The sequence below is a fragment of the Nocardiopsis sediminis genome (genome assembly GCF_042650565.1).
Classification (GTDB): Bacteria; Actinomycetota; Actinomycetes; order Streptosporangiales; family Streptosporangiaceae; genus Nocardiopsis_B; species Nocardiopsis_B sediminis.
Genome location: NZ_JBHSBH010000007.1, coordinates 455,388 through 568,022 on the forward strand (window position 1 = coordinate 455,388; position 112,635 = coordinate 568,022).

A 112,635-nucleotide genomic window follows, 5' to 3' on the forward strand; every position below is an offset into this window, starting at 1 on the left:
TGCTGGGACGAGCCCGACGAGGGCCTGTGGGAGGTCCGCGGCCCCCGCCAGCACTTCGTCCACTCCAAGGTCATGGCCTGGGTCGCCGCCGACCGGGCGGTCCGCATGATCGAGGAGTTCGGCAAGGAGGGGCCGATCGAGCGCTGGAAGGCGCTGCGCGACACCATCCACGCCGAGGTCTGCGAATACGGCTTCGACGCCCGCCGCAACACCTTCACCCAGTACTACGGCAGCCAGGAGCTCGACGCCGCGCTGCTGCTCATCCCCGAGGTCGGGTTCCTGCCCTACGACGACCCCCGGGTCGTGGGCACCATCGAGGCCATCCGCGACGACCTGATGGTCGACGGCTTCGTGATGCGCTACCGCACCGACCGCGACGAGGTCGCCGACAAGCTCCCCGGCGACGAGGGCGCGTTCCTGGCGTGCAGCTTCTGGATGGCCAACGCGCTGCTGTCGATCGGCCGCGAGAAGGAGGCCCGCGACCTCTTCGACCGGCTCCTGGCGCTGCGCAACGACGTCGGGCTGCTCGCCGAGGAGTGGGACTCCAAGCACGGCCGCCAGGTGGGCAACTTCCCCCAGGCGTTCAGCCACGTCCCCCTCGTCACCACGGCCCTCAACCTCTCGCGACACGACGGCCACCGCAGGAGTGAGAACTAACCTCGGAGCCAGGGCCCTGCCGTGATAGGACTGCGCCATGCAGGATCTCTCGGGGCAGGGCTGGCAGCAACTCCTGGCGCTCTTCATCGCGCTCCTGTTGTGTTCGCTGATCGGGCTGGAGCGCCAGCTGAGACAGAAGAGCGCCGGGCTGCGCACCCACACCCTCGTGGGGCTCGGCGCGGCGCTGTTCATGGTCATCAGCAAGTTCGGCTTCGGTGACGTCGTGGGCGGCGCCGTCACCCTCGACCCCTCGCGGGTGGCCGCCCAGATCGTCTCCGGCGTCGGCTTCATCGGGGCCGGGCTGATCTTCGTCCGCCAGGACATCGTCCGCGGGCTCACCACGGCCGCCACCATCTGGCTGGCCGCCGCCGTCGGCACCGCGGCAGGCGCGGGCCTGTGGCTGCTGGCCACGGCCGTGACCGCCGCCCACTTCCTGGTCGCCTACTGCTACCCGTGGCTCGTCCGCCGCATCACCGACTCCCCGCCGGCCACCCTGGTGCTCGACATTCGCTACGCCGACGGCCGCGGGGTCCTGCGCACCATCATGGCCGAGGCCACCGAGCGCCGCTTCGCCGTGCAGCGCGTCGACACCCGCCGCACGGGCGGCACGGGCGCCGACGCCTTCGTCGACATGGAGCTGGGGCTGCGCGGCGAGGGCGACCCCATCGCCCTGGCGGTGGCGCTGTCGGAGACCGACGGCGTGCTGTCGGTGGTCCAGTCCGACACCCGCGAGGACGCGTGAGGCCCTCGGGTCAGCGCGCGACCACCGGCTCGGCCCACACCGCGGTGGCGCCCGACGGGCAGCCGCCGCCGGTGACCAGCTGGAGCCGCAGCACCCCGGTCACATCCACCTCCAGCTCGGCGTCCTCCCCCAGCCCCAGGGTCTTGTTCTCCAGCTGCTCGCCGTCGCCGATCACGGTGAACTCGGCCTCCTCGTCGGCGGGCGACTCGTCGCTGAGCCCGACCACCGCGGAGAACTCCTCGTAGCCGCGGCCCAGGTTGTACTCGGCGAGTACATCACTGCAATAGTCCTCGACCGTCAGCGCCTCGTCGTAGTCCTCGGCGTTGACGGTGGCCAGGGTGCTCGTGTAGATCGAGTCGTTGACCGGCTGCTCCGAGGCCAGGTGCAGTTCGTCGGGGTCCTCCCGCTGCCCGGCCGGAGGCGCCGTGGGGGAGGCCGCCGACGGGGACGGCTCGGGCTCGCCCACGGGCTGTTCCCCGCCGGCGGCAGAGGGCTCCTGCTCAGGCACTGGCCCCGCCTGGAGGCCGGTACCCGGCCCGGCGAGCATCCCGAGCCGGTCCAGCGCGGCATAGGTGCCGCCGGCCCCCAAGAGAAGGAAGACCACCGCGACCACCGCCATCCCGGCCAGGAGCCGGCCCCGCCGCCGCTTCCGGGGGCCGGGCGCCGACGCCGCCCCGGCCGCCCCGGGCGGCGGGAACGGACCGGTGGGCGGCGCACCGGATGCGGCCGCGGAGGCGGTGGGGGTGCTCCAGTCCGGCTGCGGCGACGGCGCGCCGCGCAGGCCGCCTACCGGCCGGTGGGAGGCGGGTGGCGGCGGAGGGGGCCCGGCGGGGCCGGCCGCGGGCCGGGGAGCGGCTGACGGGCCGCGGTGCGGTCCGGAGGCGGGCGGCGGTCCCTGGAAGGCCCCGCCCTGGGGCGGCGCGGTGCCCGGCCCGGGCGGCCGCCCACCGGCCGGGGCCCCGATGTCAGGAAGGGTCGGCGAGGTGGCCGAGGGGAGGGTGGGGCCGGTGGTGGGGATGGGGGACGTGGGACCGGTGTCCCCCGCCGACGCCGGCGGCGGAGGTACGGCTCCCTGTGCCCCCGCTGCGGCCGCTCCCGCCGCGGCGGCGCCGGCCGCCCCGCCCGCAACAGCGGCCCCGGGGCCGGTCGCCGGCATGCTCCATGGCGCCGACGTGCTCAGCGACCGCAGCGCCCGGATCCATTCCACGGCGCCGGGGCGGTCGCCGGGCTCGGCGGAGAACATCGCCAGAATCCGGTCGCGTTCCCGCGTGGCCGCCGCCACGATGGGCAGCGCGGCGAAGCGCTCGCGCAGCTGCTCCGACGCCGGGGGCGGCTCCTCCCCGGTCAGCGCGTAGTAGACGATGGCGCCGAAGGCGTAGCGGTCGGTGGCGGCGGTGTACTCGCCCGTGAAGATCTCCGGGGCGGCGTAGCCGGGGGTGAACCACGGCTTGGCCGTGATGTGCCGGGCGGCGATGCGGCTCAGCCCGAAGTCGACCAGGGTCGCCTGCCCCTCGCCACTGATCATGACGTTGCCGGGCGACAGGTCGCCGTGCACCACCACGCGCTTGGAGGGGGTGGCCCGGCCGGAGTGCAGCAGGTCCAGCACTTCGGCGACCTGCTCCAGGTGGCGCAGGATCTCGCGCTGCCCGCGCGGGCCGTCGGCGGTGTGCTCGGCCCGCCAGTCGCGCAGGTCCACGCCGTCGACGTGGTTCATCACCAGGTACAGGCACCGGTCGGCGGCTCCGGGCGCGCCGCCCTCGGGGTGCTCGGGGGCGCCCTCGAAGTGCTCGCGCACCCCCACCACGCCCAGCCGGTTGATGAACCGCAGCAGCTCGGCCTGCTCGTTCCACCGGCGGCTCAGCTCGGCGAACTGCTCCTCGTTGGCGACGGCGTCGGCGTTGAGGACCTTCACCACGACCGGCTCCGTCTGGCCCGCGAGGGTGACCTCGGCCAGGTACAGGGTGGCCTCTCCGCCGCGCCCCACCGACCGGACCAGCCGGTACTTGTCCGGCTGCGAATCCGGACCGACGAACAACGCAGAACTCACGGGAGCCCTCATTTCCGTTCGGGGAGATGGCGGGAACCGCCCGGGCGGGCGTGACGGCCAGCGTAACGGCCCGCGGAGGCCGCGAGGGTGCGCCGCGCGTCGCGACTGGGACGTGCCCGCGGCCGTCAGCTCAGCTTGGGGTCGCCCCAGACCGCCGCGGTCCCGCCCGAGGGGCAGGACCCGCCCCAGTCGACGGTGAGGCGCAGCCGCATGACGCCCTGGACGGAGACGTCGACATCGGCGGTGTCGCCGGCCGCGACGGTCTCGGAGAACAGGCGCTCGCCGTCGCCGGCCACCGTGAACGTGGCGCTGCCCGACCCGCCGGTCAGGCCAACGGTCGACCGCAGGTTGGCCGAGCCGCGCGCGAGGTTGTACTCGGCGGTCGGCTTGGCGCACTCGCCGCTCACCTTCAGCGACTCGGCGTAGGTGACGTCGCCCAGGGTCGCCGATCCGGCCTCGTAGCCGGCGGCGGGGACGATCTGGGCCGCGCCGGTCAGCGGTTCGCCGGGGGTGTCGTTGACGGTCTGCCCGGCCTCGCCGCCGTCGTCCTCGGCGGTCTCCGCGTGCTGGGCGGGGTCGTCCTTGCCCTCGCCGGTCTCGTCGGACCCACCGCCCCCTTCGGGCACCGAGGGGTCGGCCTCGGCTCCGGGCTCGGGGTCGCCGGGGCCTGCCGCGACATCGGACCCGCCGCCGGACAACACGAAGGCGGCCGCCCCGCCCGCGGTCACGATGACCACCGCGGCCGCGGCGGCCACGATCAGCGCCGTGCGCCGCTTGCGCGGGGTGCGCGCCGGGGCGACCACCCCGGCGTCGGCCGCGGGCACCGTGGAGGGTCCCTGCGGCGCCATGGGCGCCTGTCCCGCCGAAGCGTGGCCCGCCGGCACGTGCCCGGCCGAAGCGTGGCCGCCCGGCACGGTGGGCACGCCCGGCCCGGCGCTGGGCTCGCCCACGGGCCCGCTCATGGGCTCCGTGGCCCCCTGGCCGGATCCGGACAGACCCACCGGGCCGACCGAGGGGAAGCCGCCGCTGGCCGGGTTGGCCACCGGCATGCTCCACTGCACCGAGGTGCCGAGGGACCGCAGCGTGCGGATCCACTCAAGGGACATCGGGCGCCCGGCGGGGTCGGCGGAGAACATCGCCATGACCGCCCCCAGCTGCTGGGGCCCGGCCCCGGCCAGGAGCGGCAGGCCCGCGTAGGCCGCGCGCAGCTGCTCGGGGCTGGGCGGCGGCTCCTCCCCGGTCAGCGCGAAGAACACGATGGCCCCGAACGCGTAGCGGTCGGTGGCCGCGGTGTACTCACCCGTGAAGACCTCGGGCGCCGCGTAGCCGGGGGTGAACCACGGCTTGGCGGTCATGTGGCGGGTGGCGATCCGGCTCAGCCCGAAGTCGACCAGGGTGGCCTGTCCCTCGGAACTGATCATGATGTTGCCCGGCGACAGGTCGCCGTGCACCACCACCCGCCGCGACGGGGTCGCGCGGCCGGAGTGCAGGAGGTCCAGGATCTCGGCGACCTGCTCCAGATAGCCCAGCACCTCGCGCTGCGCCCGCGGGCCGTCGATGGGGTGCTCGTCGCGCCAGTCGCGCAGGTCGAGACCCTCGACGTAGTTCATCACCAGGTACAGGCAACGCTCGCCACCGCGGCCGGCGCCGCCGCGCGGGTGCTCGGGGGCGCCCTCGAAGTGCTCGCGCACCCCCACCACGCCGAGCCGGTTGATGAACCGCAGCAGCTCGGCCTGCTCGTTCCACCGGTGGCTCAGCTCGGCGAACTGCTCCGGGGTTCCCGCGACATCGGAGTTGAGGACCTTCACCACAACGGGCTCGGTCTGCCCGGCGAGCGTGACCTCGGCCAGGTACAGCGTCGCCTCCCCGCCGTGCCCCACCGACCGGACCAGCCGGTACTTGTCGGGCTGGGTGTCGGGGCCGACGAACAGCTGAGAACTCACGAGAAACACTCATTCCACAGGGGACACGGGTGGTACCGAGCAGGAGTAGGACTAAAGGGTAACGGCAGCCACAATGCGCCCTCACCGGGCGCTCCGGGGGGTGCCGGACGGAGGGCGCCCAGGACGTCCGCACACCCGGTACGCTGCGAATTCGAGGAAACGGAAGGCAGGGGCGGAGCGCTGGTGGAACGCGTGCTGGACGGCCGGTACCGGCTGGTGGAGCGGCTGGGCGCCGGCGGCATGGGCGAGGTGTGGCGGTCCGTCGACGACCGGCTCGACCGGCCGGTAGCGGTCAAGCTGATCCGCCCCGAGCACGTCGGCTCCACCGAGATCGTGGCACGCTTCCAGCGCGAGGCCCGGCTCACCGCGCGGCTCGCCGGCCACCCCAACGTCGTGATCCTGCATGACGTCGGCGAGCACGAGGACTCCGTCTATGCGGTCATGGAGCTCGTGCGCGGGCGGACGTTCTCCGCGATCGTGCGCACCACCGGCCCGCCGCCGGTCGCCCAGGCCGCCGACTGGATCGCCCAGGCGGCATCGGGGCTGGCCGCCGCGCACGGCGCGGGCATCGTGCACCGCGACGTCAAGCCGGGCAACCTCATGGTGGTCGACGACGGCACCGTCAAGGTGCTCGACTTCGGGATCGCCGGGTTCACCGACGCCGCCGCCCAGAGCCGGCGGCTCACCCGCACCGGCGCCATCTTCGGCACCCCGCTCTACATGTCGCCGGAGCAGATCCGCGGCGAGACGGTCACCGCAGCGGGCGACCTGTACTCCCTCGGCACGATCCTCTACCAGCTGCTGACCGGGGTGGCCCCGTTCAAGGACCCCGACCCGATGCGGGTGATCCGCATGCACCTGGTGGAGGCGCCGCGCCCGCCCGCGGAGCTGCGCAGTGGGATCCCCGCCGACCTCGCCGCGCTGGCCACGGCCATGCTGGAGAAGACACCGGACCGGCGCCCCTCCGGCGACGAGGTCCGGGCCCGCCTGGAGCCGTTCCTGATGGGCGGCTCCTCCCGCCCCCACCACCGCGTGACCGGCCCCGACGCGCTGCTGTCGGGGCCCAACGCCCGGATATCGGGCCCGCGCCCCGCAGGTGCGGCGCCCGCGCCCCCCGAACCCGCCGCGCGCCCCGCCGCCGGGCCCGCGAGCACCGGGGCGGCGGTCCCGCCCGCCACTCCCCCGGCCCCCGCGCCCGCCTACGCCCGGCCGCCGTCGTCGGGCCCGGCGCCATCGTCCGTCGGAGCCGCCCGCCGGGCGCTGGAACAGCGCCTGGAGGCCGCCGAGGAACGGGCGCGGGCGGGGCTCGTCGCCGACGCCGCGAGCGAACTCCACGCCCTGGTGCCCGACCTGATCCACGCCTACGGCGCCGACCACCCCGAGACCCTCCGGGCACGCCGCCGCGCCGCCTACCTCACCGGCAAGGGCGGCGACCCGGGACGGTCGGTCGCCCTGTTCACCGGCCTGCTCGCCGACCTCGACCGGGTCTACGGCAGGCGCCACCCCGAGACCCTGACCGCCCGCTACTACCTGGCCACCAACTCCGGGCGGGCCGGCGACCACGCCACCGCGGCGCGCGTGCACGAGGAGCTGCTCCCCGACCTGTCGGCCGTGCACGGGCCCGACTCCGAGCGGGTCCTGACCACCCGCCTCTACCTCGCGTTCGACGTCGGCGAGACCGGCGACCGGCACCGCGCCGTCGCGCTGCTGCACACGCTCGTCCCCGACCTGGCCCGGGCACTGGGCGCCGACCACGCCACCACGCTGCGCGCCCGCCACTACCTGGCGGCCTACATCGGCTACGCGGGCGACCCCGCCGAAGCGGTGCGCCACTACGACGCGCTCCTGCGCGACCACCACCGGGTCTTCGGCGCGCAGCACGCCGAGACCGCCCGCGCCGCCGAGCGCCTCGCCCACTGGCGGCGGCGCGCGGCCGGGCGCTGACGGGGCGCGAGCGGGCAGGCACACGGGCGCGTGGAGGCGACACGGGCGATCCGGCCGGCCGAATAGCACGATCCCCTGCGCGATAGGGCTTTTCGTGTCACCGACCCCCGCTATCGTTCGGGGCATGTCAGGACGACCTTTGAACGAGATCATGGACGAAGGCTGGGCCAAGGCCCTGGAGCCGGTGGCCGACCGCATCACGGCCATGGGCGACTTCCTCCGCGAGGAGGTCGCCGCCGGGCGCACCTACCTCCCCGCCGGCGAGAACGTGCTCCGCGCGTTCCAGCAGCCCTTCGACGACGTACGGGTGCTGCTCGTGGGGCAGGACCCCTACCCCACGCCCGGGCACGCCGTGGGGCTCAGCTTCTCGGTGGCCCCCGACGTCAAGCTGCCCGGCAGCCTGCGCAACATCTACCAGGAGTACACCGAGGACCTGGGCCTGCCGAAGCCCTCCAACGGCGACCTCACCCCCTGGACCCAGCGCGGCGTGCTGCTGCTCAACCGCGTCCTCACCGTGGCGCCCCGCTCGCCGGGTTCGCACCGCGGCAAGGGCTGGGAGGAGATCACCGAGCAGGCCATCCGCGCACTCGCCGCCCGCGGCACCCCCATGGTCGCGATCCTCTGGGGCCGCGACGCCCGCAACACGCGCCCGCTGATGCCCGGGGTGCCCTGCGTGGAGTCCACCCACCCCAGCCCGATGTCGGCGCACAACGGCTTCTTCGGCTCACGGCCCTTCAGCCGCGCCAACGCCCTCCTGGAGGAACTGGGCGCCCAGCCGGTCGACTGGCGGCTTCCGTAAGAGCCCTGGCGGGAGGCCGGACGGCGCCGGAGGCTCCAGGGGAGGCACAGCGGCGCTGTCGCCCGACCTGGAGCCGTGCTCTACCCTGTTGCACGCGTTCTCCCTCCTTTCAACTACACAGGGATTCTCAATGGTGGACCGAACCGTGCAACCAGGGCAGCGGATCGGCGGAAGATACGAGTTCATTGAGCGGATCGGCAGCGGCGGGTTCGGGACCGTATGGAAGGCACGCGACCACAGACTCCAGGCCGACGTGGCCGTCAAGGGGCTGTCGTTGCCGACGTCCGCCTCGCCCTCCGAGTGGGAGGAACGGCTCGCACGATCGGAACGCGAGGTCCGCAACGCCGCCAGGCTGCGCGATCACCCCAACATCGTGAGCGTGCACGACGTCGTCGTCGAGGACGACATCCCCTGGATCGTCATGCAGCTCGTCGTCGGACGTTCCCTGAGCGAACGCCTGAAGTCGTCCGGCCCGCTGTCGGTACCCGAGGCCACCGACATCGCCAGGGCCATGCTGAAGGCGCTCCACGCCGCCCACGGGGCGGGGATCGTGCACCGCGACATCAAGCCGGCCAACGTCATGCTCGCCGACAACGGCGAGATCCTGCTCACCGACTTCGGCATCGCCACCCACGAGGAGGACGCCAAGCTCACCATCACGGGAGGCGTGGTGGGCTCGGTCGCCTACATGGCGCCGGAACGCATCCGCGGCGACAAGAGCCAGGCGCCCAGCGACCTCTTCTCCCTCGGTGCCACGCTGCACGAGACCCTTGAGGGCACGGGGCCCTTCGCCCGCGACTCGACGCCCGCGGTGATGCACGCGGTGGTCTACGAGGAAGCCCCGCAACCGCAGCGCGCGGGGTCGCTGACGCCCCTCATCACCCGGCTGATGGCCAAGGCACCCGAGGAACGCCCAACGGTCGCCGAGGCGCTCGCCCTGCTCGACGCGCCTCCACCGGTGGCCGTGCCCCAGCGGGTCCCCACCGGGCCGACCGCGGCCGCCACCGGGATATCCGCGATCCCGACCCCGCCCGGGGTGATGCCCACGCAGACGCCCCCGGGCGTCGTCCCGGCGCCGCAGCCGGTACCAGGGCCGATGCCGGGCCCCCAAACGTGGACGCCACCACCGGGGGCGACCCCGCCGGGGGTGACGCCGCCGGGGGCGATGGCGCCGGGGGCGGCACCAGGCCTGAGCTCGAAAGGGAAGTTGCTGATCTGGATCGCGGGCACCGCGGTCCTCGTCATCGTCATCGCCGTTTTCGGCGTGAGCCTGGCACTCCACGCCGACCAGCAGGCGAGTGAGGAGGTGGGGGAGGGCGAGGGGCCCGGGACGCAGGCTGCGTTGTTCGAGAACGGTTCACCGGTCACGATCGAGGACGAGGCGACGGTCGAGTCGACAATCGATGTGGCGGACGTCGAAGGGAACGCCCCGACCTCGCTGGGCGTCACCGTGGACCTCACCCACACGGCCCTCTCGGATCTGAACATCCAGCTGATCGCCCCCGACGGCACCGCCTTCGAGCTGGAACCCTACGGCGAGCCGCACGACTACACCATCGACGCCTCGTCGGCCGGCGCCGCGGGCACCTGGACGCTCCGCATCGAAGACACGACGGCGCAGGACACGGGCACCCTCAACTCCTGGGCGCTGGAGTTCGCGCAGGGCGGGTCGGACGCGGTGGGTGGGTCGGCTGCACCCGGTGATGGGGCGTTCGAGAACAGTTCACCGGTCGCGATCGAGGACATGTCCACTGCGGAGTCGACGATCGAGGTGACGGGCGTCGAAGGGACCGCTCCGGCCACGTTGGGCGTGACCGTGGACCTGGAGCACACGTACCTCTCGGATCTGACGCTCCAGTTGATCGCTCCCGACGGCACCTCCTTCGATCTGGAAGGAGAAACCGTCAACGGAACGAATGAGTACACCGTGGACGCGTCAGCGGTCGAGGCCGCAGGCGTATGGACCCTCCGCATCGAGGACCAGACGGCGCAGGACTCGGGCACCCTCAATTCCTGGAGTCTGCGCTTCTGACGCCACTGCCCCGTCCCCGGAACCCCCGCACGGACACCGGAAAGGCCGCCCCCCATGGCGAAACCCCCCACCTATGCCGATGCCCTCAAGATCCTCGGCAAGGACGACTCCACTCTGCTCGACCTGGCGGAGAAACTGGTCGACGGCGGGCTGGGGGCGCTGGGAGTTCCGGATCTCTTCGGGATCCGAACGGAACTCGTGTCCAAGGGGCGGGAGGCGCTGACCAAGCTCCGGGAACGGATCTCGGGGGTGAGCCGCTGGGATCGAACCCAGCGGATCGACGCGGCACACCATGTACTCATCGTGACCGCCTATATCGAGGCGACCACAGAGTTCCTGGAGAATAAGGAAACCAGGAATCTACTCATCGCCGATGGGGTCGACCCTGATGAGCTGCACGCGGCACTGATCGTTGAAGCACCCACTCTGCAAGTCCACACCGCCCTTGTCGGATCGCCGACTCACTTCCACGGAGATCCATTCTTTTTAGCATATGGCCGACCGGGAAAGATGTTCTTTCGCATCCCGGACCTACCACTTTCCTTTCTAGGTCGCGGACCCGTCGGAATAGAATGGGATCAGATAAATCGGACCCTGTCCGATATCGCCAGACGTCGATACGAGGAATCGTATCTTCGACTGGCCGCCGAAGTTCCTGAATTCGGGGTCTGGGCGGATTTCCACCTACACGGGGAGACCCAGGCGCGGCTGGACACCGTGAGCGCCGGACTGGACCGGCTGAACCTCCTGCTGGAAAACGTGTCGACCGGACGCCCGATCGAGCGGCGCCGACGCGAACTGGCCGCCACCTACACGTCCGTTCTCAGCCGTCCACTCCTGCGTTCGACCGACGCCCCGACCAGTTTCACGCTGCCAACCCTGGAGCATGCCTATCTTGCGCCGCGGGGCACTGTCACAACCGCAGCCCCCGGCGCCCGGCCTTCCGAGGACGCATGGTGGGCAGAGCTCCCCACCACGGATGACCTCCAGCCTGTGCTGGCCTATCTCCTCACCCGCATCGAAGCCACCGAAGCTCCACTCGTGATCCTGGGCCACCCCGGGGCCGGCAAGTCGAAGCTCACCGAGATGCTGGCCGCACGGCTGCCGAAGAGCGACTTCGTCCCGCTGCGCATCGAACTCCGCACGGTGCCCCCCAATGCGCCCATCCACACCCAGATCGATGAAGGGCTGGCCGCGACACTCCACACCCGTACATCCTGGCGGGAACTCGTGGAATCCGCTGACGGCGCGATCCCCCTGGTCATCCTCGACGGTTTCGATGAACTGCTCCAGGCCACCGGGGTGAACCGCTCGGACTACCTGGAGCAGGTGCAGCGCTTCCAGGAGCAGCAGCGCGCCATGGGCGAGCCGGTGATCGTCATCGTCACCAGCCGGACGGTGGTCGCCGATCGGATGCGGTTCTCCGTGGGAACACCCATTATCCGTCTGGAACCCTTCAGCGAGGCGCAGATCGGCCAGATGATCGACATCTGGAACGAGGCCAACGCCACCTCCCTCGCCGCCGCCGGACTGACCCCTCCCACCCTCGCGTCCGTGCTGCCCTACCGCGAGCTGGCCGAACAGCCGCTGCTCCTGCTCATGCTGCTCATCTACGACGCCGACGGCAATGCGCTCCAGGCGTCGGGCACGCGCTTCTCCCGCGCCGAGCTGTACGAAGAGCTGCTGACGATGTTCGCCCGGCGCGAGGTCAACAAGCACGCGGCGAACCTGCCGGACCGCGACCGCGAGCGACGGATCTCGGAGGAGCTGAACCGGCTGGAGATCGTGGCCATGGCGATGTTCGCGCGGGGGCGGCAGACGGTGACGGCCGCCGAATTGGGGAGCGATCTCGCCGTGCTCCTCCCCGACGCCGCCATTCACCCCGGCGACACCGCGGGACTGCACGGGGCGGTCAGCGACGCCGACCAGGTGCTCGGACGGTTCTTCTTCGTCCATGAATCACGGGCCCAGGTGCAGGCCGGAACGGCGAGCGTGTACGAGTTCCTGCACGCCACGTTCGGCGAATACCTGGTGGCGCGCATGATCACCAGCGCCTTGGACGATCTGGCCGAGGACCGCCGCAGAAGCGCCCGGCGCCGCTACTCCGCCCACCTTGACGACGGACTCTTCTACGCACTCACCTCGTTCGCGGCGCTGGGTGGTCGATCCGCAGTGGTCGAATTCGCCGGTGACCTGCTCTCCCAGCGGCTGGACGGGCGGCCCGAGGACCGCGCCGAATTTCTCGAACTGCTGATCGAGCTGTTCCGCGACGCGCCCTTCCCGCCGGCCAACCGTTCCTTCGCGGATTACGCTCCTCAGCGCCTGCCCATCACCCAACGCCAAGGCGCCTACATGGCCAATGTCGCCGTGCTGCTCACCCTGGTCGCCGAGGATGGGATCGACCTCGCGGAATTGTTCCCAGACGCAGAGGAACCTTGGCAGGAATGGCGAGCGCTCGCCGGCCTTTGGCGAGCGCTTCCCGATTCCCAATGGCACGGAACCCTGGACTCCGTCCGGATCCGGCACATCGGTTTCACCCACGGTGACAGATCTCAAACCGTGCTGGAACGCGAGGCCGGTGAGCCGGTGAACGTCGGTGAATGCATCGGCTTCGAGCTTCGATCGAGCGGAGACGACCGGCTCGACGTCGAAAATCCGTACGCGGTGACCATTGAGTTCGGCTCCGTGACGTCCAAGCTGCTGCGCTCGGTCGCACTGCGCGCCAATGGCACTGCGGCCCGGATGACACTGATGCTCTTGCCCTACCTGCGCCACGCAAGCGTGGATCTGGGCACGTGGTATGCCATGGACCGACGCGATTCGCTCAATGGGACCCCGCGACTATGGGCCGAGGCACACGACCTGTTGGTGCTGCGGCTGGCTCCCATAGGTGATGCCAGGGATCCCTTGAATTCCGGAAACGGCGAAGAACGCCTGTCAAGATTTGAACGCCTTCTCAGCACACGTTTCCTGGGTCGTCTGGAGTTGCTGGTCCTCCGACAAGCCGCCGAGGATCTCGACCTCAGCATAGGAACGCGCTACCACGCCGATTTGCTCACTGTCGTCTTGGACTACCTGAACAGGGTCGGTGAAATCGTCGCCGGACGGCCGTTGTCCCGCGGGAGGATCGAACCCGTACTCGACCGCCTGCGGACCCACCTGGGCACTCCCGGACCGCCCGATCTGCCCTTCCTTCATGACAAACTCAACCGATTGATGGACGAGCACGCACAAGCACGGAAAGGGACGCAGCCTTCTCTCCCCTCCGAGGATGACGTCGATCCCACTCACGATGACACGCGGATCATCTGGAATGGGAGGGGGCAGCGCGAAGCCCACGCCGAGGCGCGGCGGGACGACCATCCTGAACCGCTTCCCGACCCGTACGGCCCCGTGCAGATCCAACGGAGTGCCGGTTGGTCGCCCAGACGGCCGAAGCACCGTCAGAGCGGCGGCGGGGGCAACGACCAGAACAGCGGCCCGGCAGGCTCCGCCTGACGCCCCTCCGCCGCCCCTTCACCCCGCCCGGTGGCGCTCCAAGACCTCCCGCACCAGCCCCGGCACGACCTCACCGATCGGATCACGCAGGACCGCGACCGCGGCAGGGTCATACGGCGTCGGTTCGGCGTTGACGATGATCAGGGGAACCCCGTTCCTGTCGGCGATCTCGCACAGCCCCGCCACCGGGTTCACCATCAGCGACGTCCCGATGGCGACGAACACCCCGGCGTCCGCCGTGGCGTCGACCGCCGCCTGGATGACGTCAGGATCGAGACGCTGACCGAACGAAATCGTGGCCGACTTCTGGATGCCCCCGCACACCAGGCACCGGGGGTCGGACTCGTCGTCCAGCCGGGCCAGCACCTCCGGCATCGGGGTCCGTTCGCCGCACTCCATGCAGACGACCCAGTGCACCGTCCCGTGGACCTCGATGACGCGGGCGGGGTCGGTCCCGGCCGCCTGGTGGAGGCCGTCGATGTTCTGCGTGACGACGGCGAGCAGCCGCCCGGCGCGGTCGAGGTCGGTCAGGGCCGCGTGGGCGGCGTTGGGCTCGGCCGTCCAGACGGCGTGGGACCGGCGCACCCGCCACACCTCGCGGCGGACATCCGCATCGGACATGTAGGTGTTCAGGTCCGACAGCGCCTCCGCACCGGGGTTCTTCGTCCAGACCCCCTGCGGTCCGCGGTAGTCGGGGATGCCGGAATCCGTGGAAATGCCCGCACCGGTGAGGACCGTCACGCGGTCGGCGGCGGCCATGATCTCAACGGCTCGGGCGCGGGCGGATTCGGCGTTCATCAGGGGTCCTCGGTGTCGTAGGAGACGGGAACAGACGTGAATTCGGTCATTCTGGCAGCGGCACCACGGGAACGCACCGCCTTTTACCTCGCCTTCCCCCACCATGATCAGAGCCGTTCACGGCGGGGTATTGCTCCCCGTGCACCTCACCGCCCGCTGACGGACGGGCCTAAAGTCCCGTTCGTACCGGGTCCGTTTCAGCGAGCATCGACAGGGACAAAACGACGGAAGTACCGCTTCACGGTACTCTCACGTCACAACTGGCATACGGGAGGGACATTGGGCGCTCGGGAGGCGGAAGGACCCACCGGGGCGCGGCGCAGGGGCGCCGTCGTGCCGTACGTGCGGCGGGGCACCGGATGGGGCAATGTCCGGCGAAGAGTGCAAAAATCATCCCAGACATGAAACAACCGCCCTACATCCTCCTCGTGAACGGGACGAAGGTCGACCGGCCCGTCTTCGTTCTCGGCGCCCCCCACTCAGGTGTCGACCTGATCGCCCGCGCGCTGGGGCGCGCCCCCGGGTTCTACCTCGGATCCGGTGATCCCGGCGTCCTCAGCGCCGTCTACGCCGTCGCCCGCCGACCCTCGATCGCCGAGGAGCGCGCATCGGGGACGGCCACCCTGCTGCGCGACGCGTTCGCCGAGGCGTGGCAGCTCACCCCACTCACCTGCCCACGATGCCCGGGCGAGCCCGTCAGCGCCCGCGAGGCGGGCGAGCCCTGCCGGCACGCCCGGGAGGCCACGCGCTTCGGCGATGCCAGCCCGGACCTGCTCTACAGCGCGACCGCGCTGCGGGCGGCCTTCGAGGACGCCCTCTTCGTCCAGGTGATCCGGGACGGGCGGGACGTCGCCGCCGCGATGCTCGCCGACGAGCGCTCCCTGGCCTGGTTCCGGCCGGGTATCGCCAACATCGGCGAGGAGCTGCCCAACCCGTTCTTCGGGATCGAGTCCGAGCACGAGCGCAGCGAGTACCCGGAGCTCTCTACAGCGGCCAAGTGTGCGCTGCGCTGGCGCGGGGCGGTCCGGCTGTCGGCGCGCCTGCGCGGCGACCTGGGCGCCGACAGGCTCATGACCCTGCGCTACGAGGACCTGTTCGGCAACGAGGTCGAGACGGCGGAGCAGCTGCGCGAGTTCACCGGGGCGCGCGTCTCGGCCGTGGAGCTGGTCAGCACCGAGGCCACGGGCATCGGCACGTGGCGCAAGCGCCTGACCTCCGACCAGCACCGCGACGTGCGCTCGGTCGCCGAGACGGAGCTGACCCGCCTCGGGTACACCTAGCGGCCGGGACAGAGTCAGGGGTGGCTTGGTGGTGTGAACTCCGCATCTCCAATAGCGACCAGGCCGGTCAGGTAGGCCCGCACCCCTCGCGGGCTCAGTGGAGTCGGGGCGTGCGAGCCGGCCATGTCGATGGCCGGCTCGTTGGCGTGCAGCACCTCAGCGGGGCGAGAATGCCTGGATGCGAGCGTTTACGATCACCACGAGCGACGCGGAGCTGGCCGATCTGCGCGACCGGCTTTCGCGTACCCGGTTCCGCAACGACCTACCCGGCGAGGGGTGGGACTGGGGGACGCCACAACCCTGGCTACGGCGGCTCGTCGAGCACTGGCTGCATCGCTATAACTGGCGGCGCACCGAGGCCGAACTGAATGCCCTGCCCCAGATCGTCGGCGACTTCGCCGGGCTGCGGGTACACGCCTTTGTCGTGCGTTCGCGGCACCCGGACGCCACACCCCTGTTGTTGTGCCATGGCTGGCCGGGCTCGGTGGTCGAATTCCTGGACTGTGTGCCCGCGCTGGTCGACCCGACCGCACACGGCGGACGGGCCGAGGACGCCTTCCACGTGGTGTTGCCCTCGATGCCCGGATTCGCGCTGTCCGGGCCGACCACAGCTCCCGGCGCCGACGTTCCCGCCATCGCCGATTCCTTCGCCGCCCTGATGGAGGAGCTCGGTCACCCCCGGTTCCTGGCCCAGGGCGGGGACTGGGGGGCCTTCGTCACCCGCCAGCTGGGTCTGAGATACCCCGGCCGGCTGCTGGGGGCGCACATCAACTTCCCTTGGGCGGTGGCCCCACCCGGCCTCGACGATCCTCTGGCCGAGGCGACGCCGGCCGAGCGCGAGGCGCTGGAGCGCACTACCCGGATATACGGGACCGACAACGGCTACTACGTTCAACAGGCCACCCGCCCGCACAGTCTCGGCCCGGCGCTGGAGGACTCCCCGGCGGGGCTGGCGGCCTGGCTGCTGGAGAAGTTCCACACCTGGTCCGACACCCGCGAGGGCCTGCCGTTCACGCTCGACCGGCTACTGGACAACACCATGCTGTACTGGCTCACCGGCACCGCCACCTCCGCCGCCCGGCAGTACGCGGAGTCGGAAGCGTACGGCTCCGATCCCGAGGTGTGGGGCCACAAGGTGGAGGTGCCCACCGGCATCGCGCTCTATCCGAGGGAGAAGACCCGATCTCCCCGCCGATGGAGTGAACGCCAGTGGAACCTGGTGCACTGGGCGGAGCAGCCGCGCGGCGGTCATTTCGCCGCTTTCGAGCAGCCCGGTCTGTTCACCTCCGACCTGCGGGACTTCACCCGAAAGCTCCGGGCACGGTGACGCTGCCACGGGCCGCCGTCCGGCGCCCCGCCCGGATCGCACCGGACCCGCGCGTCAGAACTCGCGGTAGGGGAGGTACTTGCCGTCGAGGGTGATGACGACGCGGTCGCCCTCTTCGGCATGCACCCGCTCGAAGTCCATCCGGAAGTCGATGGCGCTCATGATGCCGTCGCCGAACTCCTCGCGGATCAGCTCGCTGATCGTCCCGCCGTAGACCTGGACGATCTCCTCCAGCCGCGCCACGATCGGCTCGCTGGGGTCGACCACCGCCTCGCCGCGGACCGGCGGCAGCCGCAGCGCGTCGACGACCACCTGGTCCAAGCCGAGGAGCTTGCCCGCCGCGCGCGCCTGGTCCTCGCTGAGGGGGTGCTGCCCGAGCAGCGCGGCCGTGGTCCACACCTTGGAGCGGCCCACCTCGGCGGCGATGTCCTCCCAGGTGAGGTTCTTGTTGCGCTTGGCGTCGAGCACGGCCTCGGCCGCCTCCGCCCGGCCGAGGGGCTGGATCGGAGTGAAGGACATTCCGCACCTCCGGGGAGATTCGTGGAATCCGGGCGGGCCCGGCTGCCCCTCGACCCTAGGAACGGGACACGCCCCGGCGCCAGTGCCGGGCGCGGATTCTCCTCTCGGCCGATCCCCGTCAGCCGGTCCCCTCCTCGGCGACCGGTACCGCCGCCCCGTCGTCGGCCGCCGAGGCGAAGACGGCCTCCAGCACCCGCACCGTCCGGAGCGAGTCCGACAGCGGGATCGGCGCCGGAGTGCCCGCGCGCGCGGCGTCGGTGAGCGCCAGCACCTGGAGGCGGTAGTGGTCGGCGGCCGGCACGCTCTCCTCGCGGGTCCCCGCGTAGCCGAGGACGGTGAGGGTGCCGTCCTCGTCCGCTCCCGCCCAGGCGTTGCGGATGGTGATCGAGCCGTGCGTCCCCTGGAGCTCCATCCAGGACCGGGGGCCGTAGTCCATGGAGTGGTCGAGGACGGCGCTGCGCCCCTCCCCGAAGTCGAGCAGCACCGTCCCGCTGGTGTCGACGTCGGCGCCGGGCCGGCGCGACAGGACGGCGCGGACCGCTCGCGGGGCCCGGCCGAAGTGGAGCATCGCGGCGTCGACCGCGTAGCAGCCCACGTCCCAGGTGGCGCCGCCGCCCAGGCCGGGGGCGAGCCGGATGTCGCCGGGGGCGGCGCCCATGAGGAACGCGAAGGAGGCCCGGACCACCCGCAGATCGCCGATCTCCCCCGAGGCGAGCAGGTCGGCGGCGCGCCGCTGCTGCGGGTGGAAGCGGTACATGAACGCCTCCATCACGGTGCGCCGCGCGGCGTCGGCGGCCTCCTGTACCCGAACGGCGTCGGCCTCGGACAGGGCCATGGGCTTCTCGACCAGCACGTGCTTCCCGGCGTCGAGGGCGCGCAGGGTCCAGCCGACGTGCTCGCTGTTGGGCAGGGCGATGTAGACGGCCTCGATCGCCGGGTCGGCGAGCAGGGCGCCGTAATCGTGGTGGGCGCGTGCGCCGTAGGCGGCGGCGACCTCCGTCGTGCGTGCGGCGCTCTGCGGGCGGCCGGCGACGGCGGCGAGCGTGGTGGGGCCTCCGGCGGCGATGGCGGGCATCACCCGGCGACTGATGGCGGCGGAGGCGCCGAGGACGCCCCAGCGCATGGGATCGCTCCCAGGGCGTCCGGATTCGGGTGTCGTCACGCGTGTCCTCCCGGGGGTGCGGCGCGCCGGGTGGAGGGCCCCGTCCCGGCGGCCCGATGCTACCCCGGCCTGCCCGCCGGGCGGCCGGGGCGGCCGGGGCGGCCGTGCCCGCTGAGGCAGGGGGCAGGGGCAGGGGGCGTCACCGACCCCGGGGCGGCGACGGCCCCCGGAACCGCCCGCGTAGGATGGCGGCCATGGGAGAACTCACCGTCGTCAGCCTCATCATGCTCATCGCGATCATGGCGATCCCCGTGTCCATGCTCGCCGGCGGCGTCGTCTACGTCGTGCGCCTGGCCCGCAAGGGCACGGAGGCCACGCTCACCGGCGCTCTCAAGCGCCGCGAGCTCGCCTGAGCGCCCCAGAACACTGAGCGGGGCCGGACGTCCGACACAGGGCGTCCGGCCCCGCCGCGCACAGGGCATCCGAGGCCACCGGCGGATCCGGCCGGACCGGCGGAATCAGCGGAACGGGCGGGATCAGCCCGACCAGCCCGACCGGCGCGATCAGTCGCCGACGAAGTCGAAGGCGTCGGGATCGGGGCCGAAGCGCTGGTCGGCGTTGAGGGCGGAGATCGCGTCGATGTCCCCGTCGGAGAGCTCGAAGTCGAACACCTCGCAGTTGGCCCGGATCCGGTCCGCCGTCGCCGACTTCGGGATGGCGATCGTCCCGATCTGGAGATGCCAGCGGATGATCACCTGGGCCGGGGTCTTGCCGTGCGCCTCCGCCAGCTTGCAGATGGCCGGGTCCGTCAGCAGGTTCCCCTGGCCCAGCGGGCTCCAGGCCTCGGTGGCGATCCCGTGCCGGGCGTGGAAGCGGCGCAGCCGCTCCTGGGTGAGCCGGGGGTGCAGCTCGATCTGGTTCACCATGGGGACGATCCCGCCCTCGTCCATGATCCGCTGCAAGTGCTCGATCTGGAAGTTGGACACCCCGATCGCCCGCACCCGCCCCTCGGCATAGAGGTGTTCCAGCGCCTTCCACGTGCCCACGAAGGTGTCGCGAGCGGGCAGCGGCCAGTGGATCAGGTAGAGGTCGAGCCACTCCAGGTCGAGGCGGTGCAGGCTCTCGTCGAAGGCGCGCAGGGTCGCGTCGTAGCCGTGGTCGGCGTTGGCCACCTTGGAGGTGATGAAGAGCCGCTCGCGGTCCAGCCCCGATTGGCGGACGGCCGCTCCCACACCGCCCTCGTTGCCGTAGGCGGCCGCCGTGTCGATGCTGCGGTATCCCGCGCCGATGGCGGTCCCGACGACGTCGACGGTGTCGGCGGCGTCGATCCCCGCCGAACCGAAGCCGAGCTGCGGAATGCGCACCCCGTTGTTCAGGGTGACCTCGGGAACCGTGAACATGTGCTTCCCCCCATTGCGAACACTCGTGGGGCCGCCGCGGCGGCCGCGCGCCGGAGGTCCCCACTCCGGCGGCTCCTGCGCTGTGCGCAACAGCGCCTTTCCCCATCATCACCCGCAGGTGGCCGCCGTCCTCGGCACAACGGCGGTGGGCCGCCCACGGACATGGCAAAATCCGCCCGGGCCGCCCGGCCGCCCGGGTCACGGTGGGGGTGCCCGCGCCTCAGCGGTCGAGCCGGTAGACGATGCCCAGGACCACCCGGTCGCCGGGGTCGCAGTCCGGGACGATGTCGTGCAGCTCCTCGCCGCTGCCGTGGCGGATGACGTAGGGCAGGCCCGGCCACCGCTCCTCGATCTCGGTGGCGACCGCCGTGCGCGCGGCGGCGTCGGCGACCTCGCGCTGGTCGTCGGTGTCGGCCTCGCCCGGCGCGATCCGGCGGGCGGTGAAGCCGACGGCGTGCGCCTGCTCGGGGACCATCCGGGGACGGCGGTCGAGCGCGGCCAGACGCGTGCGGGTGTGGTCTTCGCGGCTCTCGGTCATGGCCGCCCGCTACCCCGGCGCGGGGCAACATCACGGCCCGATGTGCGGCCGGGTGGCGGGGCGGGAGCGCCGATTCCGGTGACCCGACCCGGTCACCTCCGCACGTCGCGGTGGATCTTCCGGGGTCGGCGGGCGCACTATCGACAGTGGCGGGGACGGGGCGCTCGTGGTCCCGTACGGAAGACGGGGGACGCTGTGATGGACGCATACGACACCGGCCATGCCGGCGGGGATCTGGGGCGGCGCGCGGCCCACCGGCGCAAGGGGCTCGGGCTGACCCGCGAGGAGGTGGCCCTGCGCGCCGGGATGGCGCCGGGCTACGTCGCCTACCTGGAGGAGCACCCGCCCGTCCTGACCCGGTGGGCGCTGCACCGGCTTGCGCGGGCGCTCCAGACCACCGAGGACGCGCTGCTGGGCGCAGAGCCGGAGGGCGCGCCCGGGCTCCCGGGCGCGCCGGTGCCCGACCCGGAGCTGCGGGAGCTGGACGCTGAGGAGTGCGCCCGCCTCCTGGAGCCCGGCGGGGTGGGGCGGGTCGCGTTCCTGGTGGAGGATGAGCGGGCGCCGGTGGTCCTGCCGGTGAACTACCTGGTGTCGGCCGGGACGATCGTCTTCCGGACCGACCCCGAGGGTGTGATCGCCCGCCACGCCCTCGGCGACGTGGGGTTCCAGGTCGACCGGTTCGACGGCGCCATGAGCGAAGGCTGGACCGTCCTGGCCGCCGGCCCCGCCCACCGGGTGGAGGAACCGTCGGAACTGAGCGCGCTCCGCGCCCTCACCCCCATCCGCCCCTGGGCGGGAGGCGACCGCGACGCCTGCGTCCGCATCGCCCCGACCCGCCTCACCGGCCACCGCCTCCGCCCACGGGAGGCATGAGAACGAGCAAGGACGGCGGCAGACCGGTGGTCACGCGGCCTGGGCGGCGACCAGGGCTTCTCTGTACTCTTCGGTCCACTCTGCGCCGCGCTGTTCCGGGGGGAGTCCGTCGAGGCCGGTCCGGAGGTGGTCGGCGGCGTCGGCGTGATCGCCCAATGACGCGTGGACCATGCCGATGTTCAGCGAGAAGAAGGCGGGCGAGTACCAGTACACGACGTCCGGCGGCTCCCCGGCCGTCGCCGCCCGGTGCGCCGCTTCGTCCAGCAACCGTCGCGCGGCGTCCGCCCGGCCCAGGCCGGCATAGCCCTGCGCCGCCTGGAAGGTATCGAAGACCTGCTGGGTCTCGTGGGCCCCGGGGCTGTGCCGCGCGGCTTGGGAGGCGCGGACCACACCCCCGAAATGCCGCTGCTGGCGCGCGACATATCCGCGGAAGGAGACGGCGACCGCCGCGATGACGGGGGCATCGGCCTCATCCGCCATCTCCTCGGCCAGAGCGAGCATCGACAGCGCTTCCCGGTCGCGGCGGACGGCGGCCAGCATCCATCCCGCATGCTGGTGCATCTCGGCCACCACCGCCAGCAGGGAGGCGCGGTGCGGTCCGTGTGCATCACGGACGAACCCCGTGACGGTGGACAGCTGCGCCAGGCTCCCCGGCAGCATGACGGACGCCCCCACGGCATCCTCCAGCCGCCGTTGCGCGGCCAGGACATTCGCCAACGCCTGCACCGTCCCGGAGTCGAGCCGAGACGGAAGCGCGAAGCTGCGCGCGACCCTCTCGCGGTCGTCCGGCGTGAGGGTGGACGCCAAAGCCGCGAGTGCGCCATCGGCCCCGACAAGGGTGTCGATGGCCTTGGCCATCTCCGGTGACGGCGGTCGTTTTCCCGAAAACACGCGGGACAGATGTCCCGAGTCGAAATTGATGGCCCGAGCGGCACCGCGGAGCGACAACCCCTGCTCCTTCAACGCCGCCCGCGCCCTGGTGGCGAAATCGGACATTGCAGACCTCCGAATGTTGCCGGACCCGCTGCCGCAAGCATAGGCAGCGCTCAACATCTGGCGGATGGATTTCCACAGCAGAACGCTGAGGACCTGGAGGTGAATTCGCCGGCCGCATTGCAGGTGCGGCCATCGACCAGCGAAGGAACGCGATGACGACGACCACTCTACCGAAGCGCCCGAGCCGGGTCCGCCCGTATCGGGTGAAATGGGAACTGCGCTTCTACGAGGAACGGCTCGTGCGCGCCGCCGCATTCATCAGGAGGACGCGGACGGCCCTCGCCGCCCTCAGGGCGGAGCGCGTTCGGTGATCAGCAACGTCCGGCAGATCAGCATGCCGGAACTCCGGTCGTGGGCGCGGGAACGCAATGTGGAGATCCGCGAGCATGCATCGCGGGACCTGTGCGGGAACAGGATTTTCAGCGCGGATAACGGCGACGAGGTCCGGGTGGCGAAAGTGCCGCCGGACGAATCCCCGGAGATCCGCGCCATGTGGAATGCACGGGCGCAGCGGGAGTTACAGCAGATGTCCTGGCCGGCGCTCACCAGGTACCTGATGGAGTGCCCCGTGTTCGGCTACGCCGGCCCGCAGGCCTGAGCCGGGAGGCGCGGCCCGGAGACGGTATCCCTCCGGGACCGCGCGGCTCGCCCCAGGGCCCTCAGACCACCAGCAGCGTCTTGCCGACAACCTCTCGGGACTCGACCGCCGCGTGGGCCTCGGCGGCCTTGTCCAGGGGGAAGGTGGCGCCGATGACCGGGCGCAGGTGGCCTTTCGCGGCCTCGGTGAAGGCGCGTTCCATCAGGCGCCGACCCTCAGCGGGGCCGAAGGAGGCGTCCTGGATGCCCAGCATCGTGATGCCGCGGCGCTCGGCCTCCGCCGGGTCGACCGTGGCGGCCTGGCCCGATGCCAGGCCGTGGGCGGAGAACACGCCGCCGTCGGCGGTGGCGGCGAAGGCGGCGCCGCCCAGCTCGCCGCCTGCTCCGTCGTAGACGATGTCCAGCCCGGCCCCGCCGGTGGCCGCGCGGACGCGGTCGATCCAGCCGGGCCCGGAGTAGTCCACCGCCTCGGCCGCGCCCAGCTCGCGGGCCAGGTCGAGCTTGCGCTCGCCGCGGGCGGCGGCGATCACGCGGCCGCCCGCGGCGCCCGCGAGCTGGTCGAGCGCGATGCCGAGCCCGCCCGCCGCCGCGATGACCAGGACGTTGTCGCCCGCCGACGCCGGGGCCCGGTCGAAGACCCCCATCGCCGTGCGCCCGTCGTGGGTCAGCGCGGCGGCCACGGCCGGCTCCAGCTCATCGGGGACCGCGGCCAGCCCCTCCACCGGCGCGAGGGCCTGCTCGGCGTAGCCGCTGAACCCGATCGTGGAGGCCGCCACCCGGCGCCCCACCCACGCGGGGTCGACGCCGCCGCCGACGGAGCGGACCCGGCCGACGACGCCCGCACCGGGGATGTAGGGCGGCGTCAGCGGGAAGTACTCGCCGCCCCAGCCCTGGCGCAGCTTGACGTCCAGGAACAGCACGTCGGCGACCTCCGTGGCGATCACCACCTGCCCGTCCCCGGCGACCGGGTCGGCGACCTCGCCCACCGCCAGCACCTCGGGCTCTCCGAACCGCGCCACCTCGACCGCACGCATCTGCGCCACTCCCCCGTCGATCCGACCGCTTTCGGCCGTCCCCGGCCGGCGGGCACACCGGTCGCGGCCCGCCCGGCCAGTCTCGAACTTCAACCGGAGTTGATGTCAAGCCGCGCCCGGGACCGCGCCCAGGACGGCGGAATACAAGGCGACCACCTCCGGGCGGACGGGCTCCTCGTCGATCAGCCGCGCCATGGCCGCCAGGAGCTGGTCGTCGTCCAGGTCCTCCCACGCGATCGGTTCGTCGTGCATACCCGGCCGACTATCCGGCGCCCCCGCGTCCATGCGCGGCCCGCCGCGCCGGCCGGGGCCTGGTCCACCACACCGGGGCTCAGCCCACCGGGCCGGGGCTCAGTCGACGGGGACGGGCCCCAGGTCGGCGGCCGGCACGAAGTCCCACCCGCTGCGCGCCGACGACTCCAGTTCCAGCACCACCAGCCGGTTGGACCCGGCCCGGACCACGGGGGCGGGGACGTAGAGGGTCCGCTGCGGGCCGCGGCGCCAGTACCGGCCGAGGTTGACCCCGTTGACCCACACCTGCCCCTTCCCCCACCCCGAGGTGTCCAGGTGCAGGTCGGCCGCCTCCTCCAGGTCGAAGGTGCCCTCGTGGAACCCCGCCCGGGGCAGCGGCGCCCGCGCCGGGCCGAACTCGACGCCGGACAGGTCGTCGAGCGGCAGCCGCACGACCTCCCACCCCCGCAGGGGCGCCCCGTCGAGCAGGACCGGCCCGATGAGCCCCTTGGGCTCCCCGATGCGCGCCCCGTAGTTCACCCGCCCCTGGTCCTCCACCAGGATCTCCAGGACGGCGCCGGGGCGCGGCGCGGCCACGGCCAGGGTCGTGTCGTGGAAGTCGCGGTTGAGCACGCCCGCCGCCGCGCCGTCGACGAACACCTGGGCGCGGTCGCGCACCTCCCCGACCGACAGCACCGCCTCCCCCTCGGCCGCCAGCCGGGTCCGGTAGAGCAGGAACCCCTGGTAGTGGCCGAGGTCGTCCATGGTCGGGGCGTCCTGGTGCCGCTCCGCCGCACCCAGGCGGCCCAGCGCCGCCAGCAGCGGGGCCGACCCCGACACCGGCACATGCAGCCGCGGCGCCGGGGGCGCCGGCTCGGGGGTCTCGGCGGGGACCTTGGCGTAGCGGGCGATCACGTCGCGGAACGCCGCGTACTTCGCGGTCGGCTCGCCCCACTCCGACAGCGGCGCGTCGTAGTCGTAGGAGGTGACCGTCGGCTCGTAGACGCCCTTGTCGTTGGCGCCGTTGGTGAAGCCCGCGTTGGTGCCGCCGTGGAACATGTAGAGGTTCACCGAGGCGCCGGCCGCCAGCAGCTCGTCGAGGGCGCGCGCCGCCTCCTCGACCGGGGTGGTGTGGTGGGGGCCGCCCCAGCGGTCGAACCACCCGTCCCAGAACTCCATGCACATCAGCGGGCCCGTGGGCTGGTGCCGGCGCAGGACCGCCAGCCGCTCGGCGGCGCGCGAGCCGAAGTTGGCGGTGCGCAGCAGGCCGGGCACCCCGCCCCGGGCGAGCATGGTGTCGTCGGCCTGGTCGCTGGTGAACAGCGGGACCTCGATCCCACCCTGCCGCAGCGCGTCGGCCAGGGTGCGCAGGTAGCCGGTGTCGTCGCCGTAGGCGCCGTACTCGTTCTCCACCTGCACCGCCAGCACCGGGCCGCCGCGGGTGACCTGGAGCGGGGCCAGGAGCGGCAGCAGGTGGCCGAAGTAGTCGCCGACGGCGGCGAGGTAGTTGGGCTCGCTGCTGCGCGGGCGCACGTCCGGGTCGCCCGTCAGCCACGCCGGCAGGCCGCCGTTGCTCCACTCCGCGCAGATGTAGGGCCCGGGCCGGACGATGGCGTGCAGCCCCTCCTCCGCCGCCAGGCGCAGGAACCGGGGCAGGTCCAGTTGCCCGTCGGTGTGGAACTCGCCGCGCCGGGGGGCGTGGGCGTTCCAGGCTACGTAGGTCTCGATGGTGTTCAGGCCCATGAGGCGGGCCTTGCGCAGCCGGTCGGCCCACTGGTCGGGGTGGACCCGGAAGTAGTGCAGGGTGCCCGAGATGATCTGAAGGGGCTCGCCGTCGAGCAGGAAGTCCCGTTCTCCGATCGCGAACGTCGGCATGTGCGTCTCCACGCGTGTGTCGGGCCCGGTGCAGAGGCGGGCCGGGGCGGTCGTGCGCAGCGGTGGGGCGGGCCGGGGCCCGCCCCACCGGGTCGGCGGCCGGAGCCGCCGGGGCCGGTCCGGGGACCGCGGTCAGTCCGCTCCGGCCAGGTCCCACACCTGGTTGGCGCCGGTGGTTGGCCGCCACACCCCCACCGGGGCGCCCTCGTCGCGGGAATCGCCGAGCACGTCGAGGAGCAGCCCGTTGCCGGCGTTGACGACCGTGACCTCCCCCTGCCCCGTGGTGGAGACCATCCACCGCTGATCGGCCCCGGATCCGGGCGGCGCGAGGGCGAGTTCGCCGCCATCGGCGCTGAGCACGGTGCCGGTGGCGGCGTTGGCGATGGTGTACTGCGTGCGGCTGTCCCACCCGTCGCCCGCCGGCTGGAAGGTCCAGTGTCCGGCGTCGCCATCGGGGGTGCCGGTCTGGACGACGGTGCCGTCCTCCGCGGCGGCCAGGTCCAGCCCGCTGGCGGAGCCGGTCAGGCCGTACTCGCTGCCGGGGCGGATGAGCGCCTGCCCGGGGTCGACCCCCTCCGCTCCGTCGATGACGAAGGTGGTGACCGATCCGGCCTCCACCGTGGCGCGCAGGTGGTCGCCGTCCACGGCGATGGGGGCGCCCTCCTCCAGGTTCCGGCTCGCGGAGGTGGTGTGCGGGGTGGCGGTGGCGCCGCCGGCGACCGAGGCGAACCCGCCGAGGTCCACGTCGATGTCGCGCGCCGCGCCGGAGGGGTTGGTGTGCACCACGACGACGCGGCCGGGCGCGCGCCCGGTGGCGGCGACGGTATCGGGGTCGTCGTCGGCGATGACGTGCGCGCCGGGCTCGATGAACCGCGAGTAGTTGCCCATGGCGTAGTACTTCTTGTTCATCCGGATGGGCTCGGTGGCGGCGTCCTCGGGGGTGAAGTCGACCTGGATCAGCCCCCAGTTCATGTTCTCCCGGTCGGGGCGCATGTTCTCGTAGTCCTCGATGGCCTGCCACAGCACCCACGCGCCCGGCTCCAGCTGCGTGAGGTCATCGGTGATCCGCTCCGACAGCGCCAGGCCGGGCTCGATCGCGTCGAAGTCCTGCGGGATGCCGCTGGGGCCGAGGTCGACCTCCGACATCCACAGCGGGGTGTCGGACCCCTTGGCGATGTCGCGCGGCCCGGCGCGGCCGTCGGTGCCGTAGGTGTGCACGTTGAGGCGCCCGATGTCGGCGCGCGTCTGCGCGCCGTAGCTCTCCCAGTTGGTCCGGAAGAGGGTCGGGTTGGTCTCGTCCATGGCGGCGATCGGGGTGTCCAGCCCCCGCCGGTCGAGTTCGGCGCGGGCCGCCGAGACGATGCGGGCCTGGGAGGCGGGGTCCCAGTGGGAGCCCTCCTGGCGCCCGCCGGCCTCCCAGTAGTCGGTGTTGGGCTCGTTCACCGGCGACAGCGACGCGAAGTCGATGCCGGTGTCGCCCTCGATGTGCTCGACGGTGCCGGCCAGGTAGGCGGCGAACTCCTCGTACTGGTCGGGGCGGAGGTTGTCGCGTGCGGGGTCGGTGTTGCCGGAGGTCAGCCCGCTCTCGGTCATGAAGTAGGGCGGGGAGTTGGAGAACGCCTCGAAGGTGTCGGCGCCCCGCTGGCGCGCCGCCTCCAGCCACCACAGCTGGGCGGCGTCGGCGTCGTGGTCCCAGTGCTCGGGGTCGGCGGGGTCCCACCATCCGGCGGGCTCCTGCCAGTCCTCGTCGGGATCGTCGGGCGGGCCGAACTCGTCGGGGCGGTGCCAGTGGCCGGGCACGGCGCCGCCGGCGCGCATGTAGGGCTCGGTCTCGGGGGAGTCGCCGCCGCCGATGTTGTAGCGGGCGATGGTGAAGCGCAGGCCGTCCTCGCCGAAGAGGGCGTCGGCGAGCGCGGCGCGCTGCTCCTCGGGCCAGTGCCCGGTGACGTTGGCGAACCAGATGAGGGCGGTGCCCCAGCCCTCGAATTCGGGCTGCTGGTAACTCGGGTCCAGGCGGATCGCGGTGGCGGCGGAGGTATCGGCGGCGCCGGGGGCATCGGCGGCGGCCGTTCCGGCGGTGGTCAGGGCGAGGACGGTGCTCATGGCGGCGGCCAGGGTCGCAGCGGGCCGGTGCGGGCGGGGTGCGCGGTAGGCGGGCCGGGGGGCGGAATCGGTGCGGGGGGAACGGCCGGATCCGGGCATGGTGCCTCCGACGGTGGGTCGAGGGGGATGGGGGTCAGGGCGTCTCCACCGTGAAGCCCTGTTCGGCCGCGTAGTCGCCGATCTGCTCCTGCCAGGCGGTGAGGCCGTCGGCGACGGGGGCCGCCTCGGTGATGCTCTGCCCGGCGGTGTCGATGAAGACGCTGTTGGCGTAGACCTGGACGGGCAGGTACTGCCACCCGGGCGCCACGTTCTCCGAGGACTCCACCAGGACCTCGTTGATCCGCTGGCCGCCGAAGAACTCGTGCTCGGCCTCCAGGTACTCCGGGTCGCCGAGGAGGTCGGCGGTGGCCGGGAACAGCCCGGTCTCGTTGAGCACCCGCACCGCCTCGGGGTCGGTGTTGAGCCACTGGGCGAAGCCGATGGCGGCCAGGCGGTTCTCCGACTGCGCCATCACGGCGGTGGAGGACCCGCCGTTCTCCGCGGTGACGGGGTCGCCCTCCTCCCACGCGGGCAGCGGGGCGACCCGCCAGTCCCCCGCGGCGTCCTCGGGCATGGTGGTGGCCATGGCCCCGGGCGCCCAGGCGCCGGCGATCCAGGTGGCGTAGCGGCCCGTGGCCATCCCGCGCCACCACTCCTCGGTCCACATCGGGGTGGGCTCGACCAGCCCGTCCTCCAGCAGGGCGGTCCAGGTATCGGAGAAGCGCTGGGCGCCTTCGTCGCCGAGGTCCAGCGAGACGGTCTCGGCGCCGTCCATGGCGAAGGGGCGCGAGCCCGCCTGCCACAGCAGCGAGTCGACCATGCCGGCGTCGCCGGGGTCGATGGCGGTGAAGTAGGAGTCGGGGTTCTCCTCCTGGAACCGCTCGGCGGCGTCGGCGAACTCCGCCCAGGTCCCGGGCGGGTCGATTCCCGCCTCCTCCAGCAGATCGTGGTTGTAGAAGAGCGCCAGGGGCCCGGTGTCCTGGGGGACCCCGAAGGTGCCCTCGCCCACCTGCACCTGCTCCCAGGCCGAGGCGGTGAACTCCTCCTCGTAGTCTGCGAAGCCGTAGGCGCCGAGCTCGACCACCGATTCGGTCAGGGCGAACTGGGGCAGGGCGAAGTATTCGATCTGGGCGACGTCGGGGCCGCCGCTGCCAGCGCGGATGGTGTTCTGGAGGTTGGTGTACTGCTCCGCGGACTGGCCGGAGTCGACGACCTCCACGGTGATGGCGGGGTACTCCTCCTCGAACACCTCCACCGCCTGGTCGATCTCGGGCGCCCACGACCAGAAGGTGAGGGTGGTCTCCTCCTGGAGGGCCGCCTCGATGTCGGACTGGTCGCCGCTCTGCTCCGCGCCGCCGCCGGCGCCGCCGCAGGCGGTCAGCGTGAGCAGGGCGGCCGCGGCTGCCGCGGCCGGGGTCGCGCGGCGGGGGTGCCGCGCGGACGGGGTGGTCGAACGCATGGGCGTGGTCTCTCTGTGCGGTGACGGGGGGTGGCGGGGGTGCGGTGGAGAGGGGAGGTGCAGGGTGGGCGGGTGGTGGGGTCACTGCTTGACGCTGCCGGCGGCCAGGCCCGACTGCCAGTAGCGCTGGAGGAAGAAGAACGCGATGACCAGCGGCACGATCGCCACGAGGGAGCCGGTGATCACGATGTTGTAGACGGCCTGGCCACCCGAGCTGGAGCCGATCTGGCTGTTCCACTGGTTCAGGCCCACGGTCAGCGGGTACCACTGCGGATCGTTGAGCACGATCAGCGGCAGGAAGTAGTTGTTCCAGGTGGCCACCAGCGCGAACAGCAGCACCGTGACCATCCCGGGGGCCATCAGCCGCAGCGCCACGGTCCAGAAGATGCGCAGCTCGCCGGCGCCGTCGATCCGGGCGGCCTCCAGCAGGGAGTCGGGCACCGCGTCGGCGGCGAAGATCCGCATCAGGTAGAGGCCGAACGGGCTGACCAGGGCGGGGATGATCACCGCGAAGGGCGTGTTCACCAGGCCGAGCTGGCTGAACAGCAGGAACGTGGGCACCGCCAGCGCGGTCAGCGGCACCGCGACCCCGCTGATCACCACGGCGATCATCAGCCGCTTGCCGGGGAAGTCGAACTTGGCCAGCGCGTAGCCGCCCATGGCCGCCAGGATCGTGGCGCCCGCGGCGCCCACCCCGGCGTAGAGGACGGTGTTGGCCAGCCAGCGGGCGTAGACGCCGTCCTGGTAGGTGAAGACCTGCACGAGGTTGTCGGCCAGCGCGAAGTCGTCGCCGAACCACAGCCCCGGGCTGGAGTAGAGCGTGGCGTTGGACTTGGTGGCGTTGATGACCAGCCACAGCAGCGGCACCGCCGCGTAGGCCAGCATCACCAGCATGAGCACGGTGAGCGGCACCGAGGAGCGGCGGCGCGGGCCGCCGCGGCCCGCCGGCCGGCGCCGGGGGCGCGGGGGCCGGGCGGCCGGGGCGGGCGCCCCGCTGCGGGTCTCGGACGTGCGGACTCCGGTGGTCGTCATCGGCGCTGCCCCCTGGCGGTGAGGACCTGGGCGACGTAGGCGACCACGATCGTGGCCAGGCCCAGCACGATCGCCACCGCGGCCGAGTAGTTGAACTGCTGGCCGTTGAACGCGAGGTTGTAGGCGTACATGTTGGGCGTGTAGTAGGTGGAGATCGACGACGTCAGCGACTTCAGCACGTTGGGCTCGTTGAACAGCTGGAAGCTGCCGATGATGGAGAACAGCAGCGCCACCCCCAGCGCGCCGCGCAGCGCGGGCACCTTGATCGCGACCGCCTTGCGGAGCTCGCCGGCGCCGTCGATGTCGGCGGCCTCGTAGATCTCGGCGGGGACCCCGCGCAGGGCCGTGTAGAGGATCAGCATGTTGTAGCCGACGAACTCCCAGGTGACCACGTTGCCGATCGACGCGAGCAGCCAGCCCCCGCTGAGCAGGTCGGGGATCGGCAGCCCGAGCCCGTCGCGGACGTCGGCGGCCAGGCCGAACTCGTCGCCGTAGATGAAGCCCCACATCAGCGACGCCACCACCGCCGGCACCGCGTAGGGGACGAAGATGCCCACGCGGAAGACCTTGGCGAAGCGCAGCATCCCGCTGTCGAGCGCGAGCGCTGCCACCAGCGCCAGGCCCAGCATCACCGGCACCTGGACGATGAGGAACAGCCCCACCCGGCGCATCCCGCTCAGCAGCCGGTCGTCGGTGAGGGCGGCGGTGAAGTTCTCCAGGCCGACGAACACCGTCCCGCCGACGATGCGCTCCTGGAAGAGGCTGAGGTAGAAGGCGTAGACCAGCGGCGCCACGATGGCGACCGTGAACGCGACCATGAACGGGGCGGCGAAGCCCAGGCCCGCCCAGCGCGTGCGGCTCGTTGAGGAAGCGCTTACCACTGCGCCTCGGCGCCGCCGGGGACGCCGCCCGCCTGCACCGAGGGGGTCGCCGGTCGCGGGGGAAACCGTCACCGCTGCGCCTCCGTCCCGGCCGCGCCGCCGAGCAGCGCCTCCACCCCCGACTCCAGGGCGAACGTCGCCGCCCCCAGGCTCACCCCGTTGCCCTCCACCGCGCACATGCGCAGCCGGGCCGCCTCCAGCGACCGGGTCAGCGCCTGCCGCTTCATCTCGGCCTCGGCCGCCACTCGCAGCCGCTCCCCCAGCCCGGTGCCGACCCAGCCGCCCAGGACGATCAGCTCCGGGTTCACGATGTTGACGAGGTTGGCCAGCCCGGCGCCCAGGTAGCGCCCGGTCCCGGCGATCGCCTCCAGGGCGGCCGGGTCGTCGGCGGCCGCCGCTGCGGCGAGGGCGGCGATCCCCGGCTCCTGCCCCGGCGGGACGTCGCCGCCCGAGCGGCGCCACCGCTCCAGGATCGCGGGGGCGCCCACGAACGCCTCGACGCAGCCGGCCCCGCCGCACCGGCACGGGGGGCCGTCGATGTCCAGCGTGGAGTGGCCCCACTCGCCCGCGCTGTTGGTGACGCCGCGGTGCAGGGCGCCGCCGATGGCGATGCCCACGCCCACCCCGGTGCCCAGGTTGACCACGACCAGGTCGCCGGTCTCCCGGCCGCCGCCCGACCACAGCTCGGCGGTGGTGATCGCCTTCAGCGGGTTGTCGAGGACCAGCGGCAGCCGCAGGTCGCGTTCGAGCGCGTCGCGGAGGGGGACGTCGTGCCAGTTCCAGTTGGGGGCGAAGACCGAGGTGCCGCCCTCGGGGTCGACCTGGCCGGGCACGCTGACGCCGACCCCCAGGACGGCCGCGCGGTCGGCGCCGATGGCCTCGCCGGCGGCGCGCACGATGAGCGCCACCACGTCGCCGACGCGGTTGACCGCGGGGTCGAGGGACAGGCGCACCGAGCGCAGCCGCTCCAGGGCGACGTCGTAGAGGTCGGCGCGCACATAGGTCTCGGCCACATCGACGCCGACGACGAGCCCGCGCCCGGGGTCCGGCGCCAGCCGCGCGGCGGGCCGGCCGCCCCGGCTGCGCTCGCGCGCGGTCTCGCGCAGGACGCCGGCCGCCAGGAGCTCCTTGACGATGCTGGCCACGGTGGCGAAGCTCAGCCCGGTCGCGGCCGCCAGCTCGGTCCGGCTGGAGGTGGAGCGGGCGTGGACGTGGCGCAGGACCTCGAAGAGGTTCTCGCGCCGCATCCCGGCCGCACCGCCTGGGTGCGCCATGCGGATCCTCTCTGCCGAGTGACGTGAACCACATTTGCATTTATTACAACCGTTGTAAATACCCCTCAAATAAGAGAATCCGGCCCGGCGCCCGCACACCCCGGCGCATGGCAGGCACGGGCCCGGGGTAGCTGCGGCGGTGTCCAGGAGGGAGACCGAATGGAGATCGGCTACAAGCTCTTCGCCGAGGCCCACCCGCCCCAGGAACTGGTCCGCCAGGCGGTGCGCGCCGAGGCGGCCGGGTTCGACTTCGTCGAGATCAGCGACCACTACCACCCGTGGCTGGAGAGCCACGGCCACTCCCCCTTCGCCTGGTCGGTCCTGGCCGCCATCGCCGCCGCCACCGACCGCATCCGGCTCGTGACCGGGGTGACCTGCCCGTTCATCCGCTACCACCCGGCGATCATCGCCCAGGCGGCGGCGACCACCGCCCTGCTCTCCGACGGCAGGTTCACGCTGGGCGTGGGATCCGGAGAGCGCCTCAACGAGCACGTGGTCGGCCGCGGCTGGCCCGCCATCGCCGGGCGGCAGGCCATGCTCCGCGAGTCCCTGGAGATCATCCGGCTGCTATGGCTGGGCGGGTACCGCTCCTACACGGGCACGCACCTGGTGCTGGAGGACGCCCGCGTGTTCGACCTGCCCGACACGCCGCCCCCGATCGCGGTGGCCGCCGGCGGCCCGGGCTCCGCGCGCCTGGCGGCCGACCTCGGCGACGCGCTGTTCACCACCGAGCCCGACGCCGGCCTCGTCGCCGCCTACACCGAAGCCGGAGGCGACGGGCCCCGCTACGCCGAAGTCCCCATGGCGTGGGCGCCCGACGACGACACCGCGCTCGCCTCGGCCCACGAGAAGTTCCGGTTCGGGCTGACCGGCTGGAAGGTGCAGTCGGAGCTGCCCAACCCGGCCAACTTCGAGGCCGCCACCGCCCTCATCTCCCCCGAGCACATGAAGGACACCTTCGGCCACGGCCCCGGAGCCGCCGGCCACCTCGCCGTCGCGCAGAAGTTCGTCGACGCCGGGTTCGACCACCTCGCCCTGATCGACGCCGGGCCCGATACCGACGGCTTCTTCGACTTCTACGCCGCCGAGCTGGCCGGACCGCTCCGCCACATGCGCGCCGATTCCTGACGCGCGGCAGGCGGTCGGCAGGCGGTCAGCGAGGGAAGGGTCCCGGGCCGGGCCACGGTCCGGCCCCGGGGCCCGCGTTCTTCTCCCGCAAGCGGTCGAGGCGGCGGCGGTCGCGCTTGGTGGGCCGGCCCGCGCCCCGCTCGCGCACGGCCGTGCGCACCAGCGCCTCCGGCGCGGGCGGCGGGGTGGTCTCGGTGTAGCAGCGCACGGCCAGGGGCGCCCCGACGCGCTTCTCGATCACGTGGGCGACGTGCACCGTGCGGGTGACGCCGTTGGCGCGCAGCCGGACCTCGTCGCCCACCGACACCGGCGTCGCGGCCTTCGCCGGCCGGTCGTTGACCCGCACGTGGCCGCCGCGGCACGCCTGGGCGGCGTCGGCGCGCGTCTTGGTCAGGCGCACGGCCCACAGCCACTTGTCGGCCCGGGTGGTGTCGGGTCCGGCCGGCAACGGGCGGACGGGGGCCGCTGCGGCCGGGGCGGGGTCGGGGTCCCCGGCCTGCGGCCGGGCGGCGTCGTCTGCCGGGTCGTGCACGCTGGAGTCCTGTCCGTCGCTCACGCGGGCTCCCCCGTGCGGGAGCCCCCTCACGGTGCACTGTAATGGCCGTCCGACCACCCCTGCCGGGACCGCGCCACGACGGCTACGGGACGAGGTCCACCTCCGTCCGCGCCGTCACGCCGTTGACCTCGACGGACAGCATGATCTCGCCTTCGCGCAGCGCGGCGAGCTCGCCGGTCGCGGGGTCGAACACGGCCAGCGCCCGCCGGGGGCGGTCGCCGTCGACCGGGCCGATGTGCACCCCCTCGCCGCCGGACCAGTCGGCGCCGACGGGGTAGGCCACCCGGACCGTGCGGTCGGCCTGGGTGAGCTCCGCGCCGATGCCGGCCGTCTCGCCCACCGCCAGCCGCTCCGGCGCGGACACGCTCAGGTCGTCGACGTGCGGCCGGATCTGCGCGGAGATCCAGTCGGGCCCGCCCGCATAGGGGTGTGCGGCGGCGCGGCGCTGCTCGTGCCCGGGGATCCGGTCCACGCCGAGCAGGGTCCACCCGCTGAACCCGCCCTCGTCGGTGCCGCCGCCGGGAGGCTTGGCCGCGTTGCCGTTGACCAGGTAGGGCACGCCGTCGACGCTGGACGCGTTGAAGGCGCCGACGTGGCCGCCGATGAACACCGCGCCCTTCCCCGTGTCGTGCTGGAAGTCCGCCAGCCAGCCCTCGATCAGCGCCGCCTCGTTGCGGTCGGCCAGCTGGCTGTTCTGTGCCGGGAGGGGGTCGCGCGGCGGGTGGTGGGCGACGACCGCGACGGAGTCGACGGCGGGGTCATCGCGCGCGTCGGCCAGCCGGTCGCGCAGGTAGGGGATCTGGCCCGCGGATCCGGCCCGGAGGGTACCCATGGAGCTGTCGAGGGTGATGAAGCGCGTCCCCTCGTGGTCGAACGTCGTGACGGGGTCGCCGAAGTGCTCGGTGAAGCCGTCGATGGAGGCGCCCATCACCTCGTGGTTGCCGGGGACGTAGTGGACGGGCAGCTCGCCCTCCAGTTCCTCGTCGAGGATCCGGCGGGCAAGTTCGAAGTCGGCATCAGAGGCCTCGTCGACGAAGTCGCCGGCGATGACCAGGAAGTCGGGCCGGGCTGCGCGGATCTCCCTCAGGGTGCGCCGGGCGCCCGCCACCAGCGCGGAGTCGGGGTCGGCGGCCACGAACTGGGCGTCGGACATGACCGCGAAGCGCCAGTCGGCGCCGCCGACGTCGCCGCCCGTGGCCACCAGGTCATCGCGGACCTGCGGGCCGGGCGGCACGTCGAGCGCGGGCGCCGCCTGGAGGTAGAGGTCGTCGAGGACGACCTCGCCGGTGTAGGAGCGGTCGGCGGAAGTCTCGATGGTGTAGAAGCGGCTGACCGTGACGGGCTGCGGCAGCGCGTCGGGAACGGGGATCTCGATCTCCCGCCAGCCCGACCAGTCGATGTGGGGGCCGTAGACGGAGTGGGCGCGGCCGGTGGCGTCGACCACGGTGAACGCGGTCCACTCGCCCCGGCCGGCGCCGTAGACCGAGATGCCCACCGCGCGGGTGCGCCCCGGCACCCCCAGCGGGGCGGGCGGGTAGGCGTAGGCGGTGCGGGTGCCGGTGGAGAGCGAGAAGTCGTAGGACAAGCGCAGGCCGGCACCGTTGCGGCCGTCGGCGGGGGCCACGGCGGCGGTGCCGCGGGCGGAGTCGGCGCGCCACTCGGCGGCGTCGTCGAACGCGGCGGCCTCGTGGCGGTCGACACCGACGCTCACCCCGATCGGGGCGGTCAGGTCGCCGACCCGGGCGGTGACCACCGCCGCGCCCGCGTCCGCGCGGGCGGTGGCGGTGAAGCGGCCGTCGTCGCCGGGGGCGATGTCCAGCAGCGCGGTGTCGTAGTCCAGCTCCACGTCGGCGGGTTCGATGGGGGCCGAGTTGCCGTGCTCGTCATAGCCCACGATGCCGAAGGTGCCCGTCGCACCCTCGCCGGTGAGGTTGACGTCGCGGGTGTCGGCGGCCAGGCGGACGGCCTCGCCCAGGACGTGGAGGTCGATGTCCCCGGTGGCCCGGCCCGATCGGGCGGTGACGGTCGCCGTGCCCGGGCGGCCCGCGCGGAAGACGCCGTCGTCGACCTCCCCGCGCGACGCGCTCCAGCGCGGCCGGGGCGGATCGGCGACGGGCCCCAGCGCCTCGTCGTGGGCGGTGGCGGTCAGCACACGCGTCAACCCGGAGAAGACGCGGTCGGGGCGCCCGCCGGGGACGGGCGACGCGGTGGGCGCCGTGGCCGGGTCGATGGCCGTGGCCACCCGGAAGGCGTGCGCCCGGCCGCTGGACTCGGGCGCGTAGACCGCCAGCCCGTTGGGGACGGGGCGCTCCTCGCCGTCGTTGGGCACGTTGCGCACCTGCACCGACGATGCGCCGGGCGGGCGCGCCACGAGCGTCGAGGAGCCCCCGCCGTCCAGTTCCAGGCCGATGTCGGCGCCCTCGGCCACCAGGCGCTCGCCCATCTCGGGCAGGGTCGCGGCCCGGCTACCGGCCCCGGCGCCGTCGGCGGTGACGATGATGACGCGGCGGCCGTCGGCCGAGAAGCCGATCGCGGTGCGGGCGGCGCGCGAGGCGGACTCGACCTCCTGCACGGCGCCGGAGGCGACGAGCAGGTGGCGCCCGCCGACGGCCGTCCGCACCCCGTCGCCGTCCTCTGCGGCCGCGGAGAACGCGACGCCGACGGGGTCGCCCTCGGCCAGCCCGGCCAGCGTGGCGGCGCCGTCCTCCCGGCCCAGCAGGACGGTCGCGTCGGCGGGGATGTCCCCCTCCCCCGCGGTGTCCGAGACCGACGCCACCCGGCCGTCGACCACCAGCACCTCGGTGACGTAATCGGCGCCGCGGACCGCGCGGGTGCGCGGGTAATCGCCCCACAGGGCGGTGTAGCCGCCGATCTCACCGGTGCCCAAGGCGGCGGAGTTGAGGGCGTCGAGGGCGACCTCGCCCGAGGGGAGCTCCGCGGTCCCCTCGAACAGCAGGTCCTGGATCCGGCCGATCCCCGAGGCGTCGAAGGTGGCCGACAGCTCCCACCCCTCCTGCGGGGACACGACGACCTCGCCGTCGCGGACGCCGCCGCCGAGGGGGGCGCCGGAGTTGTTGATGTCGAAGTAGCCGCCGTTGACGGCGGCGACGGCCCCGGCGGCGTCGGCCATCTCCGAGACGGGCGCGGTCGCGGCCACATGGCCGGCGTCGAGGTAGCCGATGCGGGCGCCCTCGTCGAGGTCGATGGAGAGGACGTTGGACCGCTGCCAGCCCTGGGCGTCGACGGTGCGCACCGTGCCGACGTCGACCCCGGGGGCTACCTGTTCGCTGGACTCCGTGACGGTGACCGGATCGGCCGCGGCGTCGCCGGCGGCCGGTGCGTCGGTGCCGGGGAGGGGCGCCGACAGCGGCGCGTGGGACGACGCGTCCAGCGCCCCTGCAGCGACGTCGGCGGCGGGGTCGTACGGCGCACCGGGCGGACGCGGATCGGCGGACGCGGCGGTGTGCGGGCCGAGGGCGAGCAGCGGGACGAGGAGGCAGATGGCGAATCGATGGACGGCGCGGAAGGGCGGCTGGGGGGACAGGGCTGCCTCCTGGGAAGTGAAGGGGGACGGGCCATGACCGCACGGCCCGAATTCACCTCGACTGCCGGATCCCCCACATTGTCGCCCACGGCCGTCCGCCGGCACAGGAAACAATGGGCGACATCCCACCGACGCCCAGCGCACAGGCACGGCACCTCAGGCCCTTCGGAACGGGAACCCCCTGGCCCACCGGCCGCCCACCCGGGCGTGTCGGTGCGAGGGAGGTGGGCCCACCGGGCACGTCAGCGGCAACCGCATCCGCCGAAAGGCGGCGCGACACGCCGACGCGGACCGGCGCCTGCCACCCTCTTCACTCGCCCGCGCGCAGCCGACTCCCCCGGCGGCGCACGGTCACATTCCCCCCGCAGGTCACGGGTAAACACACCTTTCCCCGCACATGGCCACGGCATGTCCCTGCGACGCGATAGACATGAGTGCGTAGGCGCCCCGTGCCGCGAGCCGTGCGCCGCCCTTCCCGGAGTCCGATCGAGAGGTCACCCGTGTCCGCATGCGTCACCCTGGCCCATGTCGCCTTGCTCGTCATGGACGCCCCCGCCGACACCGTGATCGCGGTGTCGGCAGCGGGCAACGCCCGAGTGTGCCGCCGCGGCGAACTCAACGACGGGGAACGCGAGATCTACTCCCGCCAGCAACTCCTGGCCGACGGCATCGGCCCCCACCTCCCCGACGTCGAGGCCTTGATCGACCGCCTTACGGCCCACCTTCCCGAACCCCACCTGGTCGGGTGAGACAGGGTCTGCGCGCCGGCCTTTTCCAGTACAAATAGGTTAATCCATTTCAAAACAATTGAACCCGACTGACTTTGTTGATATATTACACTCCCCTCCAGTTCATTTTAATTAACGGAAAATATTCTCCATGCGCAAATCATCGATCGCATTTCTCGCTTTGACGACCACCCTCTCGATCATCGCATTTTCCAATCATGATTTTCTCGATCCGATGTACGACAATATAATTAAGATATGCGCATTCATATCGACAATAGCATCCGTTTTCACTATATTCGAAGAGAGGATAAAGAATTCCAGAAAGAGTCATCAATATTCCGGAGATTCTACATCCGAGCAAGTCACCGATGCACTGGAATACATACGCCATCGCGCCATGGCGCGCATCCAGACAGAGGCTGAAATATTAAAAATCGATAAGCGCAGCATCATTGCAGTCCCATGGGTAATCAGTGGGGACTACATGGATCCCACTTTAAGTGGGATCAAACCCCTCAGTGCAACTACGGCAGATCCGGATAAGTTTATCGAATTCCTCTTCGACGAGGCACCATTCAATCGGATGATCATCACTGGCATTCCAGGCATCGGAAAGAGCACCCTCGCCACTCGCATCGTCCTCACGGCACTCCATTCCAAAGATGCGGGCACGGATAGGCCACTTCTAATTCCTATGAATGCATCCACTTGGAATATAAATTCACGCGAATCACTTGAGGATTGGATTGTTCGCCAATTAAATGACGAGCATGTCAACCTAAGGTCAAGTCCAGAAAAATACGGACCAAATCCGGCAGATCAAATTGTCAAGAAACGGGGCGTCATTCCGGTCATTGATGGCTTGGACGAACTCAGTGACTTACACAGATATCGGGCTTTGAAAATTCTCAGCGGCATTCCGGAATTCCCCTTTGTCCTAATGTTGCGCCCTGAAAAATTCGATGACTCGATTCGTCGGATCGGTGACGGCGTCACTAACGCCGTGGTAATGCACGCGAGCCCCCTAGGACACCAGGAGATCGTGAGAAGCGTGCGGATAATACAACCTCCGCCTTCGATCAGAAATCCAGGATGGGATCCTTTCATCGAAGAGCTCGAGACAAATCCCTCTGGGATCCTTTCATCTTCGCTTGACACTCCATTTAAAATATGGCTACTCCGAGAAAACTATGGTGGAAACAGGAATCCTGCCGGACTTCTGAAATTCTCCTCTGAGCAGGAGATCGCAGATCATCTATATGCCAACATCTTGCACTCAATGATGAGCAGGGATGGGTCTCCGCGAAGAAAGTACCCAGATCCAGCGCAGGCAACGAAATATCTTGCCTACCTCGCTCATAGAATGGAGATCAATCATCTATCCAGTCTTCCCTGGTGGAAGCTGTACAAGATCTCCGGAGTGGGGCAATCGAAGCTATCGCTTGCCATAACAAGTGGCATAGGAGGCTGGCTTCTCTTTATTGCATTCACTGCTCTATTGTCATCATCCATGAGGTCGCTACAAGATTCAGAGATGATGCGGGTCGGCATCGTCATAGGAGGAATATTTTTCTCCCTGTCGATTTTTACGCAACACATGAATCAAGTATCAGCATCGCCAATGAGTCGAAAGGGATTTGATTATCGAAAGCTACTTCACCTCACCGACTTTAATTCCTATTCGTATGCCATCCTCATATCAGCCGCTGCTTTCGCAGGAGGATACCTTTTCCTCTTCCACCCTGTATTCGCCGTCGGTAATCCACCGGCTCTAGCCTTGCCACTATCCATCTTTCTCTGGGCTCTCGGCGGAGCGATATTGATCTTCGTATTCCTCCGACTCGGCCTAAAGGAAGCCGAAGAACAAGACCTGTACTCTCCTTGGTCGGTACTTCACGGCGATCGCCAGGCCCTCCTTCGAGCACCTCTTTTCACGGGACTGGTCCTGGCGATCGGAATGTTTATCGCAAGTAACACCTTTTTCTGGTTCACGATTCCGCGAATGATCGAATCAAATACGGTAAATTTCGAATATTCGACACTGGACATCATTGTTTTCACCCTCATTTCGATTGCTCTTTCAGTCGGCTGCTTCCTCAGCGTCCTCACTTTCGCCATCCTACCCATCGCAGGTTACAGCGCATGGTACATATACCAAGTACTGAGCGTGTCACTATTCACTCGAAGGAGGCTTCCACTTCAATTAATGTCATTTTTCGAAGAAATGAGGAACATTGGGATTATTCGCACATCGGGCGCCGAGATTGAATTTAGACATAAGGATCTACAGGAGAATTTTGCTCGACGCTTCAACTCAATTGAAACCAATTCAACTTTTCGACCGAGCTATCAGTCAACCCTTATTGTTTCGCAAATTTTGGCAACTATTCCAATCATCTGCACCATCAGCTTGTTCTTGTAGTTGGCTGCGCATTCTGAACTCATCCATAGGTGATACCTCAGCCATCGTCACCTCTTAGATCGCGTAAGTGAAGGACCGCACCGTAATGATGAGGGCTACGTGTCAGAAAAACCGCGGATCGCATACGAATGGTGCACCTTACCCCCTCAGGCTTCGCCACCGAGAACTAGGGCTTCGATATGCGTCACCCTGGCCCATGTCGCCTTGCTCGTCGTGGATGCCCGAGTGTGCCGCCGCGGCGAATTCAACGACGGGGAACGCGAGATCTACTCCCGCCAGCAACTCCTGGCCGACGGCATCGGCCCCTCCCTCCCCGACGTCGAGGCCTTGATCGACCGCCTCACCGCCCACCTTCCCGAACCCCACCTGGTCGGGTGAGCCGGTGACCTTCCATCTAGGGGCGATGTTGTCCTCACGAACCTGGGGCGAACCGTTCTTCGACGAGACCCTCGACATCGGCGGCCCAGTCCGCAAGGAGGAGATCCGTCAAGCGGTCACGGAAACGGTCACCAGGAAGCACGGTACGACCGGGCACGCCACGCGAGCGGCGTACCCGGCGGCGCCCGGTCATCCCGGCGACCCGGCGGTCCAATAGCCCAAGTCGTTCTGCTCGGGCGCCCGCCGCAGCGCGTCCGGTGAACCCAGCATGCCGGAGGGCAGGTAGCCGGAGCGGACACCCAGCTCCCACCCGTGCGCCTGGACCGCGAGGCCGGCCAGGGTGATGGCGCCGAGGGGGAGCAGGGTCCTGGGCGCGGGATCGGGGTCGGATCCGGCGTTCTCCCGGTGCTCGATGAGGCGGGCCGCGAGGGCCTGCTCAAAGGCGTTCTGGTCGTCGTCGAGGAGCACACGGAGCAGGTGCCGGTCCGGTGTCAGGGTGCCGGCCGCGTCCAGCCGCCGGGCCGCCTCGGCGTGCTCGTCGGCGTCCGGCTTGCGCAAGGTCACCGTGGGCCAGTCGCGGGGCAGGTGCCCGCGCTCCGGGGTCAGATACCCGCACAGTGCGTCCATCGCCGCGAGGTCCACCGGATCCGACACCGAGTCGTGCTTCGAATACGGCACCCCGTCGCGGATCGCGGGCGCGTTTTCATCCCGCAGACTCACACCGATCGCCCGCCGCCACTCCCACACCAGACCGCTGGACACGCACATCTCGAACGTCTCGATCCATGTCGCGGCCGTGGGAGCCTCGTCGATCACATCGACGAACGCCTTGTCATCGCTGCTGATCCGCTCACGGACGAGCGCGAAGACGATCTCCTGATCGCCGTTGGGCCAGCAACCGAGGTCCAGCAACCCCCGGGAGCACTCCGCCGCCGTACGCAGGACCGTACGCGAAGCGCTGTCCAGCGCAGGCTCCTCGGGAGCGCGCGCGGCGACGTGGTCGAGCAGCTCATCGCGCATCCCCCGCAGCTTCTTCAGCCGGAAACTGTCGTACTGCATCCCATGCCACCACCCGAAGGCCCGCCCTTCGACATCGTCGAGCGCCAGCGCCATGCGCTCTGCACTGACCTGGTGGCACGTCACTTCTTGCATGGACACGGCCCTCTCATCGTCTCCGACCCGACCCGACCCACCCCCGGCCCGGCACGGCGCCGGATGTCCTCGGCCAGGGTGGACGTCGCGCTCTGCTACGCGGATTCCCCGCGCTCCGCGGCGCGGGTCCACACCGTACCCGGCCGGTCGGACGGCACGCCCCCGCTACGTCACCGGCTCCGTCCAAGCCGAACGGAAGTGGACGTCGCGCCCCTGGCCAAGGACGTTCGCGGTCCCCATCGCCCCTCACACGGACAAGAGAGATCAAGAGAAGAGAACAGCGTGGAGCCCCCCTCAAGCGCGATCCTTCCATCTCCCCTGAAACGGGCACGCCTCTGCCTGTTCATCACGGCAGGGCTAGCGGTGGCGCTGCTCGCGGCCGGCCTGGTGATCGGGCTCGACGCCAGAGGCGCCGGAGAGCTCACCGGGCAGCTGCTGCCCGCACTCCTGGCGCTGCCCTGCGCCCTGCGGCTGCGGAAGGGGCGGCGGCCGCTGTTCTGGACGATCGTCATCCTCCAAGCCCTGGCCATCCTCCCCGCGCTCATCGGCCTCGTCGGCGGCGACCTGCGCGGACTCACCCGGCTGATCCTGCCGGTCCTCACCCTCATCTTCGTCACCCGGCCCGCCTCACGGGACCACTTCACGCGCTGACCCCCCGAATATCCGAGGAGCGCCAACATGCTGCGCCGGATCCACGATCCCGAACGCGGTGCGGGCTTCACCGAGTACGCCGCGGTCATTCTGCTCGTCGCCGCGATCACCGCGGGCGTCGTCGGAATGGGCATCCCCGGCCGCGTCGCCGACCTGATCGGCGGCGGGGTCGACGGGGTGGAATCGGCCCCCGACGGACAGGGCGACGACGGCGCCGATGGCGGCGCGGCCCAGGGCACCGGCCTGCCCGGTGCCGACGGCGAGCCGGAACCGCCCGGGTGGCAGGACGCCGCCCCGGCCGTCGACACCACCCAGCCCGCAGCGGACAGCGGGGACTCCGGTATCCGCACGGTCGGGTTCTTGGACGATCCGCTCGGCTCCCTGGGCGACACCGCCTCCGAATTCGGCGGCGGCCTCATCGAGGGCGGCCTGGGCATGGCCGAGGGCATCTGGGAGATGAGCCCGCCCAACACCGCCTGGAACTTCATCACCGACCCCTCCGGGACCTTCGGCGAACGCGTCGACGTGGTAGAAGGCGCTTTCGACGACCCCCTGGGCCTGTTCATCAGCCCTGAGACCCGGGAGTCCTGGGGCGATGGGCACTACGCCGAAGCCTTCGGCTTCGGCTTCGGCGTGTGGGACGCCGCAGGGCTTTTCCTCCGCGGCAGAACGCCCCCGAGAACCCCCGACGGGATCGGACCACGGCGGTAGCGAAGGTCAGAGAGACGGCGACGGCAACCGGGAAGACGACCGCGATGGCGAAGGGGCCGGCTGCCTCGCCTCCAGCTTCGTCCCCGGCACCCGGTCATGCTCGCCGACAGCTCCACGCCCGCGATCGAGGACGTCGAGGTCGGCGACGAGGTCCTGGCCTTCGACCCCCTGACCGGCGAGGAGGGCCCCCGCGAGGTCACCCGCCTCATCTCCAGCGCCGGTGGCAAGACCCTCGTCACGCTCACCGTCGACTCGGGCGACGGCGACACCGACACGCTCACCGCCACCGATGCCCACCCCTTCTGGGTCCCCGAGCGGGCCGAGTGGGTCGATGCCGTCGACCTGGAGCCGGGCACATGGCTGCGCACCTCGGCCGGAACCTGGGCCCAGGTCACCGCCGCCGAGACCCGCACCGTCGACGACCAGCGCGTCCACAACCTCACCGTCGCCGACCTGCACACCTACTATGTCGGTGACGGCGCCGGATCACTGCTCGTCCACAACCAGGACGGGTGCCGCAACGGCAGGGTGACCTTCCGCGCCAACGAACTCGCGGCCGAGTCCTACGAATACCGCGCGGGCCGCCACCCCGACAACGACGCCCCCCTCGCCCCCATCAGGTACGTCTCCACGTTCGAGTACACCGACGCCAATGGCCAGACGCAGACGATCACCCGGGCCAACGACCTCGGCGGCCGGCACGCCGAAGAGATCATCATGGATGAACTCGCCGAATTGGGTATCCCCGACGACAACGTGACCGGGATCTACTCCGAACGTGTCCCGTGCAGCACGAGCGGACACGAGTGCGGCATCCAGATCGGCCGCTACTCCAACGCCGACATATCCTTCACCCTCGACGGGTCCAGGGATCAAAACGCTCAGGAGATCGCCCGATACATGGCCGAGAACGGGGATCGGTGACGCAATGACCGACCGGCACGACGACACGCACGTCCGAGCCGACCGCACCCTGCACGAGGCCTATGCCCTGCCGTTGGATGAGATCGTCGACACCCGGGCCGCTGCTCCACTGAACGCGTCCATCGACGCCTGGGATGTCCCCGCCGAGGACCGCGCGGCCCTGCGGCGCTGGGGGCTGCCGGCGCAGATCAAGGAGCGGTTCTTCGAGAACGCGCCGCAGCACGGCGCCGCGCCGGAACTGTCCCGTCCGGGCCGGAACCTCTACCGGCTCGGACGGTTCAATCGGCTCACCATCGGTGTCGAAGAGGGGACGGGAAAGGTGACCGCCCTTCCCCGCGACGCCGCCGCGCCGGACATCGGGTTCAACCGCTCGCTCACGCGTTACATCGAATGCGCCTGGCGCTGGCACGCGGCGCTCCCCGTCTTGATCGAACTCGCCAATTGGGCGTGGGAGCCCGACCAGCTCGACTTCTACGAGAGGCAGCGCCAGGCCGTCAGGCGACACATCGCCGCCATCGACCCCGACGCCGCGAGCGATGCTTCCTCACTCTGGCAGGCGATCATCGATATCTGAGCGACCCACCACCGGACGCTGCGTCCGCTACAGCAGCAGGTCAGATGACGCTGCGGATCGCCGCCTCGAAGCCTTCCACGTGTCCCGCGGCGAGGGCGGCGGCCTTCTCGCCGTCGCCGTCGATGACGGCGCGCAGCAGGGGCCCGTGCTCGTGCACGTGGCCCGCCAGGCCCGGCAGCCGGTCGAGGAAGAGGCACCAGATCCGTGTGGCCAGGTTGTCGTACCTGATCAGGGTGTCTTCCAGGTAGGGGTTCCCGGTCGCGGCGTAGATGGCGCGGTGCACGGCCATGTCGAGCCGGATCAGGTCCGTGCCGCCGCCGGGTGCGTCCGCCAGCCGGGCCAGCAACCGTTCGAGGTCACCGCGGTCGGCCTCACCGGCGCGTTGGGCGGCCAGGCTCGCGGCGAGCGGCTCGAGCCGCTGGCGGACTTCCGAGATGTGCCCGAGGTCGGCGATCTGCACCTCGGTGGCGAAGGTCCCGCGCCGGGGGTAGGCGACGATGAGCCGCTCGTGCTCCAGCCGCTTGAGGGCCTCGCGGACCGGGGTGCGCCCGAAGCCGAGCTCGGCGGCGATCGCCTCGTCGTTGATGGGCTCCCCGGGGCGGATCCGGAGGGTCACCAGCCGGTCCGAGATGGAGCGATATGCCTGATCGGACAGGGATCCACCACCGTGACCTGCGATGTCCGACGCGGTCACTCGAAGCCCTCCCTTGACGCGAGCCGATGCGTGCTCTTAGCGTAGCGCAATGGGAGATTGATATATCAGTCGTCTTTCAGTCGCTCCTCAGTTGCTCCTCAGTTGCCAGGGAGTCCCATGACCGCCCACACCCCCGGCCGGCGAGCCGCCCCCTCCTCGACTCTCAGCACCCACCTCGTCGACTTCGACCCGGAGATCGCCACGGCGATCGACGCCGAGCTGGCCCGGCAGCGCGGAACCCTGGAGATGATCGCGAGCGAGAACTTCGCGCCGCTCGCGGTCATGCAGGCCCAGGGCTCGGTGCTGACCAACAAGTACGCCGAGGGCTACCCGGGCCGCCGCTACTACGGCGGCTGCGAGCACGTCGACACCGCCGAACAGATCGCGATCGACCGCGTCAAGCAGCTGTTCGGAGCCGAGGCCGCCAACGTGCAGCCCCACTCCGGCGCGCAGGCCAACGCGGCCGTCATGGCCGCCCTCCTCCAGCCCGGCGACACCATCCTGGGCTTGGACCTGGCGCACGGCGGCCACCTCACCCACGGCATGCGGATCAACTTCTCCGGGCGCCTCTACAAGGTGGCGGCCTACCAGGTCAGCGAGCACGATCACCGCATCGACATGGAGCAGGTCCGCACGCTCGCCCACGAGCACCGGCCGAAGCTGATCGTGGCCGGCTGGTCGGCCTACCCCCGCCACCTCGACTTCGGGGAGTTCCGCCGTATCGCCGACGAGGTCGGCGCCCACCTCATGGTCGACATGGCGCACTTCGCGGGCCTGGTCGCCGCCGGCCTGCATCCTTCGCCGATACCCCACGCGCATGTGGTGACCACCACCACCCACAAGACGCTCGGCGGTCCGCGCGGCGGTGTCATCCTGTCCACCGCCGGACTCGCCAAGAAGATCAACTCCGCGGTCTTCCCCGGCCAGCAGGGCGGCCCCCTCGAACACGTCATCGCGGCCAAGGCCGTGGCCTTCAAGATGGCCGCCCAGCCGGAGTTCGCCGACCGTCAGCGCCGCACACTGGAGGGGGCGGCGATCCTGGGCGAGCGGCTGCTGGCCGAGGACACACGGGCGGCGGGAGTCAGCGTGCTGACCGGCGGCACGGACGTGCACCTGGTCCTGGTGGACCTGCGCCATTCCGAACTCGACGGCCGGCAGGCCGAGGACCGGCTGCACCGGATCGGCATCACCGTCAACCGCAACGCCGTCCCCTTCGACCCGCGCCCGCCGATGGTCAGCTCAGGCGTCCGCATCGGCACCCCGGCCCTGGCCGCCCGCGGCTTCGGTGCGCAGGAGTTCACGGAGGTCGCCGACATCATCGCCACGGCCCTCCTGCCCGGCTTCGACGACCGGGCCGCCGCCGCACTGCGCGGACGCGTCCGGGTCCTGACCGACCGCTTCCCGCTGTACGCCGCCGATCCGCAGCGCGCGGTCCAGGAGGCCGCCCCGTGACGCACCCGCACGCCGACGCTCCCGCCGCACCCGGCGACGCCCTGCCCGACCACCCCGGCTTCCTGTGGCGCAACCCCGACCCCAAGCCGTCCTACGACGTCGTCATCGTCGGCGGCGGCGGGCACGGCCTGGCCACCGCCTACTACCTGGCCAAGAACCACGGCATCACCAACATCGCCGTCGTGGAGAAGGGCTGGCTCGCGGGCGGCAACATGGCCCGCAACACCGCCATCATCCGCTCCAACTACCTCTGGGACGAGAGTTCCGGCATCTACGAGCACTCGCTGAAGCTGTGGGAGACCCTCGAAGAGGACCTCGACTACCCCATCCTGTTCAGCCAGCGCGGCGTGCTCAATCTCGCCCACAGCCTTCAGGACATCCGCGACGGCAAGCGCCGGGTCGGCGCCAACCGGCTCAACGGCATCGACGCCGAGTGGCTGGAGCCGGACGAGGTCGCCAAGGTCTGTCCCATCGTCGACATCTCGCCGGACGTGCGCTACCCGGTGCTCGGCGCCACCTACCAGCCGCGCGCGGGCATCGCCAAGCACGACTACGTGGCGTGGGGCTTCGCCCGCAGGGCCGACGCCTACGGCATCGACCTGATCCAGGACTGCGAAGTCACCGGTCTCGACATCCAGGGCGGACGCGTGCGAGGTGTCCGGACCACGCGCGGCCGCATAGCCGCCGGAAAGGTCGCGCTCGCGGGCGCAGGGCACTCCTCCGTGCTGGCCGCCATGGCCGGCCTGCGGCTGCCCCTGCAAAGCCACCCGCTACAGGCGCTCGTCTCGGAGCTGCTCGAACCGGTGCACCCGACCGTCGTGATGTCCAACGCCGTGCACGTGTACGTCTCCCAGGCCCACAAGGGCGAACTCGTCATGGGCGCCGGCATCGACGCCTACAACGGCTACGGGCAGCGCGGCTCGTTCCACATCCTGGAGCGCCAGATGGCCGCCGCGCTGGAGCTCTTCCCCGTCTTCGCGCGCGCCCACATGCTGCGCACGTGGGCCGGCATCGTCGATGTCACCCCGGACGCCTCCCCCATCGTCGGCCTGACCCCCGTAGAGGGCCTCTACCTCAACTGCGGCTGGGGCACCGGCGGCTTCAAGGCCACACCGGGCGTCGGCTGGTGCTACGCGCACACCATCGCCACCGGCGAACCGCACCCCTACAACGCGCCCTTCACCCTCTCCCGCTTCACCACCGGCGCCCTGGTCGACGAACACGGCGCAGCGGCCGTCGCCCACTGACCACCGCCTCAGCCGAGGAGTTCCACATGCAGCTCATAGCCTGCCCCTGGTGCGGTGAGCGCGAGGAAATCGAGTTCCACTACGGCGGCCAGGCGCACATCGCCTACCCCGACGACCCCTACGCGCTCGACGACGAGCAGTGGGCGCAGTACGTCTTCTTCCGCGACAACCCCCAGGGCCCCTTCGCCGAGCGGTGGGTCCACTCCGCCGGCTGCCGGCGCTGGTTCAACGCCCTGCGCGACACCGTCACCCACGAGTTCCTCGCGATCTACGGCGTCGGTGCCGAGCGCCCCCTCACCACCGGTACCGCACCCGCCGAGCAGCGGAAGAGTCAGGAGGCCGGCCGATGAACAGCCCGTTGCGCGCCCCCGGCCGCGGCCACATCGACCGCGACACCACGCTCTCCTTCACCTTCGACGGCACCGCCTACACCGGGCACCCCGGCGACACCCTCGCCTCGGCGCTGCTGGCCAACGGGGTGCACCACGTGGCCGGCAGCATCACCTACCGACGGCCGCGCGGCGTCCTGGCCGCCGGAGCCGAAGAGCCCAACGCGCTCGTGCAGATCGAAGCCCCCTTCCCCGAGCCCATGCTCACGGCCACCACCGTGGAGCTGCACGACGGACTCGTCGCACGGGGCCTGTCGGGCCACGGCCGCCTCAGCGGCCGGCCGGACACGGCCCGCTACGACACCATGCACGCCCACTGCGACCTGCTGGTCGTCGGCGCGGGCCCGGCGGGACTGGCCGCCACGCTGACGGCTGCCCGCTCCGGCGCCCGCGTGATCCTCGTCGACGAACTCCCGCAACCCGGCGGGTCGCTGCTCGGCGGCCGGGAACCGCTCGACGGGCGCCCCGCGACCGAGTGGGCCGGCGAGGTCGTCGCCGAACTCGGCACCTGCGCCGACGCGCGGGTACTGCACCGCACCACCGCCTTCGGCCACTACGACGACGGGCTCGTCCTGGCCCTCGAGAAGCGCACGGACCACCTCGGGGCCGCGGCACCCGCCCACGTTTCGCGGCACCGGGTCTGGCGCATCCGCGCCAGGCAGGTCGTCTACGCCACCGGCGCCTACGAGCGCCCGATCGCCTTCGACGACAACGACCGCCCCGGGATCATGCTGGCCGGCGCGGCCCGCACCTACCTCAACCGCTTCGGCGTGCTTCCCGGACGGCGGGCCGTCGTGTTCACCACCAACGACAGCGCCTATCCCGCGGCGTGTGAACTCGCCGATGCAGGCGTAGGGATCGCGGCGGTGGTCGACGCCCGCGAGGAGGGGCCGCCGGAGTACTGGCGCAGCGCCTGCGACGAACGCGGCATCGCCGTGCACGCGGGCCACGTCGTCACCGGGACCGGCGGCACCGAACGCGTCACCCGCGCCCACGTCGCCCCCTTCAGCCGGGGACGCCTCGGCGAGGGGCAGGGCATCGACTGCGATCTGCTCCTGGTCTCCGGCGGGTGGAACCCCGCGGTGGCCCTGTTCAGCCAGGCCGGCGGCACCCTGCGCTACGACGCCGCGACCGCGGCCTTCGTGCCCGCGCACGCGCCGGACGGCGTCCGCACGGCGGGGGCGGCCGGCGCAACGTTCACCCTGGCCGGCTGTCTCGCCGACGGCGCGGACGCCGCCCGGCGGGCCCTGTCGGACCTCGGCCGGACCGGCCGGACGATCTCCCTGCCGGCCGCCGGCCCGCTCCCGGACGGAGCGCCCACCCGGGCGCTCTGGCGGGTGCCGAGCCCGCAGGACGGTCCGGACGGCTCGAGCCAGTTCGTCGACCTCCAGCGCGACGCCCTCGTCTCCGACGTGCTGCGCGCGACCGGGGCGGGCCTGCGGTCGGTGGAGCACGTCAAGCGCTACACCACGATCGGCACCGCCCACGACCAGGGCCGCACATCGGGCGTGCTGACCTCGGGAATCGTCGCCGAGGCGCTCGGGGTGGACATGGCCGACCTCGGCACCACCCGCTACCGTCCGCCCGCCGTCCCCGTGTCCTTCGCCGCCCTCGCGGGCCGCAACCGCGGGGCACTCTTCGACCCGGTCCGCGTGACCGCGCTGCACCCCTGGCACATCGAGCACGGCGCCCTGTTCGAGGACGTCGGCCAGTGGAAGCGCCCCTGGTACTACCCCAAGGCGGGCGAGACCATGGAGGAGGCCGTGCTGCGCGAGTGCCGGGCCGCCCGCACCGGCGTCGCGATGATGGACGGCTCGACCCTGGGCAAGATCAACGTGCAGGGCCCGGACTCCGGCGTTCTGCTGGACCGGCTCTACACGAACATGATGAGCACCCTCAAGGTGGGCCGGATCCGCTACGGCGTGATGTGCGGCGTCGACGGCATGGCCCTCGACGACGGCACCGTGATCCGCGTGGACGAGCGGGAGTTCCTGCTCACCACGACCACCGGCAACGCGGCCAAGGTCCTGGAATGGATGGAGGAGTGGCTACAGACGGAGTGGCCCGGCCTGCGCGTGCACCTCACCTCCATCACCGAGCACTGGGTGACGATCCCCCTGGTCGGTCCCCGCTCCCGCGACGTGCTGGCCCTGGTGGCTCCGGGCCTGGACGCCGGCAACGATGCGTTCCCTTTCATGTCCTGGCGGGACGCCACCGTCGCCGGGGCACCGGCGCGCGTCTGCCGCATCAGCTTCTCCGGTGAACTCGCCTACGAGATCAACGTGCCCGCCTGGTACGGCATCGCCGTGTGGGAGGCCCTGTACGCGGCGGGACAGGCGTTCGGCATCACCCCCTACGGCACCGAGGCGATGCATGTGCTGCGTGCAGAGAAGGCCTACCCGATCATCGGGCAGGACACCGACGGCACCGTCACGCCGCAGGACCTGGGCATGTCGTGGGTCGTGTCCAAGAAGAAGGCGGACTTCGTCGGCAAGCGGTCGTTCGGCCGTGCGGAGAACCGGCGCGGCGACCGCAAGCAGCTGGTGGGCCTGCTGCCGTCCGACGAGCGGGTCCTGCTGCCCGAAGGCGCCCAGGTCATCGCCACCAGTAGCGTTCCGGAGCCTCCGGTGCCCATGCTGGGGCACGTCACCTCCAGCTACCGCAGCGACGCCCTCCAGCGGACGTTCGCTCTGGCCCTGGTGCGCTCGGGAGCCGAGCGCATCGGTGAGACCCTCTACGTCCCTCTGGGCGGCCGGGCCGTCCCCGTGACCGTGACCGACCCCGTGCTCTTCGACAAGGAGGGAACTCGCCGTGACGGTTGAGACGCCCACCCGCTTCAGCCCCCTGTCCGATCGGCGGGACGACTTCGCGCAGCTGCCGGCCGGGCTGACGGTGCGGGAACTGCCCTTCCTGACCCAGCTCACCTTGCGTACGGAGCCCGGTGGGCCTGCGGCCGCGTCCGTCGAGGCCTGCCTGGGCATCACGCTGCCGGGCCCCGTGCGGGCCGAGTCGTCGGGCGACGTCGAGGCGCTGTGGATGGGCCCGGACGAATGGCTGCTGGTGGCTCCTGAAGGCGGGCGGCACGACCTGCTCACGCGGCTGCGGTCGGCCATCGGTGACGAGGACTTCGCCACCGTCACCGACGTTTCGGCACAGCGCACCACGCTGGACCTGTCGGGGCACCTCGTCCGCACGGTACTGACCCAGGGCTGCGCCATCGACCTGGACCCCCGGGCGACGCCCGCCGGCTCCTGCCCGACCACGCTGCTGGGGCAGGCCCCGGTCACTCTCGTTGTGCGAGAAGACGGAGCATCCGCCGTCCGGCTGCTGGTCCGCGCATCGTTCGCGTCCTACGTGGCCGACTGGCTGCTCGACGCCTGCACGGAATACCGGGGCGGCACCGGATGAGCACCAGGGCCCCGTTAGGGCCCCTTGAACGACCGAAGGGGTGTCACCCATCGGGTGACACCCCTTCTGACCTGCGTCGGGACGGCGGGATTTGAACCCACGACCCCCTGACCCCCAGGTTGGTAGAAGAATGACTTCTGACCTGGGGCAACACGAAAATTGGGAACAGTCTCTGGACACGAACGGACGCCACAGCCCCAGGTAGATCGGCTGCTGGACGCCACGATTTCCCAGTTTTTCCCACTGCTCTGACCAAGCGAGACGGCCCCGGCCGGTGCTGCAATCACCGAGCCGGGGCCTGCCCCACTCACCGCCTGGTCGAGCAGAAGTTGAGCTGCAATGAACGTATCCTCGGGGGCCGCCGGCCTCCTCCTGTCGATCCCCTCCGCCGTACTGACGTTCGTCCCCTTCCTGACGTCATGCCGTCTTCATCGTGGCGCACCGCAGGGGATGGTCCCGCCGGGACCCTTCGGGGTTCTGGGCCGGCCAGCACGCGCAGACCGTCGCGCACTGGCGGGCGAACTCCGACGCTCAGCGGCGCCCCCGGTGAAGCGCTTCGGCGCAGCGGTGAGCCTCGGCCTGGCGGGTGTGGCTGCGGGGCTCGACGCTCCCGGGATCCTGCTGCCCGTCGCCCTCGTGGTCATTCTGGTCGGCGCCACCACTGCCGCGCTGGTGCTGGCGCGCATCCCCGACCGTGAAAGTCCCCGACGACCGCGCCGCTCTTGCCAGCGGGGCCGACGGTGTCGGCCTGGTCGCCGAGCGTCGGGCGATCGTTGCTGAGGCCCGGTCTGGGTGTCTCGGTCGGGCTGTGGCCGGGGGTACCCGTGGAGAACGCCTCTGAGCGCGGCCAGGACGCCACGTTCCACCCACGTCAAGGAATTACCCATCTGTGATCACCTGACCGATCCTCGCCCGCGTCGGTGACGCCCCGAGGAGTAGCGAGCTTCGGCCCGTCGGGCGATGTCTGGATGACCAGTCGGCGGGTCGCCCTGTGAAGGGATGACGATGATGAATTACCTGTTCGATGAGGCCCGTGGCCGCGTGTTTACGGGGCTGGCCGATGCGCTGGACGCCGCCCCCTGGTACGCGTGGCCGACCGCGGTCATGGCCGCGGTCATGACCGCCCTCGGTTGCGCTGGACTCGCGGTCGTCGTCCTGCGCCATCTCTGGCGCGGTATCGGGACGGCGGCCGAGGCTGCGCGGGCGGCGGTTACGGCGGCGGCGCACGGCGACCAGGCCGCGCGCCGCCGGGTTCGCGCTGTCCTCAACGGTATGAGCCTGACGACCGCACTGTCGGTGTCGCTGACGGTCGCCTCGGGGTTCGGTGCGCTGGGGATCGCGCGTGTCCTGGAGACCTCTGCTCAGATCCCGGCGCCGTTCTCGTGGTTCGGGTTCGCGGTGTTCCAAGCGTTGGCGATCATCCTGATGGCGATCATCAACGAGCGCGCGGAGAAGGGCCTGCCCGCGCGCGGGATCACCGCGGGTTTCTGGGCTCTGGTGGCGACCGAGGCCGTGTTGAACACGACGCACTCCGACAATCTCGTCGGTCGGTTGGTGTTCGCGGCGATGACCGTGATCGCGGCGCTGGGCTATCAGTTGCGGATGTCGCACAAGCGGCGGGGGCGCGAGGAGGAGCTGCGGCGGGCGGAGGGCCGGTGGGCCGACCGTCGTCTGGCCGCGATCCGGTGGCTGCGTCCGGTGGAGCGGGTGCAGGTGATGTTCGAGCTTGCGGGTGACGAGAACCTGGGGGCCGAGGTTGCGACGGCTCGTGTTCGCGAGCGCGCCGAGCGGCGCCGTGCGGAGCGGGCGATCGGGCGGGTGTGCACGGCGGTGTGGCGGCTGCGGCGCGACACGATCCAGGCGCGTGGGTGGTGGGCCAGGTGGGTGTTCCGGTGGGCGTTCGAGCGGCGTGCGGCGGTGTCGGAGGCGCGTGCGCAGGCGGCGATCGATGCGGCGGGGCTCGCTGTGTCGCCGGCTCGGGTTGCGCGGGTGCTGGCGCGGTTGCAGTGGATGGATAAGGCCGGTGGGCTTGCGCGGATGCCGCGCTATGACCTGGTGTCGGCGCGTGGGGCCATGGCGGATCTGATCACCGAGGATCGGCTTGCACGGTGTGCGTCTCGGTCGGTGGAGGTGCCGGAGCGCGAGCGGGGGCTCCCGTGGACGGAGGACGATCCCACGTGGGAAGAGCTGCTCGCCGACGGGCGGAGTGATCGTCCGGAGTCGGGGTCGCGGGATGACGCTGAGTGGGGCGCTGCGGAGCGGGACCGGGTCGAGAGTGCGTTTCTTCCTTTCGCTCCGGTGAGCGCGCTGGACGATGCGAGCGCTCCCCCGCACGATCCGGAGACCGCTCGCACGCTCGTGGACGAAGAACCCGTTGGGGGAAACGCGCCCATCCCGAGCGCTCCAGATGAGCGTCCCGCTCGGGAGAGCGGCGCCGACGCGGAGTCTGTGCCGGGGGTGGTGAGTGCTCCCGATGCGGTGGGCGCTCACGAGGGCGGCAATGCGGAGGCGCGCGCCGCTCCGGCCGATGGTGAGCGTTCGGGTACGGGTGGTGTGAGCGAGCGGGGCGAGGAGGGCAACGCCCAGGAGGGCGGCCACCTCGACGTGGGCGCCGTTGAGCGCTTCCTCGCCGATCAGGCGCTCGCGGGCTCTGACCAAGGCGTGAGCGATGAGGGAGCGGTCAGCGGGGAGCAGGTGAGCGCCCTGGTGGAGACAGCGGACGCCGGCGCTCGTTCGATCCCTCCCGATGAGCGGCGCGCGGTGGCTGAGCGGTTGTGGCTCGCCGATCATTCGTGGTCCGGGGCAGCGCTCGCCCGCAAGGTCGGCGCGGGGCAATCGACGGGGAGCCGGTGGCGGCGCGAATTCGAGCGCGAGCATGGCGTGGCCCCCACCGCTCCCGCCGTGCCGGCCCCCGCTGACAAGCGCACCGCCGAGCAGGAGCCGGAGCAGGCACCCGCTCCCTTTGAGATCCCCGCCACCGACGGCGTCGGTGTGTGGCGAGTGAAGTTGCGAACCTCGGGCACCTACGAAGGGGACCTCCACGGGCCACGATGAACACGGCCCAGACGGTGACCCGGACGTTGCGATCCTCGGCCACCCGCGAGTGTGACCGCCACATCGGCTGCGTCGTCACCGCGGCGTCGCTGGCCGGGTTGCGATCCTCGGCCACCCGCGAGGGTGACCGCCACCTTCTTGGCCGCCCGTCGTCCGGCGGCGTCGGGGTCGTTGCGATCCTCGGCCACCTGGGAGGGTGACCGCCACGTTCGTCAGCGCGGTCGTCCAAGCGCTCACCGAGTTCGTTGCGATCCTCGGCCACCCGCGAGGGAGACCGCCACCTGCCCGAAGACCGCATGACCGCGTACATGTGGCCGTTGCGATCCTCGGTCACCCGCGAGGATGACCGCCACAGGAAGCGCCGCACTCCGGCGGCGCCGGCGCGGTGGTTGCGATCCTCGGTCACCTGCGAGGGTGACCGCCACGGTCCCGCCGACGGCGATCAGCCCGAAGACGAGCACGCAGCGATCCTCGGTCACCCCGGAGGGTGACCGCCACCACCCGTACCCCGACCCAGGTCTGCTCGGTGACGGCGTGTTGCGATCCTCGGCCCCCCGAAGGGTGACCGCCACGGGGTGATCCCCACAGGTCGGCCGGGGCCGCGTTCGTTGCGATCCTCGGCCACCCGCAAGGGTGACCGCCACCTCGGCAAGACCATTGCAGCCCTGCACGAGGCGAGGTTGCGATCCTCGGCCACCCGCGAGGGTGACCGCCACTTCGGATCGGGCCTTTTGCGTGCCCGTGCCCGGCGGTTGCGATCCTCGGCCACCCGCGAGGGTGACCGCCACGACTCGGTGATGCGCACGAAGCGCTCGGACTCGATGTTGCGATCCTCGGCCACCCGCGAGGGTGACCGCCACAAGGTCGGCGGGGACGCCCGCGGGGTGGCCGTGGCCGTTGCGATCCTCGGCCACCCGCGAGGGTGACCGCCACCGCGCACTCTTCGCCCGGTGGTCCGCCGCACTGGAGTTGCGATCCTCGGCCACCCGCGAGGGTGACCGCCACGGTGGGCCTTCCAATCCGCAGGGTCGCCGGGGTTGTAGTTGCGATCCTCGGCCACCCGCGAGGGTGACCGCCACCCCGATGTCAGGGTCCATAGGCCCACCATCAGCATGTTGCGATCCTCGGCCACCCGCGAGGGTGACCGCCACCTGGTGCTCGTCGCCGGTGGGCGCCGGTACGGGCGGTTGCGATCCTCGGCCACCCGCGAGGGTGACCGCCACCTCTACCGACGAGTCCTCAGCCTGAACCGGGATGAGTTGCGATCCTCGGCCACCCGCGAGGGTGACCGCCACCCGCCTGCTAGCCTCCAACGAAATGCCCCTCCGAAGTTGCGATCCTCGGCCACCCGCGAGGGTGACCGCCACGCCGCAGGAACAGGGCAAACGCCCGAACATCCCGCAGCGATCGGGAAGCCGTAACCGGACACGACATCCCACAAGGGCTCTAACCTCGTTGGGTAGGCCCCAGGGATTTCATGAGCACCGGAGGTTCCCAACTACAGCACCAGAGCCCCATCATGAGGCAGCGGCCGGGCCGCACCGAGCGTGGTCACGGCTTTGAAGGAGCCCTGGTGCATCCGATAGATGCGAATACTGTCCTCGGTGTCGCTGATGATCCGCAACAACGCATCGTTGAGCCGGAGCACATCGGCATCGGTGCAGACAACCTCGAACACCGACTTCTGCACGCGTAGCCCATACCCCTCGCATACCTTGGCCACCCGACGCAGGCGCTGCGCGCCTTCAGGTGTGGTCGTCGCGACGTCGTAGGTCACCAACAGCTCCATTCACACCGTCCAGGGGAGGTAGCCGGGCAGGTCGCCGCGCAGCCGGCGGGCCATGAGCCGCGCCTGCACCGACGGAAGCAATGGCAGGGGGATGCGGCGGCCGAGGACGCGGTGGTTGTGTTCCTTCTGCCGGTGCAGCTGCCACTGGGTGAGGACTTCTTTTCGCCCCTCCTCGGTGAGCTGGACCGCTCCGCCCTCCAGCTTTTCGAAATGCCTGGGCCCGATCTGTCGGCGGTTGACGAGTGTCAGCGCCAACCGGTCGGCGATCACGGGGCGGAATTCCTCCATCATGTCCAGGGCGAGCGCCGGTTTTCCCGGCCTGATGCCGTGCAGGAACCCGACGTAGGGGTCCAGGCCGACCTGTTCGCATGCCCCTTGGACCATGGACCGCACCATCCCGTAGAGGAAGGACAGCAGGGCGTTGACCGGATCGGTGGGCGGGCGCCTCACCCGACCCGGGAAGACGAGCCCGGTGTCGGCGCGAACCAGTATGGCCAGTGCTTCGAAATATGCCCGGGCCGCCGCACCCTCGACGCCCAAGAGGGTATCGATGTCGGGAGCGGCACTTGCTGCGGTCAGGGACGCCTCCAGATCTACGGCCAGAGTACGCAGATCGTTCTTGCGCTGTCCGGTGACGTCCCTGGCGCCTTTGAGGATGACCTGGCGCGAGTTCTGGACCTTGCCTGCCACGCAGGCGCGCGCGATCTCCAGGCGCGCCGCGCGGTCGGTGTGAGTGAGGTGCTGGGCGTGGCGTAACAGGACGTTGCCGCGCACCGGGCCGTCCAGGCGACCGCGGTAGCGCCCGCCCAGGCTCATCCACACGATGGGGCGCCCATCGTCGGCGCAGCGGCTCAGAAGCTGCGAGCTGACTTGGATGTTGCCCATCACCACGATGGATTCCAGTCGCAGGAGCGGGAGGGTGCGGCGCGGTCCTCCCTCGGGCAAGGCCACGCGGACCGTGTCGCCGTCCAGATGGAGCGAGGCACCGGGTGTTTGGACGTAGAGGGTGTTGAGGAGTTCAGTCATCCCATTCCCTCTCGGGGCCGGGGGTGTAGAGCTGTGCGAGGAGCCGGTCGAACCGTGTACGTCCGGCCAGGACCTTGGGCATGCAGCCGGTGTTCATCGAGCACCGGCGGCAGCGGGAGTCGGCGGCCGGCGCAGGGAGGGCGGCAGTCTCCATGATGTGGCGCACCCGCAGGGCGGTGCCCCGCACGCGCTCGCGTAACGGCTCGTCGACGCTGACGCTGTGGCGGCGTCGGTCGGCCATCGAGTAGACCGCCGCCGTGGTGATGGAGACCCCCATTCGCTCTTCCAGGCACATGGCCTGGGCGGCGACTTGGACGTCCGCGGGCCCGCCGGGCTTGTAGTTGCCCGACTTGTGCTCGATGGGCAGGACGGCGCCGTCGGGACGGATCTCCACCACGTCGCAGACGCCGGTCAGGCCGAGTTCGACGTGCCAGACGGGAAGGGCCCGAAGCGTGCGCACCTGGGGGCGGGTTTCGTGCCCGGGGTCGTGGACGCGGCGGTGCGCCAGTGTCCCGCGCACGGTGGCCACGTCGTCGGCGAAGGCGTCTTCGAGCAGGATCAGTCCCGCTTGTCGGGGGCAGTAGTCGTAGTGTTCCAGTGCCGACAGCGGCACGGGGAGAGGCTGGTTGTCGGGCATGACGTCCTCAGCCCACCAGCGGGGTCAGGGTGATTCCGGGGGGCAGGTCGGCGTCGTCGACGTCGACCTTGTAGTCGGTGAACGTACGGACGCGTCCGGAGTAGGCGTCGACCTGTGTCGCGGTGATGCGGTCGAAGAGGGTGTGGGCGGGTGCCTTGCCGAAGGCGTCGTCGTGGGTGAACACGTAGAGGCCGCGCAGTGCCATTTCACCGCGGGCGGCGGCGCGGTCGTGTTCGAACATGGCGGTCATGGCGCGCCAGAGGGCGTCGAGGTCGGCGGTGGTGGCGCCGGTGCGTTGGGCCAGTGGGGCGCTGAAGTGACCGAATCCTTGGTAGAGGCCGTAGGAGACGGTGTGCTTGGTGCCCAGTTCGGTGGTTTCGCCACGTTCGATGTGGTCGGTTTTGGTCTGGGTGACGCGGGTGATGCCGTGGGCGTGGTCGGCGATGGGGTGCAGTGAGCGGGAGAAGGTGAGCTGCACGGGGCCTTGGACGCGGCCGGCGGGTTTGTCGCCGGTGCTCATTACGGCGCCGAACATGCGCACGTCGAAGAAGGTCTGGCACATCCATGCCTGTGCGCGGCGCTGGTTGTCCGGTGCGTTCTTCTTGTTCTTCTTGTCGCCTTGGAGGTCGAGGGCGGTGTAGGCGCGTTCGTGCTGGGAGTTCAGTGAGACGCCTTCCTCGACGTAGATGTCGTAGCCGGGCTCTCCGTGCTTGAACAGGGGGATGGTGTTGCGGATCTTGCGTTTGATGGCGACGTCGGTGACGAGTCCTTGGCCGGTTTCGGGGTCGCTGCGGGGGGCGCCGCCGGCGTCGGGGTCGCCGTTGGGGTTGCCGTCGCGGACGTCGAAGAGGTAGACGAAGTCGTGTTTGCGTGCCGGGTTGAGGTGGGCGGTCGTGGTGGTGGTCATTGGGTCTCCCTTTTTCAGCTGTCGGTGGTGGTGCGGTCGCGGCGCTGCTTCATGTCGTGGGAGTGCTGCTGGTAGTAGCCGAGGCTGAACAGCGCCTGGCCCTGGTGGTCGAGGATGTCGGGCAGGGGTTCGTGCAGGAGGTCGTGCAGGGTGCACAGCTGGGTGAAGAATGCGCCTGCGGCGGCGTTGTCGCTGCCGTGCTTGCTGGTGCGCAGGCGGCGCAGGTGTCCTTGGGCTTTGCCCAGGAGGGGCTCCATGCGGGCCCGGGGCCGTCCTTTGGCCGAGCCCAGGAGTTTGTCGGCGATGGTGGTGTTGGGGCCCTCGCCTGTTTCCCTGTCGCGTAGCGCGCGGTGTTGCAGTGATTCGAGTACGGCGAACATCCGGCCGGCCACGTAGGCCGGGTCGGTCTGGTCGGGGTCGAGCACGGGTGGGACCTGCCTTCCGGTGGAGCTGTTGATGCGGTTGAGCATGAGGCGGAGCAGCGCGGCGCGGGGGTGGTCGATGCGGCCGTCGGCGCCGATGCGGTGGTTGAGGTGGTGGAGGAGGTGGCGCCGGGGGCGGCGGCCGTGCAGTGCTGCGGTCATCAGGTCGCGTTCGGCGTGGTCGGGTTGGCTTCCGGAGATGTAGCGCCACCCGTTGTCGGTGTCGTGGCCGCGTCCCAGGCTGTGCGCCATCATCCACAGCGGGGCTTTGGAGGGTGCGTCGGAGCGCCAGTCGGCGATCTCGTGGTCGCTGAACCACGCGGTGATGTGCTCCAACGCTGCGGTGAGGGGGGTATCGATCCAGTCGCGGATGATCACGCGGCTCTCGTTGGCGGAGAGGGTGAGGGCGTAGAAGGCGTTGGGGTCGATGGCCGTGGTGGCGTATCCGCTGCGGGCTTTGTGGAGTTCGGTGAAGATGGCGGCGACGTCGCTGGGCCGGGCTTCGCGCACCGACCGCAGCGGGTTGATGCTGGCCGGTTTCTTCATCCACCACACGGTGACGGCGTCGGCGCTGCGGTGGCGGTGGTTGTCGTCGGCGAGCAGCGCGTTGAGTACGGCGGCGGCCTGGCCCCCGCACCTGAGGCACAGCGGGATGTCGGCGAGCTGGGTGCGGCCGCCGCGGCCTTGTGCGGGGGTGTTGACGGAGAGCAGCTGGGCGTCGCGGGTGCTGCCGGCCGCGGCTGGGATCGCGCCGGATTTGATCGGTTCGGGCAGTGAGTCCAGGAGGGGTGCTTGCTGTGCGCAGGAGAGGCAGATGCCGGTGTTTCCGGGGGCGCTCTTTCGGGCGGTGACGGTGCGCTGCCAGCATTCCTGGGCGGTGGTGCCCAGGTGGGGCCAGTCCTGGCCGGCGATGCGCACGGCGATGGGGTCGGTGGGTTTGGCGTGTGGGGGGATGACGGCGTTGAGGTGGTCGCCGCGGCCGAAGAACGCCAGGACGGGGCCGGTGGCGGGGTCGCCGGGCTCGGTGTCGGCCCAGGTGTTGAGGAGGTCGAGGTAGGTGTCGTTGCGGCGGTTGGCCTCGTTCTCATCCTTGGGGGAGTCGCCGGCGGGCATCGCCAGGACGTATTGGAGCTTGTCGACCAGCAGCAGCGGCGGGGGTTTGTTCCCGGACCGGTAGACGTAGGGGGCCGGGATGCGGATGCCGTGGGTGTGGTCGGCGTCGGCGAGGTCGGTGATCACCGCGCGCCCTTGCGCGTCGCGGTCGAGCGCGTGGCCGTGGGCATCGATGGTGATGGCCCAGCGCAGGGTGCGGATGCGGTAGTTGGGCGGGGGCAGGCCGGGCACGTGGCGGGCGTGGTCGGCCAGGGCTTTCAGCAGCATCGGTTCACCCCCGTCCGCCGGTGCGCCCGGCAGTGGTTCCGGGTAGCTCGGCGCCCTGGGGCGGCACGTGCAGGATGCCGTGGTCCAGGCTGGCGTGGAACCAGCGGTAGGTCTCGCGGGGACCGGTGTAGTCGATGCTGTGCAGCATGACGCCCAGGTCCTCGCTGGTGGTGATCGTGGGGCGGTCGGTGGGTTTGGTGAAGGAGGCGGAGAACTCCCGGACGCCGAGGAAGGGCTGGGAGAAGCAGGCCCCGCGTTCGACGCGGCGGCGGAACTGGTCGCGGTATTTGGCTGGGGGGCCGTCGGCGTGGTCTCGCACGTCGATGTGGGCGTAGATGCGGTAGGCGACGTCGCGTAGCCCGACCATGTTGCGCTGGTCGCGGTCGTGGGCTGCGTCGTAGCGCAGGCTGGGGTCGGCCATGGCGCGGCGGACCCAGTCGGCGGAGGTGGTGGAGGCGACCTCGTTGCGGCGCACCGAGAACCATTCGATCGGGCGGAGTACCTCGATGCGCTCGAGGCGGTACTGAAATTCCGGTTTCCAGAAGATCGCCTCCAGCAGCCCTTTGGCCGCGGAGGGGGTCATCACCGGGTAGCTGAAGCGCTCGGTCTTGAACTCCGGTCGGGTGAAGCAGGCGTAGGGGCCGTTCACCTCGACCGCAAGGGGCGGGTGGGCCGGCCGGTTCGTGGGGGTCAAAAGACGTACTCCTTGCTGTCGGAGATCTCGATCCCGCGGAGCGGGTGGTAGTCGCCGAGCCATTCGACGAGGTCGCCGATCACGGGTGCGACCAGCGTGGCCGCCGGACCTGTGAGGAGGTGGCGGGGCAGGGCCGCGACGTAGGGGCGCAGTTCGCGCAGGAGCCCGCCCGCCGCGACGCCGCTGCGCAGCAGCGTCAGGATGTGGCGGATGCGTTCGGCTTGCGCGGGGTAGTGGTCGGTCACCACGACGGGCACGGTGTACTCGTCGATCATGCGGAAGAGGCGGTCGACCTTGGGGAAGTCCATGGCGGCCCGGGCGTCCTGGATCTCCTGCCCGTCGGGTTCGACGTTGGTGAGGGCGAATCGCTCCTCGTAGTAGGCGTCGAGCGCGTCGAGGTCGTCCGGTTGGGCCTTGCCGGGGCCGAAGTACATCCGGGTCACACCCAGGGCTGCGCCGTAGACGACGTCGCCGCCGGCGCCCCTCTTCTCCGGGTCGTCAGGATCGGTAAGGTCAAAAACGACCACGCGGCCTGTGTCCCGGTGCCCGGAGCGGTTGCACCGTCCCGCCGCCTGCTGCATGGCCTCGGCGGTGGCGAACGCCCGGAAAACGTGGGGAAAGTCCAGGTCCACCCCGGCTTCGACCAGTTGTGTGGAGATGACGGCGACGTCGTGGTCGCCGTCGTTGAGGGCGCGGATGCGGGCCACGGTCTCCTTGCGGTGGCGGGCGATCATCCGCGTGGACAAGTGCAGCACCGGCCCGCGTCCCTCGGGGCGTTCGTGCTCCACGAGCCGGTGCAGTTGACTGGTGTGGGCGGTGGTGTTGCAGATCGCAAGTACCGATCGGTGTCCGGCGACCCTCTGGGCGACCTCGCCCAACGTGGGGGCAGGGTCGGTCCACCACTCATAGGCGACGCGGGACAGGCTCTGGTAGAGCGGGGCCGGTTCGGCGATCACGTCGCGCGCCGGGACGTGCTTGAGCGGGCTGAGACCGAAGAACGCCGGCTGGGTGGCCGAGGCCAGCAGGACGGTGACGCCGAAGTGGTCGGTGAGGGTGCGCAGCACCGACAGGATCGGGACGAGGAGCCGGTCGGGCAGGGATTGGACCTCGTCCAGGACGAGCACCGAACCCGCCAGCCGGTGCAGGCGCCGCATCGCCGCGGGACGGCGATCGAAGAGCGACTCGAACAGGCGCACGGTGGTGGTGACGACGAACGGGGCGTCCCAGTTCTCCGCGGCCAGCCGCGCCCACCGGTCCCCCGCCGCAGCATCGTCCAAATCCACCCCGCTGTGGTGCTCCAGGACCACGGGCCCCTCGCCGGGGAGTTCCAGGAGGTCGCGGTACTCCTGGGCGTTCTGCTCGGTGATGGACATGAAGGGCACCGCCACCACCACGCGCCGCAGACCGTGGACCTGGGCGTGGTGGAGCCCGAAACCGCCTGCCGCGAAGGTCTTCCCCGAACCGGTGGGGGCCGGCAATCGATAGATGCCCTGAGGGCCCGCCGCTGCGGCGATCGCCTGTTCGTAGACGCGGCTGCGAATCGCGTCCACCGGCGAGGGCATGCGGCCCTTCAGCTTGGCCCGGCGCCGTTCCTCATACCGGTTCGCCAGATCCTTTGCCTGGAGGCCGTGCTCCGCGCGGGGGTGCCCGTGGAAGTGCTCCTCGGTGTCGAGGAAGTCGGCGTCGACCACGGCGCTGTAGACCATGCGGACGAACAGATCGACCACGAGCGGGTCCACGGTGGCCACGTGCTCCAGCCATGTCGGCAGCCCCGGCCCCTTGAGGATCTCGGGAACGTCGCGGGCGACCCGGTCGATGGCCTCCTGCACCGACACCGCGCCCTCGGCATCAGCCCAGATGAGCGCGTTCCTCAAGTCCGAATCCGACGGCAGGCCACCGTGGTGGCCGAGCGCGACCCCGCTGAGCGGCCCCAGGCCGACGTGGTCGGCGAGCCACGCTCCTGCATGTTTGTGAGGCACCCCCACTCTGCCGCCGGTGCGCTCCGCGCGCATGAGTCCGTTCTGCCACTCGCACGTCGCCTTGCCCACGTCATGGGTCACCCCCAGGTAGCCGGCGACCTCCCCGGCCCCGAATACCTCCGCATGGCCACGCGCCCGCCGTTGGGTTCCCCGGAGATGATCCTCCAGGGCATGACGATTTCCATCGTCGTTCGCACTGTGTCCCCATACATCCATGAATACGACCCACTGTCCCGAAAATGATGATCCCGCAGACAGCTCAGAAAGGTACAGCAGTCCTACGACAGATCAGGGAGACTTCACCAGAACTCCGAAAGAGCAACACGTCCGATCAGGAAGAACTTCGCAAACAACACTTGGAGATAAAAACAGGACTTCTCGAACGGAAACGCACTGATACTCGGACGCTACGCATACGACAGATACCGCCGCAGCGGACGCAAGGGATGACGAGGACCACCCCTTATCCCGGCCTCCCCGAACCACCCGAAGAACTGGACGGCGCGACACGGGCGATCTGGGATGAAGACGTCGCCGAACTCGACGCCATCCGACCGCCACCAGCTTCACGCCTACGTCGATGCCGTCCGCCTCCACGCCCAGGCGCCGGTCCTGGTGCAGCGCGCTGGGCAGCTGATCAAGGACGGGGACGGCGGCCTGCGGACTAACCCGGACGTGCGCATCCAGCGAGAATCCAGCCGAACCATACTGTTTCTGGCCAGGGAATTCGGCCTCATGCCGGCGGCTCGGGTAGGGCTCGCGAACGAGACCGTCTACCATAACCATGCTGCCCGGCTACTCGGGTGATCTCTGTTCACCTAGGCCCAAATAAACTTGTTCTTAGTTTAAAAGCGCGAAGTTTTTCTTTTTTAAAACCTGCGGAGCTGGTGAGATCAAGACTCAGGAGGAAGAGCGAAACGGCTGCGGCGGCCGACAGCAAAATCATCCCCGCTTGGCGAAGGGTGGGCGTGCCGGAAATCCCCGCGAGGGACCCCGCCGTCGGACCGAGCCCGCACATGATCGCAGCGGCGACAACACGCACTGTCCTGCGTGTATCCCTGTCACCGCCGGTTCGATTCACACGGAGCAGAGTACTGCATCGTCTGCTCTGCTGGACAAGCCATGACGGCAGTTAGACAGGGACGGCGCCCTCCGAGCGAACCTGGCTGTACGCGTCCAGCAAGAAGCCAGCCGGGACCATGCTGCTGCTCGCGCGCGAGTTTCGAGTTGACGTCCGACCGAGGATTCCAAGACCACGAGAGCCGCTTGTTGGACTAGGTCTTTCTACTGAAACAATTCCGCAATTCCGCAGTGAAAGCGTATTTTGCCTCAGTGATCCCAGAGTCGTCCGCGAGCCCTCCGGTGGTGGCCGGAGGGCTTAAACGTACAGGAGGGGGATTTTACGAATTCATTGTGCCATTCATGTCAAACCGGCGGGCGGCGTATCCTCGGGCGGGCGCGTTTCCGGCGGGCGGGGTCATTTTTCTCGGGGAGTTCGGCGAGGTCGAAGGTTCGGATTCCGCGCCGCTGCCAGCGGGTTGCATGGCCTTCTGCGTGCTACCGGTAGAGGGTGCGAATGGGGCGGCCGGTCCATGCTGCGGCGGCGTGTACGTCCACGAGGCGAGGTGTCACGGGTCCACGATACCGATCCTCCTCGGCGTCGAGCTCAGGGCTGAGCCCGGTCGCTACAGGGTGCCGATGATGTCCAGTGCGGAGCGGGTGGCTTGGAACGTCCCATTCGCTAAATCGAGGAATCCTTGAACCCGGGCGACGAGCTGACGCCCTTTGGGGGATTCAACGTCGGATTCCTTTTCGATATCGGATGCGTAGTGATTCGCGCGTTCTGCCTCTGCTGCGGATGACGCCATTCGGGCGTCGGCGCGCAATGCCTCTGCCAGTTGCAAAGCCATTGACCGGCCGTCAGTATACTGATTCCCTCGAACGCTAGAATTATCCCCTTGGGCCGCCTGCACATTGGTGGAGTTAATGATATTCTGATGATAGTATGACGATTTTGGATTCAATTCTCGCTCAAGCATGATCCATCCTCTTTCCGTCAGGGATACGATCGTTGTGTCTTCATACCCAAATTGAATTATCCCATAGTTGTACAGATTTGATAGGATGATCCACAATGCGCGAGGATGCAATTGGGTGCCGCGATATGCCCATCCTTTCAGGGAAATGAGATCTCCTCGATTTCCACTCGCTCGGAAAATGTCCGCCAGCAGCTCTTGTTGTACGCGCCCGCGCCCAAGGTGGTCCAGCTGCATTTGTGCTCTCTTGTTGGCACCCAATATTTCGTGGGGTCGAATGTCCGCAAACATACTGACACCAATCGCAACAATGACGGTCAGCCAGTAGATTGCCAATCCGAGTCCGCTGCCGTCATCCTCGATGAACCATGCGCTGATCAGTAACAACGGGACGCTCACCACCACTATGGCGAGTATAAGGACGATAAATACGTTCCGCTTATCCTCTCCGTTTGTCATTTTGCGCAGCATGGTCAGCGTGATCATTGCAATCACCATGGTGATCCAGTATCGATGAGGCAAGGCTATGAAGGAAGACGTGCTCATCCGGAGTGAAGCTGCCGCCAGCAAGCCAAATAAAATTATCCATTTATCCCAGGCTGATACCCTTGGTCGATTTGCGCTCACATTGCCCGCCTCGTTCCGATGAATTTGGTCAATTCATACCGATAATCTCTAGTATGGACCTCGTCGCTTGATATGAACCATTTGCCAGGTCGAGGAAACCTTGGATCTGGGCAACAAGCTGTTGTCCCTGTGCGGATTTCACGGTTCCTGCGGATTCGATCTCGCGAGCGTAGTGGTTTGCGCGGTCCTCCTCGGCCGGGGAGGTCGTCACGCCGGCATCAGCACGCAACGCCTCAGCCAGTTGCATCGCTAGGGACTGACCCTCGGAATGCTGATCCCCGAGAATTCTGGAGTTCTCCCCCTGGGCTGCCTGTACGTTGGTCGAGTTGACGATATTCTGATAGTAGTTAGACGACCTCGGATTTAGACGCCGCTCGCTCTCAATCCACCCTCTTTCCGTCAGCACGACAATCGATCTAGCACCCGCGTACGAAATGAGACCTTCGTGATACAGATCCGAAAGAAGTATTCCGATCGTTCGGCTATGTGCACGGATTCCATTGTATGTCCACCCACTCGTATGAATGCGCTCGCCGCGAAATCTGCTCAGCCTGCATATGAACGCCAGTAAGTCCCACTTGGCTTCGTTGCGACCGAATTCGTGAAGTTGGCGTAGTGCCACTCCGTGTTCTAACCCTGACGGAGTCGACTCGACAGTCCGTACGCCAAATGCGCAAGAATAGAGCGCGAACACCACTCCCAGCCAATAGATCACCCATGCGATTTCGACTAAGCCATGCGTCACTACGTATATTTCAACCAGAGATAACGGGATTCCCCACGCGATAAAAAAGACTACGATCGCAATGAATACACTGCGCCGATCCTCGCCATTGCGTTTCCCGTGCAGCGAGAAAAGCGTAACCACTGAGATAGTCAGCGTGGCCCCATATCGATATGGCCAAGGTTCGGGCATGATTCCCTGCATGCTGGATACCATACTCAGCAGGAAAGACGCGCAGCCAAGGAGCGCAAAGGAAATGATCCAGATTTTCTCTGCGGTGGTCCATGTTTCATTTGCGTTCACCCTTGCCTCCCCGCCATCCCGGAAGGAATTGATTCTAACAATCTGATTGGTGGCGCGAAAGTGGTTTCGACGTCCGCATGATTGTGATCATGGGTTGGTTTGTCGGGGCGGTCGGATGGCGATGGTCAGGCTGGCGAACTCGTCGAGAGTGATCGTTCCTGCGTGGGGTCCGCCGTGCTCGAACTCGGGGATGATCGGCCCGTCAACGTCGCCGCGGTTGACGGTACCGGTGACCCACCGGTAGCGGAGGTACAGGTATTCGCCGGTGTCAGTCCAAGCGTCCCATTTGGGATGGGGCATGCGGAGCAAGTTTCCACGGCCCGGACGACCGTGATCGTGGCGTCCATTCCTGTCGGTAGTCGGGTTGGTCTGCGTAGACGGCGGCGAGGAAGCGCAGCACGCGGACATGCGGTGCGGGATCGCCGAGATCCGCGGCTGCCTTGTAGGCGTCCACGAGTGCCCGTTTCGCTGACACCTCGGAGAGCACTCGCCCGGGGTGGTGGCGGGCGATGTGGTCGGCGGTGGCCCACTTCTGTTCGTCGGGCACCTGGCCGAGTCGGCGGCAGTCGGCTACGGGGGTGCCATGGGGCGTGTCGTCGGTGGCGTTGTCGGCGTGGACGTCCGAACCCGGCCGTCCCGATCACGGCCGTGCCCCGCTCGCCAGCGTCGTCATCATCGCCGACCGGCTGTCCGCAACCGTCCTTCTCCACCGCATCAAGGTCGCGGGCAACGGCGTCCTTGACCGACGACCGCGCGAAGCCCCTGGCCCGGATCCCGTCACTCTGCTCTATCTCACGCTGTACCCGCCAGTCCTGGCCGAACAGACCCTGATCGACAGCGCATTCCCCAGGTCGTCGGCTCCGAAGGAGGTGATGTCGATGGTGTCGGGGAACAGCAGGCCTTCGAGCCGCATCGCCGCGTTCGTCATGGAAGGCGACCTTGGCCGGAGCCTTCAGTGCCGGGAGGGGGATCCCGGCATCGACCCGGAACCCGCATCATCTACTTCACGCTGTGTGAGGGCTCCACACAGAGTGAGCCAGAACCGCCAGAGCGAACAGAACCACCGGATCGTGCCGGGCGTGCTCCGGCTATCCAGCCGCTGCCCGGCGCGGTAGCATGAGCGCGGGTTGAGTAGGGCCCCCAGCCGCGCTGGGGGCCTTCGTTGTTCCACCGGTCAGAGTTCGCCGGCGCCTACGGCCTCGACGAAGGCGCGCCACTCGGCGTGGTTGAACTCTAGGTGCCCCGCCGGGTTCTGGGAGTCCCGCACGGCGACGCCGCCGACGCGTGCGGTCTCGGCGACCTCGACGCAGTCGTTGGCGCCGCTGAAGCTGGACTTTCTCCAGTTCAGGCGGGTGGGTTGAGTAGTCATTCTGGGCTTTCTATCGGAGTTGCTTGGCCCGCTCCGCCAGGTAGGCGTCGGTCACGTCCGGATGCAGCGACTTGGCGTGCAGCCCGTTGAAGATCCTGTTGTACCGCTCCACCTGGTCGGCGTGATCCAGGTACAAGCCGTCGGAGTCCGTCTCGATGTACACCACGTCGGGATCGGTCCCTGCGAAGTCGAGTATGACGAACGGACCTCCCATCCCGGCATGCTCCCCAGCGTCGAACGGCAGGATCTGAACGGTGACGTTCGGCTTCCGGTTCCACTCGACGAGCGCCTCAAGCTGGGCGCGATGGACCTCTGTACCGCCGACGGGACGGACGATCGCCGCCTCGTCGATGATGGCCCAGTAGTCCAGGTGCTGGTCGTGGATGCGGCGTTGCCTTCGGCCCTTGCTCTCCTGGATCTTCTCGGCCTGGCCGAACTCCCGTGTGACATCCGCTCGCGACATCGCGAGCGCGTAGTCGGGCGTCTGCAGCAGGCCAGGCAGGCGCGTGGTCTGGAAGGTCCGGATCCCGTGCGCCTCGGCTTCGAGACCGACGAACTCCCCGGTGATGACCTCGCGGTACTTCTCCCACCAGCCCCGCTCGCGCGACTGCTTGGCCAGCGCCAGCAGCTCTTCGCGCCGGGCTTCGTCGTCCACACCGTAGAGGTCGAGCAGGTCGCGGACATCGCGCAGTGAGGGCCGCTTCCACTGGGCTCCCTCGATGCGGCTGATCTTCGACTGCGCCCACTCCAGCCGCGACGCCACGTGCTCGGCCGTGAACCCCGACAGCTCCCGCAGCTCCTTGAGCTGACGCGACAGCCGTCGCAGTCGGACGGTCGGGCTGTGCTCCCCGTTGGCCACCTGCCACCTCCCATGTGAATCGTAATCCCGGGCACGAACAACCCCATATCAGCATCATCTAATTTAGATATTTCAAGTTCGAGGTTGCCAGATCACCCCGCTCGCTGCACGATGGAGGTACTCAACCCCTTGCCGGACCGCCCATCCGGCCCGAGAACCCCCTTGGGGGAACTATGCGATTGCGAAGGCTGATTCTGCCGTTGCTCCTGCTCGTGGGAGCGATCCTCTCCCTCGATGCGGGCACGCCGTCCCGGCGTCACTCCCATCGCCGCCGGCCGCCGGCTGGAGAGCCACTCGGCGTTGCCGTCCCGTCTCGGACGCAGCCGTCCCCGGCGGCACCAGAGCCTCCGAGCGAAGAGCGGCTCGACCGCGACCAGCTCCAGGCGTTCTACGAGCTGGCCGAGTGGTCGTGGTTCGCGCCGCTGTGGGACTTCCGCATCGACCGCGGCTCCGTGGCCTGCTACACCGCCCGCCACCGCGTCGAGCACGACACCGTTCTGGCGGCGAGCACTCCGGAACTCCTCCGCGAGGCGCTGGAGCAGTACCAGCCGTACTCGCCGACCCGCCCCCGCCTCACTCACCGCGAGCGCTTCGAGCGTCAGCGCGAGGAGGAGATCAAGGATGCGGCCCGCGCCTCGGGAGAGTGGCCCGACCTGATGGGGGGCGCCTAGTGAGACGCCCGCCGCGAGGGCGCCGCGTGCGCCTCTACCTCGTCGTCCACACCGCGCGCCGCATCCGCGCCCTCCAGGCCGAGCTGGCCGACCTTCTCGGGGAGGCCCGGTGACGATCCTCTTCCAGCCTCAGCCCGATGGCGAGCTGAGCACCTCCGACGAGGAGATGCTGCGAGTCGCGGGACGCGCTCTCGATACGGCGGCCGACGCGCTCGCGACCGTCGGCGAGGGGAAGGTGCGTCCCGGCACCCAGGCGCCCACGGTCTTGGGCTCCCGGCTCGGATCGATGGAAGGCCAGGCCCGGCGCATGGCCGAGGAACTGGCGGCTCTGCGACGCAGGCCACAGGGGGACGGTTGATGGAGATCTCTGGGCCCGACGTGATGAGGCTCCTCGTTGCCATCGAGTGCCAGCGCGGGTACGTGGGAGGAGCGGTCGTTCGTCGGGACCCGGCAGTGGCCGTCGCCGACCTCGACCGAGCGCGTACCGCCGCCCTCGACACCGTCAGGCAGATCGACGTGATGCGCAAGCGGTTCGGCGCCTCGGTTCGGTTCCCCTCGACGACGACCTGCTCACGTCCCGCCAGGTGGCTGATCTCTATGGGGTGACGCCGAAGACGGTGAACCGGTGGGCGCGTGACGGGCTCATCGCCGTGATCGTCTCCCCGGGCGGAGGGCACCGCTATCCCGCGCCGCAGTTCGCCAACGGACGCCGCCCCATCGCCCCGAGAGGATGAGCGCGCGCCCGGCGGGACCGCGGGCTCGATGAGCATCGCGCGCCCCCAGGGTGATGCCAGAAGACCTGCGGCCCGGTCGGTTGATGCTCGCCGCCCCGATCGCGCGCCGCGTCGCCGAGCTGTGGAACGCCTGCGGTGCCGACCGAGGTGGCCGGGTGGACGACGCTGGCCCGCGTCGACCCCGAGGCGCCCGACACCTCGGTCGGGCGGCCGCTGGCCAACGGCTCTTGCCGCGTGCTCGACGCGGACCTGCGCTCCGTCCCCGCCGGCGCGGTCGGGCAGCTGTGCATCACCGGGGCGGGTGTCGCGGTCGGCTACATCGAGCGCGCGGGGCTGAGCGCCGACCGGTTCCGCCCGGACCCCTTCGGCGGCCGCCGGCGGCTCTACCTCACCGGCGACCGGGCCCGGCTGCGCGCGGACGGCCGCTTTGAGGTGCTGGGCCGCGACGATCGGCAGGTGAAGGTGCGCGGGCACCGCATCGAGCCGGACGAGGTCGAGGCGGTGCTGGGGCAGGCGCCCGGGGTGTGCCACGCGGCCGTGGCGGTCCCGGGCAGCGAGACGGCCGGGCTGTTCCTAACCGGGTACTGCGTGGGGGATGTCGGCGAGGCGGAGCTGGCGCGCGGCGCGGCCGGGGGTGCTGCTGCCGGCCATGGTGCTGGCCCGCTTCCGGCGGCTCCGCGCGCTTCCGCTGACGCCTAACGGCAAGGTCGACCACGCGGCGCTGGCCCGCACCGCGCCGGTCCGCGGGCGGTGCGCGGCCGCGTACCGAGGCAGATCACCGGATCGTGCGGATCTGCCGGGATGTGCCGAGCCTCGATGACGACTTCCTGTCGCTGGGCGGGACCTCACTGTCAGCGGCCGTCCTGGCGGCCCGCCCTCGGCGAGTGGTGTGGTGTGCGGCCGTCGATACGCGAGCTGTTCGACGCGGGCACGCTCGGCGAGCTCGCCGCCGCGGTCGCACCGGCGCCGCCCCCGACGCGGTAGGAGGAACAGGATGACGGCCGCACGCCCGCTGCGCGTGATCGCCGCGCGGCGCGGACGGCTGCGGAAAACTCGTGATGGGGCTCGTCGCCAGCCGCAGGGACGCCGACCGTGCGGCGGCTCGGAGGCCGCTCACCCCGCCCCTGCGTGCCCTTGGCGCAGGTACTCCAGGTATTGCTGTGTCGCGTATGCCTGTTTGGCCGCGAGGCGATGGGTGTCACTGGTCGCCTCGTAGCCTTCCACTGCGTGTTCGAAGGCGCGTATAGCTTCCCCAAGCCGCCCCATGTCGACCAGGGCGATGCCGAGGCCGCTCCACGCCGGCTTCGCCGTGGCGGTCGCCGACCTCCTGGAACAGCGCACGGGCGGTGGTGTGGGCCTCGATCGCCTCCTCGAACCGCCGCACCTCAAGCAGGACGGCGCCAAGGCTGTCCCACGCGCCGGCTTCGCCGTAGCGGTCGCCGAGCTCCTCAAACAGCGCACGGGCGGTGGTGTGGGCCACGATCGCCTCCTCGAACCGCCGCACCTCAAGCAGGACGGCGCCAAGGCTGTCCCACGCGCCGGCTTCGCCGTAGCGGTCGCCGACCTCCTGGAACAGCGCACGGGCAGTGGCGTAGGCCACAATCGCCTCCTCAGACCGCCGCACATTGACCAGGGCGATGCCGAGGCCGCTCCACGCCATGGCCTCGCGGTGGCGGTCGCCGGCCTCCTGGCTGTAGGCCAGATCGTGCTCGTGGGCGGTGATCGCCTCCTCGAAGCGCCGCACCTTGGCCAGGGCGTGGCCGAGGCCGTGCCAGGCGGCAGCTTCGCCGTGGCGGTCGCCGGCCTCCCGGGACAGGGTGCGGGCGGTGGTGTGGGCCACGATCGCCTCCTCGAACCGCTGCACCTCGGCCAGGGCGATGCCGAGGCCGCTCCACGCCATGGCCTCGCCGTGGCGGTCGCCGACCTCCTGGAACAGCGCACGGGCAGTGGCGTGCGCCTCGACCGCCTCCTCGAACCGCCGCACCTTGGCCAGGGCGATGCCGAGGTCATTGCACGCCGTCGCCTCCCAGGCCTTCTGGCCGGCCGAGTGGGCGATGTCGCGGGCGAAGGTGAACAAGGTGATCACGTCGTCGAAGCGGCGCCGACGGTTCAGGTAGGCGTGGAGGGTCAGGGGCAGCAACATCGCGGCCACGATGTGCCCAGCCTGGTGGGCGGCGTGGGCAGCAGCGCTGAGGTTGGGGAATTCGGTGTCCAGCCACGCCAGCGCGTCAGCAGCGTCGGTAAAGGCGTCGGGAACCGTGTCGCCGGGCAGCGCCCGCAGGTGGGCGGCGGCGGCCCTGGCCAGTTGGATGTAGTGATCCAACAGCCGCATTTGGGCGGTTTCTGGGTGGGTGTCGGTGCGGCGGGCGAGGTGGTGGCGGGCGTGGTCGGTGAGCAGGTCGTGCATCGACCACCGGCCGTCGGGGTGGGCGGTGAGCAGACGGGCGGCGGCCAGGTCCTCCAGGATTTCCTCGACCTTGTCCGCGTCCATTCCGGTCAGGACGGCGGCGGCCGCGGTGGAGATGTCGGGGCCGGGGTTGAGTCCCAGCAGCGCGAAGACGCGGGCCTGTAGGGGGGTGAGGCGCTCGACCGACAGGTCGAAGACGGCCTTCACCGCGCGTTCGCCGTCGTCCAACTGGTCGAGGCGCCGGCTGTCGTCGGCCAGACGCCGTGCCAGCCGGGCCGCGGTGAGGTTCGGGGAGCGCACCATCAGCGCGGCGCTGATCTCCAATGCCAGCGGCAGATGCCCGCACCACCGGGCGACCTCGGTCAACTCCTCGGTGCGGCTGCTGCGGGCATCATCGGCGCTGAGGACCGCGGCCAGCAGTTCCACGGCCGCCGCCGATTCCAGGACGTCGAGGTCGATGCGGCGGGCCCCGGTCAGCGAATGCAGCGGGCTCCGGGAGGTCACCAGCAGCCGGTGCCCGCCGGGGCCAGGCAGCAGCGGACGCACCTGGTCGACGGTGGCGGCGTTGTCGGCCACCACCAGCACCGGACGATGCCGCTCGTCCCGCTTGCTCAGGGCGGTGAGCGCGGAGCGGTAGAACGCGGCCCGCTCCTCCACCGTGGGCGGAATCTCCTCGACGTCCACGCCCAGGGAGCGCAGCAGGCTGTCCAGGGCGGCGTTCGCGCTGACCGGTCGGGCGCCGGGGGTGTAACCGCGAAGGTCCACGAACAGTTCCGCACAGAACCACCCCCGCTCCCGAGCCGCACCGCCGACGGCCAGGGCCAGAGCGGTCTTGCCCACCCCGCCCATCCCCGCCACCGCCGACACCACCACCCCCGCCTGCGCCGACGGGGTTCCGGTGGTGGGGTCAAGGGCGCCGAGCAGCTCCCCCATCTGCGCGCCGCGGCCGGTGAAGGCGGCGGGCGGAGCGGGCAGGGCGTGCAGCGCGGTCACCGGGGCAGCCGGGTGATGGTGGTGCTCGACCTTCTTGCCGATGACGTCGCCCCCGGCCCTGATGCGGGACAGGTGAATGCGGTCCCCTCCGGCGAAGCCCTCGGTTTCCCCCCGGGTCATGGGGCCGCTTCGGGAGGCGGCGGCGTGGTCTCCTGCGTGCCGATGACATCGCCGCCGGCGCGGATACCCCGCTGGCGGATCCGGTCCCGGCCAGACCGCCCGCGCCCGCTCTTCGCCACCACCGCGCCCTCGGCGCGGATGCGGGACTGGACGATGTCGTCACCCGCCACCGGAGGATGGGAGGCATCGTTGGAGGGCGAGGCCAGGGCGCGCAGCAGCGCACCGGCGGCCACCGACGCGCAGCTCAGCACCCCCGCCACCGCATTGCCGGGCTGCCACCCCTGCCCCAGCACCACCCAGGACAGCGTGGCCAGCACTCCCACCCCACCCGCGACGTACAGCACCCGTTCGATGGTCGTCATGCCCTGAGTCTGCCCCGCACCTGCGGCCCTAGGGTCGTCTGGACCCGTCCTGGCGCGAACCGGCCACCGCAATCGGCGCCAATCTGGAGACCGCGCGTGCGCGGACCATCAAGGCGCGCGCCCTCGGCGCGGACCTCGTCGTGTTCCCCCGACTGAGTCTGCACGGCTACGCCCAGGGGGCGGCCGTGGAGGACACCTCCCTGCCGCCGACGACCCCCGGCTGCTGGAGCTCGGCGCCTACGGCCCCGACGTGATGGTCGGCCTGTACGAGCGGGCGGGCGGGGCCGAATTGCTGACACCGCCATGCCGACTCACGAGATCGTGTGGCGACTCCAGCAACTAGCGCTGGCCCGCCCCCTCACGAGGGCATCAGCTCGCGAACCGCCGCGTCGCTACCGATTTGGGAGTGATCCTGTCCGGGACCGGCCACAGGCGAGCGTGACCCCGAAAAGCTGTCGCGATCTGGTGACACATAAACTACCCTTTGCTACCACCCCCAATGCTGGCCACTCCAAGGACCCCTGTGCGACGTGAAATGCCGAACGAAGTCAAGACCACTCGGGTCGTCCTGTTCATCATGGCCGCCATCTACGGAATCACCGTGGTGGTGAACCTGGTTCCAATCGATCCGGCCGTGCACGCCAACCTCGTCCTCACCTGCTGGCCTGGAGCGTTCTGCCTCGCGTTCGGGCTGCGCATCCCAACGGGCGGGCGGGTGCTCATGTGGTCGATCCTCGTCCTGCTCGTGATCCGCATCCTCTGGTCGGTGGGTGTCTTCTTCGGCGGCGACCTGGCCGGCATCACCCAGTTGATCCTTCCGATCATCGCCATGGTCTGCCTGCTGCGCGCACGCTCCCGCCTCTACTACCGCACACCCGTCCACTAGACGCGGCCACGCCCCTTCCGCCCCCTGCCCGCCCCCAGGACCGGTAATACGTGTTGCGCAGGATCCATGACCCTGAGCGAGGCGCCAGCTTCGTCGAGTACGGCGCGGTCATCCTCTTGGTGGCCGCCATTGCCTCGATCGTCCTGTCTTCTGGGATCCCTGGGCGCGTCAACGGCCTGGTTGAGGACGGGCTCAACTCCATCTCCGGTGACGGGAACACCGACCAGCAGGCAGGGCAGGATGGCGCCCCCGGCAGCGATGCGGAAGACCTCGAAGGCGGGCCGGAGGATCAGGAAGGGGTGGAGGGCCCGGAGTTCGAGACGGCTGACAACACCGTCCCGGACGCGGTCAACGCCACGCCTGCCTACAATGACGGCACCTCCACATATACGCTCACCTTCGCCGGCTACGGGGATGGGTTCCGCGATTCCTTCGAGGAAGGCGCCTCGGAGTGGTGGGCCGGCGTTGAAAACGAATGGGACACGGTCGAAGAGAAGGGCCCACTCCAGTACGGGCAGGACGAGGTCCTGGAGAGCTGGGACGACCTACAGGAAGGGCTTGACTACGCCCAGCAGCGCTACGACGAGATCGAGCAGGAGACCAACGACAGGTTCTGGTCCCGCTGGGATAACGGCAATTACTTCCGGGCGCTCGGCGGCTACGGTGCCGATGCGTTCGCCGACACGCTCTGGCGCAACCCCATCTCCCCAGGCGGTGCTGTGCGAGGCTTCATCAGCTCCTTCTACGACGACGAGGCCATGGAGGCCGTCAACGAAGGAGACGATGCGCGCGCCGACGGACGCGTCGCCTGGAACTTCCTAGCCCACTTCCTGAACCCCATCAGCAAAATCCGTGATCTGACACCTGACGTCAATGGCCCACGGCCAGGCGACAGCGAATCGTCAAGTGAGAGCTCGGAGCAGGGGCGCAACGAAGATGAGGACGAAGAGGGGAGAGATGGTGCGAGCTGCCCACCAGGGAACAGCTTCGTGCCCGGAACCCCGGTCCTGCTCGCCGACGGCACCGCGATGCCGATCGAGGACGTGGTGGTCGGCGACGAGGTCCTGGCCTTCGACCCCCTGACCGGCGAAGAGGGCCCGCGCGAGGTCACCGACACCATCACCGGCGACGGCCAGAAGACCCTGGTCACCCTCACCACCGACGCGGGCGACGGCACGACCGACACCATCACCGCCACCGACGAACACCCCTTCTGGTCGCCAGAGCCAGCCGAGTGGGTCGACGCCATCGACCTGGAACCGGGCACCTGGCTCCGCACCTCCACCGGCACCTGGGTACGGGGCACCGCCGTCGAATCGGAAACGGTCCAGGACCAGCGGGTCCACAACCTCACCGTGGAGGACCTCCACACCTACTACGTGGTCAGCGAGGCTGGATCCGTCCTCGCGCATAACAATTCATGTCCCCCATCTTCGGTCGAAGGCCCAGGTGGCGAGGAGTTGCCGATTCCGCAAGGGGTGGCGGGTGTTCCCGTGGAAACCGGAAAGGGATTGCAGTATGATATACCTGCCGGGACGCCCGGGCTGGATAGCAGAGTGGCCTTTGTTCGCGTCATGGATCCAGTCACAACAGGAAGATATCAATATCCGAACGGATATATCGTTTATATGAATTCCGGGGGTCAGACAGTGAATCCCATCACAGGGAGAACAGTTCCCAGGAGCAGCCCCTACGCGCACATTCCACTGCCGTGAATATCATTGATGAGATCCTTTGGGGCGAGGACTGGGCCAAACAAATCCAAGGGATGGACTACGACCCTCTGGTCGAGCCAGACGCCCTGGCAGAGACTCAGCTGCTGGATCTTCGCGTGCACGCACTTTCAGGGAGCGCCGCAGCCTTATTCGAAATGCGCACATCATTGCAGTTCGACCGAGGAAACGCGGGAATCCTGATTTTTCGAAAAGTTCGTTCCGCCTCGTGGGAACTGGGCAATCCGCACAGCAATGCAATCGCCTACAGCGTAATGCAATCGCGCCCTCGGCAAAATTCGGAGATCGTTGAATTCGACGTGCGCACGCACCCGAGATCAATGCTGTTCCTTGCTGGCGCCGCTGCTGAATTCTATTTGGTTGACGCACATGGGATCGACGAGGCCCCACCGGACTATGCGCAACAAATGAGCGAAATAGTCAAAGGGATACCTAATTGGGGATCGAAATTTTCCTTCATTGAAGGATCCCGTTCCCTGGGCATCCCTCAAGCATCTCGTGACATCGACACATCTTGATGGTCGCAAGAGACCGGTTATCGAACATCTCCTCTCTTGCCCCGGGATCCGATGAGCTATACCAACAAGCTTCCCAGGCGTAACTCCTGAAGGCGGAGGCACCCTTGACGTGCGACCAGGTCAAACACCCCTATGTTGCGTGTGAAGGGCGCGGGTGACCAGGCCGGCGGGCAGCCAGCAGGCCACCGCGAGCGCTAGGTGGGCGCGGGCTTCGGTGGGGCGGGCCCGCATGGTGGTGATCGCCCACTCCAGGGCCGCTCCTCGGCGGCCGCCGCTGCCTCGGCGAAAGCGATTTGGCCGGTGATCCGGGCGTGGCCCCGTGGGATCAGGCGGAACTCGGGGTACTGGTCGAGCAGCCAGCGCAACGCGGTCGAGATGGTCTGCCAGCGGCCGGTGAAATAGGACTGGCGGTGCCACAGCACGCGCACCTCCGCCTCTGGGATGTTGCGGATCGGGGCGCGGCGGGCCATTCGCAGGAGGAGTTCGTAGTCCTCCCCGTAGCTTCCCGGGATCTCCTCGCTGACCGGGCCGCAGCCGTCGACCAGGGCGCTGCGGCGGATCAGGAACGTCGAGGGGTGCAGCTCGGTGAGCCGCGACCTCAGAAGGTCGGCGAAGGTGATGGTCGTGCGTTTGAGGACCCGGCGGACCTCGGTGCGGTCGTAGGCGACGTTGATACCGCAGCACACCATCTCGGTCTCGGGCTCGGCGCGCACCACCTCGACCTGGGCGCGGAGTTTGGCCGGCAGCCAGGTGTCGCCGTCGTCGCAGAAGGCGACCAGGTCGCTGGTCGCCGCGAGGATCCCGGTGTTGCGCGCGCCCGCCAGCCCCGGGCTGAGCGTGTTGCCCATGACCCGCACCGGCCGGTCGCCGCTGTCGTGGGTAAGCGAGTGGTCGGGCCGGTCGTTGTCGTAGACGACCAGGCTGGTGATCGTGCCCTGGTACTCCTGCGCGGCGATGGAGCGCAGGGTGCGGCGCAGGAGCTCGGACCGGTCGCCGCGGGTCGGGACCACGACGGTGACGTCGGGCCAGCGCTGGCCGAAGGGCAGCGGGGACGGTGGGGGATCCGCCAGCCCGCTGCGGGCTGCGGGACGAGCAGGTCGATCAGCCGCCCCGCCTCGCGGGCGGCGGCGGGCGTCGGCGTCGTCCTCGGCCCCCGGCCCAAGGCGGAACTCCGCAGGATGGTCGAGCGCCTTGTCGAGAGCGGCGGTGAACTGCTGGTAGCTGGCGCAGGAGAGCACCCTTCCGGGGGCGCGCTCAAGGCGCCGCTGCACCCACTCGGCCAGCGCGGTTCCGGTGCCGGGGGCGGCCGTCGCCACGATAGCCAGCAAAGCGTCTTCCAACGTGGGGAGCTGGTATGCGGCTGTGCTCGCGCCACTGTCAGGGCGTCCATTCGTCGTCGAGGATGGAGTGCACCACGGAGTCGCGCCATGCGCCGCGGGTCCGCAGATGCCGGCGGATGCGCCCTTCCTCGATCATGCCCGCGCGCTCCATCACCCGCTTCGACGCGACGTTGTCAGGTGATCGCGCTCCCCACAGCCGGTTCAGCTCCAGCTCGGCGAAGCCGAACGTGAGAAGGAGGCCGACCAGCTCTGCGCCGAGTCCTCGCCCCCACACCTCCGGTCGCAGGGCGAATCCGATCTGGCCGCTGTGGGGCCGCTCGTCAATGCCCAATCGGGCCGCGCCCACGAGGTCATCTGTCGTGTCCGCGACGGCCTGCATGTACACGGTGCGCGGCTTGACCGTAGCGTCCGCGGCCGCGGAACGGATGATCGCCTCGCATTGGTCGAAGGTGCGAGGCTCGAACGATAGATGACGGGTCGCCGCTTCGTCCCCGTAGACCGCGAGCAGACCGGTGACGTCGGCCGGGCGGAGTTCCCGGAGTCGAAGGCTCGGGCCCTGTACGTCGATCACGCCCCGAGGCTAGCGCTCAGGGTGGGTGCGGAGGTTGGCGTGGTCGACCCCGCCGTCGTGGAAGCGCTAGCCGAGGGCGGCGTCGAACTCACGCTGGGTGAGCGCTCCACAGAAGTTGAGCCAGAACCGGGATAGGCATCCACCCTGGGAGGTGTCGCGTGGATCTCCTGCTCGGCCTCATCGTCATCGGCGTCGTCATCTTCGCCGGGATCACGATCATCAATTGGGCCATCGATAACGACTGGCTGACAACAGACCGCAGCGGGGGCGGCGGCGCCGGGTACACCGGCAGTTCCTCCGACGGCGGGTACGGCGGAGATGGGGGGCGAAGGAGGAGACGGCGGAGGATGACGACGGCCCGGCCCCTGATGGGGGCGCCGGGTCTTCTGCTGTCAGTCGTCCTTCTTGTCCTGCTCACCGTCCGGTTCGGGTACGGGATCCGACTGCCCGATGTCCTCGGGGACGTCCGGTACGACTGGCCGGGCCGCCGCCCCGGGCGATGGGGGTGAGCGTGGGTGCCATAGGGCCTCTAAACCCGCAGATGGAACGGTGCTCTAGAGGTCGGCCACTACGAGTCGGCTTCCCAGCTTGCCTGCGATCTCGACGCATGGCCGGTCAGGGACACTTCGGGTGACACGGTGTACCCGCCGCACTACCGTCACCGAATAGCGGCCGTGTGAGAACAATACGAGGTAGCGACGATGATCGAAACGGAGCTTTCCACCGAGCACCTCCCGCCGAGCGACCGGTTCGCCTATTGGAACGAGATCTATCCCCAGGCACTCGTGCCCTGCGTTCTTCAATCCGATGCCACCGACGACTTCCGTGTGCGGGCGCTCCACCTTGACCTGGGGTCCGTGCAGGTCTCCAAGATCGCCATGCCATTGAGCCGCGTGGTCCGGCCGGCCAGGCTCGTTCGCCAGCGCGACCCCGAGACCTATTTCCTGTTGTGCAATCTACGCGGAGGCCACCAATTCACCCAGGCGGGTCGCGAATCGTTCTGGGGACGGCGGGAGCTGCTGTTCTACGACTCCTCGCGCCCGTACCACGGGACGATGCTCCCCGAGGGAGACGACGAACGCTCCACCTTGATCATCACTCAGTTTCCCCGCGACCTACTCCCGCTGCCGCCCGACGAGCTCGACTCCCTCGTCTCCACCAACCTGCCCGGCACGGGGATCGAACCGTTGCTGATCCACTGCCTCTCCGAGCTTAGCTATGGGAGCAGGCGTCACACTCCCGCCGACGCCGCCCGCCTCTCATCGGTGGCGCTGGACCTGATCACCGCACTGTTCGCGCACATCCTGGAAGCGGATGCCGCAGTGCTGCCCGAGACCCACCATCGCGTCCTCGCCACCCGGATCCGCGCGTTCATCGAGGCCCGCCTCCCCGACCCCGGCCTTACCCCGGCCGCCATAGCGGCGGCCCACCATATCTCGCTCGGACACCTGCACCGTGTCTTCGACGCAGGCAGAGGCCAAGGGGTGGCCGCCTGGATCCGACAGCGCCGCCTCCAGCGCTGCCGCCGCGACCTGTCCGACCCCGCACTGGCCGTCCACCCCATCCAGGCGATCGCCTCGCGCTGGGGATTCACCGATAGCCCCCACTTCAGCAGGGTCTTCCGCGCGGCGTACGGCATGAGCCCCCGCGAGTACCGCCACCAGTGGGAGTAGCGCCGCGCACGGATCGACAAGAACCGGTGACGCATCGACAAGACGTCCGCGGCCCGCACCGGCAGTCTCGACGGTGCGGGTCACATCTCAGCGCACCCGGAGGGGTGCGCACCCGTGCGAAGGAGGACCACCGTGCACAAGCTGCTGCTAGGGGCTGTCTTCGGGGCCACTGTTCTGGCTTCTCCCACGCTCGCTCCGAACTCCGAGGCCGCTGCTTCACCCGTCCTTGCCGACAGCGCGCAGACGTACGACGCCCAAGCCTGCGCGCAGACGTCAGGTAACACCGCCGGGGTGTGCTTCTACCCGGCCAGAGGAAACCGTCTCACACTCTGGGACAACGCGTGCGACGGCCACAGGGCATACGCCGAAGTCGCGTACGACGCGAGAAATTACGAATGGAGGCCCACGACACAGTGCGGGCGGAACTACTCCAGAACAATCACCTATAACGGGGGACAAATCAGGGTGAGGGCGTGTGTCGAGGACTGGGGGGAGAACACGTGCTCGAGGTGGGCCATCTACTAGTGAACGTGTCCGCTTGGTCCGCTGTTGTGGGAGTGGTCGGCGATCGACTCGGGGTTCGCCACGCCAGCGATGACCCACACAGTGCGCGGGTGGCGCTTGAGCAGCCTGACGTCGTAGAGGAAGTCGACGGCCGCGGTGTCGTGCTGGTCGGTCATGGGGCAAGCCCTTCTACCCTCCGCTGGATCATCCGAAGAGCGTAGAGCACCTCTTTCAGTTCCCGTCGCGATTGCGAGGACACGGTCCCCTCGTCGAGAGTCTTGGAGACGATCGGCGCCAGGTCGCCCGCGATCTTCCCGCTGAGCAGGGTCGGCTTGCGGATGATCAGAGCCCAGAGGGTCTGGACGACCACGTCAACGTAGGCGTTGCCGGCGTCTGTCAGCTTGGTCACGAGGTGACGGAGCAGACGGTCGCCGCGCCAGGAGTCGAGGTCGAGCTCGACCATGAAGGTGTCCGCCAGCTGCGGGTCGGCGATCTCCCCGAGCCAGTACGACCAGTAGTTCAGGTTCGCGATCTCGCAGGCGTCGGTGGAGATGTGCACGTCGATGAACCGCGGCAGCGCCTCGGCAGCGCCGGTGCGCGCCAGGGAGTGGGCGCCGGAGCGGACGACCGCCCACGACGTTGTCCATGTCCGCCGTCATCAGTCCTGACGCGCACGGCGGGACCCTCCCGGATGAGGACATCGCTGTGGTGCGGGGGCTCGAACTCGATGTCGACACCTTCACGCCAGCAGCCGAGTTCGAACGGCGGCTCGAACCGCTCCGGATCGTCGGACCGCACCTGCCCAAGCACATGAGCCGGCGGGAGTAGAAGACGGCGAAGCGCACACCGCCGGGGGCGGTGCCTCTCAGCGTAAGGATCCGGTTTCATGAGACTCAAACCCGTAGGAACCTCCGAATTCGTGACCGAGTGCATGCATACGACTGCGCATCGTATTGAATCTCGTCTACGGTCAACACCCTTGGATGGGGCACTGGCTTCGCCGGACACGGCACTGTCCGGTCCCCCGCCGCGCGGTGGCCGACTCGGGACGTACCCCTTGGATTGTCTCCGCAGCGAACCATAATGCGTTCAACCGGTTCACCCCTCCGCCCACGATTCCTCGAACCCGCCCCGCCCCGAGGAGCCCTCCGTGGCCCGTGACCTCCCCACCGAACTCAAGGCAACCCGCATCCTGCTGTTCGCCTTCGCCGGGCTGTCCTTCGCCGCATCCGCCGGCACCCTGATCTCCTGGGGTGCCGCACCCGGCATGATGCTGGCGACCTTCCTGTTCGTCGCGCTCCCCGGCGCCGCCGCCCTGCTGTTCGGGGTGTTCGTCGCCCGCGGCGGGCCTCTGCTGTTCTGGCTGCTCATCGTCATGTGCGGCTTCTGGGTGCTGTCCGCGCTGAGCAACGTCGCCGCCGGACCGGCGTGGATGATCCAGATCCTCTGGCCGATCGCCGTGCTCGCGCTGCTCCTGCGCCGCCCCTCCCGGGACTTCCTCCTCCCCCGCTGACGGGCCCCACCCCGTTACCCCTCTTCCCTCTTCCACCCTCGACTTCGCCTCCCTCCCACAGCCCCGGTGGCCCCCATGATGCGAAGAATCCACGACCCCGAACGCGGCGCGAACTTCGTCGAATACGCCGCAATCATCCTGCTGGTGGCCGCGATCGCGAGCACCGTGCTGGCCTCCGGGATCACCGACCGCCCCGGCCGCATGATCGCCGACGCCCTGGACTCCATCGGCTCCGACTCCCCCGGTGAAGCGGGAGACCCGGCCCAGCCGCTGCAAGGGAGCGACGGAGGCGGAACGGAGCCCCCCGCTCTGGACACGGACGCCCCGCAAGGGGGCGAACAGCCCGGGGACACGCCTGCCAGCGATTCAGGCGAAGGTCCCGGTGAGGGCGACGGTCCCGATGACGGCAGAGGCGAGGTGGTCCCGCCCGGTCTCGGATTCCGCATCCCCGGCCTCGGCCCGGCCGCACCCGGCACCGACCGCCCCCTGGGGCTGGGCGATCTCGGGGGCATCACCTCCTCCGTACTGCCCGGCGGTGGCCTGCTGGAACCGGTCGGGCTGCGCGGCCTGGACGATCTGCCCGGACACGACTTCTGGGCCGACCTGCCCGACCTCGGCTACCGCCAGATCGCTCCCTTCTCGGGGATCGGGATCCTTGGGAACCTGGCTGAGGCGGCCGGGGGCGAGGACGGTCCGCTGGGGGAAATCCTCGGATTCGACGACGAGACCGGCGAGATCCTCACCGGAACCCTCGAAGGACTGGCCAACACCGTCCTGCACCCGGTGGAAACCGGCAAGAGTGCCTGGGAGTCACTGACCGGGACCATAGGGGAGATCGAGGACGACTCCGAGGAGAGACAGGACGACTTCGAGCGGCGGTGGGACCAGGGCCGGTACTTCGATGCGATCCGGGGCCATGTCTGGGACACCTTCTGGGAGGCTTCGCCAAGCCCTGGCCGGCTCCTCGTCCCGGAAGAGGCCCGCGAGCACTTCCGCAACGGCGAGTACGGGCGGGGCGCCGCCCAAGTCGCCGCCGCCATCGGGGAACTGCTCCCCCAAGGCCGCGGCCTGGGCGCCGCCCGCCGCCTGCCCACCCCCGAGCCCCCCGAACGCCCCGGAACCGGGCCGCAGCACCTGGCCGAGGGGCAGCACCCCGGAGACGGCGAAGAACCCGACGGCGGCGGCGACGGCCCTGCCTGTCGGCCTCGCAACAGCTTCGTACCGGGCACCCCGGTGCTGCTGGCCGACGGCACCGCGATGCCGATCGAGGACGTGGTGGTGGGCGACGAGGTCCTGGCCTTTGACCCGCTGACCGGTGAAGAGGGCCCACGTGAGGTCACCGACCTCATCTCCAGCGCGGGCGCCAAGACCCTCGTCATCCTCGCCATCGACACCGGCGACGACACCACCGGCACCATCACGGCGACTGACGCCCACCCCTTCTGGGTCCCCGACCGCGCGGAGTGGGTCGCCGCCGTCGACCTGGAGCCGGGAACCTGGCTGCGCACCTCGGCAGGCACCTGGGCCCAGGTCACCGCCGTCGACACCCACACCACCGACGCCCAGCGGGTCCACAATCTCACCATCGCCGACCTTCACACCTACTACGTCGGTGACAGCGCGGGGTCACTGCTCGTCCACAATCAGGATGGGTGCCGCACCGGCCGGGTGACGTTCCGCGCCAACGACCTGGCGACGGAGTCCTACGAGTACCGTGCGGGCCGCCACCCCGATAACAGCACCCCCATCGCCCCCAACAGGAACGTTTCCACGTTCGAGTACACCGACGCCAACGGCGACACCCAGACGATCACTCGCGCCAACGACCCCGGTGGCCGGCACGCCGAAGAGATCATCATGGATGAACTCGACGAATTGGGGATCGCCGACAGCGACGTGACCGGTATCTACTCCGAACGCGTGCCGTGCAGTCAGAGCGGACACGACTGCGGTATCCAGGTGGGCCGCTACTCCAACGCCGACATATCCTTCACTCTGGGCGGGTCCACCTCACAGAACGCTCAGGACATCTCCGCGTACATGCGCGAGAACGGGGATCGGTGACGCCATGGCCGACCGGCACGACGACCTGCGCGTCCGAGCCGACCGTGTCCTGGACGATGCCTATGCCCTGCCGTTGGATGAAATCGTCGATGCGCGGTCCGCTGCTCCGCTGAGCACGGCGGTGGAGGCGTGGGACGTTCCCGCCGAGGATCACGCGGCCTTGCAACGCTGGGGCTTGCCGGAGCAGATCAAGGAGAAGTTCTTCGAGAACGCGCCGCAGGACGGCGCAGAGCCGGAACTCTCCCGTTCGGGCCGGGGCCTCTACCGGCTGGGGCGGTTCAATCGGCTCACCATCGGTGTCGAAGCGGGGACGGGTCGAGTGAGGGCCCTGCCCCGTGACCCTGACAAGGCGAACATCGAGTTCAATCACTCACTCACGCGATACATCGAATGCGCCTGGCGCTGGCACAGCGCCCTACCCGTATTGATCGAACTCGTCAACTGGGCATGGGACCCGGATCAGCTCGACTTCTATGAGGAGAAGCGCCAGGCCGTCGGACGCCACATCGCCGCCATCGACCCCGACGTTGCGAGCGCTGCTTCCTCGCTCTGGCAATCGATCACCGATATCTGAGCGACCCACCCGATAGCCGCCGCAGGGCGTCACCGATTTCCCTGCGGTGCTTGGCGGCGGCGTTTCCGGGCATGGGGCAGCCCGCACGCGCCATATCCGGCGTATCCGCCCGCGTGCACCGGTGGGTGGCCATAGCCCGGAGGTAGCGCGGTGCCGGGATTCGGGCGGGTACCCCGAGCGGGGCCCGGGGGGTAGTGCCCCCCGGAAGAGCGGCGAAGTCCGGGCCGGGTCTGCTCGGTGGCGGTTCCATGAACGGCGGGGTGGGGGTAGCTCGCGGGCGTGTTCCTTCTGTAGGGGGGCGGGCGCATCCTCCGGCTGGTCGCCGACAGCGCCCATCCGGTTATCCCTCGAAGCATGCGTGGGGATGGCCGCGCGAGATCCCTCTCATCCGACCGTGCTCAGCCGGAGCCCAGCGCGGGCAGCGCCAGGGCCGACCCGAGCCGACCACCGCTGCCAGAGGCCGCGCGGTGGGCCTGCACCGTTGATGCGGCCAGATCCGCGGCCCCGGCGTGGGCACCGTGGTCGGCGTACAGGACGAACCGGCGCTGGCGCAATGCCGCCACGACGACCTCGGCGCCCGCGTGGGCGCGCTGCGCGAGTCGGCTGCGCTCGTCGGCGGCGGCCTGTTCTGCTGCCTCGGGATCGCTGTCGATGTCCACATACGTGCACCCGTAATCCTGGGCCGCGGGGTTCATGCTCAGGGTGACTTCGCCGTGTGCCGACAGGCTCATCCGCAGGTCGCCGCACCAGTAGACGGCGTCGCGCCCCCAGTGGGTGTAGTAGTCCTCCACCTGCGGCCACGGATCGTGGTGCGACCAGGTGGAGGGCAGCGCGCGCCGGATGTCGGCAATGATGCTGTAGCCCTCCAGGTAGGTGGTGACGTCCTCGTCCAGCCCGTCTCCGGCTTCCAGGGCGATGACGGGCGGCGGCAGGCGGTCCTTGGCATGGGCCGCCACGATTCGGTCGCGCAGGTGCTGGCGCGAGCGCGCCAGCTCGGCCTCGGCCTCTTTCACCTCGGTGGTCGCGGCGCGCAGGCGCCCCACGGCCAGCTGCTTGCGCGATGCTTGGAGCACGATGTCGGGCTCGTCCTTGGCGTCCTCATCAGGGATCCACAGGCGCATGCGCAGGTCCGCAATGACGGCGGAGCCGGAGACCTCACGCGTGATCGGCTCCAAGGCGTCGTCGAGTTCGCGCACAGCGACCTCTGCCGGGTCGTCCCAGCAGTCCCACAGGTGGTTCAACCCCGTCATGTCATGGTCCTCGACGCCGGCGAAGTGCTGGGTGTCGAAGGGGCGCCATGTCGGATCTCTGTCGATCCGCACGTCGAACCGCCAGGTGACCGTGTCGCCGTTGCCTCCAAGGCCCATGGCCCGCCTCCTGCGCTCTCGTGGTGGTGGATGCCAGTGCACCAGCTCGTGTGCTGGGCCGGGCGCCGACGCGCCGGGCGCAGGCACGGGCCCGATCGGCAGTCTGAGGGAGCCTGCGGCCGGTGACACCCTCCGATTGCCACCACTTTACGCAATCATTCAATCACTCCGAGTTGGTGATTGAAGGGATGGTCGAGATGGGCAAATCAGCGCGCCTGCGGCGGCAGCGGCCGGTCAGCCTCGTCTTCTGTGACGTCGACTACGAACGCGGTTCTGGAGCCCATGGACAGGGCGTCAAACGGGTGCCGCCCGAGGGATGGGTGATCGGCCGGGCCGGACTTCTCGACGCCCGGTGGGACGGCCGCGACCTCGACATCACCGGCGATGGCCTGATCGAGGGCCCACGGCCGGCCAGCGCCCTCATCCGCGCCCTCGACACCGCTGAGACGACGGTGGTGGGCCACGGCCTGCTCACCTCCGACCTGCGCGCGGCCGTCGGCAGCGGTCTCGTTGCGGCCGCAGGGTAGGGGATGCGTGCATGGGTCCTCCCATCAAGAAGCCGCGCACACGGCGGGGCGGAAAAGTTTCCGGTAGGGCTGTCCGCATCCGGACGTTGCCTCTGCGGGGGCGATCCCCGCAGGGTTAAGGGAACGACGAACGGAGGGTTCGAATGAGCACCAACACGTTGGCGAAGCTGTCGCCATTTTCGGAAGACCCCGATCCAGAAGGCGAAATTGGCGAGCCGGCGTCGGATGAGCCCGATGGCGGGGCCGACGACCCGGTGAGCGATAAGCCAGACGGAGCGGTCGGCGACCCGACCTGAAGTCACGGCGCACTGGATTGCGGCCGCTCGTCCGCCGTGGTTCCGGAACGTTCCACCGGGCCGAAAAGCACGGCGCATTGCCGAGGTCAGGTCAACCACAGCCCCAAGGGCGTGGTGTACCGGGTTATCGCGAGGTGACGCCGGGGACCCGGGCAGAAGAACGGAAGTCACGCAGAAAACACAATTCCCATATGGGGACGAAGGGGCGAGAACTTGCTGTACGTACCGAGGTGGCCACCATAGGGTCTTGCCCATGACCCCCCGACTCCTCGCAGAGCGCTACCGGCTCCTGGAGCCGATCGGCCGCGGAGGTATGGGTACGGTGTGGCGGGCCGAGGACGAGTTCCTCAAGCGCGTGGTGGCCGTCAAGGAGGTTCGCGTCCCCGCCGAGCTGGACTCCGCCCTGCGCGACGAGCTCGTCGCCCGCACCCTGCGCGAGGCCCGTATCTGCGCTGGCCTCAGCGGGCACCCCTCCATCGTCACCATCCACGACGTGGTGCTCCAGGACGAGCGTCCCTGGATCGTCATGGAGCTGATGGAGGGACGCTCGTTGGACCAGGCGGTGGAGGACGACGGGCCGTTCACCCCTGGCCGCGCCGCCGAGGTCGGGCGCCAGATCCTTTCGGCGCTGGAGACCGCGCACGGGGCCGGCGTGCTGCACCGCGACGTCAAGCCCGGCAACGTGTTGCTGATGCCCGACGGCCGGGCCGTGCTCTCCGACTTCGGCATCGCGGTGTCGGATTCCGAGACGAAGCTGACTCTGACCGGGCGCCTGCCCGGCTCCCCCGGCTACATCGCCCCTGAGCGGCTGCGCTCCGGCGAGACCACCGCTATGGCCGACGTGTGGTCGCTGGGGGCCACCCTGTTCTACGCGGTCGAGGGGCGTCCCGCCTACGACGGCGCCACCGTCGCCGGGCTGCTTGCCGCGGTCCTGGAAGGCGACCCGCACCCGCCGCGCAGGGCCGGACCGCTGCGCCCGATCCTCCATGGCATGATGCAGCGCGACCCGAGGGACCGGATCGGCGGGAAGGCGCTAGCCGAGGAACTGAAGCGAGTGGCCTCCGGCACCGCCGGCTCCGGCAGCAGCCCCACGCTCCTCGACGCCGCCCATGGCCTGAGGGACCTGGGGGGAACCGGGGTGACGAAGGCCGACGGGGCGAAGGCGTCTGACAAGAAGTCCGCAGACGGAGGCGGGAATGCGGGCGGGAGGGGTGCTGACCCGAATAAGGGAACGTCCTGGTGGCCGCCCGGGCGGGGCAACTGGGTGCGCCTGCTGATGTCGGCGGTGACGGGCCTGATCACCCTGATTCTGGCGCCGCTGCTGGTGGCCTACATCGTTGCGCGGTGGCCCCCTCCGTCCCCTCCCCCGATCGACTACGGCGGGCTGACCGAGACACCCCAGGGATACACGCAGCACACCGTGGACGGGTTCTCAATCGTCGCTCACGAGACGTGGAGACCACAGGACAGCGACGGTGGCCTCTTGCTGTCCTCCCCCTCCGAACAGGCCCACATCCTCCTGCGGACAGTGGAAGCAGACGGCGCCGGTCCCCTTGAGCTCCTGGAGAGGAGCAATGAGCGTCTCGAAGGCAGCGATGAGTTCGAGGAGACCATCCACCTTGATGAGGTCGCCCATCCGGACGGTGAGGCGGCGCTATGGACGTACCAGGGGATGAACGGCGACATGCGCATGATGGCCGGCGTGGTGTCACTGGAGAGGGACGACCGGATCGCCTTGGCCATGTTCGCCACGCCCGCGGACGAGTGGGAGGCCGCCGACGAGGAGCGCCGGAACGCCTTCGAATCGTTCCGGCCGACCGGCTGATGCCGAACTCGTCATCCGGACAGCCGCCCCCCTGTCATTGTCAGGTCGGCATCCCCAACAGCAGCTGCGCCTCCACCGAAACCTGACGGTGGTCAGGACATACTCCCCATAGGCGGTCATTTCGCCCCCCGCCCGCGGTCTCGGCCTTCCCCACCGACGGCCGGATACCTCCCCGCCTGACCTGGACGAATACCGGTCAGCGAGAGTTGATCGGTGAAGAGCAGCAGGGAGATCATGGAGATCCTGGAGGCATACGACCTCACCGGGAGTTACCGCGCAGCGGCCGAGCTCGCCGGGTGCGACCAACACACCGTCGCCCGGTATGTGAAGCTGAGGGAGGCCGGCCAGCCACCCGAGCAGCGCGCCCACCGCGAACGCCCGATCGATGAGCACCTGGACAAGATCGAGGAACTCGTCGCCCATTCCCAAGGGCGGATCCGCGTCGATGTGGTCCACCGGCGCATCACCGCGATGGGCTTCACCGGCGCAGAGCGCACCACGCGCCGCGCCGTTGCCGAGGTCAAACAGCGCTACCGGGCCGGCAAACGGCGGGTGTTTCGCCCGTGGATCCCCGAGCCGGGGCTGTGGCTGCAATGGGACTGGGGTGAGGGCCCGAAGCTGCGCGGGCGGCGCACTCACTTGTGGTGCGCGTGGCTGGCCTGGTCGCGGTTCCGGGTGGTCATCCCGGTCTTCGACAAGACGCTGCCCACCGTGGTGTCGTGCCTGGACGCCACGTTGCGGCGGATCGGCGGGGTTCCGGCCTATGCGCTGACCGACAACGAGAAGACGGTCACCGATGCCCACATCGCCGGGATCGCGGTCCGCAACCCCGAGATCGTGCAGGTCGCCCGTCATTACGGGATGACGATCCGCACCTGCGTCCCGGCCGACCCCCAGACCAAGGGCGGGTCGGAGGCAACGGTGTTCGGCGACCTGGCTGAGGCGGGCCGCGAACGCATCACGAACTGCGTGCTCCCCGATGCGGCGCTTGGAGCTCGCCATTGGCGGCGCGACGGGTTTCGAACGTGGATCTTCGACCCGGCCGTGGAGGGCTGGTACCCGCAGAAGCTTCCGCAGAAGCGTCGGCCGGTGCCGCTTGGGGCGGACGGGTATACGGGGGTGGTGTTGCGGGGCGGCCGCAGGCTCGCCGAACGGTCGGAGGCCTCGTGGCTCGCCGTCGCGCCCGCCATGACCCCGCATGGGCTGCGTCACTCGGCGAAGACCTGGATGCTGGAGGACGACATTCCGCGGGTACTCCAAGACGAGCGGCTGGGGCATATGGACTCCAGTGTCCAGGGCGCCTACTCGCACGTGTCGGAACGGATGCGTGCTGATCTTCGTCGGTCTCTGGAGTCCCGCTGGGAGGCGTCGTTGAAGGCCCGCGCAGAGATGTGGCCTTCCTCACACGTCAGGGTTCTCGATGAACTCCTCGACCCCTATCGCCACCGATACCGGAGGTACACGCCGCTGTCGATCACTCCAGCGGTTCGGATTTCCCAGTTTTTTCCCACTGGGACGCAGAACGCCCGCCTCCCCATTGGGGCGACGGGCGTGTAACCTGCCACTACTTGGTCGGGACGGCGGGATTTGAACCCACGACCCCTTGACCCCCAGTCAAGTGCGCTGCCAAACTGCGCTACGTCCCGGCGTCCTGCGGAGACCTTCGGTTCCCCTCGAACGAGTAGAACTCTATCGCATCTCTGAGGCGGTTCGTGACAGGTTTTCCCCGCGTGGGCGGGGGACTCGCCGGTGAGGGTGGGGGATGCGGCCCGCGGGGCCGGGGCCTGGTTACTGTGCAGCCATGGGGGCCGAGCGGCGGGGGGACGACGACGGCGGCGGCGGGCCCGTCGGGGGTGATGCCCCGCTGGTGCTCCTGGGGATGAGCGACGGGCTGATCCACGCCCAGGCGCTGCACTTCGCCGCAGAGCTGGGGATCGGGGACCTGCTCGCCGATGGCCCGCTCCCCTCCGCTGACCTCGCCGCGGCCACCTCGTGCGATCCCGGCGCGCTGTACCGGATGCTGCGCATGCTGGCCGCGTGCGGGGTCTTCACCGAGACCGGGCCCGGGACGTTCGCGCTCACCCCGCTCGGCCATCCGCTCCGGTCGGACCACCCGCGCAGTGTCCGGTCCGTGCTCATCATGAACGGGACCCTGCTCCCGCTGGTGCTCGACGGGTGCCGGCACACCCTGCGGACCGGGGAACCGGCCTTCACCGCGGTGACGGGCGAGGACATCTTCGACCATCTGGCGCGCGACCCCGGGCACGCCGACGTGTTCGACGCCGCGATGGCCGAGCTGACCCGGGTCGTGCTCCCCGCTGTGCTGGACGCCTACGACTTCTCCTCGGTGCGCCGGGTCGTCGACGTCGGCGGCGGGACCGGTGCGCTGCTCGGCGCCGTGCTGCGCGCCGCACCGGGTGCCACCGGGGTCGTCCTCGACACCCCGCACGTGGCCGACGCCGCCCGGGAGCGGATGCGGGCCGAAGGGCTCGCGGACCGCGCCACGGCCACCGGAGGCGACTTCTTCCGGGAGGTGCCGCCCGGAGGCGACCTCTACCTGCTCGAACGGGTTCTGCACGACTGGCCCGATGACCAGGCGACGCGGATCCTGCGCAACTGCCGGCACGCCATGGGCGACGGTGCCCGGCTGCTGCTCATCGAGTCCGTGCTGCCCCCCGGCGACACCTACCACCCGGCCAAGACCATGGACCTGTCCATGCTCGTCATCTCGGGCGGACGGGAGCGGACCGTCGACGAGTTCACCGGCCTGCTCGCCGCCGCCGGCCTGCGGCTCGTCGGCGTGATCCCCACCGCCTCGCCCTACAGCCTCATCGAGGCCGTTCCCGCCCCGGTCCCGGCCCCGGATCTGGCCGCGCGCCCTCGCCCAGCCAGATCGGGGTGATGTCGACCGTGCGGATCCGCCACCGGCCGCCCTCGCGCCGGTAGGTGTGGGCGTAGTGCCCGCCCACCGACCACCAGTCGGCGGGGTCGCCGGCGCTGCGCAGGTGGACCGCGTAGAGGCAGGAGCGGGACGACGCCGTGTCGCCATCGACGTCCACCTGGGTGTTGGTGATCAGGTGGTGGGTGCGGTGGTAGCGCCCAAGGTCCGCGGCGACGAACTCGGCGAGCCCGGCGCGTCCGCGGTGCTCGGCGCCGGGCATCCGCAGGACGCCGTCGGCGGTGAACAGGTCGGCGTAGCCGGTGAAGTCGCGCTCGTCCAGGCAGTGGGCGAACCGGGCCAGGAGGTCGCCGATGTCCGCGCGGGCGAGCACCGCGTGCAGGCGCCCCATGTCGATCGCGCCGGCCGTGCCCTCCCCCATACCCGCTCCCCTCACTCGCCGAGCAGCAGGGCCGTGTACAGGGTCAGCCCCGGCCCGAACGTCATGGCGACGCCGTGGGCGCCCGCGACCGGGGCTCCGGCCCCGGTGTGCAGGAGTTCGGCGAGGACGATCGGCAGCCCCGCCGACGAGCAGTTCCCGTACTCGGCGAGGACGCGGCGCGAGTCGGCCGTGAGCTCCGGGGCGAGCCCCAGGCCCTCCTCGGCGGCGTCGATGATGCGCGGCCCGCCCGGGTGGACCGCCCACCAGCGCACATCGCCGAGGGTCAGCCCGTGGGGTTCGAGGAGCCCGCCGACCACTTCGGGCAGGCGTGCGGCGATCAGGCCGGGGACCTTGGACGACAGCCCCATGAGGAACCCGGTGTCGCCCACCTCCCACGTCATGTGGTCCTCGTGCCCGTGGTCGGTGTAGGAGGCCGTCTCCAGCACCCGCAGCGCCGGCCCCACCCCCTCGGCCCGGCCGTCGGCGCGGACCACCATGGCCACGGCGGCGTCGCCGAACAGGGTGTTCACCACGAACTGCTCGACGTCCCAGGGCGGCGGTTGCAGGTGCAGCGACGACAGCTCGACGTTGAGCAGCACGGCCGGGCGCGCGTGGCCGCGCACGAAGTCGGTGCAGGCCGCCAGGCCCGGCAGCGCCGCGAAGCACCCCATGTGCCCGACCGCCAGCCGCTGCGTGCCGGGCCGCATCCCCAGATCGCGGATGAGCCGGGTGTCGACCCCCGGCGTGCCGTAGCCGGTGGAGGAGACCACGCACAGCATCCCGACGTCGCGCGGGTCGACGGCGGCCCGGGAGAGGGCCGTGGAGACGGCGGTGACCGCCAGGGGCAGGGCGTCCTGCTGGAACCGGCGCATGCGGTCGGCCGTGGACCAGGTGGAGACGTCCTCGCGGCGCGGGTCGATCACCATGCGCCGCCGCACGATCCCCGACCCGGCGAGGACCCGGCGCAGGACCTCCCGGTGGGCGTGCCCTTCGGGCAGCATCCCCAGCACGTCGCGCTGGACCAGGACCGTCGGGGGAAACGCCACCCCGATCCCGGCGATCCGCGCCTGCTCCACCCGCTCCCCCTCATCGGCCCGGCCGGCGGCCCGCCCCGCCGCCGGCCGCCGTGCATCCACCAGTCAACCACTGCGCACCGTGATCTCCCGTGAACGCGCCGCGGTCGCCCGGTCCCCGCTGACACTCCGCCCCTCGTCCCCCGGCGCCGGGGCATCCGGAACTAGAGTGAGGGGCGGACCCGCCGGGGGCGAGGGCCCGCGGCCGCGGGGACGGAGAGGACGGCCGGCGACGATGACCACACCGATCCCCGACCACACGCTCAACGACGGCACCACGCTGCCCGCCATCGGGTTCGGCACCTACTCGCTGAACGGCGCCGGAGGCGTCGACGCCATGGTGAACGCGATCGAGCAGGGCTACCGGCTGCTGGACTCCGCGTTCAACTACGAGAACGAGGGCGCGGTGGGCGAGGCCGTGCGCCGCAGCCCGGTTCCGCGCGAGAACCTGCGGGTGACCTCGAAGCTCCCCGGCCGCCACCACGCCTATGACAAGGCGGTCGCGGCGGTGCAGGAGTCGCTCTACCGCGCCGGGCTCGACCACTACGACCTGTACCTGGTCCACTGGCCCAACCCGGGCCGCGACCTCTACGTCGAGGCGTGGCAGGCGCTGGTGGACCTGAAGCGGCAGGGGCTGCTGCGCTCGATCGGGGTGTCCAACTTCCTGCCGGCCCACCTGGAGCGGATGGCGGCCGAGACCGGGGTGGTGCCGAGCGTCAACCAGGTGGAGCTGCACCCCTACTTCCCGCAGGCCGACCTGCGGGAGTGGCACGAGGCCAACGGGATCCGCACCCAGTCGTGGAGCCCGCTGGGGCGCGCCGGCGCCGTCCTGCGCGACCCGGTCATCGAGCGGATCGCCGCCGGCCACGGGCGCACCGCCGCCCAGGTGGTCCTGCGCTGGCACCTCCAGCTGGGGGCGGTGCCGCTGCCGAAGGCCGCCGGGGCGGCGCGCCAGCACGAGAACATGTCGGTGTTCGACTTCGCGCTGTCGGAGGCGGAGATGGCCGCCGTCACCGGCCTCGGCCGGCCCGACGGGCGCATCGCCGACCAGGACCCCGCCGTCTACGAGGAGTTCTGACGCCGGCGCCGGCCGGCGCCGGGTCCACCGGCGAACCGCCACCGGCCGCCGCTACCGGCGCCGGTCGGTGACCGCGTCGACGACCAGGCCCAGGCCCGCCCCGAGCAGCCAGACGTCCTTGGCCATCGGTATCCCCTCTTCCGTGGGCCGCAGGCTGCCGGGGCGGCGCAGCCCCGGTGTGCGCAGGTAGAGGCCGAGCAGCCCCGCTGAGAACGCCGCGAGCCCCGCCCCCGCGAGCGCGGTGGGCACGACGGGCAGCAGGAGCGCGGTGCCGAGCGTGATCTCCCCCGCCGCGACCAGGCGGGTGAAGGTCACCGGATCGACCTTGTTGACCACCGGGTAGGTCGCGGCGGCGAAGCCGTGCAGGCCTTGGGCGGCCTCCTCGTCGGCGGCCTTCTTGTCCAGCCCCGATCCGAGGATGAACGCGCCGGTGGCGATCCGGACCGGCAGGTGGCGTGCTCTGACGCAGCGTCCCATGGAGTGCTCCTGACGTCGTGGGTGGCTCGCGCCCTGGCGCTGCTACCCACGATTCGCGCGTTCTCGCACCGCACCGGCGACCGGCCCCGCTGCCCGGCGCCGCGTCAGACCTCCTTGAGGAGGCCGGCGTCCACGACGTAGTCGGCGCCGGTGGTGCTGGCCGAGCGCGGTGAGGCGAGCAGGGCGATCACGTCGGCGACCTCCTGCGGGGCGACGAGGCGGCCGGTCGCCAGCTTCATCATCTCCGGCGCCAGGGTGTCCAGCACCGCGTCGCGGTCGGCCCCGACCCCGGCGGCGATGATGTCGGCGGCCCCGCCCTCCTCGGTCCACCACGCGGTGCGCACCGGCCCCGGGGAGACCGCGTTCACCCGGATCCCCTGCGGGGCGAACTCCTCCGACAGCGCCTTGGTGAGGGTGTTGACCGCGGCCTTGGCGCTCGCGTAGTCGAGGTTCATGGTCCCCGGCTGCCGCGCGCTCACCGAGGACACATTGATGATGGAGCCCCTGCCGCGCGCGAGCATCGCCGGGACGGCGGCGCGGACGATGCGCACCAGGGAGAACAGGTTGAACCCGAAGACGTCCAGCCAGTCGGCGTCCGTCGACCCCTCGAGCGAGAACCGCGGCAGCCGGGCCCCCGGGGGCGGCCCGCCGGCGTTGTTCACCAGGATGTCGATCCCGCCGAACACCTCGGCCGCGCGGTCGATGAGCCCGTCGGCCGCGTCGGGGTCGGCGAGGTCCGCGGGCAGGTGCACGAGCGAGGGGCCGGCGAGCACGTCGAGCCCGGGGGAGCCGGACCGCGAGACCGCCACGACTCTCGCCCCCTCGCCGAGCAGGGTCCGGGCCGTGGCCAGCCCGATCCCCTTCGATGCACCGGTGACGACGGCGGTGTGGCCGGCAAGCTGGAGGTCCATGGTCGCGTCCTTCGCGTCGGGCCGGGCGGGGTCGCTCCGGCGCTGTGTCGTTCGTCCCGGTAGACGGTGGCCGGACCGGAAATGTGAGGGCACGATCGTGCGGCCCGCCGCGAAGGACGGCCCGGCACGCCGAACACGAAGCGTGATTGATCGACTGCACAGTGAGATGATCCGCTGACCACGGCCTCGGGCCGCGACAGCACACTCTCCCCGCAGTGAGGTCACATGTACTTCGCCTACTTCCGGCCGCCCGCGGCGGGCGCCCGGCTCCCCATCGCCCCGGAACCCGCCTGCACGGAGCTTCCCGACGACGCCCGGCGCTGGTCCCGGCGGCGCGCGAAGGCCGCCGGGCTGGCGTGCGGCCGGTGCGGCCTGGACTTCCGGCGCGACGCCGTCGAGCGCGACCCCGCGACCATGCCGTTCGAGGTCGCCGGCCCCAACGGCGCACCCCGGTTCGAATGCGGCGGGTGCCACCCGGAGTTCATCGACTCCCTGATCGCCGCCATGCGGCGCGCCAGCGGTCGCGTGCCGCCCGCCGGCGCCGGTGCCCGGGGCGCGGGCGCCCCCGCCCGGGTCGCGCGCTGAGCACAGCAGGCCCCCTGCCCCGGAGTTTCGGCCACGCCCGAAAGTCCCCCGCCGGGGTTGGGCCGGGGCCCATCAGCCACTAGCGTTCTCGCGGCGGACGGCTCCCCCACTCGACCGCGTGCCCGGTCATGCCCCGCACCGCCCTCGGAGCCCTCCGTTCCCCCACGGCTCGACGAGGAATGCGAGACGCAGATGCCGACCGAGACCCGCTTCTCGACCGACGACCTCCCGGTGCACGACCGCTTCGACGCCTGGCGCGAGGTCATCAGCCGCACGCACGCCCCCTTGGAGATGACCAGCGAGCACGCAGGGGACTTCTACGGCAGCCAGCGCATCCTCGAGCTCGACGGGGTCCTGGTGTGGCCGACGCTCTTCCGCTCCCTGACGTTCCACCGGACACCGAAGCTGATCCGCTGCTTCGACCCCGAGGCGATCCACATCTCCTTCGTCCTGCGCGGCTCCCACTGCCACGGCAGTGGCGCCCACGAGCACGTCTACGGGCCCGCGGGCATCCACCCCATCGACACCTCGACCCCGTTCACGCTGGCCACGGTGGCGGCCGGGCCCCTGGTATCGGGGATCGGCCTGGAGATCCCCAAGGCGCTCATCCCCCTGCCGCAGCGAAGCGTCGCGCGCGCCGTCGGCCGCACACTCCCCGCCGACCGCGGCGCGGGCGCACTGCTGCGCGGCTACGTCACCCGGCTGGCGGCGAACACCGCGTCCTTCCGGCCCCAGGACCGGCACTGGGCCGCCGCGGTCCTCACCGACCTGGTGACGGTCCTGTTCGCCGATGCGGCCGGCGCCGCACGGGCGGTCCCGGAGCGCCCCCACCGCCGGGCCCTGACCCTGCGCATCCGCTCCTTCATCGCCCGCAACCTGCACGACGCCGACCTGGACCCGGCGGCCATCGCCGCCGCTCACCACATCTCCGTCAGCCACCTGCACCGGCTCTTCCGCGAGGACGGCACGAGCGTGGCCCGCTGGATCCGCGAGCGCCGGCTGGAACGCGCCCGCCGCGAACTGACCGACCCGGACCTGCGCGACCTGCCGGTCCACGCCATCGCCGCGCGCTGCGGATTCCGCCATCCGGCCGGCTTCAGCCGGGCGTTCCGCGCCTTCCACGGCGCCGCACCCGGGGAGGTGCGCGCCGCGAGCGCGTGACCGCGCTCCCGCCAGCGGGGCCGCGGTCAGGCGGTCAGGCCGCCGTCGATCACGAGGTCGTGGCCGACGACGAACCCGGACTCCGGCGAGCACAGCCACAGCACCGCCGCCGCGACGTCGTCGACCTGGCCGATGCGCCCGAGCGGGACCAGGGGCGCGTAGCGCGCGTCGCGCTCCTCATCGGTCTCGCCCGGCAGCTTCGACAGCGGGCCGGCGATGGTCCCGGGGCTGACTATGTTGATGCGCACCTTGTCGGCGACGTGGTCGAGGGCGGCGACGCGGGTCAGCGTGGCCATGCCGGCCTTGGCCGCGGAATAGGCGCTGTAGTGCGGGTAGCGCGTGTGCGGGCCGAGGGTCGAGGAGGTGTTGACGATGTCACCGCCGCCGTGTTCGCGCATGTGGGCGATCTCGTACTTCATGCACAGGAACACGCCGACCAGGTTGGCGTCGATCACCGAGCGCCACTCCGCGGCGTCGTTGTCGGCCACGGGGCCCGAAGGGCCGAAGATCCCCGCGTTGTTGTGGGCGATGTCCAGGGCGCCGTGGCGCTCCACCGCGGTGGCGACCATGCGCTCCACATCGGCCTCGTCGGCGACGTCGGCCGTGATGTGGCTGGCCGTCCCGCCCTCGGCCTCGATGAGGCCGACGGTCTCGGCCAGCGGTTCGTCGCGCCGGCCGACGGCGACGACGGTCGCGCCCTCGCGCGCGAACGCCAGAGCGGTCCCGCGCCCCAGACCCGATCCGCCCCCGGTGACGAGGGCGACCTTTCCGGTGAAGCGTCCAGTCATCTGCGATCTCTTTCCAGAACGAAATCCGGTCTCAAGACAGGGGAATGATCGGGGCGGAGCAGAACGGCCGAGTTCCGGTACGGGGAAACGGCCGGGCGAATGCGGACCGGACATCATCGACGTCGCCACCGCAGGACAGGGACGGAAAACGGAGTCATTGCAGGTCGGCGCCGCCGACCTTTTCCGCCGTCGAATACGGGATTGAATGCCGATGGAATTTCTCGATCCGCGTCATGGAGCCAAATTTATAGATGCACGGGAGCACCGTCAATTATCGATTTTCCGGTCCGATCTCCCCGGCCTCGGACTTCACGGCGACCCGCCGAATGGCGGCCGCGGCCGGAATTACGCGTGCGTCCCGGTTGACCGGGCACAAACGCCGTTTCCCGGACGCTCGGCGGCGCACCGGCCGCGGCGGAAAACCCGCCGAACGGCGGCCCCCTCCGTCGCCGGGCCGCCCCCGGGTTGAGTAGAGTTCCGCACGCCGCGCCCTCCCCGATGCCCCGAGGTGTGACCGTGAACGACACCGCTCCCGCCCCCATTGCCGTGGTGGGGATCGGCGCCGACGGGTGGCCCGGGCTGGCCGCGGGGTCGCAGGCCGAGCTGATCGCCGCCGAGGTCGTCATCGGCGGCCCGCGCCAGCTGCGCCTGCTGCCCGCCCACGTGTTCGCCGAGCGCGTGCCCTGGCCCTCGCCGCTGCGCCCGGCCGTGCCCGGTGTCCTCGCCGCTCACGAGGGGCGCCGCGTCGCGGTCCTGGCCAGCGGCGACCCGATGTTCTTCGGGATCGGGCGCACCCTCGCCGACATCGTCGGCCCCGCCCGCCTGCGCATCCATCCGCACCCCTCATCGGTGTCGTATGCGTGCGCACGGCTGGGCTGGCCCGTGGAGGACACCGAGGTGGTCTCCCTCGTCGGCCGCCCCGCCGTCGGGCTGGCCGCGCACCTGTTCGACGGACGGCGGCTGCTCGTGCTGAGCCCCGGCTCCCACGGCCCGGCCGAGGCCGCCGCGCTCCTGCGCGACCGCGGCTTCGGCCCGACCCGGATGCGGGTGCTGGAGCGGCTCGGCTTCGGCCCGGAGCGCACTGTCGAGGGCACCGCGGCCGGCTGGGGCGACCCCGCCTGCGACCCGCTGCACGTCCTCGCCCTGGAGTGCCGGGCGGACCCGGACACCCCGCACCTCGGGCTCACCCCCGGGCTGCCCGATTCCGCCTACGACAACGACGGCCAGCTGACCAAGCGCCACGTCCGCGCCGTGACCCTCGCCGCCCTGGCACCCGCACCCGGGGAGCTGCTCTGGGACGTCGGCTCCGGATCGGGCTCCATCGCCATCGAATGGCTGCGCGCGCACCGCTCCTGCCGCGCGGTGGCCGTCGAGCGCGACCCCGCCCGGGCCGAGCGCATCGCCCGCAACGCCGCGGCTCTCGGGGTCCCCGGGCTGCGCGTGGTCCTGGGCGCGGCGCCCGGGGCACTGGAGGGCCTGCCGCGGCCGGACGCGGTGTTCATCGGCGGCGGGCTCACCGAGCCGGGGCTGCCCGATGCCTGCTGGGACGCGCTGGCGCCCGGCGGGCGCGTCGTCGCCAACGCCGTGACACTGGAGTCCGAAGCGATCCTGGCCGCGTGGCACGCCCGCCACGGCGGCGACCTCGTCCGCCTCTCCGTTGCCACCGCTGCACCCGTCGGCGGCTTCACCGGCTGGCGCCCGGCCCGGCCCGTCACCCAGTGGGCGGCCGCCGCCCCGCCCGCCCGTCCCGCAGGAAGGCGCCCGTGACCGTCTACTTCATCGGCGCCGGCCCCGGCGCCGCCGACCTCATCACCCTGCGCGGCCAGCGCACCCTCGCCGCGTGCGCGGTGTGCCTGTACGCGGGCAGCCTGGTCCCGCAGGAGATGCTGGCCGCCTGCCCGCCCGGCGCGCGCCTGGTGGACACCGCCGCGCTCACCCTGGACGAGATCATCGAGGAGCTGGTCGCCGCGCACGAGGCGGGCCTCGACGTGGCCCGGCTGCACTCCGGCGACCCCTCCGTGTTCAGCGCGGTGGCCGAGCAGATGCGGCGGCTCGACGCGGCCGGCGTGCCCTACGAGGTCGTCCCCGGGGTGCCGGCGTTCGCGGCGGCATCGGCGGCGCTGGGCCGGGAGCTCACCGTCCCCGAGGTCGCGCAGACGGTGATCCTGACCCGCCTCGCCCACCGGGCGACGGCCATGCCCCCCGGCGAGGACCTGGACACGCTGGGCCGCAGCGGCGCGCTCATCGTCCTCCACCTGGCCGCCCGCCACATCGAGCGCGTCGTGGCGGAGCTGACCCCGCGTTACGGCGCGGACTGTCCGGCCGCGGTCGTCGCGATGGCCAGCCGCCCCGACGAACTGGTCCTGCGCGGAACCCTGGGCGACATCGCCGGGCAGACGGCCGCCGCCGGGATCGTCCGCACGGCCGTCATCCTCGTGGGGCGCTCCCTGGCCGCCGACCGGTTCCCCGACAGCCACCTCTACTCCCCCGGACGCGTCCGTTCGTGACGGGCCGGGGAGGCGCGGCCCACGACGGTGCCGGCGCGGTCGATGCAGATGACGTCGACCGCCACCGGCGCCTCGCGCAACACACCGAGGGCGACGCCGCGCGCGGCCCGGGCGACCGCATCGCCCAGCGGGACCCCCGCCGCCCCGCACAGCCGGACGGCCTCGAGCGCGGTGTTGGCGCCGGCCACGGTCTCGGCCAGCTCCTCCGGCGCCCCGCCGGCCCGGGCCAGCGCCGCCAGGTGGCCGGTGTCCACCCGGGACCGGGCGGAGTGGAGGTCGAGGTGGCCGGCGGCGAGCTTGGAGAGCTTGGCGAAGCCCCCCGCGATGGTGAGGCGCGCAACGGGGTGCCGGCGCAGGTACTTCAGCACCGCCCCCGCGAAGTCGCCCATGTCCAGCAGCGCGTCCTCGGCCAGCCCGTACTCGGCGACCGCCACCGTCTCCGATGTGGCGCCGGTGCACGCGGCGACATGCGTGCGCCCCGCCGCGCGGGCGACGTCGACGCCGCGGCGGATGCTGTCGATCCACGCCGAGCAGGAGTAGGGAACGACGATCCCCGTGGTCCCCAGGATCGACAGCCCGCCCACGATCCCCAGGCGCGGGTTCCAGGTCGAGCGGGCGATCTCCGCCCCGCCGTCCACGGAGACCTCCACCTCGACGTCGCCGCCGCCCCCGTGGGCCGCCGCGACCGCGGCGAGGTGCTCGCCGATCATCCGCCGCGGAACGGGGTTGATCGCGGGCTCGCCCACGGCCAGCGGGAGCCCGGGGCGGGTCACCGTGCCCACACCGGGACCGGCCCGGAAGGCCACCCCGCTGCCCGGCGCCGCAGGGCGCACGGTCACCCGGACCAGCGCCCCGTGGGTGACATCGGGGTCGTCGCCGGCGTCCTTGACGACCCCGGCCATGGCCCAGCCGGCGCCGCGCTCCTCCACGGCCAGCGCGAAGGACGGGCGCTGCCCCTTGGGCAGGGTGACCGACACCGGGTCGGGGAAGTCGCCGCCGAGCAGCGCGGTGTAGGCGGCCGTGGCCGCCGCCGTCGCGCACGCCCCGGTCGTCCAGCCGGGCCGCAGCCCGCTACGCGCCAGCTGCCCCGCCCGGCCCCCCTTGGCCGCGGGGGCGCCGGAGGCCTCCGGATCAGCCATCATGTGCCCCCGGACGGCGCCCCCACATGGCGCTGCCGAGGCGGGGCCCCCGGCCCGGCCACGCGACGGCCGGCGCACGGCCGCCCGTCGCACCGGACCCCGCTCCGCCCCGCTGGATACCCGAACGACGGAACGGTCCCCCCGGGTCCGGCCGCCCGTTCAGCCGCGACGTTGCGCCGACCCGCCGGTCCGGGCCCCGCCCAAGGCGGCGGAGGGGCCGTCGACCACCGGTGGACGGTTCCGGCGGCTGCGGCAGCGTGCCGCCGGAACCTCCGCAGTGCCGCCGGGGCGGCGCCGTGAGCGGCGTGTGGCGGGTCCTCCTGCTCGGCGGGACGGCGGAGGCGCGCGGCGTCGCCGCGGAGCTGGCGGGTGATCCCGGGGTCGAGGTCACGACGTCGCTGGCGGGACGGGTGGCGCACCCGCGGCTCCCGGACGGGGCGGTGCGCATCGGGGGCTTCGGCGGGGCCGCCGGGCTGGCGCGCTGGCTGCGCGAGCACCGGATCGATGCGCTCATCGACGCCACCCACCCCTTCGCACGGACCATGAGCTTCAACGCGGCCGAGGCGTCGGCGGCGGCCGGGGTGCCGCTCGTGGCGCTGCGCCGGCCCGGCTGGAGCGCGGGACCCGGCGACCGCTGGATCCCGGTGGACTCCACCGCCGGCGCGGCCGCCCTCCTGGCCGCGCCCGAAAAGTGCACCTTACCCCCTGATGGGCGGGTTTTCCTCACCACCGGCCGCACCGGGCTGGCGGCCTTCGCCGGCCTGGCCGCCCCCCGGTTCCTGGTGCGCTGCGTCGATCCGCCCCGCCCGCCGCTCCCGCCGCGGATGCACGTCCTGCTCGACCGCGGGCCGTTCACCGTCGGCGGCGAGGCCGGGCTGATGCGCCGGCACCGCATCGACGCGCTCGTCACCAAGGACAGCGGCGGCGCCGCCACCTCCGCCAAGCTCGTCGCGGCGCGCGAGCTGGGCCTGCCGGTCATCGTCGTGCGGCGCCCTCCCGCGCCCGATGGCGTGCCGGTCGTCGCCGACCCGGCGGGCGCCGTGTCCTGGCTGGCCACGCTGCGCGGTCAGTCCGGGTAGCGGCGGGGCGTCCACACCACGGTGGTGCCGTCGCCGCGGCGCACGGTCCGCGTCTGGGAGGAGCCCACCAGCAGGATGCAGCGCATGTCCACCCGCTCCGGGTCGAGCCCCTCCAGGGTCGTGATCAGCACCGACTCCTCGGGGCCGCCGACATCGCGGGCCACCACCACGGGCGTGGCGGCCGCGCGGTCGGCCAGCAGGACCTTGCGGGCGGCCGCCAGCTGAGCCGTCCGGCTCTTGGACGCCGGGTTGTACAGAGCAAGGACGAGGTCGGCGGCCGAGGCCGCCCGCAGGCGCTCCTCGATGACCGGCCACGGCTTGAGCCGGTCGGACAGCGACACCACGGCGTAGTCGTGCCCCAGCGGGGCGCCGGCCAGCGCCGCGGCCGACTGCGCGGCCGTGATCCCGGGCACCACCCGGACGGGCACGTCGAGGTAGGGCTCCGACGACGCCGCCTCCAGCACCGCCGTCGCCATGGCGAAGACCCCGGGGTCGCCGGAGGACACGACGGCGACGCGCCGGCCGCGGCGCGCCAGCTCCAAGGCGAACTCGGCACGCTCGGCCTCGACCCGGTTGTCCGAGGCGTGCCGGCGCTGGCCGGGGCGCGCGGGAACCCGGTCGAGGTAGGTGGCGTAGCCGACCACGTCGTCGGCGGCGGCCAGCTCCGCCCGGGCCTGCGGCGTCAGCCACATCGGGCCGGCGGGGCCCAGCCCCACCACGGCGACCCCGCCCCCGGTGCCCTGCTCATCGGCGGGACCGGGGTCCCCGGCGCCGCCCCTGCGGCCCGGAACGACGGCCACCGAGAAGTACGGAACCGACGCGGGGTCGACATCGGCGAGGGCGCCCGTGCGCTCGCCGTCCATCGTGGCGCGCTCGGCGTAGCGCGCGTCGTCCAGGCGCCCGCTCGCCTCCAGCGCCCGGCGCACAGCCGGGAAGGTCCGGCCGAGCTTGAGGACCGCGGCGGCGTCGGTCGTGGCCAGGCGCGCCGCCAGCTCCTCCTCGGGCAGGGTGCCCGGCAGCAGCGTCAGCACCTCCTCGCCCTCCACCAGCGGGCGGCCCAGCCGGGCCGCGGCCGCGCTCACCGAGGTCACCCCGGGGACGACCTCGGCCGGGTAGCGGTGGGCCAGACGTTTGTGCATGTGCATGTAGGAGCCGTAGAACAGCGGGTCGCCTTCGGCGAGCACCGCGACGCTGCGCCCGGCGTCCAGGTGGGCGGCCAGCCGCGCGGCGGCCTCGGTGTAGAACTCCTCGATGGCGCCCCGGTAGCCCCCGGGGTGGTCGGTGGTCCCCGTCGTCACCGGGTAGACCAGCGGCTCCTCGATGTGGTCGGGGCGCAGGTGGCGCTCGGCGATCCGCCGCGCGATGCTGCGGCCGGGCCGGGCCTCGTGGTAGGCGACGACATCGGCGGCGCCGATGACCTCCACGGCGCGCAGGGTCAGCAGGGACGGGTCGCCGGGGCCCAGGCCCACCCCGTAGAGACGGCCGGTCACTCCGCCTCACTCGCGATCGCGTTGACCGCGGCGGCCGCGATCGCGCTGCCGCCGCGCCGTCCCCGGACCACCAGGTACTCGGTCTTGGAGGGGTGGGCGGCCAGCGCGTCCTTGGACTCCGCGGCGCCGACGAAGCCCACGGGCACACCGATGACCGCGGCGGGGCGCGGCGCGCCCTCCTCCACCATCTCCAGCAGCCGGAACAGCGAGGTGGGGGCGTTGCCGATGGCGACGACGGCGCCGCCGAGCCGGTCGCGCCACAGCTCCATGGCGGCGGCGCTGCGCGTGGTGCCCAGGTCCCGGGCCAGCGCGGGCACCGAGGGGTCGGCGAGCGTGCACACGACGTCATTGCCGGCCGGCAGCCGGCTGCGGGTGACCCCCGCGGCGACCATGGTGGCGTCGCAGAGCACCGGCGCGCCGCCGCGCAGCGCGGCGCGGGCGTCGGCGACGGCCGACGGGCTGTAGGCGAGGTCGGCGACGAGGTCGACCATGCCGCAGGCGTGGATCATGCGGACCGCGACCTGCGCGACGTCGCCGGGCAGGCCGCCGAGGTCCGCCTCGGCCCGGATGGTGGCGAAGGACCGCCGGTAGATCGCGGCGCCGTCCTTTTCGTAGTCGGTCACCGTGTTCCTCCGAGGGCGCCCCGGACGTCGGGCCGGGGAAGGATCGGCCCCCCGCGGCGCGGGCCGGGAATCGACGATGCGCGGCCAGGGCGGCGACTCGACGCCCACGCGGTCAGGCCGGCCGCCCCCGGGGCGTTGCGAGAACCGGGCACGCGTTACCTCCTTGAATCTGTTCCAGGGCTCCCGGGCCGGTTCCGGCCCGGCCGGGGCCGAGGATGTACGGTCCCGCCGATCGCCGGGCGGCAGGGCGGCCCGAGCCGGGAATCCCCCTGTCGTCCGCCCGGCGAGGGTTCACATGTCCCTCGGGGGTGGTGTCGTGCGCGCGGCCGCGACGGCGGCGCCGAGGCCGCCGTGCGCCGCTTCCCGCTCTCCCGGTCCCCCGCCGCGCGGGGTGATCCGGTAGCGGCCATCACCGATCGCGACCGCGTCGACCCACCGCCCGGAGGGATGGCCGCACCGGCGCTCGCACCCCGACCAGTGGACAGGCAGTCGGGGTCGGTCGGACGCATCGGTGACACCAGGCTCGCGCCCCGACCCGTCGACGAGCGGCCGGGGTCGGACGGACGGATCCGCGACACCGGGCTCACACCCCGACCGGTGGACGGGCCGCCGGCCCGGCTGCGGCACAACGGGGTGGGAATCCAGGACGGCGGCGGCATCGGCGCGCACGTCGGCCAGCGCCGCGGCACAGCCGGGCCGGCCGGTGCAGGCACTCACCCCGGCCCATGGGGAGTCGTCGCCGGTGACCAGGCCGACGGCGGCCAGCGCGGCGAGCACGTCCGCGGCGGCGCCCGACTCCAGGCCGGGCAGGACCACCCCCCGCCAGGGGGTGACCCGCAGCTCGCCCGCCCCGCGTTCGGCGGCGGCGGCGAGATCCCGCCACTGAGCGGCGGTGGCCCGCCCGAGCGGAACGGCCACCGACAGAGCGGTGCGCGCGGAGCCGGCGGGGCGGTCGATGAGCCCGAGGAGCGGCCGCGGTGCGGTGGAACCGCCGGGACCGCTGGGGGCGGCAGGGCCGGCGGCCTGGGACGCGGTCCGGGACGCGGCGGAGGGGATCGCGGCTCCGGACGGGTCCGACGGGGATGCGGCTTCAGGCTCCGCCGGAGGCAGGCCGAGGCGGGCGGCGACGGCGCCGCCGTCGGGGTCCACGTCGGCCAGGCGCCAGGCGGTTGCGCCCAGCCCTCGTTCGCGGGCCAGGTCGAGGAACACCTCGGCGGCGCGCACCGCCCAGCGGGCGGCACCGTCCCGGGGGACGCTCAGCGTGCGTTCGCCCAGGCGCAGGCCGACCGCGCCGCCGGGGAGCGCGGTGATGGTGACGTCGGCGCCGAGCGCGGCTGTGTCGCCGCGGCCGTCGTCCACGGCGAACAGGAAGCGGCCGGACAGAGCCGGGGCGGCGTCGCTCGCGCACAGCAGCGCGTCGAGTTCGCCGACGATTCCGCGCACGTCGGCGTGGCCCCGGCCGTCGAGTCCGCTCAGCGGGGAGGCGACGATGTTGCGGACCCGCTCGTGGCGGCGCGACGGCAGCAGCCCGGCGCCCTCCAGCAGGCCCGCAAGGGCGCGGCCGGCGTCCTCGCCGAGGCCGCGGAGCTGCACGTTGCCGCGCGAGGTGAGGTCGAGGTTGCCGTCGCCCAGATCCTCGGCCGCGGCGGCGAGCACGCGCGCCTGGTCAACGGTGAGCAGCCCACCGGGGATCCGCACGCGGGCCAGGCCTCCATCGTGGGCGGGATGCAGCCGCAGCGCCCCGGGGCAGGCATCCGCACGATCACGGAACGCCTCGGCGCCGGGCGCACCGCGTTCAGGGGTTCCGGGCGAAGGGGGCATAGCGGCGAGCATACCGGTGGCTCTCCCGGCGCCCCGATGCGCCCACCGCACCCGCGGCGCGGCAGCGGAACGCCCCCTACGAATAGAGGTGGTGGATGCGGCCGGCCCGAGCGCACGCCACCCGCCGAGAATCCGGCCGAAGGCTGCGGTGATCCGTCCTCCTCAGGGAGCCCGCGTCGGCGACCACCACCCACCCGTCACCGCGCCCACGGCCGCCCCCGAAGCCCAGGCCCACGCCACCGCCCGCCTCACGTTCCCCTCCCCCGGCCCGCGAATCTCTCAGGATGCTCGGCGCAGCACCACGGACGCGTTGTGGCCGCCGAATCCCAGGGAGTTGGACACCACCGCGCCCTCCCCCAGCTTGCGGGGCGGGCCGGTGACGACGTCGATCTCGCAGGCGGGGTCGGGGGTGTCGGTGTTGGCGGTGGGCGGGATGAGGCCCTCGCGCAGGGTCAGGGCGGCGACCACGGCCTCGACCGCCCCTGCGGCGCCGATGAGGTGGCCCATCGCGCCCTTGCAGGAGGTGACCGGTACCCGGTGGGCGCCGAACACCTCGGCGATGGCCCGCGCCTCGGCGAGGTCGCCCGCCGGGGTGGAGGTGGCGTGGGCGTTGACGTGCGCGACGTCGTCGGCGGCGATGCGGGCGTCGTGCAGCGCCTCGAGCATGGCGCGGCGGACGCCGTCGCCGCCGGGGTCGGGCGCGGTCAGGTGGTAGGCGTCGGTCGTGCGCCCGTAGCCGGCGAGCTCGGCGTGGACGCGGGCGCCGCGGCGCTCGGCGTGCTCCGCGGATTCGACCACCAGGAACGCGGCCCCCTCGCCGAACACGAAGCCTTCGCGGTCGGTGTCGAAGGGGCGGGAGGCGTGTTCGGGGTCGCGCGTGCGCGTGGAGAGCGCCCCGAGGCCGTGGAAGGCGAGGACGAAGGTGGGGGTGATGTAGGCGTCGACCCCGCCGGCCAGCACGAGGTCGGCGCTGCCGTCACGGATGAGCCGCAGCGCCTCGCCCACCGCATGCCCGCCCGACGCGCACGCGGTCGCCACGCACAGCGACGGGCCGCGGATGCCGTGGCGCACCGCGATGGCGGCCGCGGTGGCGTTGAGCATGGTCTTGGGCACATAGAGCGCCGAGGGGCGGCCGCGGCCGTGCGCATCGGGCGCCAGCAGCACGCTCTCCTGGGTGTGGGCCCCGCCGTGGGACTCCCCCACGACCAGGGCCCGGCGTTCCGGTGGCGCGGCGGGCGCGCCGGCGTCGGACATGGCGTCCTGGGCGGCGCTCACCCCGAGCCGGGTCACGGGGTCGGAGCGCCGGTCCTCCTTGGGGGTCAGGTAGGGGGCGGGGTCGAACGGCGGCACGACGCACGCGAAGTCGACCGGGAGCCCCGCGGTGTCGAACCGGGTGATCGCCCGCGCCGCCGAGCGCCCGGTGAGCAGCGCCGACCACATCTCGTCGGGGTCGTTGCCGCAGGGGGTCCTGACCCCGAGGCCGGTGATGACCGCGCTGCGGCGGTCGGTCATCGGGCGGTCTCCACGGCGGTGCGGGCCTGCACCGCGTCGACGAAGTCGTCGAAGGTCCGGATGCGCAGGACGTCCTGCGCGGGCAGGGTGACCCCGTGCTCCTTGAGCGTCTCGATGATCTCGGCGAAGTCGAGGCTGTCGGCCTCGAGGTCCTCGACCAGCAGCGACCCTCCGGTGATCGCGTCCTCGTCCTTGGACAGCACGCGGGCGCAGGTGGCGCGGAGCAGGCCGGAGATGTGGTCGCGGGTCATGGGGCTCCTCGTGGTCGCGGATCGGCGCCGCCGGCGGGTGCTGCCGCGGCACGCCCAAGGAGTATCACGACCGGTCAGCACCCGCTACCCAACGTGATATCCGGTGGTGGCGCGGCCGACCGAGGCGCGGTCACACCGGGGTGTCGAGGCGGCAATAGGGCGTGCCGTGGCGCTCGTCGATCAGCACGCGGCCGCGCACCCCGAAGACGTCGCGCAGCATGGAGTCGTGCACGACGTCGGCGGGGCCGCCGTCGGCGGCGACCGCGCCCTCGCGCAGCGCCACGATCCGGTCGGCGTAGCGCGCGGCGTGGTCGAGGTCGTGCAGCACCATGACGACCGTGAGGCGCCGGGCGAAGTCGGCCACGAGGTCGAGCACTTCGAGCTGGTGGCGGACGTCGAGGTAGGTGGTGGGCTCGTCGAGGAGCAGGACGGGGGTGTCCTGGGCCAGTGCCAGCGCCAGCCGGACCCGCTGGCGCTCGCCGCCCGACAGCGATTCCAGCGGGCGGTCGGCGAGGTCGGCGACGCCCGCCCGGGCCATGGCATCGCGGGTGATGTCGTCCTCGGAGTCGCGGAGCATCCCCAGGACGCCGCGGTGGGCGAACCGGCCCTGGCGCACCAGCCGCCGGGCGGTCATGCCCGGGATGGGCGGCAGCGCCTGGTGCAGGACGGCGACGCGCCGGGCGATGGCGCGGCGGCCCAGGGCCGCGATGTCCTCGCCGTCGAGCAGGACGCGCCCCGAGGTGGGGTGCAGCGCCCCGGCCAGCAGCCGGAGCAGGGTGCTCTTGCCGCAGCCGTTGCGGCCGACCAGCGCAACGGTCTGGCCGGCGGGGATCGCGAGGTCGATGCCATGCAGAACGGGGTGTTCGCGCGCGTAGCCGAAGCCCACGCGGTCGAGGCGGAGGGCGGCGGGCGGGTCTGCGGCGGTCATGCGGGTCCAATCCGGGTGCAGGAACGGGCTGGGGGCGCGCTCACGTGTTCAGCAGTCCGCGCCGGCGGACCGCGATGACCAGCAGGGCCGCGCCGACGATGGAGGTGATGGAGCCCGCGGGCAGCCCGAGCCGCTGGGTCTGCGGGCCCGCGGGGACCAGGGTGGTGACCCCCTGGGCGAGGGCGTCGGCGCCGGAGAGCACGACCGCGCCGACCAGCGCCGCCACGGGGACGAGCAGGCGGGGCTCGCGCCCGATGAGGGCCGAGGCCAGCAGGGGGGCGATGAGGCCGACGAACCCGGCCATGCCCACCACCGACACCGCGGCCGCGGCGAGCAGGATCGCGGTCAGCAGGACCGCGAACCGGGCGGGGCGCGGCGCCAGGCCGACCGCCTGGGCGTGGTCGTCGCCGCCCTGAAGGACGGCGAG

Annotated in this window: 102 protein-coding genes, 1 tRNA gene, 3 pseudogenes and 1 CRISPR repeat array (2 of these 107 running past the window's edge); of the genes and pseudogenes, 52 read left to right on the top strand and 54 right to left on the bottom strand. The window is 70.9% G+C overall.

Annotated features, from left to right (window positions below; translation table 11 throughout):
- Both ACFOVU_RS11105 and ACFOVU_RS11110 read left to right on the top strand, forming a co-directional pair.
- On the top strand, positions 1 to 657 hold the final stretch of the coding sequence (locus tag ACFOVU_RS11105) for a glycoside hydrolase family 15 protein (protein WP_378532536.1). It extends 1,137 nt beyond the left edge of the window; the window shows 657 of its 1,794 coding nt (coding positions 1,138-1,794); its start codon lies off the left edge, out of view; its stop codon occupies positions 655 to 657.
- Between the two features lie 37 nt (positions 658 to 694).
- The gene (locus tag ACFOVU_RS11110) at positions 695 to 1,399 is read left to right on the top strand and encodes an MgtC/SapB family protein (protein WP_378532538.1); all 705 of its coding nucleotides are present in this window, start codon (positions 695 to 697) and stop codon (positions 1,397 to 1,399) included.
- A 10-nt stretch (positions 1,400 to 1,409) separates the two neighbouring features.
- Here the strand turns inward: ACFOVU_RS11110 and ACFOVU_RS11115 are convergent, their stop codons facing one another.
- A complete protein-coding gene (locus ACFOVU_RS11115; protein ID WP_378532540.1) occupies positions 1,410 to 3,446 on the bottom strand; it encodes a protein kinase domain-containing protein in 2,037 nt (678 codons plus the stop codon).
- A gap of 125 nt (positions 3,447 to 3,571) precedes the next feature.
- On the bottom strand, positions 3,572 to 5,389 hold the full coding sequence (locus tag ACFOVU_RS11120; protein ID WP_378532541.1) for a protein kinase domain-containing protein: 1,818 nt from the start codon (positions 5,387 to 5,389) through the stop codon (positions 3,572 to 3,574).
- A gap of 183 nt (positions 5,390 to 5,572) precedes the next feature.
- On the opposite strand from ACFOVU_RS11120, the gene ACFOVU_RS11125 reads away from it, so the two are divergent.
- From ACFOVU_RS11125 to ACFOVU_RS11140, 4 genes are all read left to right on the top strand, one after another.
- The gene (locus ACFOVU_RS11125) at positions 5,573 to 7,333 is read left to right on the top strand and encodes a serine/threonine-protein kinase (protein WP_378532544.1); all 1,761 of its coding nucleotides are present in this window, start codon (positions 5,573 to 5,575) and stop codon (positions 7,331 to 7,333) included.
- Positions 7,334 to 7,457: 124 nt separating this feature from the next.
- Positions 7,458 to 8,132: a uracil-DNA glycosylase gene (locus tag ACFOVU_RS11130; RefSeq protein ID WP_378532546.1), complete on the top strand. Its 675-nt coding sequence runs from the start codon at positions 7,458 to 7,460 to the stop codon at positions 8,130 to 8,132.
- Positions 8,133 to 8,262: 130 nt separating this feature from the next.
- Positions 8,263 to 10,164: a protein kinase domain-containing protein gene (locus ACFOVU_RS11135; RefSeq protein WP_378532548.1), complete on the top strand. Its 1,902-nt coding sequence runs from the start codon at positions 8,263 to 8,265 to the stop codon at positions 10,162 to 10,164.
- A gap of 54 nt (positions 10,165 to 10,218) precedes the next feature.
- Positions 10,219 to 13,662, top strand: coding sequence for an NACHT domain-containing protein (locus tag ACFOVU_RS11140; protein WP_378532550.1), 3,444 nt, complete (start codon positions 10,219 to 10,221; stop codon positions 13,660 to 13,662).
- A gap of 18 nt (positions 13,663 to 13,680) precedes the next feature.
- Here the strand turns inward: ACFOVU_RS11140 and ACFOVU_RS11145 are convergent, their stop codons facing one another.
- Positions 13,681 to 14,460: an SIR2 family NAD-dependent protein deacylase gene (locus tag ACFOVU_RS11145; protein WP_378532551.1), complete on the bottom strand. Its 780-nt coding sequence runs from the start codon at positions 14,458 to 14,460 to the stop codon at positions 13,681 to 13,683.
- A 401-nt stretch (positions 14,461 to 14,861) separates the two neighbouring features.
- Between ACFOVU_RS11145 and ACFOVU_RS11150 the strand changes: the two genes are divergently transcribed.
- The gene (locus tag ACFOVU_RS11150) at positions 14,862 to 15,740 is read left to right on the top strand and encodes a sulfotransferase family protein (protein WP_378532553.1); all 879 of its coding nucleotides are present in this window, start codon (positions 14,862 to 14,864) and stop codon (positions 15,738 to 15,740) included.
- Positions 15,741 to 15,918: 178 nt separating this feature from the next.
- Positions 15,919 to 17,067, top strand: coding sequence for an epoxide hydrolase family protein (locus ACFOVU_RS11155; RefSeq protein ID WP_378532555.1), 1,149 nt, complete (start codon positions 15,919 to 15,921; stop codon positions 17,065 to 17,067).
- 54 nt (positions 17,068 to 17,121) lie between these two features.
- Here the strand turns inward: ACFOVU_RS11155 and cynS are convergent, their stop codons facing one another.
- Together cynS and ACFOVU_RS11165 are read right to left on the bottom strand one after the other, a co-directional pair.
- A complete protein-coding gene (gene cynS, locus ACFOVU_RS11160) occupies positions 17,122 to 17,586 on the bottom strand; it encodes a cyanase (protein ID WP_378532557.1) in 465 nt (154 codons plus the stop codon).
- 118 nt (positions 17,587 to 17,704) lie between these two features.
- Positions 17,705 to 18,709: a Gfo/Idh/MocA family protein gene (locus ACFOVU_RS11165; RefSeq protein WP_378532559.1), complete on the bottom strand. Its 1,005-nt coding sequence runs from the start codon at positions 18,707 to 18,709 to the stop codon at positions 17,705 to 17,707.
- A 233-nt stretch (positions 18,710 to 18,942) separates the two neighbouring features.
- Here ACFOVU_RS11165 and ACFOVU_RS11170 point away from each other — a divergent pair, with 233 nt between their 5' ends.
- Positions 18,943 to 19,101 (top strand): hypothetical protein, encoded by a 159-nt coding sequence (locus tag ACFOVU_RS11170; protein ID WP_378532562.1) that lies wholly within the window; start codon positions 18,943 to 18,945, stop codon positions 19,099 to 19,101.
- Between the two features lie 150 nt (positions 19,102 to 19,251).
- Here ACFOVU_RS11170 and ACFOVU_RS11175 read toward each other — a convergent pair whose 3' ends face one another.
- Positions 19,252 to 20,088, bottom strand: coding sequence for an aldo/keto reductase (locus ACFOVU_RS11175; RefSeq protein WP_378532564.1), 837 nt, complete (start codon positions 20,086 to 20,088; stop codon positions 19,252 to 19,254).
- A 220-nt stretch (positions 20,089 to 20,308) separates the two neighbouring features.
- Positions 20,309 to 20,626 carry a hypothetical protein gene (locus ACFOVU_RS11180; protein WP_378532566.1) on the bottom strand — a complete coding sequence of 106 codons (318 nt, stop codon included), beginning with the start codon at positions 20,624 to 20,626 and terminating at the stop codon, positions 20,309 to 20,311.
- Positions 20,627 to 20,824: 198 nt separating this feature from the next.
- Between ACFOVU_RS11180 and ACFOVU_RS11185 the strand changes: the two genes are divergently transcribed.
- Positions 20,825 to 21,499 carry a helix-turn-helix domain-containing protein gene (locus ACFOVU_RS11185; protein ID WP_378532568.1) on the top strand — a complete coding sequence of 225 codons (675 nt, stop codon included), beginning with the start codon at positions 20,825 to 20,827 and terminating at the stop codon, positions 21,497 to 21,499.
- A gap of 30 nt (positions 21,500 to 21,529) precedes the next feature.
- Here the strand turns inward: ACFOVU_RS11185 and ACFOVU_RS11190 are convergent, their stop codons facing one another.
- Positions 21,530 to 22,495, bottom strand: coding sequence for a helix-turn-helix domain-containing protein (locus tag ACFOVU_RS11190; RefSeq protein WP_378532570.1), 966 nt, complete (start codon positions 22,493 to 22,495; stop codon positions 21,530 to 21,532).
- A 307-nt stretch (positions 22,496 to 22,802) separates the two neighbouring features.
- On the opposite strand from ACFOVU_RS11190, the gene ACFOVU_RS11195 reads away from it, so the two are divergent.
- A complete protein-coding gene (locus tag ACFOVU_RS11195; RefSeq protein ID WP_378532572.1) occupies positions 22,803 to 23,093 on the top strand; it encodes a hypothetical protein in 291 nt (96 codons plus the stop codon).
- 61 nt (positions 23,094 to 23,154) lie between these two features.
- On the opposite strand, the gene ACFOVU_RS11200 is transcribed toward ACFOVU_RS11195, so the two are convergent.
- The 8 genes from ACFOVU_RS11200 to ACFOVU_RS11235 form a co-directional block, all read right to left on the bottom strand.
- On the bottom strand, positions 23,155 to 24,126 hold the full coding sequence (locus ACFOVU_RS11200; RefSeq protein WP_378532574.1) for a zinc-binding dehydrogenase: 972 nt from the start codon (positions 24,124 to 24,126) through the stop codon (positions 23,155 to 23,157).
- 105 nt (positions 24,127 to 24,231) lie between these two features.
- Entirely contained in the window at positions 24,232 to 24,378 is a 147-nt protein-coding gene (locus tag ACFOVU_RS11205) for a hypothetical protein (RefSeq protein ID WP_378532576.1), read from the bottom strand.
- Positions 24,379 to 24,477: 99 nt separating this feature from the next.
- Entirely contained in the window at positions 24,478 to 26,232 is a 1,755-nt protein-coding gene (locus ACFOVU_RS11210) for a glycoside hydrolase family 35 protein (RefSeq protein WP_378532579.1), read from the bottom strand.
- 132 nt (positions 26,233 to 26,364) lie between these two features.
- Positions 26,365 to 28,434 carry a glycoside hydrolase gene (locus ACFOVU_RS11215; protein ID WP_378532581.1) on the bottom strand — a complete coding sequence of 690 codons (2,070 nt, stop codon included), beginning with the start codon at positions 28,432 to 28,434 and terminating at the stop codon, positions 26,365 to 26,367.
- Between the two features lie 34 nt (positions 28,435 to 28,468).
- Complete coding sequence (locus ACFOVU_RS11220; RefSeq protein WP_378532583.1) at positions 28,469 to 29,833, bottom strand: ABC transporter substrate-binding protein; 1,365 nt, start codon at positions 29,831 to 29,833, stop codon at positions 28,469 to 28,471.
- 81 nt (positions 29,834 to 29,914) lie between these two features.
- Positions 29,915 to 30,865 (bottom strand): carbohydrate ABC transporter permease, encoded by a 951-nt coding sequence (locus ACFOVU_RS11225; protein ID WP_378532585.1) that lies wholly within the window; start codon positions 30,863 to 30,865, stop codon positions 29,915 to 29,917.
- Complete coding sequence (locus ACFOVU_RS11230) at positions 30,862 to 31,746, bottom strand: carbohydrate ABC transporter permease (RefSeq protein WP_378532587.1); 885 nt, start codon at positions 31,744 to 31,746, stop codon at positions 30,862 to 30,864. The genes ACFOVU_RS11225 and ACFOVU_RS11230 overlap by 4 nt, the downstream gene beginning before the upstream one ends.
- Positions 31,747 to 31,814: 68 nt before the next feature.
- Positions 31,815 to 33,020 carry an ROK family transcriptional regulator gene (locus ACFOVU_RS11235; RefSeq protein WP_378532589.1) on the bottom strand — a complete coding sequence of 402 codons (1,206 nt, stop codon included), beginning with the start codon at positions 33,018 to 33,020 and terminating at the stop codon, positions 31,815 to 31,817.
- Between the two features lie 159 nt (positions 33,021 to 33,179).
- Between ACFOVU_RS11235 and ACFOVU_RS11240 the strand changes: the two genes are divergently transcribed.
- Positions 33,180 to 34,148 carry a TIGR03557 family F420-dependent LLM class oxidoreductase gene (locus tag ACFOVU_RS11240; protein ID WP_378532591.1) on the top strand — a complete coding sequence of 323 codons (969 nt, stop codon included), beginning with the start codon at positions 33,180 to 33,182 and terminating at the stop codon, positions 34,146 to 34,148.
- Between the two features lie 25 nt (positions 34,149 to 34,173).
- Here the strand turns inward: ACFOVU_RS11240 and ACFOVU_RS11245 are convergent, their stop codons facing one another.
- Complete coding sequence (locus ACFOVU_RS11245) at positions 34,174 to 34,596, bottom strand: RNA-binding S4 domain-containing protein (RefSeq protein WP_378532822.1); 423 nt, start codon at positions 34,594 to 34,596, stop codon at positions 34,174 to 34,176.
- Between the two features lie 190 nt (positions 34,597 to 34,786).
- Entirely contained in the window at positions 34,787 to 38,353 is a 3,567-nt protein-coding gene (locus tag ACFOVU_RS11250) for a phosphodiester glycosidase family protein (protein WP_378532592.1), read from the bottom strand.
- A 395-nt stretch (positions 38,354 to 38,748) separates the two neighbouring features.
- Between ACFOVU_RS11250 and ACFOVU_RS11255 the strand changes: the two genes are divergently transcribed.
- The 3 genes from ACFOVU_RS11255 (at position 38,749) to ACFOVU_RS11265 (ending at position 41,779) form a co-directional block, all read left to right on the top strand.
- Positions 38,749 to 38,997: a hypothetical protein gene (locus ACFOVU_RS11255; protein ID WP_378532594.1), complete on the top strand. Its 249-nt coding sequence runs from the start codon at positions 38,749 to 38,751 to the stop codon at positions 38,995 to 38,997.
- A gap of 130 nt (positions 38,998 to 39,127) precedes the next feature.
- The gene (locus ACFOVU_RS11260) at positions 39,128 to 41,401 is read left to right on the top strand and encodes an NACHT domain-containing protein (RefSeq protein WP_378532596.1); all 2,274 of its coding nucleotides are present in this window, start codon (positions 39,128 to 39,130) and stop codon (positions 41,399 to 41,401) included.
- Positions 41,402 to 41,605: 204 nt separating this feature from the next.
- Positions 41,606 to 41,779 carry a hypothetical protein gene (locus ACFOVU_RS11265; RefSeq protein ID WP_378532598.1) on the top strand — a complete coding sequence of 58 codons (174 nt, stop codon included), beginning with the start codon at positions 41,606 to 41,608 and terminating at the stop codon, positions 41,777 to 41,779.
- Positions 41,780 to 41,968: 189 nt separating this feature from the next.
- Here the strand turns inward: ACFOVU_RS11265 and ACFOVU_RS11270 are convergent, their stop codons facing one another.
- Positions 41,969 to 42,931 (bottom strand): immunity 49 family protein, encoded by a 963-nt coding sequence (locus ACFOVU_RS11270; protein WP_378532823.1) that lies wholly within the window; start codon positions 42,929 to 42,931, stop codon positions 41,969 to 41,971.
- A 363-nt stretch (positions 42,932 to 43,294) separates the two neighbouring features.
- On the opposite strand from ACFOVU_RS11270, the gene ACFOVU_RS11275 reads away from it, so the two are divergent.
- From ACFOVU_RS11275 to ACFOVU_RS11290, 4 genes are all read left to right on the top strand, one after another.
- Positions 43,295 to 43,582, top strand: coding sequence for a hypothetical protein (locus tag ACFOVU_RS11275; protein WP_378532600.1), 288 nt, complete (start codon positions 43,295 to 43,297; stop codon positions 43,580 to 43,582).
- A 27-nt stretch (positions 43,583 to 43,609) separates the two neighbouring features.
- Complete coding sequence (locus ACFOVU_RS11280; protein WP_378532602.1) at positions 43,610 to 44,293, top strand: hypothetical protein; 684 nt, start codon at positions 43,610 to 43,612, stop codon at positions 44,291 to 44,293.
- A gap of 96 nt (positions 44,294 to 44,389) precedes the next feature.
- The gene (locus ACFOVU_RS11285) at positions 44,390 to 45,217 is read left to right on the top strand and encodes a polymorphic toxin-type HINT domain-containing protein (RefSeq protein ID WP_378532604.1); all 828 of its coding nucleotides are present in this window, start codon (positions 44,390 to 44,392) and stop codon (positions 45,215 to 45,217) included.
- 4 nt (positions 45,218 to 45,221) lie between these two features.
- Positions 45,222 to 45,791 carry an SUKH-4 family immunity protein gene (locus ACFOVU_RS11290; RefSeq protein WP_378532606.1) on the top strand — a complete coding sequence of 190 codons (570 nt, stop codon included), beginning with the start codon at positions 45,222 to 45,224 and terminating at the stop codon, positions 45,789 to 45,791.
- A 40-nt stretch (positions 45,792 to 45,831) separates the two neighbouring features.
- Here ACFOVU_RS11290 and ACFOVU_RS11295 read toward each other — a convergent pair whose 3' ends face one another.
- Positions 45,832 to 46,485 carry a GntR family transcriptional regulator gene (locus ACFOVU_RS11295; RefSeq protein ID WP_378532609.1) on the bottom strand — a complete coding sequence of 218 codons (654 nt, stop codon included), beginning with the start codon at positions 46,483 to 46,485 and terminating at the stop codon, positions 45,832 to 45,834.
- A 117-nt stretch (positions 46,486 to 46,602) separates the two neighbouring features.
- On the opposite strand from ACFOVU_RS11295, the gene glyA reads away from it, so the two are divergent.
- From glyA to ACFOVU_RS29390, 6 genes are all read left to right on the top strand, one after another.
- Positions 46,603 to 47,937, top strand: a complete 1,335-nt coding sequence (gene glyA, locus ACFOVU_RS11300) for a serine hydroxymethyltransferase (RefSeq protein WP_378532611.1) — start codon at positions 46,603 to 46,605, stop codon at positions 47,935 to 47,937.
- Positions 47,934 to 49,184 carry a sarcosine oxidase subunit beta family protein gene (locus ACFOVU_RS11305; protein ID WP_378532614.1) on the top strand — a complete coding sequence of 417 codons (1,251 nt, stop codon included), beginning with the start codon at positions 47,934 to 47,936 and terminating at the stop codon, positions 49,182 to 49,184. Before glyA ends, ACFOVU_RS11305 begins: the two co-directional genes overlap by 4 nt.
- Before the next feature lie 26 nt (positions 49,185 to 49,210).
- Positions 49,211 to 49,534, top strand: coding sequence for a sarcosine oxidase subunit delta (locus tag ACFOVU_RS11310; protein WP_378532616.1), 324 nt, complete (start codon positions 49,211 to 49,213; stop codon positions 49,532 to 49,534).
- The gene (locus tag ACFOVU_RS11315) at positions 49,531 to 52,395 is read left to right on the top strand and encodes a 2Fe-2S iron-sulfur cluster-binding protein (protein WP_378532618.1); all 2,865 of its coding nucleotides are present in this window, start codon (positions 49,531 to 49,533) and stop codon (positions 52,393 to 52,395) included. Before ACFOVU_RS11310 ends, ACFOVU_RS11315 begins: the two co-directional genes overlap by 4 nt.
- Entirely contained in the window at positions 52,385 to 52,981 is a 597-nt protein-coding gene (locus tag ACFOVU_RS11320) for a sarcosine oxidase subunit gamma (RefSeq protein ID WP_378532621.1), read from the top strand. The genes ACFOVU_RS11315 and ACFOVU_RS11320 overlap by 11 nt, the downstream gene beginning before the upstream one ends.
- Before the next feature lie 1,005 nt (positions 52,982 to 53,986).
- Entirely contained in the window at positions 53,987 to 56,035 is a 2,049-nt protein-coding gene (locus ACFOVU_RS29390; protein WP_449289734.1) for a DUF2637 domain-containing protein, read from the top strand.
- Between the two features lie 607 nt (positions 56,036 to 56,642).
- A CRISPR array of direct repeats spans positions 56,643 to 57,402; the repeat unit is 37 nt; unit sequence GTTGCGATCCTCGGCCACCCGCGAGGGTGACCGCCAC.
- A 131-nt stretch (positions 57,403 to 57,533) separates the two neighbouring features.
- Here ACFOVU_RS29390 and cas2 read toward each other — a convergent pair.
- From cas2 to ACFOVU_RS11360, 7 genes are read right to left on the bottom strand one after another with little or no spacing between them, the layout of a single operon-like run.
- A complete protein-coding gene (gene cas2, locus ACFOVU_RS11330) occupies positions 57,534 to 57,812 on the bottom strand; it encodes a CRISPR-associated endonuclease Cas2 (RefSeq protein WP_378532623.1) in 279 nt (92 codons plus the stop codon).
- 12 nt (positions 57,813 to 57,824) lie between these two features.
- The gene (gene cas1c, locus ACFOVU_RS11335; protein WP_378532625.1) at positions 57,825 to 58,850 is read right to left on the bottom strand and encodes a type I-C CRISPR-associated endonuclease Cas1c; all 1,026 of its coding nucleotides are present in this window, start codon (positions 58,848 to 58,850) and stop codon (positions 57,825 to 57,827) included.
- Positions 58,843 to 59,487: a CRISPR-associated protein Cas4 gene (cas4, locus tag ACFOVU_RS11340; protein ID WP_378532627.1), complete on the bottom strand. Its 645-nt coding sequence runs from the start codon at positions 59,485 to 59,487 to the stop codon at positions 58,843 to 58,845. The genes cas1c and cas4 overlap by 8 nt, the downstream gene beginning before the upstream one ends.
- 7 nt (positions 59,488 to 59,494) lie before the next feature.
- Positions 59,495 to 60,394, bottom strand: coding sequence for a type I-C CRISPR-associated protein Cas7/Csd2 (gene cas7c / locus ACFOVU_RS11345; RefSeq protein ID WP_378532629.1), 900 nt, complete (start codon positions 60,392 to 60,394; stop codon positions 59,495 to 59,497).
- Positions 60,395 to 60,408: 14 nt separating this feature from the next.
- Positions 60,409 to 62,196: a type I-C CRISPR-associated protein Cas8c/Csd1 gene (gene cas8c, locus ACFOVU_RS11350; protein ID WP_378532631.1), complete on the bottom strand. Its 1,788-nt coding sequence runs from the start codon at positions 62,194 to 62,196 to the stop codon at positions 60,409 to 60,411.
- 4 nt (positions 62,197 to 62,200) lie between these two features.
- Positions 62,201 to 62,890, bottom strand: coding sequence for a type I-C CRISPR-associated protein Cas5c (gene cas5c / locus ACFOVU_RS11355; RefSeq protein WP_378532633.1), 690 nt, complete (start codon positions 62,888 to 62,890; stop codon positions 62,201 to 62,203).
- Complete coding sequence (locus tag ACFOVU_RS11360) at positions 62,887 to 65,085, bottom strand: CRISPR-associated endonuclease Cas3'' (RefSeq protein ID WP_378532636.1); 2,199 nt, start codon at positions 65,083 to 65,085, stop codon at positions 62,887 to 62,889. Before ACFOVU_RS11360 ends, cas5c begins: the two co-directional genes overlap by 4 nt.
- 306 nt (positions 65,086 to 65,391) lie before the next feature.
- On the opposite strand from ACFOVU_RS11360, the gene ACFOVU_RS11365 reads away from it, so the two are divergent.
- Positions 65,392 to 65,676: a P27 family phage terminase small subunit gene (locus tag ACFOVU_RS11365; protein WP_378532638.1), complete on the top strand. Its 285-nt coding sequence runs from the start codon at positions 65,392 to 65,394 to the stop codon at positions 65,674 to 65,676.
- Between the two features lie 878 nt (positions 65,677 to 66,554).
- Here the strand turns inward: ACFOVU_RS11365 and ACFOVU_RS11370 are convergent.
- The 4 genes and pseudogenes from ACFOVU_RS11370 to ACFOVU_RS11385 all read right to left on the bottom strand — a co-directional run.
- On the bottom strand, positions 66,555 to 67,391 hold the full coding sequence (locus ACFOVU_RS11370) for a hypothetical protein (RefSeq protein ID WP_378532640.1): 837 nt from the start codon (positions 67,389 to 67,391) through the stop codon (positions 66,555 to 66,557).
- A 169-nt stretch (positions 67,392 to 67,560) separates the two neighbouring features.
- Positions 67,561 to 68,559, bottom strand: a complete 999-nt coding sequence (locus tag ACFOVU_RS11375; RefSeq protein WP_378532642.1) for a hypothetical protein — start codon at positions 68,557 to 68,559, stop codon at positions 67,561 to 67,563.
- An 87-nt stretch (positions 68,560 to 68,646) separates the two neighbouring features.
- Positions 68,647 to 68,859 (bottom strand): hypothetical protein, encoded by a 213-nt coding sequence (locus tag ACFOVU_RS11380; protein WP_378532644.1) that lies wholly within the window; start codon positions 68,857 to 68,859, stop codon positions 68,647 to 68,649.
- A pseudogene (locus ACFOVU_RS11385) lies at positions 68,828 to 69,112 on the bottom strand (DUF6221 family protein); the annotation flags it as partial. The gene ACFOVU_RS11380 and the pseudogene ACFOVU_RS11385, both read right to left, overlap by 32 nt.
- Positions 69,113 to 69,149: 37 nt before the next feature.
- Here ACFOVU_RS11385 and ACFOVU_RS11390 point away from each other — a divergent pair.
- On the top strand, positions 69,150 to 69,674 hold the full coding sequence (locus ACFOVU_RS11390; RefSeq protein WP_378532646.1) for a hypothetical protein: 525 nt from the start codon (positions 69,150 to 69,152) through the stop codon (positions 69,672 to 69,674).
- A 59-nt stretch (positions 69,675 to 69,733) separates the two neighbouring features.
- On the opposite strand, the gene ACFOVU_RS11395 is transcribed toward ACFOVU_RS11390, so the two are convergent.
- Together ACFOVU_RS11395 and ACFOVU_RS11400 are read right to left on the bottom strand one after the other, a co-directional pair.
- The gene (locus ACFOVU_RS11395) at positions 69,734 to 69,928 is read right to left on the bottom strand and encodes a DUF397 domain-containing protein (RefSeq protein WP_378532649.1); all 195 of its coding nucleotides are present in this window, start codon (positions 69,926 to 69,928) and stop codon (positions 69,734 to 69,736) included.
- 10 nt (positions 69,929 to 69,938) lie between these two features.
- The gene (locus ACFOVU_RS11400; protein WP_378532651.1) at positions 69,939 to 70,787 is read right to left on the bottom strand and encodes a helix-turn-helix domain-containing protein; all 849 of its coding nucleotides are present in this window, start codon (positions 70,785 to 70,787) and stop codon (positions 69,939 to 69,941) included.
- Positions 70,788 to 70,966: 179 nt separating this feature from the next.
- Here ACFOVU_RS11400 and ACFOVU_RS11405 point away from each other — a divergent pair, with 179 nt between their 5' ends.
- The 5 genes from ACFOVU_RS11405 (at position 70,967) to ACFOVU_RS11425 (ending at position 72,891) form a co-directional block, all read left to right on the top strand.
- Complete coding sequence (locus ACFOVU_RS11405; RefSeq protein WP_378532654.1) at positions 70,967 to 71,458, top strand: hypothetical protein; 492 nt, start codon at positions 70,967 to 70,969, stop codon at positions 71,456 to 71,458.
- A 109-nt stretch (positions 71,459 to 71,567) separates the two neighbouring features.
- Complete coding sequence (locus ACFOVU_RS11410; protein ID WP_378532656.1) at positions 71,568 to 71,816, top strand: hypothetical protein; 249 nt, start codon at positions 71,568 to 71,570, stop codon at positions 71,814 to 71,816.
- Entirely contained in the window at positions 71,816 to 72,064 is a 249-nt protein-coding gene (locus tag ACFOVU_RS11415) for a hypothetical protein (RefSeq protein WP_378532827.1), read from the top strand. Before ACFOVU_RS11410 ends, ACFOVU_RS11415 begins: the two co-directional genes overlap by 1 nt.
- Positions 72,065 to 72,075: 11 nt before the next feature.
- A complete protein-coding gene (locus ACFOVU_RS11420) occupies positions 72,076 to 72,192 on the top strand; it encodes a hypothetical protein (protein WP_378532824.1) in 117 nt (38 codons plus the stop codon).
- A gap of 135 nt (positions 72,193 to 72,327) precedes the next feature.
- On the top strand, positions 72,328 to 72,891 hold the full coding sequence (locus ACFOVU_RS11425; RefSeq protein WP_378532658.1) for an AMP-binding protein: 564 nt from the start codon (positions 72,328 to 72,330) through the stop codon (positions 72,889 to 72,891).
- 499 nt (positions 72,892 to 73,390) lie between these two features.
- Here the strand turns inward: ACFOVU_RS11425 and ACFOVU_RS11430 are convergent, their stop codons facing one another.
- On the bottom strand, positions 73,391 to 75,712 hold the full coding sequence (locus ACFOVU_RS11430; RefSeq protein ID WP_378532660.1) for a tetratricopeptide repeat protein: 2,322 nt from the start codon (positions 75,710 to 75,712) through the stop codon (positions 73,391 to 73,393).
- Positions 75,709 to 76,074, bottom strand: a complete 366-nt coding sequence (locus tag ACFOVU_RS11435; RefSeq protein WP_378532662.1) for a hypothetical protein — start codon at positions 76,072 to 76,074, stop codon at positions 75,709 to 75,711. The genes ACFOVU_RS11430 and ACFOVU_RS11435 overlap by 4 nt, the downstream gene beginning before the upstream one ends.
- 535 nt (positions 76,075 to 76,609) lie before the next feature.
- Here ACFOVU_RS11435 and ACFOVU_RS11440 point away from each other — a divergent pair.
- From ACFOVU_RS11440 to ACFOVU_RS11450, 3 genes are read left to right on the top strand one after another with little or no spacing between them, the layout of a single operon-like run.
- Entirely contained in the window at positions 76,610 to 76,960 is a 351-nt protein-coding gene (locus tag ACFOVU_RS11440) for a hypothetical protein (RefSeq protein ID WP_378532664.1), read from the top strand.
- A 50-nt stretch (positions 76,961 to 77,010) separates the two neighbouring features.
- Positions 77,011 to 78,675: a polymorphic toxin-type HINT domain-containing protein gene (locus tag ACFOVU_RS11445; RefSeq protein ID WP_378532667.1), complete on the top strand. Its 1,665-nt coding sequence runs from the start codon at positions 77,011 to 77,013 to the stop codon at positions 78,673 to 78,675.
- Entirely contained in the window at positions 78,672 to 79,211 is a 540-nt protein-coding gene (locus tag ACFOVU_RS11450) for a hypothetical protein (protein ID WP_378532668.1), read from the top strand. The genes ACFOVU_RS11445 and ACFOVU_RS11450 overlap by 4 nt, the downstream gene beginning before the upstream one ends.
- 120 nt (positions 79,212 to 79,331) lie before the next feature.
- Here the strand turns inward: ACFOVU_RS11450 and ACFOVU_RS11455 are convergent.
- Both ACFOVU_RS11455 and ACFOVU_RS11460 read right to left on the bottom strand, forming a co-directional pair.
- Positions 79,332 to 80,476, bottom strand: a pseudogene (locus ACFOVU_RS11455) (glycosyltransferase family 2 protein); the annotation flags it as partial.
- 112 nt (positions 80,477 to 80,588) lie between these two features.
- Positions 80,589 to 81,122, bottom strand: coding sequence for a GNAT family N-acetyltransferase (locus ACFOVU_RS11460; RefSeq protein WP_378532671.1), 534 nt, complete (start codon positions 81,120 to 81,122; stop codon positions 80,589 to 80,591).
- A gap of 158 nt (positions 81,123 to 81,280) precedes the next feature.
- Here ACFOVU_RS11460 and ACFOVU_RS11465 point away from each other — a divergent pair, with 158 nt between their 5' ends.
- Both ACFOVU_RS11465 and ACFOVU_RS11470 read left to right on the top strand, forming a co-directional pair.
- Positions 81,281 to 81,631: a hypothetical protein gene (locus ACFOVU_RS11465; protein ID WP_378532673.1), complete on the top strand. Its 351-nt coding sequence runs from the start codon at positions 81,281 to 81,283 to the stop codon at positions 81,629 to 81,631.
- 192 nt (positions 81,632 to 81,823) lie between these two features.
- Complete coding sequence (locus ACFOVU_RS11470) at positions 81,824 to 82,795, top strand: helix-turn-helix domain-containing protein (protein ID WP_378532675.1); 972 nt, start codon at positions 81,824 to 81,826, stop codon at positions 82,793 to 82,795.
- A 521-nt stretch (positions 82,796 to 83,316) separates the two neighbouring features.
- Here the strand turns inward: ACFOVU_RS11470 and ACFOVU_RS11475 are convergent.
- Positions 83,317 to 83,475: a hypothetical protein gene (locus ACFOVU_RS11475; protein WP_378532677.1), complete on the bottom strand. Its 159-nt coding sequence runs from the start codon at positions 83,473 to 83,475 to the stop codon at positions 83,317 to 83,319.
- Positions 83,472 to 83,858, bottom strand: coding sequence for a hypothetical protein (locus ACFOVU_RS11480; RefSeq protein WP_378532680.1), 387 nt, complete (start codon positions 83,856 to 83,858; stop codon positions 83,472 to 83,474). The genes ACFOVU_RS11475 and ACFOVU_RS11480 overlap by 4 nt, the downstream gene beginning before the upstream one ends.
- Before the next feature lie 86 nt (positions 83,859 to 83,944).
- Between ACFOVU_RS11480 and ACFOVU_RS11485 the strand changes: the two genes are divergently transcribed.
- The 4 genes from ACFOVU_RS11485 to ACFOVU_RS11500 all read left to right on the top strand — a co-directional run bounded on the left by ACFOVU_RS11485 (position 83,945) and on the right by ACFOVU_RS11500 (position 87,450).
- Complete coding sequence (locus ACFOVU_RS11485; RefSeq protein ID WP_378532682.1) at positions 83,945 to 84,127, top strand: hypothetical protein; 183 nt, start codon at positions 83,945 to 83,947, stop codon at positions 84,125 to 84,127.
- Between the two features lie 322 nt (positions 84,128 to 84,449).
- A complete protein-coding gene (locus ACFOVU_RS11490) occupies positions 84,450 to 84,812 on the top strand; it encodes a hypothetical protein (protein WP_378532684.1) in 363 nt (120 codons plus the stop codon).
- A gap of 75 nt (positions 84,813 to 84,887) precedes the next feature.
- Complete coding sequence (locus ACFOVU_RS11495; RefSeq protein WP_378532686.1) at positions 84,888 to 86,876, top strand: polymorphic toxin-type HINT domain-containing protein; 1,989 nt, start codon at positions 84,888 to 84,890, stop codon at positions 86,874 to 86,876.
- 4 nt (positions 86,877 to 86,880) lie between these two features.
- Complete coding sequence (locus ACFOVU_RS11500; protein WP_378532688.1) at positions 86,881 to 87,450, top strand: SUKH-4 family immunity protein; 570 nt, start codon at positions 86,881 to 86,883, stop codon at positions 87,448 to 87,450.
- A 398-nt stretch (positions 87,451 to 87,848) separates the two neighbouring features.
- Here ACFOVU_RS11500 and ACFOVU_RS11505 read toward each other — a convergent pair whose 3' ends face one another.
- The gene (locus ACFOVU_RS11505; RefSeq protein WP_378532691.1) at positions 87,849 to 88,817 is read right to left on the bottom strand and encodes a hypothetical protein; all 969 of its coding nucleotides are present in this window, start codon (positions 88,815 to 88,817) and stop codon (positions 87,849 to 87,851) included.
- Between the two features lie 197 nt (positions 88,818 to 89,014).
- On the opposite strand from ACFOVU_RS11505, the gene ACFOVU_RS11510 reads away from it, so the two are divergent.
- From ACFOVU_RS11510 to ACFOVU_RS11525, 4 genes and pseudogenes are all read left to right on the top strand, one after another.
- The gene (locus ACFOVU_RS11510; protein ID WP_378532693.1) at positions 89,015 to 89,344 is read left to right on the top strand and encodes a hypothetical protein; all 330 of its coding nucleotides are present in this window, start codon (positions 89,015 to 89,017) and stop codon (positions 89,342 to 89,344) included.
- 143 nt (positions 89,345 to 89,487) lie between these two features.
- Entirely contained in the window at positions 89,488 to 89,640 is a 153-nt protein-coding gene (locus ACFOVU_RS11515) for a hypothetical protein (RefSeq protein WP_378532695.1), read from the top strand.
- 253 nt (positions 89,641 to 89,893) lie between these two features.
- Positions 89,894 to 91,465 (top strand): serine/threonine-protein kinase, encoded by a 1,572-nt coding sequence (locus ACFOVU_RS11520; RefSeq protein WP_378532696.1) that lies wholly within the window; start codon positions 89,894 to 89,896, stop codon positions 91,463 to 91,465.
- A 213-nt stretch (positions 91,466 to 91,678) separates the two neighbouring features.
- Positions 91,679 to 92,389 (top strand): annotated as a pseudogene (locus ACFOVU_RS11525) (DDE-type integrase/transposase/recombinase); the annotation flags it as partial.
- A gap of 645 nt (positions 92,390 to 93,034) precedes the next feature.
- Here ACFOVU_RS11525 and ACFOVU_RS11530 read toward each other — a convergent pair.
- Positions 93,035 to 93,111 (bottom strand) — tRNA-Pro (locus tag ACFOVU_RS11530).
- Positions 93,112 to 93,266: 155 nt separating this feature from the next.
- On the opposite strand from ACFOVU_RS11530, the gene ACFOVU_RS11535 reads away from it, so the two are divergent.
- Positions 93,267 to 94,367 carry a methyltransferase gene (locus ACFOVU_RS11535; protein ID WP_378532699.1) on the top strand — a complete coding sequence of 367 codons (1,101 nt, stop codon included), beginning with the start codon at positions 93,267 to 93,269 and terminating at the stop codon, positions 94,365 to 94,367.
- Here the strand turns inward: ACFOVU_RS11535 and ACFOVU_RS11540 are convergent.
- Positions 94,294 to 94,785, bottom strand: coding sequence for a nuclear transport factor 2 family protein (locus ACFOVU_RS11540; protein ID WP_378532701.1), 492 nt, complete (start codon positions 94,783 to 94,785; stop codon positions 94,294 to 94,296). The genes ACFOVU_RS11535 and ACFOVU_RS11540 overlap by 74 nt on opposite strands.
- 11 nt (positions 94,786 to 94,796) lie before the next feature.
- Positions 94,797 to 95,921: a type III polyketide synthase gene (locus ACFOVU_RS11545; RefSeq protein ID WP_378532703.1), complete on the bottom strand. Its 1,125-nt coding sequence runs from the start codon at positions 95,919 to 95,921 to the stop codon at positions 94,797 to 94,799.
- A 172-nt stretch (positions 95,922 to 96,093) separates the two neighbouring features.
- On the opposite strand from ACFOVU_RS11545, the gene ACFOVU_RS11550 reads away from it, so the two are divergent.
- The gene (locus tag ACFOVU_RS11550; RefSeq protein WP_378532705.1) at positions 96,094 to 96,936 is read left to right on the top strand and encodes an aldo/keto reductase; all 843 of its coding nucleotides are present in this window, start codon (positions 96,094 to 96,096) and stop codon (positions 96,934 to 96,936) included.
- Between the two features lie 51 nt (positions 96,937 to 96,987).
- On the opposite strand, the gene ACFOVU_RS11555 is transcribed toward ACFOVU_RS11550, so the two are convergent.
- Complete coding sequence (locus ACFOVU_RS11555; RefSeq protein ID WP_378532708.1) at positions 96,988 to 97,413, bottom strand: hypothetical protein; 426 nt, start codon at positions 97,411 to 97,413, stop codon at positions 96,988 to 96,990.
- Positions 97,414 to 97,517: 104 nt separating this feature from the next.
- A complete protein-coding gene (locus tag ACFOVU_RS11560) occupies positions 97,518 to 98,324 on the bottom strand; it encodes an SDR family NAD(P)-dependent oxidoreductase (protein ID WP_378532710.1) in 807 nt (268 codons plus the stop codon).
- 225 nt (positions 98,325 to 98,549) lie between these two features.
- Between ACFOVU_RS11560 and ACFOVU_RS11565 the strand changes: the two genes are divergently transcribed.
- Together ACFOVU_RS11565 and ACFOVU_RS11570 are read left to right on the top strand one after the other, a co-directional pair.
- Positions 98,550 to 98,909, top strand: coding sequence for a hypothetical protein (locus ACFOVU_RS11565; protein ID WP_378532712.1), 360 nt, complete (start codon positions 98,550 to 98,552; stop codon positions 98,907 to 98,909).
- Positions 98,910 to 99,101: 192 nt separating this feature from the next.
- On the top strand, positions 99,102 to 100,070 hold the full coding sequence (locus ACFOVU_RS11570) for a helix-turn-helix domain-containing protein (RefSeq protein ID WP_378532714.1): 969 nt from the start codon (positions 99,102 to 99,104) through the stop codon (positions 100,068 to 100,070).
- A gap of 26 nt (positions 100,071 to 100,096) precedes the next feature.
- Here the strand turns inward: ACFOVU_RS11570 and ACFOVU_RS11575 are convergent, their stop codons facing one another.
- Positions 100,097 to 100,858: an SDR family NAD(P)-dependent oxidoreductase gene (locus tag ACFOVU_RS11575; protein ID WP_378532717.1), complete on the bottom strand. Its 762-nt coding sequence runs from the start codon at positions 100,856 to 100,858 to the stop codon at positions 100,097 to 100,099.
- Positions 100,859 to 101,374: 516 nt separating this feature from the next.
- Between ACFOVU_RS11575 and cbiE the strand changes: the two genes are divergently transcribed.
- Positions 101,375 to 102,625 carry a precorrin-6y C5,15-methyltransferase (decarboxylating) subunit CbiE gene (gene cbiE / locus ACFOVU_RS11580; RefSeq protein WP_378532719.1) on the top strand — a complete coding sequence of 417 codons (1,251 nt, stop codon included), beginning with the start codon at positions 101,375 to 101,377 and terminating at the stop codon, positions 102,623 to 102,625.
- Complete coding sequence (gene cobM, locus ACFOVU_RS11585) at positions 102,622 to 103,365, top strand: precorrin-4 C(11)-methyltransferase (protein ID WP_378532721.1); 744 nt, start codon at positions 102,622 to 102,624, stop codon at positions 103,363 to 103,365. The genes cbiE and cobM overlap by 4 nt, the downstream gene beginning before the upstream one ends.
- Here the strand turns inward: cobM and ACFOVU_RS11590 are convergent.
- Positions 103,338 to 104,504, bottom strand: coding sequence for a cobalt-precorrin-5B (C(1))-methyltransferase (locus ACFOVU_RS11590; RefSeq protein WP_378532723.1), 1,167 nt, complete (start codon positions 104,502 to 104,504; stop codon positions 103,338 to 103,340). The genes cobM and ACFOVU_RS11590 overlap by 28 nt on opposite strands.
- Positions 104,505 to 104,800: 296 nt before the next feature.
- Between ACFOVU_RS11590 and ACFOVU_RS11595 the strand changes: the two genes are divergently transcribed.
- On the top strand, positions 104,801 to 105,583 hold the full coding sequence (locus ACFOVU_RS11595; RefSeq protein ID WP_378532725.1) for a cobalt-precorrin-6A reductase: 783 nt from the start codon (positions 104,801 to 104,803) through the stop codon (positions 105,581 to 105,583).
- Here the strand turns inward: ACFOVU_RS11595 and ACFOVU_RS11600 are convergent.
- From ACFOVU_RS11600 to ACFOVU_RS11630, 7 genes are all read right to left on the bottom strand, one after another.
- Complete coding sequence (locus ACFOVU_RS11600) at positions 105,571 to 107,073, bottom strand: precorrin-2 C(20)-methyltransferase (RefSeq protein WP_378532727.1); 1,503 nt, start codon at positions 107,071 to 107,073, stop codon at positions 105,571 to 105,573. The genes ACFOVU_RS11595 and ACFOVU_RS11600 overlap by 13 nt on opposite strands.
- Positions 107,070 to 107,696: a precorrin-8X methylmutase gene (locus ACFOVU_RS11605; RefSeq protein WP_378532729.1), complete on the bottom strand. Its 627-nt coding sequence runs from the start codon at positions 107,694 to 107,696 to the stop codon at positions 107,070 to 107,072. Before ACFOVU_RS11605 ends, ACFOVU_RS11600 begins: the two co-directional genes overlap by 4 nt.
- 291 nt (positions 107,697 to 107,987) lie before the next feature.
- Complete coding sequence (gene cobG / locus ACFOVU_RS11610; protein WP_378532731.1) at positions 107,988 to 109,517, bottom strand: precorrin-3B synthase; 1,530 nt, start codon at positions 109,515 to 109,517, stop codon at positions 107,988 to 107,990.
- A gap of 279 nt (positions 109,518 to 109,796) precedes the next feature.
- Positions 109,797 to 111,029, bottom strand: coding sequence for a beta-ketoacyl-[acyl-carrier-protein] synthase family protein (locus ACFOVU_RS11615; RefSeq protein WP_378532733.1), 1,233 nt, complete (start codon positions 111,027 to 111,029; stop codon positions 109,797 to 109,799).
- Positions 111,026 to 111,280 carry an acyl carrier protein gene (locus ACFOVU_RS11620; RefSeq protein ID WP_378532735.1) on the bottom strand — a complete coding sequence of 85 codons (255 nt, stop codon included), beginning with the start codon at positions 111,278 to 111,280 and terminating at the stop codon, positions 111,026 to 111,028. The genes ACFOVU_RS11615 and ACFOVU_RS11620 overlap by 4 nt, the downstream gene beginning before the upstream one ends.
- 130 nt (positions 111,281 to 111,410) lie before the next feature.
- Positions 111,411 to 112,208, bottom strand: a complete 798-nt coding sequence (locus tag ACFOVU_RS11625; protein ID WP_378532737.1) for an ABC transporter ATP-binding protein — start codon at positions 112,206 to 112,208, stop codon at positions 111,411 to 111,413.
- Between the two features lie 40 nt (positions 112,209 to 112,248).
- On the bottom strand, positions 112,249 to 112,635 hold the final stretch of the coding sequence (locus ACFOVU_RS11630) for a FecCD family ABC transporter permease (protein ID WP_378532738.1). 699 nt of this gene lie beyond the right edge of the window; the window shows 387 of its 1,086 coding nt (coding positions 700-1,086); the start codon falls outside the window, past its right edge — the gene reads right to left on this strand; the stop codon is at positions 112,249 to 112,251.

What these genes read in the sequence shown, in the direction of transcription:
- ACFOVU_RS11110 (WP_378532538.1), top strand. Translation starts at nt 695, where the DNA reads ATGCAGGATCTCTCGGGGCAGGGCTGGCAGCAACTCCTGGCGCTCTTC.
- ACFOVU_RS11130 (WP_378532546.1), top strand. Translation starts at nt 7,458, where the DNA reads ATGTCAGGACGACCTTTGAACGAGATCATGGACGAAGGCTGGGCCAAG.
- ACFOVU_RS11135 (WP_378532548.1), top strand. Translation starts at nt 8,263, where the DNA reads ATGGTGGACCGAACCGTGCAACCAGGGCAGCGGATCGGCGGAAGATAC.
- ACFOVU_RS11140 (WP_378532550.1), top strand. Translation starts at nt 10,219, where the DNA reads ATGGCGAAACCCCCCACCTATGCCGATGCCCTCAAGATCCTCGGCAAG.
- ACFOVU_RS11145 (WP_378532551.1), bottom strand. Translation starts at nt 14,460, where the DNA reads ATGAACGCCGAATCCGCCCGCGCCCGAGCCGTTGAGATCATGGCCGCC.
- ACFOVU_RS11150 (WP_378532553.1), top strand. Translation starts at nt 14,862, where the DNA reads ATGAAACAACCGCCCTACATCCTCCTCGTGAACGGGACGAAGGTCGAC.
- ACFOVU_RS11155 (WP_378532555.1), top strand. Translation starts at nt 15,919, where the DNA reads ATGCGAGCGTTTACGATCACCACGAGCGACGCGGAGCTGGCCGATCTG.
- cynS (WP_378532557.1), bottom strand. Translation starts at nt 17,586, where the DNA reads ATGTCCTTCACTCCGATCCAGCCCCTCGGCCGGGCGGAGGCGGCCGAG.
- ACFOVU_RS11165 (WP_378532559.1), bottom strand. Translation starts at nt 18,709, where the DNA reads ATGCGCTGGGGCGTCCTCGGCGCCTCCGCCGCCATCAGTCGCCGGGTG.
- ACFOVU_RS11170 (WP_378532562.1), top strand. Translation starts at nt 18,943, where the DNA reads ATGGGAGAACTCACCGTCGTCAGCCTCATCATGCTCATCGCGATCATG.
- ACFOVU_RS11175 (WP_378532564.1), bottom strand. Translation starts at nt 20,088, where the DNA reads ATGTTCACGGTTCCCGAGGTCACCCTGAACAACGGGGTGCGCATTCCG.
- ACFOVU_RS11180 (WP_378532566.1), bottom strand. Translation starts at nt 20,626, where the DNA reads ATGACCGAGAGCCGCGAAGACCACACCCGCACGCGTCTGGCCGCGCTC.
- ACFOVU_RS11185 (WP_378532568.1), top strand. Translation starts at nt 20,825, where the DNA reads ATGGACGCATACGACACCGGCCATGCCGGCGGGGATCTGGGGCGGCGC.
- ACFOVU_RS11190 (WP_378532570.1), bottom strand. Translation starts at nt 22,495, where the DNA reads ATGTCCGATTTCGCCACCAGGGCGCGGGCGGCGTTGAAGGAGCAGGGG.
- ACFOVU_RS11200 (WP_378532574.1), bottom strand. Translation starts at nt 24,126, where the DNA reads ATGCGTGCGGTCGAGGTGGCGCGGTTCGGAGAGCCCGAGGTGCTGGCG.
- ACFOVU_RS11205 (WP_378532576.1), bottom strand. Translation starts at nt 24,378, where the DNA reads ATGCACGACGAACCGATCGCGTGGGAGGACCTGGACGACGACCAGCTC.
- ACFOVU_RS11210 (WP_378532579.1), bottom strand. Translation starts at nt 26,232, where the DNA reads ATGCCGACGTTCGCGATCGGAGAACGGGACTTCCTGCTCGACGGCGAG.
- ACFOVU_RS11215 (WP_378532581.1), bottom strand. Translation starts at nt 28,434, where the DNA reads ATGCCCGGATCCGGCCGTTCCCCCCGCACCGATTCCGCCCCCCGGCCC.
- ACFOVU_RS11220 (WP_378532583.1), bottom strand. Translation starts at nt 29,833, where the DNA reads ATGCGTTCGACCACCCCGTCCGCGCGGCACCCCCGCCGCGCGACCCCG.
- ACFOVU_RS11225 (WP_378532585.1), bottom strand. Translation starts at nt 30,865, where the DNA reads ATGACGACCACCGGAGTCCGCACGTCCGAGACCCGCAGCGGGGCGCCC.
- ACFOVU_RS11235 (WP_378532589.1), bottom strand. Translation starts at nt 33,020, where the DNA reads ATGGCGCACCCAGGCGGTGCGGCCGGGATGCGGCGCGAGAACCTCTTC.
- ACFOVU_RS11240 (WP_378532591.1), top strand. Translation starts at nt 33,180, where the DNA reads ATGGAGATCGGCTACAAGCTCTTCGCCGAGGCCCACCCGCCCCAGGAA.
- ACFOVU_RS11260 (WP_378532596.1), top strand. Translation starts at nt 39,128, where the DNA reads ATGCGCAAATCATCGATCGCATTTCTCGCTTTGACGACCACCCTCTCG.
- ACFOVU_RS11270 (WP_378532823.1), bottom strand. Translation starts at nt 42,931, where the DNA reads ATGCAAGAAGTGACGTGCCACCAGGTCAGTGCAGAGCGCATGGCGCTG.
- ACFOVU_RS11280 (WP_378532602.1), top strand. Translation starts at nt 43,610, where the DNA reads ATGCTGCGCCGGATCCACGATCCCGAACGCGGTGCGGGCTTCACCGAG.
- ACFOVU_RS11285 (WP_378532604.1), top strand. Translation starts at nt 44,390, where the DNA reads ATGCTCGCCGACAGCTCCACGCCCGCGATCGAGGACGTCGAGGTCGGC.
- ACFOVU_RS11290 (WP_378532606.1), top strand. Translation starts at nt 45,222, where the DNA reads ATGACCGACCGGCACGACGACACGCACGTCCGAGCCGACCGCACCCTG.
- glyA (WP_378532611.1), top strand. Translation starts at nt 46,603, where the DNA reads ATGACCGCCCACACCCCCGGCCGGCGAGCCGCCCCCTCCTCGACTCTC.
- ACFOVU_RS11310 (WP_378532616.1), top strand. Translation starts at nt 49,211, where the DNA reads ATGCAGCTCATAGCCTGCCCCTGGTGCGGTGAGCGCGAGGAAATCGAG.
- ACFOVU_RS11315 (WP_378532618.1), top strand. Translation starts at nt 49,531, where the DNA reads ATGAACAGCCCGTTGCGCGCCCCCGGCCGCGGCCACATCGACCGCGAC.
- ACFOVU_RS29390 (WP_449289734.1), top strand. Translation starts at nt 53,987, where the DNA reads ATGATGAATTACCTGTTCGATGAGGCCCGTGGCCGCGTGTTTACGGGG.
- cas1c (WP_378532625.1), bottom strand. Translation starts at nt 58,850, where the DNA reads ATGACTGAACTCCTCAACACCCTCTACGTCCAAACACCCGGTGCCTCG.
- cas4 (WP_378532627.1), bottom strand. Translation starts at nt 59,487, where the DNA reads ATGCCCGACAACCAGCCTCTCCCCGTGCCGCTGTCGGCACTGGAACAC.
- cas7c (WP_378532629.1), bottom strand. Translation starts at nt 60,394, where the DNA reads ATGACCACCACCACGACCGCCCACCTCAACCCGGCACGCAAACACGAC.
- cas8c (WP_378532631.1), bottom strand. Translation starts at nt 62,196, where the DNA reads ATGCTGCTGAAAGCCCTGGCCGACCACGCCCGCCACGTGCCCGGCCTG.
- ACFOVU_RS11360 (WP_378532636.1), bottom strand. Translation starts at nt 65,085, where the DNA reads ATGGATGTATGGGGACACAGTGCGAACGACGATGGAAATCGTCATGCC.
- ACFOVU_RS11365 (WP_378532638.1), top strand. Translation starts at nt 65,392, where the DNA reads ATGAAGACGTCGCCGAACTCGACGCCATCCGACCGCCACCAGCTTCAC.
- ACFOVU_RS11370 (WP_378532640.1), bottom strand. Translation starts at nt 67,391, where the DNA reads ATGATCACGCTGACCATGCTGCGCAAAATGACAAACGGAGAGGATAAG.
- ACFOVU_RS11380 (WP_378532644.1), bottom strand. Translation starts at nt 68,859, where the DNA reads ATGCCCCATCCCAAATGGGACGCTTGGACTGACACCGGCGAATACCTG.
- ACFOVU_RS11395 (WP_378532649.1), bottom strand. Translation starts at nt 69,928, where the DNA reads ATGACTACTCAACCCACCCGCCTGAACTGGAGAAAGTCCAGCTTCAGC.
- ACFOVU_RS11415 (WP_378532827.1), top strand. Translation starts at nt 71,816, where the DNA reads ATGGAGATCTCTGGGCCCGACGTGATGAGGCTCCTCGTTGCCATCGAG.
- ACFOVU_RS11430 (WP_378532660.1), bottom strand. Translation starts at nt 75,712, where the DNA reads ATGACCCGGGGGGAAACCGAGGGCTTCGCCGGAGGGGACCGCATTCAC.
- ACFOVU_RS11435 (WP_378532662.1), bottom strand. Translation starts at nt 76,074, where the DNA reads ATGACGACCATCGAACGGGTGCTGTACGTCGCGGGTGGGGTGGGAGTG.
- ACFOVU_RS11440 (WP_378532664.1), top strand. Translation starts at nt 76,610, where the DNA reads ATGCCGAACGAAGTCAAGACCACTCGGGTCGTCCTGTTCATCATGGCC.
- ACFOVU_RS11470 (WP_378532675.1), top strand. Translation starts at nt 81,824, where the DNA reads ATGATCGAAACGGAGCTTTCCACCGAGCACCTCCCGCCGAGCGACCGG.
- ACFOVU_RS11475 (WP_378532677.1), bottom strand. Translation starts at nt 83,475, where the DNA reads ATGACCGACCAGCACGACACCGCGGCCGTCGACTTCCTCTACGACGTC.
- ACFOVU_RS11485 (WP_378532682.1), top strand. Translation starts at nt 83,945, where the DNA reads ATGTCCGCCGTCATCAGTCCTGACGCGCACGGCGGGACCCTCCCGGAT.
- ACFOVU_RS11495 (WP_378532686.1), top strand. Translation starts at nt 84,888, where the DNA reads ATGATGCGAAGAATCCACGACCCCGAACGCGGCGCGAACTTCGTCGAA.
- ACFOVU_RS11500 (WP_378532688.1), top strand. Translation starts at nt 86,881, where the DNA reads ATGGCCGACCGGCACGACGACCTGCGCGTCCGAGCCGACCGTGTCCTG.
- ACFOVU_RS11505 (WP_378532691.1), bottom strand. Translation starts at nt 88,817, where the DNA reads ATGGGCCTTGGAGGCAACGGCGACACGGTCACCTGGCGGTTCGACGTG.
- ACFOVU_RS11510 (WP_378532693.1), top strand. Translation starts at nt 89,015, where the DNA reads ATGGGCAAATCAGCGCGCCTGCGGCGGCAGCGGCCGGTCAGCCTCGTC.
- ACFOVU_RS11515 (WP_378532695.1), top strand. Translation starts at nt 89,488, where the DNA reads ATGAGCACCAACACGTTGGCGAAGCTGTCGCCATTTTCGGAAGACCCC.
- ACFOVU_RS11520 (WP_378532696.1), top strand. Translation starts at nt 89,894, where the DNA reads ATGACCCCCCGACTCCTCGCAGAGCGCTACCGGCTCCTGGAGCCGATC.
- ACFOVU_RS11535 (WP_378532699.1), top strand. Translation starts at nt 93,267, where the DNA reads ATGGGGGCCGAGCGGCGGGGGGACGACGACGGCGGCGGCGGGCCCGTC.
- ACFOVU_RS11540 (WP_378532701.1), bottom strand. Translation starts at nt 94,785, where the DNA reads ATGGGGGAGGGCACGGCCGGCGCGATCGACATGGGGCGCCTGCACGCG.
- ACFOVU_RS11550 (WP_378532705.1), top strand. Translation starts at nt 96,094, where the DNA reads ATGACCACACCGATCCCCGACCACACGCTCAACGACGGCACCACGCTG.
- ACFOVU_RS11555 (WP_378532708.1), bottom strand. Translation starts at nt 97,413, where the DNA reads ATGGGACGCTGCGTCAGAGCACGCCACCTGCCGGTCCGGATCGCCACC.
- ACFOVU_RS11560 (WP_378532710.1), bottom strand. Translation starts at nt 98,324, where the DNA reads ATGGACCTCCAGCTTGCCGGCCACACCGCCGTCGTCACCGGTGCATCG.
- ACFOVU_RS11565 (WP_378532712.1), top strand. Translation starts at nt 98,550, where the DNA reads ATGTACTTCGCCTACTTCCGGCCGCCCGCGGCGGGCGCCCGGCTCCCC.
- ACFOVU_RS11570 (WP_378532714.1), top strand. Translation starts at nt 99,102, where the DNA reads ATGCCGACCGAGACCCGCTTCTCGACCGACGACCTCCCGGTGCACGAC.
- ACFOVU_RS11575 (WP_378532717.1), bottom strand. Translation starts at nt 100,858, where the DNA reads ATGACTGGACGCTTCACCGGAAAGGTCGCCCTCGTCACCGGGGGCGGA.
- ACFOVU_RS11590 (WP_378532723.1), bottom strand. Translation starts at nt 104,504, where the DNA reads ATGGCTGATCCGGAGGCCTCCGGCGCCCCCGCGGCCAAGGGGGGCCGG.
- cobG (WP_378532731.1), bottom strand. Translation starts at nt 109,517, where the DNA reads ATGCCCCCTTCGCCCGGAACCCCTGAACGCGGTGCGCCCGGCGCCGAG.
- ACFOVU_RS11615 (WP_378532733.1), bottom strand. Translation starts at nt 111,029, where the DNA reads ATGACCGACCGCCGCAGCGCGGTCATCACCGGCCTCGGGGTCAGGACC.
- ACFOVU_RS11620 (WP_378532735.1), bottom strand. Translation starts at nt 111,280, where the DNA reads ATGACCCGCGACCACATCTCCGGCCTGCTCCGCGCCACCTGCGCCCGC.
- ACFOVU_RS11625 (WP_378532737.1), bottom strand. Translation starts at nt 112,208, where the DNA reads ATGACCGCCGCAGACCCGCCCGCCGCCCTCCGCCTCGACCGCGTGGGC.